Origin of the sequence: Pseudonocardia sp. CA-142604 (assembly GCF_050948475.1) — a bacterium.
In the GTDB taxonomy this organism is placed as follows: Bacteria; Actinomycetota; Actinomycetes; order Mycobacteriales; family Pseudonocardiaceae; genus Pseudonocardia; species Pseudonocardia alaniniphila.
The window spans coordinates 2,846,437-2,958,439 of the sequence record NZ_CP192045.1 but is presented as its reverse complement, the minus strand read 5'-3'; the positions used below and the strand labels follow the sequence as shown (position 1 = coordinate 2,958,439).

Genomic DNA, 112,003 nt, shown 5'->3' with positions numbered 1-112,003 from the left:
GCACCGCCGCCGACCGCCGCGCTCCACAGGCGCCCCGACGCCGGCTCGATCACGGCCCCGGCGACGGACTCGCCGTCGCGCACCGCCGCAACCGACACCGCGTACCAGGGCATGCCGTAGAGGAAGTTGACGGTGCCGTCGATGGGGTCGACGACCCAGAGCGTCCGTGAGCCGTCGGCAGTGCCGCCGTGCTCCTCCCCCATCACCGCGTCGCCGGGCCGCAGCTGCGCGACCCGGTCCCGGATCAGGGTCTCCAGGGCATGGTCGGACGCCGTGACCACGTCTGTGGGCGTGCTCTTCGTGGAAACACTCCGCTCCGACCCCTCGGGCCCGTGCTCGTCCCACGGACGGGGCAACCCACGTAGGTGTTCGGCCGCCTCCCGGACGAGGCGCTCGGCGATGCGGCGCAACTCTTCCGGGTCGTCGGCGGACGTCGTTCCGGGATCGATCGGTGCGGTCGGACGGGCCTCGTTCACGGACATCATCCGACCACACGGCACGTCAGAGTGACGTGGTTGTACCCGAGCAGACACGGATCGTTGACGATTCGCGTGGCGAGGCGCGGACGTCCGGAGCACACGCAGTTACAATGACGCGGTACCCCGATGCGGGATGGCCTCCAAGAAGCACCAGGACGGCGATCCGGCGCGGTATCCGACAACATCTCGACCTGCAGCCGGATCTCATACGCGTCCCGGCGCACCGCAGAGCGCACCGTAGCGAGAGGGCCTAGTGGCAGCCGCAGACTCCGCAACCCGCATCGACTCGTCAGTTGAGACGACGAGTCCCGCACCCGCACGTACCCGTTCACGGACGGGCGCGTCCGCCAAGACCGCGACGAAGTCGCCGCGGTCACGCACGGGTACCCCGGCGAAAAAGAACGGGGGCCCCGCCCGAAAGGCGGCCGGCGATCCCGCGGGCGAGGGCGAGCCCACCGATCTCGAGGGCGCCGACGTCGAACTCGACGGCGAGCCCACCGACCTCGAGGAGGTCGACGTCGAGCTCGACGCCGACCTGGTCGGCGACGTGGCCGAGGGTGGTGACGCCGCGGCGGACGACGACGAGGACGACGACGAGGACGACGACGAGGTCGCCAACACCGGCGCCAACCGTCGTAGCCCCGCCCAGCGGGAGCGCTCCTCCACCCCCCAGAAGTCGGGCGACTTCGTCTGGGACGAGGAGGAGTCGGAGGCCCTGCGGCAGGCCCGCAAGGACGCCGAGCTCACCGCCTCGGCCGACTCGGTGCGCGCGTACCTGAAGCAGATCGGCAAGGTCGCACTGCTCAACGCCGAGGAGGAGGTGGAGCTCGCCAAGCGCATCGAGGCCGGCCTCTACGCCGCCGAGCGCATGCGCCGCTCCATCGACGCAGGCGAGAAGGTCTCCCCTCAGCTGCGCCGCGATCTACGCTGGATCGTCCGCGACGGCGAGCGCGCCAAGAACCACCTGCTCGAGGCCAACCTGCGACTCGTGGTCTCGCTGGCCAAGCGCTACACCGGCCGCGGCATGGCGTTCCTGGACCTCATCCAGGAGGGCAACCTCGGCCTGATCCGCGCGGTGGAGAAGTTCGACTACACCAAGGGCTACAAGTTCTCCACGTACGCCACCTGGTGGATCCGGCAGGCCATCACGCGCGCCATGGCCGACCAGGCCCGCACCATCCGCATCCCGGTGCACATGGTCGAGGTCATCAACAAGCTCGGCCGCATCCAGCGTGAGCTGCTCCAGGACCTGGGCCGCGAGCCCACCCCGGAGGAGCTGGCCAAGGAGATGGACATCACCCCGGAGAAGGTGCTGGAGATCCAGCAGTACGCCCGGGAGCCCATCTCGCTGGACCAAACCATCGGCGACGAGGGCGACAGCCAGCTCGGCGACTTCATCGAGGACTCCGAGGCGGTCGTCGCGGTCGACGCGGTGAGCTTCACGCTGCTGCAGGACCAGCTCCAGTCGGTGCTCGCCACGCTCTCCGAGCGCGAGGCGGGGGTCGTCCGGCTGCGGTTCGGCCTCACCGACGGGCAGCCGCGCACTCTCGACGAGATCGGCCAGGTCTACGGGGTCACCCGCGAGCGGATCCGGCAGATCGAGTCGAAGACGATGTCGAAGCTGCGCCACCCCTCGCGGTCGCAGGTGCTGCGCGACTACCTGGACTGACACACTCGATCGAACCGCCGCCGACCTGCCGTTTCGGTAGGTCGGCGGCGTTGTCTCGCAAGCACGACGCTCTGACCGCAAGGTCGTTGATGAGCGCAGAAGGCCCCTGCCGGGATGACCGCCCCGGCAGGGGCTTTCTCGTCTGCGCGGCGGCTACGGGTCGCGCCCCGGCGCGAGCCTTTCGGGCTGATCACCGCCGCACTTGGAGGTGCATGGCCTCAGGGGCAGCCGGTCACGTTGCTGCAGTTGTTGGGCTGGTTGGCCGCCACGGTGCTGCTGGTGAGTGTGACCGTGCCGCCGGTCCGGGCGATGCCGCCGCCGTCGGCGCCGGTTCCCACTGCTCGGTTGGTGATCACCGCGACGCCCTGCAGGGTGGTGGTGCCCCCACTGAGGATGCCACCACCACGGGCGTTCGTTCCGGTTGCGGTATTACCCAGGACCTGGCTGTTGGTGACGTTCAGCGTGCCGCTGCTCCACAACCCGCCACCGCTCGAGTTCGAGCCGTTGACGATGTTGTTGAGGACCGGACTGCTGGTCAGGTTCAGGGTGCCGGCGTTCGTGAGCGCCCCGCCGAACGCGTTCGGGCCGGTCGCGTCGTTGCCGTCGACCCGCGTACCGTTCAGCGTGACCGACCCGTTGAGGACGACGATTCCGCCGCCCGCAGATGTGGCGATCCCGCCGGTCGCGTGATTGCCGGTCAGAACGCTGTTGGTGAAGGTGGTCGTGCCATTTCCTTGGTTGTTGAAGGCACCCCCTTGGCCACCGGTGTTGTTGCTGAGGGTGCTGCTGTCGATCGTGACGGTGCTGCCCTGGTTGAGGATCGCGCCGCCGCCCACGGAGGTGGCGGTGTTGCCGGTGACGGTGCTGGCAAAGAGTGACAGGCGGCCGCCGACGCTGACGAAGATCGCACCGCCGTTGGTGGCGCGGCCATTGCGCAGTGTCAGATTGTTCAGGGTGAGGTCGCCCGTTCCCGCGATGTTGAAGAACCGGAAGAGCGTGGCGGACGAACGGGTGATCGTCGCGCTGTTGCCGTTGATGCGTATCGGCGTGGTGATGGCCGCCAAACCGTCTTCGCCCCCGGCCGGTGTGCTGAGCGAGTAGGTGCAACCAGGGCTGAGATTCAGAGTGCCACCGCCGGCTGTGTTGGCGGCGACGACCGCGCTCTGCAACGCGGCCGCATCGCACGGCACGAGGGTCTGTGCGACCGCGGTCGCGGGCAGGCCCACCAACACCCCGCCCATCACCACCGTCCCGGCCAGGAATCGACGAGCGCGCATGAAGGACCGTCTTTCAGTTCCAGGGGTCGGGCAGACGCCGCACACCCGCGATCAGCTGGACGACGAGCACGCTAACCACGACTCTGCGCAGACGATCGAGCCTCGCCACGGCAATCATTCGATAGAAACCCCAGTTCAACCCACCGGAGGACGACCGGCCGCCGCGCACCGACGGACGGTTCAGACGATTGCGGACCCGGTCCGCCGCCATCGGTTCCCATGTCCGGGAGCTCCCAATCGCCTCTACCTCCATCACCAGTTCGTCCGCCCGGTCGCCGGTCACGTCGGCGCGGGCAGTCCGGCGGGGATGACGTCACGTGGCGGAAGTGGTGCCGCTCGACGGCCTCCCGGCAGGTCGGCTCGGATAGATCGTCCGTTGCAGAACGGAAAGCGGCCGAAGAATGCCGAGAAAGCCCGACGACAGTCACGAATGAACCCCCGGGACACAACCCCACACAAGGAGCGGTAGTGGAAACCCCGCCACTCCCGAAACGCCGCCGAAATCGGGTGTTCCAGTGCACTACAGCACACCGGAACGGTGATTCATTTCCCGCGGTTCGGCCGTGTCAGCGGCGTGCGGCCGCACACATGCGGTACCGCGCGCGAGGCTCGGTCCAGCAGAGATGCACTGTTCCGGCGGCTCTTCGAGCCCGACGTGCACCGGCTGCGCGAACGTCGAGATGCAGGCCATAACGAATGATCGGCAATGCCATGCGCCGAATTTCCGCACGCCCACCGGAGCGCGGACCTGACCTACACTTGCCGGCAGTCATTCTCGAGGAGGAATTTGTGAAGGTCCGTGAGAATCGGACGCGCCGGTCACAGCACACACTCACCCTGTTGGCCACGATCGGCGCGGGAAATGCGTTCGAATGGTACGACTGGAACGTCTACGCCACGTTCTCGGTGTTCTTCGCATCCCAGTTCTTCACCAACACCACCCCCGGCAGCGCACTACTGGCCACCCTCGCCGTCTTCGCCGTCGGATTCATCGCCCGGCCCTTCGGCGGCCTGCTCTTCGGCTGGCTCGCCGACCACACCGGACGCCAACCCGCCATGACCCTCACCGTGGCCGTCGCCGCAGCCGGCAGCCTCATCATCGGCCTCACCCCCACCGCAGCCACCATCGGCATCGCCGCCCCCATCGTGCTGCTACTCGCCCGGCTCATCCAAGGCCTCGCCCAAGGCGGCGAACTCCCCTCCGCCCAGACCTACCTCGCCGAAATCGCACCCCCCACCCGCCGCGGCCTCTGGTCCAGCCTCATCTACTTCTCCGGCTCCCTGGGCACCCTCGCCGGCACCATCCTCGCCGCCGTACTCGCCGGCCACCTCACCCACACCGACATGATCGCCTACGGCTGGCGCATCCCCTTCCTCCTCGGCGGCCTCATCGGACTCTTCGCCGTCGTCATGCGCAAACGCATGGCCGAAACTCCCGTCTTCGCCCACGCCACCACCGGACCACGCACCCCGATCCGGCGACAATTCTTCGCCCACCCCACACTCCTGCTCCGCGTCATCGGCCTCACCGCAGGCGGCACCGCCGCCTTCTACCTCTGGGCGGTCGCCGCCGCCCCGTTCGCCATCCAGCAACGCGGCACCGACCCCTCCGGCGCCCTCTGGGCCGCCACCGCCGCCACGGTGCTGTACATCCTGGTGCTGCCGCTGTGGGGAGCGCTCTCGGATCGGATCGGCCGCCGCGCGATCTTCGTGATCAGCGTGGTGCCGCTCGGGGTGCTGCTCTTCCCGTTGGAAGGACTGATCCAGGGCCAGGCCTGGCAGTTGCTGGTGGCAATGGGCGTGTCACTACTGCTGGGGGCGGGCGCGTCCGCCATCGCTCCGGCGTTGTTCGCGGAGATGTTTCCCACCGGCATCCGCGCCGTGGGCTTCGGTGTGCCCTACTCGCTGGCCATCGCACTGTTCGGCGGCACCGCGCCTTATCTCCAGGCGTACTTCGACCAGCGCCACGAGACCACAGCCTTCTACTGGTGGGTGATCGCGCTGATCGCCGTTTCCCTGGTGACGATCGTGCTGTCACCGGAGACCCGCGGCCGCGATCTGAACACCGTGCCGTGACGCGTGGGGGGTCCCACATGCGCGCCGCCGACCGGGCGTAACCGGTGCGCGGTCGGCGGCAGGCTTTATGTCCGCTCGGCGGCTTCGCAGAGAGCCGGCGGACCGTGATGGCGTTACGTGGCGGCGTTCCTCTCCCGCTTGATCGCCTTTCGCATGGCCGCAGGGCTCTGCCCCGCCAGCACGGTGGAGGCCAAGGACTCCCGCACCTGGCGGGCGGTCATGTGGCCCCGACCCTGCGGGCCGAGGTAGCGCTCGCCCTCCGGGCCCTCCCGGTACTCGAGGCTGGAGGTCACCGGGTAGTACCGCGTGGCCTTGCCCCGCCGGACCGCCTCCCACCACTCCTTACGCACGGCCAGATTGCACGACTTGCACTCCAGCCTGCGGATGAAGAGGCCGCTCGATTCGTCCACATCGGAGAACACGATGCCGGCCTCGCGGATCGTGGGCCACCAGTGACGGCCACGCTCGCGACAGATCAGGACACCATCCGGCGACCGGTCGACGTAGGCGTCGACGTCGTCCTGGTCCATCTGGAACCAGCCGCCCGCTGCGTCCGCCTGCTCACCCTGAATCGACAGGGGCAGCTTGCTCACATTCGTCTCTGCCATATCTCCTCGACGGTTATCACCCGTAGCGTTCAGTCAGTCGGCGTCAGCTTCACACTGCCCGCCAGCCAGACCATGGTATGAGCAAGCTGTACCCCCTCTACCAGCGAGTGCCCATCTCATGTCTCGTGATTCTGATTGCATTGCTCGAGAACCGGTGATCTTGGTGGACGGGGCCGGTCGGGGACAAGTCGATCAGCGCCATCCGTTTGTCGAATGCCGGCCGGTCACCGCCCCGGAGACCGTCGCGCTGCACGGAGGCGATCGCACCGGTAAAAGTCACGGGCAGGGCAACCGGAGCCGGTGTGTTCGGCAGGGGCGAGGAGGGGCTCCCGCACGAGATGATGGTCAGCTCCCGTCCCCTCGCCGGCGTGGTTTGCCGGCCTCCAGGTGCGCCGAGCGGATCGGCGTCACGGTCCGGCGATCAGAACTGCGTGAGCGGGTGCGCGGCGAGAAACCGCAGAACAGCGGCGCTCGCCTGCTCCCGGCGTTCCAGGAAGTAGGCATGCCGGGCGCCCTCGATCAGGTGCAACTGCGCGCCCGGAATCCGTGCGGCCAGCCGGGACCCGTTCTCCGCCGGGCTCAATTGATCGTCGGTGCCGTGCAGCACGAGCGTCGGGGCGACGATCCCCGGCAGCGCATCCCAGGCATCGTGCCGGGCGCTGGCCCGCCGGTGTTCGCGACGAGCACGCTCGGTCATTCCGTTGTCCCCGAGAACCGGGAGCCGACCGGGGTGTCCCCACCGCCACTGCGGCCCCACCATGAGCGCGATCAGTGCCTCGCCTGCGGTGTCCGCCACGCCCAACGGCCCGAGGACGTCCGGGCCGGCCGGGACGGATCCGGCGCCGCCGCCGGTGGTGCAGCCGAGTACGAGCGCACCGACCCGGTCCGGGTGGTCCACCGCGACCCACTGCGCGACCCGCCCGCCCATCGACGTTCCGTACACGTGCGCACGCCCGACGCCCAGCTCGTCGAGGACGGCGATCACGTCGCGGGCGAACCGGCGGGTGCCCCACTCGGCGTGCGGTGGGCTGTCGCTGTCGCCGGTGCCCAGACAGTCGATCGCGATCGTCGTGTACGACGCGGAGAAGTCCGCCCGCACCCAGTCCCACCAATGCCGGGAGTTGGCTTGTCCGGCGAGCAGGACCAGCGGCTCCCCCGTCCCCGCGGTGTCGAACCCGATCCGGGCGCCGTCCGGCGCAGTTGCATGCAGCATCACGGCCTCAGTGAACGACACGACCATGGCGGTCGGTGACACCGGACTTGCGGAAGAAGTAGGTGTTGATCTGGTCGCGCCACTCCCGGGCGGAGCTCACCTGCCGCTCCAGCCGTTCCATCACGTTCGTCCACGACACCTCGTCGAGGCGACCCTCCAGCGAGCGCCACAGGTCGCGCATCTCCACCACTCGCCGGACCCCCTCGACGTGGGTGTCGTAGATGTGCTGGATGACCGTCGTGCCGGTGTGCAGCAGATGCGAGTACGGCACGTGGTGGAAGAACAGGAGGAGTTCGTCGGGACAGGTCTCCACGTGCTCGTAGCGCTCCGCCCACGCCTTCGGATACTGCCCGGCGAAGCCGGTGCCGGTGGCCACGGTGCGATCCACGCCGAGGCCGTCGCGGTCGGCGAAGTGGTAGGTGCCCCACTTCGAGTACTCGTAGCCGTCGACTGCGGGCCCGTAGTGCGTATGAGGTGTCACCATCCACCCGACGCCCAGAGGGGCGGTGTACATCTCGTAGGTGCTCCAGGAGCCCAGCTGGAGCTCGATCAGCGTCTCGTGCAGGTCGGTGGCGCCGGGAAAGGTCAGGGTGGTCCACTCCGTCCAGTGCGGCGAAGTGGTCATAGGCGGCACGTGCACGGTCGGTGCTGCGATCACGCCAGTCCTGCCGGTGGTCGTAGACGAAACAGCGCCAGAACACCCTGCCGCCGAAGGGACGCAATGCACCGGCGATCAGGTTGGCCCCGTCGACGTGGTCGCGACCGTAGTCGAAGGGACCGGGCCGGCCCTCGGAGTTGGCCTTGACCACGAACCCGCCGAAGTCGGGGATCTCTCGGTAGAGGCGCTCGGCCAGGCCCGCCCACCAGGCCACCACCGACTCGTCGCCCGGGTCGGCGGTCGGCAGGTCACCGAGGACGATCGGAGAGGCGAAGTTGACGCTCAGATAGGTGGAGATCCCATAGCCCCGGAAGATGCGAGCGACGTCGGCCACGTCGGGAAGCCCGTCGGTCAGCAGCCGCACGGCTGCGGGATGCACGTTGACGTTGTTGATCGAGACGGCGTTGATGCCCACGGAGGTGAGCAGGCGTGCGTAGTCGCTGATGCGGCGACGGTCCTGCACGATCCGTCCGTCTCTGAAGAAGATCGAGTCGCCGGCGTAACCCCGCTCGACGCTGCCGAGGTGGTCACCTGCGTTCGTGTTGTCCCACTGGTTGATCATTCGCACGGGCAGAGCCGGTTCCTGCACCGTTTCCAGGGTCGGCAGCACCGCGGGCGAGCCCGCGGGGGCCGCGCTCCTCAGCAGGTGGAAGTAGCCGTACAGCAGGCCGCGCTCCCCCGTCGCCACGACGGCGGCGGTGTTGCCGTCACCGACGAGGACGAAGCCCTCCTCGCCGAGCCCGGCTGCCGCGTCGGCGGCACGGCGAAGAGGTCCGGTGACTCCGGCGGCCCCCGCCAGCAGATCGTGCTTGGCGAGCACGAGCGCCGGTTCGCCTGCCAGATCGCCGCCGACCGCGCCTGCGGGGCCGACGGCCGTTGCCAACTCGTGGCGCAGGGTGTCCGCGATCGGTCCCTCGGCCAGCAGGCTCGCCCGTCGCCCGCCCAGCAACGCGGTGGTGGCGGGCCCGAGCCAGCACGGGTCGGTCGTGCCGGTGTGTGTCCCCGTCGCGCGGCCAGAGCGCATGGCTTCTCCCGTGGTCGTTTCAGGGCTCAGCCGACGCCGGCGCCACCCGGCTCGGCAGGCGAGCCGCGGCCACGACGAGTGTGGCGCCCGGCGCGCTGATCCTCACTGCAGGATCGAGGATCCCGCGGCCCGCCCCGGTTCGCCGGGGGCTCAGGGATGCCGGCTGCCCGCCCGTCCGCCGTCCACAACCACTACGACCGGTTCAACGGACACCATCCCGTGATGCCCGGGGGATCGGCGCTCGCCGCAATCGCCGGGCAACCCGTATGGGAGGGGCCTCCACCACCCACCGCGACGAAACTGCGGCGGGTGGCCCGCTTTCGCCCTAGCGACGGGTCTCGCTCCATTCCAATGCGGCGGTTCGGCCACCCTGCGAAACCACCTTGAGGTGGTCGCCGTCGAGTTTCACCGTTCCCGTCGACGAGACGAGCATCGATTTCAGCTGCGCGATCCCGAAGCGGCGACCGAGGTGCCAGCGAAGCGTGTCCACCGTCACCAACAGGGAGCCGGTCGCCCATATCTCCACGAGATCGCCGTGGTCGACAACACGCAAGTCGGCGTCCGAGTTGTCGTCCCGGAACGCGGATATGACGTGATCAACGCGGCCGCCGCCGGCTCGGAGAACGAGCCCGACCAGGCCGGAGGTCGTGCTGAAGCCGGAATGCACGACGTGTGTCGACACAGAGCTCGACCCCGCTTCCATCCATCGTTCGATTCACCGGGGTCCGAGGTGCCGGGTTCCATTCGACCCAGAATGCAACGATAAGCACACATAACAGGCCCGCGCAATCACACTCACACTTGCCGGGCGCGGTGCGCCGCGCTTCAGATGGAACCGGACTCCACGGAGCGGCGGGGGGTGCTGCCGTCGAGGAGAAGCGTGAGCAACTTGTCGACGACATCGTCCGTGGGGCGACGGCACAGCACGCGGTAGAGGAGAGTGCCGGCGTAGACGTCCTGGAGGAGTCCGGCGTCCACATCGGGCGGGAGATCACCCCGGGCCGCGGCGTCCTCGATCATCTTCTCGAACGTGCTGCGCCCGGCAGCGAACGGATCCGCATGCCCCGCCTCTCCCGAGGCGTCCTGCAGGAGATCGCCCGCGAGCGCAAGGAGGGTGGTGACCAGCGGGGGACGCAGGTGCTCGCGGGTGGCCTCCATGGCCGCTCGGATGTCGGCCCGGACGTCACCCGTGGGCGCCGGGGGGTCTGCCCGCTCGGCGTCCACCGCCTCGAGCACGAGTGCGCTCTTCGACGGCCACCACCGATACACCGTGGTCTTGCCGACGCCTGCCCTGGCCGCCACGCCCTCCACGGTCAGCCGGTAGTAACCCACTTCTTCGAGGAGTTCGCGCGTGGCGGCCAGGATCGCCTGGTGCGACTCCTGGCTCCGTCGACGACCAGCGCGTCCCTCTCGCTCGCCGCTGGTCGTGATCGTGTCCTCCTCGGATGCACCCGTTCTGCTTCGCGGGACTATAACGGCAGCAGGCGCCCCGATCGAGGGCCCGAGGCCTCGCGGGACCCGCCCGTTCCCCCGGGCGGCTTCGGCCGTACGGCGGCGCCGAGGCTCAGCCGCTCGCAGCATCGCGTAGGTCCTGCGGGTGCAGTGCCGCATAGTCAGCCGTCTCGTCGCTGCGCAGAGCGGTCCACAGCTCCGCCGACCGGACGGGGTCGAGATGCGCCACCGACTGCGTGCCGTACCGCTGCCGATCCGCGACCGGCGCCACCAGCGACATCACATCGGGACGGCGGAACGCGGCCATCAGAGCCGCGGAGCGCAGGTTGCCGTCGCTGAGGGTGGTGTCCAGGCGCAGCGACCGGCTGAGCTGCTCCAACAGTTCGTAGTACGCCGGGAGGTCGGTGAGAGTGGTGGGAGACGCGAGCTTTCCGAACACCGCACGCAGGACGTCCTGCTGGCGCTCGGCCCGTCCCAGGTCGGCGTCGGACTGTGGCCGCACGTAGACCAGCGCCGCCGCCCCGTCGAGATGGCCGCCGGCCTGCGGAAGGTCGATCCCGTGGGTCGCGTCGACGACGGGGCCGAACCGGGCGAAGTCGACCGTCACGACGTGGTCGATGTGCACGGCCGTGAGCTGCTCGACGGCGCCGACGAGCGGGCTGGGGTCGTCCTCGGAGTAGGCGGAGGCGATCGTGTCGGCTCCCCTGCCGGGAATCTCGACCCAGCTGTCGTCGGGCAGCGCGACGATCGTGGCGCGGTCGCGGTCCGCGCTGAGCTGCACCAGCAGGATGGCGTCGCCCTGCGCCGCCGGCTCAACCCGCGTGTCGTCGCCGATCAGCAGGACGGTCAGTGCGGCGGTGTCGGGCGGCCGGACGCCCGCGGCGATTGAGTCGAAGGCCGGGATGCGGACGATGTTGTCGGCGATCCGCTCGGTCAGCAGGAACACCGACGCGACGACGAGACCTGACAACAACGCAACTCCCAGTGCGGCGAACTGCAGGATCCGCCCGCCGCGCCGCCGAGAGGTCGTCGATTTCGCCATACAAGCACTCCCGTTCATGACCGGTTCGAGGACTACCGCAGCAGGAGACTTGCCGATACGATTCGTATCGTACCTCTCCAATGAGATGCACCAACGCCACAAACAGCGATCGAGACAGATGCAGCTCCCCGTTTCGGGCCACTCGCAGCGATCCTCGGATGGCCCTATCGGGGGGTGACTTTGCGTCATCCCCCATTCGGGGAGCGGCCGCGCGATAACCACGCATAGTCATCACGAGCGGAGAGATGGATAGGCCGTTCGACCCCCGATACATACCGAACGGCGTACTCCGCGGCGAAATTCGTCGGTGAGCGGTGGCTAATAGGGGTTGAGGGGTCACCTCAGCTATTCAGGTGAGAGCCGGCCGACGAGCGGGGATCGACTAGCCGGGGCACGACAAACGCGGGTAGGAAGGCGATCTCGACCTTCGATCGTCCGCCCCCGCGAAAGGCCCTGAGCGTGGAACTGCGTGCCCGGCCGTCCGGACATCGTCATGCATCCTCGAACACGGTCTCGGTGGCCGAGCTCGTCATCCGCTGCTCCGAGCGGGAGCACCCAGCGCTCTCGCCGGTGGAGTACGAGCCGGAGACGACGATCTCGGTGGCCGCCCTGCTGCGCCGGGAGGGCCGCGGTCCCCATGCCGCCGACCGGCCGCTCAAGCCGCGCGGACACTCCCGGCCCGCACCCGAGCATCACAGCCCGTCCCGGCGCAATGCCCGTAAGGCCGCAGCCGCAGCCGGCGCCTTGTTCGCCGCCGGTGCGGTCTTCAGCGGCGCCGCGGTGGACACGGTGGCGAGCCCACGTGGAGATTTCGACCTCGCCACGGGCCCAGACGGCCTGACTGCGAGCGAGGCCACCGTGGACCACGCGGAGGCCGCCGCACCGGCACGCCCGGACCGGACGATCGCGCTCACCGCGGCGGTGCAGCACGTCGGGCCGGTCCCCCCGGGCGCGTCCGGCGACGGGTCGATCCCCGGTGCCGGACCCGGCCTCGATGTGGACCTTCTCGGCAAGCGGGAGGCCGGCGATGGCGCGGGCACCCGCTCGGCCATCTTCCCGAGCACTCCCCGCGCCGGCGCGCCGTCCGTTCTCACCCTCCTGCTGCCCGAGGTCCGCACGCCCGCCGTCGAGGTGGCGGCACCTGTCCTGATGGACCTGCCGATCATCGGTCCGGTCACAACACCACAGGTCGACCTCACGGAGGGACGGATCAGTGCTCCGGCAGTCACCATCTCCCGACCCCGGGACGGCGGCATCGAGGTCGAGATCGCCGACGTCGCCGTGGTGGCACCCGACGTCGCCGTCACCGAGGTGGCGGCAGGGCTCTCCCGAGTCGTCTCGGGCGCTACCCGGATCACGGGGCGGGACGCCGAACGCGACGGCACGCGGCTTCACACGAGGTCAGGCGCGGACACGACGACGGCCGACTCCCCCGGCGGACCGCTGAGCAGCACCGGCGACGCCTTGCGGGACGTCCTTGTCGGCGAGCGCGACACCTCGGCCCTGCGTGTGCCCGCACCGCGCGAACCCGATCGGCGGGAGCGCGCCGCCAAGGCCGAACGTTCGGAGGAGGGCGGCGACGAGCGCACCAGCCGCGACAGTGTGCGCAAGGCCGCCGAGTCGGCGGGGGCGGCGGTAGGGCGTCTACTGGGCCGGAAGTGACCGGCTCCGCTCACGCCGCCGCAAGCCGGCTCAGTGCTTCGAGGTTTCCGGCTGCCGGTCGGGGACGACGGTGCGCATCTGCCCACGGCGGTGCCCCGCGATGCGCGCCAGCCCCCGCAGTGTGCGCCGCGGCGTCTCGAGGGTGTGGACCACCGCGCTGTAGAGCAACCCGGGCGTGGACACCGTGCGGCCCCGCGCCAGATCGGCGAGGCACACGTCCACCACCGCGTCCGGCTCCAGCCACATGATCGACGTGCCGGCGGGCTCCAGGTCGCGGTGCTTGCCGGTGCGCAACCGGCCGGGGACGAGCGCGATCATGCGCACTCCGGTGCCGGCGAGCGATGCCTCGACCGTGTCGGTGAAGGCGAGCATCCAGGCCTTCGTGGCCGAGTGCGCCGACCCGGACGCCGAGAGGTATCCGGCGAAGCTCGCGACGTTCACCACCGAGCCCCGGCCACGTTCGACCATGCCCGGCAGCACGGCGTGGGTCAGGAGCATCACGGCGGAGACGTTGACATCGATCTCGGTCTGCAACGACCCGCGATCGGCGATCCGGAAGTCGACGCCGGTCTCGAAGCTCGCGTTGTTCACCAGGAGATCGACGGGCCTCCGCGAGTCGGCGAGACGGCGCTCCACCGCGGCCCGATCCGTGGGGTCGGCGAGGTCGGCTGTGAGGACCTCGATCTCCACCCCGAGGCGAGCCGCATCGCCGGCCACCCGCTGCAGACCGACGGAATCGCGCGCGACGAGAACCAGATCGAATCCGTCGCGGGCGAGTCGGTGGGCGAAGGCGGCGCCAAGTCCACGACTCGCGCCAGTGACGAGCGCTGTCGGCATGGCGGCACTCTACGGTCGGATCCGAGCCGATCACTCACAGGGGCCCCTGGAACACCGTGGCCCCGGCCGACCGCCGGCGGGCAGACGTCGGCCGGGGTGCTTGCTGAATGTCGCACTAATGGCCCTCACCGTCCGTCACGCAGGGCCATCTCGTGCAACCGAGGCAGTCGGCGTGTCGCGAGCAGCCGGTCGACACACCGCACGACGTCCGGCCTGTTCAGCGCGGACACCCGCCCGAGAAGCGGTCAGACCACCACGCCGAACGGTAGCCATTCCGCGACGAACGGTTATTTCCGCTGTTCAGGTGAGACGCGACGAGCGGACGAACGGCACCTAGCAGGGAGGTGACGAACGCGGGTAGGAAAGCGAACCCACCCCAAGAAACTCAGCTGCAATCGAGCTCGACCAACCGGAGAGGCCTCGAGTGGAACCGCGCCGCCGTCCCACACGACACCATCAGGGATCCCCGACAACGGTTTCCGTCGACGAATTGATCATCCGGTGCGGCGAGTGGCAGGCCGGACCTCCCCCGGGGGTGGACTACGGGGCGCCGGCGACGATCTCGGTGGCGAGCCTGCTGCGGCGGGAAGGGCTGCGCGGTCCGCACGCGGCGGACCCGCGGCTCCAGCCGCGCGGGCACTCCCGGCCTCCCGTCGAGCCGCCCCCGCCGCCGCGGCACAGCCTGCGCAAGGCGACCGCGGCCGCCGGTGCGCTCTTCGCGGCCGGTGCGATGTTCGCCACCGCGGTGGTCGAGACGGTGGTGCGGGCTCCGGGTGGTGGCATCGAGTTCGCGGACGGCGACCTGGGCCATGACATCCGGCGGGACGGTCCGGCGGCGGGCAGGCAGTCCGACGGGCCGAAGACCTTCGCGTTCACCGTCGAGCGGGCGTTCGCTCCGGCCGCGCTGGTGGACCCCAGCCCGTTCGTCCTGCCGCAGCCGGGCGTCGGGCCCGCCACCGGCGTGTTCGACGCCCTCGGCGCCGTGCCCGATCCGTTCGACCCGTTCGACAGCCGCGGCGGGCAGCTCGCGGCGGGGGCCGGCGCCGCGCCAGGTGGCGTCGGCGGGGACGCCGCGACCGCCGGCTTTCTCCCGGGTGCCGGATCGGGGACCGGCGGTTCCGTCACCACCGCGTCCGGAGGTGGGGGCGCGGAAGGCGGGCCGGATGTCGGCATTCCGCTCCCGGACCTCGGCACACCGGGGATCCAGATACCGGGCGGTGTCCTACCGGGCGCCGGCGGGCTTCTGCCGGGAGGTGGGGGCGGCGGCCACGAGGGCGGCTCCGGAGGCAGTGGTATTCGCACGCCGCAGGTCACGGTGTCCCCCGGCGAGGTCCGAACTCCGGACGTGGGGCTGTCGGGCGGGGACGGGAGCATCCGCGCCACGGTCTCCGACACCGCTCTGATCACCCCGGACGTCGGGGTGTCGGAGGTGGAGGCAGGCCCCGCGCGGCTGTCGCCGGCCGAGGTCGGGCTGCCCGACGTCCGGCTCACGGGCGGGGGCGCCACCCTGTCCCGCGACGCCGCGCCGCAGGTCGCCGTGCCGGGGGTCGCGCTGTCCGGCACGAAGCTGGTCACGCCCGACGTCGAGCTCGGCCCGGTACGGGTGCCGCTGCCCGACGTGAAGCTGTCCGAGGTGACGGTGCCGCAGCTGAAGGTCGACGTCAGCAAACCCGGAGCGGCGGTGAGCGATACCACCACGGCGGTGGTGGGCACCGTCGAGCAGGTCGGCACGGGCGTCGTGGGCACCGCGACCGATGTGGTCGGCCAGACCGTCGGCGGGGTGGGGGAGACCCTCGGCTCGTTGACCGGCGCCGGCCGCTCACAGGACACCTCCAAGTCCCGCACGACGACCCCGCGCGCCGAGAAGCGAACCCTCGGGGCCGTCGGCGACACCCTCGGCTCCCTCACCGGGAGCAACCGCTCGAAGGAGACACCCGAACCCCGCGCGACCGGCAAGCGCGCCGACAAGCCCACCCTCGGCGACACCGTCGGCAGCCTCACCGGAAGCAAGCGCACACAAAAACAGGACGCATCCAAGCCCCGCTCCACCGGCAAACGCGCCGACAAGCGCGTCCTCGGCGCCGTCGGCGACACCCTGGGCGCCCTCACCGGCTCAGAGCGGTCGCAGGAGGGATCAGGCAAACGCAGCTCGCGCGCCGAGAAGCGGTCCGGCGACTCCGACAAGGGCCCGACACGTTCGGACAAGGGCTCGACCCGTTCCGAGAATGCATCCGGCACCGCCTCCGGCGGCTCGGAGAAGAGCTCATCCGGGGGCGGGAAGCGCAACGCCGTCGGCTCGGCTCTGAGCAAGGTGCTGGGCCGCGGATGAGAGATCACCCCCCTACGGCCGTTGCCGAGGGTCGCGGTAGAGCAACTCCAGCGCCGCGGAGGTGACGCGGCGGCGCAGCGCGCCGAACGCCCGGTGCTCGCCGAGGGCCGCCCTCGCCGCCAGCCAGCCGCAGACCCCGTGCACCCCGCCGCCCGGATGCGCGGAGGCACTGCCCAGGTACAGCCCGTCGATCACCGTCTCGGCGCGCCCCAGCCCTGGCACCGGGCGGAACACCAACTGCTGGAACAGCTGCGCCGTGCCACCGTTCACCGCGCCGTCGACGAGGTTCGGGTCGGCGTCCTGCAGGTGGCGCGGCCGCTGCACCACGCGATGGAGCACGCGGTCGCCGAACCCCGGCGCGAACTTCTCCAGCACCGCATCCACCCGGCCCGCGAGCTCGTCGGCCGCCGCATCGTGGGCCACCCCGCGAGGGAGATGGGTGTAGGCCCATGCGCTCTCCGTGCCGGCGGGTGAGCGGGACGGGTCGGTGGTGGTCATCTGCCCCAGCAGTACGAACGGTGACGCCGGGACCGTGCCCGACTCGATGTCGGCCGACCACCGCAGCAGGCCACGCCCGTCTGCGCCCAGGTGCACGGTGCCGGCCCCGGCGACCTCCGGCGACCGCCACGGGATCGGGCCGGCGAGTGCCCAGTTGACCTTCACGACCGGGGTGTCCCACACGAAGCGTTGCAGGTCGGCGAGCAACCGCGAGGGCAGCACTCCGGGATCCAGCAGGTGTCCGTAGAGGGCGGGCGCGGCGACGTCGGCAACCACCGCGCGGCGGGCCCGCACCGTGAGTCCCCCGGCCGTGTGCACCGCCACGGCGCGACCGGCACGCACGTCGATCCGCTCGACGTGCTCCCCGGTTCGCACGTCGGCACCCGCGGTCGCGGCGCGGCGATGAAGAGCCGCTGCCAACTCGCCCGCACCACCGGCCGGGGCGGGGAACCCGTACTGCTGGCCGAGCATGGCGAGCAGCCAGCCGAACACCCCGCTCACCGTGGCGTCCGGAGGCGTGTCGCCGTGCACGGCGTTGCCCACGAGCAACAGCCGGGCCTGCTCGGACGCGAAGAGCTCCTCCCCCATCCTCCTCGCCGGCAACGCCAGGAAGCGGGCCAGCCGCAGGGCATCCGCGGTGCCGATCCGGCGCAGCAGCTGCAGCGGCCCGCGCACCGGCGGGAACGCCGTGAACAGCGACCGGAGGAACGCGTCGCCGACCTGGTCCCATTGGCGGCACAGCCGCAGCCACGCCTCCCCGTCACGCGGGTCGTGCACGGCCAGCCCGGCCGCGGTCCGCTCGCGGTCGCGGTGCAGGACCGCGGCCGGCCCGCCGTCCGGGCGCGGCGGGTGGGCCAGCACGTTCGGTGCGTGGGCCCAGCGCAGTCCGTGGCGCTCGAGCTCCAGCGCGCGCAGCACGGGCGATGCTGCCGTGAGCGGGTAGAACGCGCTGAACAGGTCGGTGGTGAAGTCCGGGTGCAGCCGCGCGGAGCGGACCGCGCCTCCGACCACGTCCGCGGACTCCAGCAGGCACACGTCCCAGCCCGCATCCGCGAGCACGGCGGCGGCCACCAGACCGTGGTGACCGCCGCCGATCACGACAGCGTCGGTGACGAGGGTGGGCATGGGCCAACTATCTGCCGCCGCGCACCAACCGGCATCGCAGAGGTGTCCGGAGCCTCATCCGCTCACCCCGAGGGGCCGAGGCGCCGAGGTGAGCTGCCCGCGAACGGCTTCTGCCCGCCAGTGACCCATTTCGCGATGCGCCGACGGGGTCGTTGTGTGCGTCACATCCCCCGGGTGAACCCCGCAGATGATCTCTGCCGTGTCTGGGCACGTCAGCCGGTACAGCAGACGGTGTGTCCACAACGGAAGGACGGAAATGTCTCGCATCTGGGGTCGGCGCTCTCTGGGACCCGCGGCTCTCGCAACCATCGCCGCGGTCACACTGGCGCTCGGCGGTCTCACCGCCGGGACAGCGCTCGCCGCACCGGCAGCCGGCGTCAACGGCGACGTGACCGCGACGTCCGCGGCGCTCGGCGTGGTCGTCCATCCCGCCTCCGCTGCTGCGATGGCTGCGGGCCGGCCCAACGAGTTCGACGTCTTCGACGACCCCTACTTCCGGAACGGCTCCATCGATCTGAAGAACGTCAGCATTCCTGACCTCACCGACTCCGGACTCAGCGACGGGTTCTCGTCGGCGGTCAACAACTCGAGCACCCAGATGTGCTTGTTCGCGGACGCGAACTTCCAGGGTGCGCGCCTCACGTTCCCCCCGGGCACGCAGCTTCAACAGTTCGGCCCGGCCACCGACAACAAGATCTCCTCGGTGGAGCCCTGCTCGTCCTGAGGCTCGCGGTGCTGAATCCCGCAGGCTTCGGTAGATCCGTGCACAGCGCCGAGGGCGCGCCGGATCGTCGCCCGCCGAGACCCTGTCCGGCCCGGTGTCCTGGTGATCCGGCGCGCCGCCCGGGCCCTGCTCAGGTGACGAGTGCCGACGCGTCCCGGCCGAGGTAGGCGAGGAACCGCGTCTGCTCGTCCGCACCGGGAGCAGGGGTGATCTCGGGACCGATCCCGCCCGGCGCACGCAACTCGAACTGCCGTGACCAGCTGAAGCAGCCGGAGACGAGATCGGGATCGAGCCGGACGTCGAGCCCGGCGGGGTGGCCGATGTCCCAGGTGTGCGCCAGGAAGTCGGTGGTCAGCACCGTCAGGAACCCCTCGAGTGAGATCTCGCCGAACGCCCGTGTCGAGATGACGTGGGTCAGCGCCTCCGGCGTCAGGACGGCGTCGGCCGCCGCCCGCGCCGCACGCCAGGTGCCGAGCGGATCCGCACCGATCAGCTGCCCCGGGTTCGGTGCTCCCGGCGCGCCGGCCTGCGACGCGAAGGGCCGTCCGGTGGCGACATGCAGTACCAGGTCCTGGCCCCACACGACGTGACCGAGCACGTCGCGGGCACTCCACTCCGTGCAGGCGGACGGATCGTCCCAGCGCTCGGGCGCGATGGCGGCCACGATCCGGTCGAAGCCGTCCTGGGCGCGCGCGTAGCGGTCCGTGGTGTTCACCCGTTACTCCTCGGGGTCGGGGAATCGAACACCGCGAGGACGAACGGGAGAGACCGGAATCGACATCCACCGGGTGTCGATTTTCCGGGACGCTGTTCGTCCTCGGGATGCGGCTACCGTCCGGTGGACCGCGACGCTCACGGGGAGGCTGCGATGCGCTACATGCTGTTGATCTACGGCTGCCAACGGCCGGAGTGGAACACCCCGGCGCATGCCGACAAGATCGCGGCCGTCCGCGCCTTCACACAGAAGTGCGCGGAGGACGGCGTGCTGCTGGCGGCGGATCCGCTGCACACCACGGACACGGCGACGACCGTCCGTGTGCGCGACGGGGAGACGCTGATGACGGACGGGCCTTTCGCCGAGACGGCAGAGCAGCTCGGCGGGTACTTCATCCTCGACTGCACCGACCTCGACGAGGCACTCCGCTACGCCGCGCTCTGCCCGATGGCCGCGGAGGGGTCGATCGAGGTGCGGCCGATCCTGGAACTGGAGCCCGCGTCCGCGCAGGTGTCCGGGTAGGTGTCCGAGGCCGGCGACGTACTCGATCGGGTCTTCCGCACCGAGCGGGCCCGCGTGCTCGCCGCGCTGATCCGCGGGCTCGGCGACTTCGAGCTCGCGGAGGACGCGCTGTCGGATGCGGCTGTCACCGCGCTCGGCCGGTGGCCGGTCGACGGCGTGCCACGTGATCCCGTGGCCTGGCTCGTGACCGTGGCTCGCCGCGCCGCCCTGGACCGCATCCGCCGGGCCGGCGTCGGAGCGGCCAAGTACGAGCAGGTCGCGCGGGCGGCCGGGGACGGGGTGAACGCCGTGGACGAGCTGCCGGACCTGCTGCCCGACGGCCTGACCCGCGTGGGCGACGACCGGCTCAGCCTGCTGTTCACCTGCTGCCACCCGGCGCTGGGGCCCGAGGTGCGCGTCGCCCTGACTCTGCAGGCCGTCGCCGGACTCAGCGCGGCCCAGATCGCGCGGGCGTTCCTCGTCGGCGAGGCGACGATGGCCCAGCGACTGGTGCGGGCCAAACGCAAGATCCGCGACGCGGGGATCCGCTTCGCCGTGCCGGACGACGCGGCGCTCCCCGACCGGTTGGCCGCGGCGCTCACCGTCATCTACCTGGTCTTCACCGAGGGCTACCTCGCCACCACGGGCGCCGACCTGCTCCGGCCGGATCTCACCGCCGAGGCGATCCGGCTGGGCAAGATGCTCGCCACGCTCATGCCCGACGAACCCGAGCCGCTCGGTCTCGTCGCGCTGATGCTGCTGCAGGACTCCCGGCGGGCCACGCGCACCGGCCCGGACGGTGAGCTCGTGCTCCTCGACGACCAGGACCGCAGCCGGTGGGACCGCGCCGAGATCGACGAGGGTCTCGCCCTCGTCGACACCGCGCTGCGACGTGGCCGGCCCGGGCCCTACCAGCTGCAGGCGGCCATCGCCGCGGTGCACGCGGCGGCGGGAGCGGCGGCCGAGACCGAGTGGCCCCAGATCGTCGCGCTCTACGACGAGCTGCAGAGGCGCCACCCGTCGCCGGTGGTGGCGCTCAACCGGGCGGTCGCCGTCGCGATGGTCGAGGGCCCGCAGCGAGGGCTGGAACTGCTGGACGGGATCCGGGGCCTGGAGCGCTACCGCCTCTTCCACGCCGCACGTGGCGACCTGCTGCGCCGGCAGGAGCGGGTGGCCGAGGCCGTGGTGGCCTATCGGCGGGCCAGGGAACTGGCAGGCAACCAGGCCGAACGCCGCTTCCTGGACGCCCGCCTGCGCGATCTCGGTGAACGATCACCCGGCGAGCTCGCGGACGACGCCGGCGAACCCGCGCACGAGTGAGCTGTCCTCGCCTTCTACCCAGGCGAGCGCCACCCGCAGCGGCTCGACGTCGATGAGCGGCACCCAGACCAGGTCGGGACGCGCGTAGTACCGGGCCATGCTCACCGGCGCGAAGCAGATCGCCGTTCCTTCGGCCACCTGCTCCAACATCTCCTCGACGTTGTCGTTGGTCGGTCCCCAGCGCGGGGCGGACCCGTCCGGCCGTGGGTTGACCGCCCACCAGTCCACCCACTCACGCGGCGCCCGCTCGGTCCACAGGAGCGGCTCGTCCCCGACCTCGAGCACCGATACACCCTCGCGTCCGGCGAGCCGATGCCCGGTGGGCAGGCCGACGACCCGCTGTTCGGTGTGCACCACCTCGGCGTGCATGCCGGTGACATCGGCCGGCAGCCAGAGGAAGGCCATGTCCACCCGACCGTCCCGCAGCGCGGCTGCCTCCTGCCCCCAGTCGAACCGCTTCGGCTCGACGCGCACACCCGGATGCCGCGGCGCGAACTCGGCGCGCGCCCTGGTGGTGAGCTCGCCCGCTCCGCTGGCCTCGAAGCCGACGCGCAGCACTCCGGTCTCCCCGCGCCGGTGCCGCTCGGCGGCTGCCGCCACCCGATCGGCGTGCTGCAGGGTGCGCCGTGCCTCGGCCAGGACGTCGCGTCCGGCCGCGGTGAGGGTGACGCCTGCGCGGTGCCGGTCGAACAGCCGCACCCCGAGCTCCGTCTCGAGGCCCTTCAGCGCGTACGACACCGCCGGCTGGCTGACGTACAGCGCCGCGGCCGCGCGTCCGACGTTGCCGGAGTCGGCGATCGCCACCAGGTACCGCAGCTGGCGCAGCTCCATCCAGCGATCATAAATCCTCTTTATGGCTGCTGTGACGTTGTGTCTTGGACGTCGGGTGCCGGTGGCTGCGACAAAGGGGGCACGCAACGCAGGACCGAGGAGAACCCGAATGAGCATCAGCAGCGCCGACCCGGCCCCCGTCCACGAGGCGAGCGGCCGCGTGTGGCTGATCACCGGCGCGTCCTCCGGCTTCGGCCGGGCGATCGCCGAGGCGGCGCTGGCGGCCGGCGACACCGTTGTGGCCGCGGCCCGCCGCCCGTCCGCGCTCGACGACCTCGTGGCCGCTCACGCCGGCCGCGCGGTCGCCGTCCGGCTGGACGTCACCGACATCGCGGCGATCACCGACGTCGTCGCCGAGGTCGTGCTCTGGTACGGACACATCGACGTGCTGGTCAACAACGCCGGGCGCGGCATCATCGGCGCCGTCGAGGAGACCACCGACCAGGAGTTGCGCGACGTCATGGAGCTGCACCTGTTCGGCCCGGCCGCGCTCACCCGCGCGGTGCTCCCGCACATGCGCCGGCAGGGCTCGGGCGCCGTCGTGCAGATGAGCAGCATGGGCGGCAGGCTCTCGTTCCCCGGCGTGTCCGCCTACTCGGCGGGGAAGTTCGCGCTGGAAGGGCTGTCCGAGGCGCTCGCAGCCGAGGTCGCCCGGTTCGGGATCCGGGTGCTGATCGTCGAGCCGGGTGCGTTCCGCACGGGTTTCGCCGGCGGGGACGCCCTCTACCGATCCGCCGCCCTCCCGGCCTACGACCACGTCGTCGGTCCGTTCCGCGACGCGCTCCCGGCGAGCGACGGCCAGCAGCCCGGCGACCCGGCGAAGGCGGCCGCCGCCATCCTGGCCGCCCTCGACGCCGACCAGCCGCCGCTGCGGCTCCCGCTGGGCAACGACGCCGCCGACGCCATCGCGAAGCACCTCGACGACGGCCGCGCCGAGTTCCAGAAGTGGGAGCCCGTCAGCCGCGGCACCGACATCGACGTGTGACGCCAAGGGCACCGCTCCGCCTACTGATGCAACGGGCGGTGCGCGCCGGACCCGACCGTGACGCCCCTACCTCGACGGCACCACGTCGGTCGGATCGCCGCACACACCCCGCACCGGTTCGTCGGCCGCGAGCGCCCGGACGTCCGCCTCCGGCACCGTCACCACGACGGCCCGGCCCGGGGCGAGCCCGTCCCCGCCCGGGCCGAGGCAGGCGAGGGTGCCCGCCGCCGTGTCGACGTCCACCCGGGTACCGCCGCCGAGCGGAACGATCCGGCGCACGGTGCCGCGCACCGCGAGTGCGTCGCCGCAGGGCTGCTCCGCCGACACCCGGCACGCCTCCGGGCGCGCGGCCAGCAGCACGGAGCGGCCCGTGACGGCGGGCGGAATCAGGTTGGTGAACCCGACGAGCCGCGCGCAGGCGGCGTCGGCAGGACGGTCCAGCACATGGTCGGTCGGTCCGAGCTGGCGGATCCGGCCCGCCACGAGCAGCGCGGTCTCGGGGGCGAGCGCCCGTGCCTCGTGCCGGTCGTGGGTGACGAGCACGGTCGCGGTGTCGAGGCCATCGAGCACCGCATGCAGGTCGGCGAGCAGGTCCGTGCGGGTGGTGGCGTCCAGCCCGGCGAACGGCTCGTCGAGCAGCAGCACCCGCGGCGCGATGGCCAGCGCGCGAGCCAGCGCCACCCGTTGCGCCTCGCCGCCTGACAAGGTGCGCGCGTCACGGTCGCCGAGGTTCCCGACCCCGAACGCGTCGAGCCACGGCGCCGACCGCCGAGCGGCCTCCGAACGGCCGACCCCGCGCAGCCGCAGCCCGGCCGCGGCGTTGACCGCCACCGTGCCCCGGCGCAGGATCGGGCGCTGTAGAACCGCCGCGACCGCACCGCGTAGCTCCCGCGCCCCGACCGGTCGGCCGTCGAGCAGCACCTCCCCGCTGATGTGGTGACGGCCCAGCCGCGCCAGTGCCCGCAGCAGCGTCGACTTGCCGGCGCCGTTCGGGCCGAGCACGGCGAGCGCCGTACCCGCGGCGACGTCGAGCCGGTCCACATGCAACAGCTCGCGGCCGCGCGTGTGCACCCGCAGATCCCGGCACCCGATCCGGGACGTCATCGGACCGCGGCCGACTGGCGCTGCCCGACGATCGTGAGGACCAGGTTCACCACGAACGCGATCGCCAGCAGGATCAGCCCGAAGGCGATGGCCAGGGAGAACTGCCCACGGCTCGTGGCGAGCACTGCCGCAGTGGTGAGCACGCGGGTCTCCCCGGCGATGTTGCCGCCCACCATCTGCGCAGCGCCGACCTCGCTGACGACGGCGCCGAACGCGGCCATCGCCGCAGCGAGCAGCGGCAGCCGGGCCTCACCGAGCAGGGCAGCGAGCGCCCTGACCCGGGTGGCACCGAGCCCCTGCATCTGCACGAGGAAATCGGGGTCCACCTGCTGCACCGCCGTCGCCACCAGCGCCACCACGATCGGGGTGGCGATCGCCGCCTGCGCGATGATCATGGCCGTAGGCGTGTACAGCAGCCCGAACGCGCCGAGCGGCCCGCTGCGCCACAACAGCACGGTGACGAACAGTCCGACGACGACGGGCGGGAGCCCCATTCCGGTGTTGGCCGCGGCAAGCACGACGCGGCGGCCACGGAACGACGTGAGCGCCACCGCGGCGCCCAGGGGCACGCCGACGATGGCGGCGATCAGGGTGGCGGTCAGCGAGATCCGCAGCGTCAGGCCGGTGATCTCCCAGGTGGCCGCGTCGCCGCTGAGCAGCAGCCGTACGGCCTCCACGAACCCGCCGACCAGCACGTCCATCAGGGCACCGGTTCGGGCTTGCCTGCGTCGGGCACGAACAGGGGCTGGCCGAACTGCGCACGGCCGAACTCGCCGATCCGCTGCTGCGCCGCCGGTCCCGTGATCCAGTCCGCGAAGGCGGCGCCTGCCTCGGGCTGCACCCGATCGCCTGCCTTCGTCGTCATCTCGATCACGTGGTAGACGTTGAGCAGTCCGGGGTCGCCCTCGTTGAGGAGCGTCAGCCCGTCGGGCTGGCTGAGGTAGGTCGCCCGGTCGGACAGCGTGTATCCGCTCTTCTCCGCGGCCACCCGCAGGGTCGCTCCCATGCCCTGGCCCGTCTCCTGGTACCAGTCGCCGGCGGGGGTCACCCCGGCCTGCTGCCAGAGCGCCTTCTCGCGGGCGGCCGTGCCGGAGTCGTCGCCGCGCGCGACGAACACGGACCCGGAATCAGCGATCCGCTTCATCGCATCCGCGACGCCCACGCCACGGATGCCCGCCGGGTCGGCATCCGGTCCGACCAGCACGAAGTCGTTGTGCATGACGAGCAGCCGCCGTCCGGCCGTCCCCTCCGCGACGAACTTCTTCTCCGCGTCGGGTGAGTGCACCAACAGCACGTCGGCCTCGCCGCGACGGCCCAGTTCGATGGCCTGTCCGCTACCGACCGCGACCGTCTTGACCTGCCAGCCCGTGTCGGCGGTGAACGCCGGGAGCAGGTCGTCGAGCAGACCGGAATCCTGAGTGCTCGTGGTGGTGGCGAGTATCAGCGACCGTTCGGCCGAGGGCCCCGCCGCACCACCTCCGCATGCAGTCAGAAGGACGACCGCCAGGACCGTGGCGGCCCACCTGGCTGCTCGCATCTGTGGTAGCACAGCTCGGGAGAATAGGCTGTCACGCCGTGACCCGATACCGGGAGATCTGCGCCGACCTGGCAGAACGGATCCGCTCGGGGGAACTTCCCGAGGGAACCGAGTTGCCCGGCGTTCGTGAGCTGGCATCGCGATACGGCTCCACCGCGTCCACCGTCGGCCGGGCGCAACGCGCTCTGGCCGACGCGGGCGTGATCGTCACCTCCGACCGGCGCCGCTCCCGCGTGGCCACCGCCGGTGCCGTGGCCGCGCGCCGGTTCCTGCACGCCGACCTGGTGTTCCGGCTGGCCGGCAGCGACGACCCCGCTCTGGACGCCGTCACCCGCACCGTCGGCCGGGTGATCCATTCCGTCGAGTCCGAGGGCAGCTTCAACGGCCTGCGCGCCGTCCGCCAGGGACGGGCCGACGGCGCCGCGGTGCACCTGCTGCACCACACCGGCGTCTACAACGCCCCGTTCGCGCGCGACCTGCTGCGCGGCTGGCGACCACACCTGATCCACCTGTGGCGCCGGGAGCAGGGGCTGATCGTGCCGCCGGGCAACCCGCTCTCTCTGCGGACCGCCGCCGACCTCGTGAAGGTCCGGGTGGCCAAGCGCCGATACGGCACCGGCACGCGCGTGCTGTTCGACCGGCTGCTGCTGACCGCCGGGCTGGACCCCGACACCGTGGCGGGCCCGGAGACCGGTTCACACCTGGAGACGGGACTGTCTGTCGCGTCCGGCGTGGTGGACGCGGGCCTCTGCGTCCGCTCGGTGGCCCACGACCTCGGCCTGCACTTCGTGCCGCTCGTGGTCGAGGACTACGACATCGTGCTCGGCGCGGCCGCGCTCGACGCCGCCGCGCCGCTCCTGGTGGCGCTGCACGACCCGGCCGTCCGCACCATGGTCACGGAGCTGGGCGGCTACGACGCCACCGACTCCGGAAAGGTCACCGAGCTCGGCCCGTGATCGGCACGCTGTTCGCCACCCAGTGGGCGAACCGGACGGCCAGCACGCCGTAGAGCACGGGGTCGGTGCCCATCCCGGTGTGGCTGCTGCCCACCTCCACCCATTCGGCGTCCGGGTCGCGGCACGACCGCCAGCCGACCACGCCGTCGTCACGTGAGTAGATGGACACGGCGGGCACCCGCAGCGGTGCGGCCAGTCCACCGGCAGTGGCGTCGCGGCACGGGCCGGTGAGGCAGTCCTGGTCGAGCAGGCCACGGACCCCGAACGCCGACAGTCGCACCAGCACCCGCAGCAGACGCGCCGCGAGCCCGCGCGCGTCGAGCGGATCGAGCACCGGGCTGCCGAACATGGCGAGGCCGCACACCAGCTCGGGACGGCGCACCGCCACGAGCCTGCCGAGCATCCCGCCTCGGCTGTGCCCGAGCAGGACGACCGGTCCCCCGGTGCGCCGGACGTGGTGCTCGACGCGTCGCTCGAGCCGGGCGACCAGGGCGTCCGAGCAACCGAGATTCATCCCGAGGCGCGCGCCGATCGGCACATAGCCGCGCCGGCGGAGCCAGTGCCGTAGCAGCGCCAAGTTCATGTCGAGGCCACCGAAGCCGGGAACGACCACCACTCCGGTGCCCCCGCCCTCCATCACGCGGGTGGTCCAAACGGGGTGGCGCAGTAACGCAGGCGTGCTGAGCCCGATGGCCGGGCCCAACGACCGCATGAGCTGCCGGACCGAACGGCGCAGCCGCCGTCCCGGTTGCTCCATTTCCAGTCCGAGGGTCACGGGCGTCATTCCTTCCGCTGATCCCGGGCCCCCCGATAGTGAACTGACGCGTTCCCGGGTACTCAGCCGCATGCTCCCAGAACGACACCACGGGCGCCCGCTCACCGGGACGGAACAGAAGCGGCTCGACGAGCTCGCCCGCCGGCTCAGTGACGACGACCCACAGCTGGCCGCGGCACTGCAGCGCGGCCGGGCCGAGTCCCCACCCTCGTCGCCGCGGCCTCTCGCGTCCCGCAAGGCCGTGGCCGTCGCCGCCCTCCTCGTGGTGCTCGCCACGGTGCTGGGTGGAGTGGTGGGCACGGGCGCGATGCTGCTCGTCCTGGGCATCACGATCGGGGTGAAGGCGTTGGTGCGGCGCTCTCGCCGCTAGACCCCGCGCTCTATGGGCAGCACTCCGCGCGCCACGGCGGCGACGAGCGCGGCGTGGTCCGCCTCGGTCTGGTCGGCGTATGCCCTGGCGAACCGGCACATCGCGTCGTCGAGCTTCTCGGAGCGCCCGACGTAGCCCGCGATCATCGACGCACCACTGGTACGGGCGTGGCCCTTGGCGAGCAGGTGACCGACGACGCCCGCGTAGTCGGCGAGCGCGGACGCATCGATCGAGTCGATCGCCACGGCACCCTTCATGTTCCGGAACTGCCGGACGTAGTACTGGTACACGTCATCGTGCTGGCCCGGCGCTGTGGTCCAGCCGAGCAGCGGGTCGCTGACGGTCTGCAGCGCCTGCTGGTACTCCACCACCCGCTGACCCTGGTGGGCGTGCCAGGCCGACTCACCGTGCACGTACCGGGCGAGCACCGAGCGGCGGGCCTGCTTGAGCTGCAGGAACACCACGTCCTCCGGGGAGGAGCCCTCCAGCAGCGCGACGTACGCCCGAAGGCCCACGCTTCCGACGCCCACCACCTTGTGCGCGATGTCGACCAACGTGTAGCCCCCGAGCACCCGGCGCCAGTGCGGGGCGAGCGTCTGCAGGTACTCGTCGAGGGCGACGGCGAGCAGCTCGGCCTCACCGACGGGCACCCGCGTGATCAGCGGCGGTTCCTCGACGATCCGGCGGCGGCCCTCGACCTCCTCCGTGAAGCGGGGCAGCGCGCGGTCGCTCGTGCGCTGCCGGGCACGTCTGGCAGCCCGTTCCACCTCGGCACGCAACGGGCCCGGGGCCTCCTGCGCGAGCCGGTCGACGTCGAGACGCTCGTAGGACCGCGTGAACAGCGGCAGGTCGGCGAGGTGGCGCAGCTCGGCCCGGTAGGCCGACACGCACGACGACACGGCGGCCGCGCAGTTGTCCTCGCTCGCGCCGTTCTGCCGCCCGGCCACCCAGACGCTCGCGACGAGGCGGCGCAGGTCCCACTCCCAGCCACCCGGGTGGGCCTCGTCGAAGTCGTTGAGATCGAACACGAGGTCGCGTTCGGGCGAGGCGTAGAAGCCGAAGTTGCCCACGTGGGCGTCGCCGCAGACGACGGGCGTGATGCCCGTGGCCGGCAGACCCGCGACGTCCTCGGCCATCACGACGGCCGATCCCCGCAGGAAACCGTAGGGCGACGCGGCCATCCGTCCGACCCGGATCGGCACCAGCCGGCCCACCCGGCCCTCGTGGCTGTCCATGATCTGCTGCACAGGGTCCGGCCGGTCCGCCGGTGGGTTCCACTCACCCAGCGCCGAGCGCGGCACCCGCTTGCGCAACGCCTTGCCGAGTGCGTACCGCTCGGCGCGGGCCATGGGCCGCTGCCGCAAGGAGGAGTACGCCGAACCGTCGGCGTCGGCGAGCACGGTATGCGCGCTGACCGGGGGATGGTCAGCCGTACCCGTCACGCGGGCGATGCTACGCCTCGGACCGTCCGGTCAGCCGTGCACAACTGTGACGCTCACGGCCATCAGCCCAGCTCGGCGTCGGGTTGGATCGGTCGACGTCGGTCGGGCCCCACGACGAAGGCAGGTGAACGTCCGCGGACGTTCACCTGCCCTGGTCGAAAACCCGTGATCTCCTGTCTGAGCATGGTCGCCGCCGGCGAGGCCGGCACAGCGACGTCCGCTCTCAGGAACACCAGGTCATCATGCCCCACTGGTCGGCGCACAGAGGGCTCGGCGCCTGCGGCGCAGACTGCGTCGCCGAGGTGGCGGCGCTGCCGGCGGGCAAGGGCGAGGCCATCGCGGTCGCAGCCGGGACGATCGCAGCGCCGGCGGCCAGGGTGGTCGCGGTAGCTGCCAGGACGAGGCGGCGCTTCCAATTGCTCATGACGTTCTCCAGGTTCTCTCGAGGCAGGACCGAGGTCGGCCCCGCGGATGATGGGAATGCTTCGAGGAACTCCGTGAATCCGTTCCTCGGCGGCCGTAGTTGCCGCAAACAGATTTGAGGTAATTGCGTCGCCGATCCATGGTGGCGTCCCCCGACGAGCGAGGGTTGTCCCTGGTGGGGAGAACCCGAGAGTCCCGGCCGACTCCCCGGCACCCCTCGCCCCGAGGATCAGCGCGGCGGGTGTCGACGGTGGTCAGCGGGCCGTCCCGTCGGCAGCCCGTCGCTCAGCGCAGCACCGCAACCCGTCCCGGAGCCGGCTCCGGGACAGCGCCGGGGTGCAACGACCACGCCAGCGCCTCGACGCCGTCGACCAGCCGCGGGCCGGGGCGGACGACGAAGGACGCCGAGTCGATCGCCACGATGGGCCGCCCGGGAAGCCGGTCACGCACGACCGCGGCCTGCTCCACCGCTGCGTCGAGACCGAACCCGCACGGCGCGACCACCACCACGTCGGCGGGCAGCGCGATGAGCTCGTCCCAGCTCGCCGCCACAGAACGTCCCCCGTCGGCGCCGCCCAGCGGCTGCCCGCCGGCGAGCCGGACGAGCTCGGGCACCCAGTGCCCGGGCAGGAAGGGCGGGTCGATCCACTCGAGCATCAACACGCGCCGACGGGGGCGTCCGGCCACCGCGGCCCCGACCGCGGCGAGGCGCTCACGCAGCGAGCCGACCACCGCCGCAGCACGGTCGGCGGCCCCCACCCGCGTGCCCAGCGCGATGATCGCGGCGAACACCTCGTCGAAGGTGTGCGGATCGATCGAGAGCACCTCGGCATCGCGGCCGATCAGCGCCCTGGCCTCGTCGAGGGCGCCAGCGGGGAGGGCGCACACCCGGCACAGGTCCTGGGTGAGAACGAGATCGGGAGACAGCGCGGCGAGAGCGTCGCGGTCGAGCTCGTAGAGAGGCAGCCCGCGCGCCGTCCGGTCGCGGACCACGGAGTCGATCGTGGCCGGGGGCAGACCCGGCGGCAGGACCGTGTCGACCACGACCGTGGCGCGGCCGCGGATGCCGACCGGTTCGTCGCACTCGAACGTGACGGCCACCAGATCGTCCGCGTGTCCGATCGCCGCCACCATCTCGGTGGCCGCCGGCATCAGCGACGCGATCCGCATCCGATCAGAGTAGGTAGGCCCCCACCCAGCTCAGAGTGCGACCAGCCATAGCAGGAAGAGCAGCACGGTGGCTGCGAACAGGATGCTGATGACGCGGCCACCCCATGGGGCGGTGGTGAGGCACGGACCCGACTCGTCGACGAGCTCGGGAGCGACGGTGGACATACCCGATCATCGCGGGAGGGCGCAGGAAAGTTACCTGCGCAACGGGCGTCTCGGCAGAGCCGGGCAAATTGGCGATGAACGGACGGCGCGGCGGCCGTTTCCGGGCGGCGATGTGACCCTCGCCCGGGACACGTGACCTCTCGGCCGGCCCATTCCTAATGTCGCTGGAATGGACAGCTCCCCGAAACCGAGCATGAGCCGCACGTGCCCGTGGTGTGCCGCAACGAGCGTCGTCGCGTTCAGCGAGGAGGGCCTGGTCCGGGCGCTCGTCCGGCACCTCGAGGCCTGCCGGGGCGACGGGTCGGGTATTCAGGCGCCTGGACCGGCCCGGTAGCTCGCCTGTCAGCCGGTGGCGACCGCAGGCACTCCCACGGCAACAGCGCGGTCGAGCACCAGCTCCGCGATCCGCTCCCGATGCTCGGCGGCGCTGCCCAGGAGGGCGGCGTCGGTGACCGCGCGCTTGAGGTACAGATGTGCCGAGTGCTCCCAGGTGAAGCCGATGCCACCGTGCAGCTGCACGGTGTCCTCCGCCACCCGCTGGTAGGCCTCCGAGCACGTGGCCTGCGCGATTCCGATCGCGAGATCGGGGTTGTCGGTGCCGTCCTGCAGGGCCCACGCCGCGTGGTAGGCCGTGGACCTCGCATGCTCGACGAGCACCAGCATGTCGGCGCACCGGTGCTTGACGGCCTGGAACGAGCCGATCGGCCGGCCGAACTGCAGCCGGGTGCCCGCGTAGGCGACGGTGCGGTCGAGCATCCGCTGCGCGCCGCCCACCTGCTCGGCGGCCAGCAGCGCGGCCCCGGTCCGTAGTGCGGCCGTGATCGCCCGCTCGGCGTCGGCGCCCGACGCGAGGGCCCGCGCAGGCGTGGCCGCGAACCGCACGGCGGCCTGCCGTCGCGTGCGGTCCAGTGTGGACAGTGGGACGCGCTCGGCCCCGTCCACGAGGAAGAGCCCCACCCCGCCGCCGGTACGCGCGGCGACGAGCAGCACATCCGCCGTGCCGTCGACGACCTGGCTCACCTCACCGGTCAGCGTGCCGTCCGACTCCGTGACCGTCACGAGCGCCGGGTCGAACCGGCCGCCGCGGTCGGGCACCGCGAACGCCGCGGTCCGCGTGCCCTCCACCAGCGACGCCAGCAGGCCCTCCTCGACCTCCGCCCCGGCCAGGGCCACGAGCGCGGGTACCGCGAGCCCGACGGTGCCGAGCACGGGCCCGGGCACCAGCGCCGCCCCGAACTCCTCGGCCACCACGGCCTGGTCCACGAGCCCGCCGCCGACCCCGCCCAGTTCCTCGGGCACCGCGAGCCCGAGCACGCCGAGTTCGCCGCCGAGCCGGGCCCACAGCGCCGGGTCGTAGCCGGTCTCGGACTCCATCAACCGGCGCACGATGTCCTCGTCGAGGCGCTCCGCGCAGAACTGGCGCACAGCCCGTCGCAGGTCCTGCTGTTCGGGCGTGAAGACGAACTCGGTGCCCGTGTCAGCCACGCGGCACCTCCTTCCAGGGCTTTCCGGAGTCGGCTCGCAGGTCGCCGGGCAGACCGAGGATCCGCTCACCGAGGATGTTGCGAAGCACCTCGGACGTGCCGCCTTCGATGGTGTTGGCACGGGAACGCAGGAAGCGTTGCTGGACGGGGCCGCGGTAGTCCTCGCTCCTCTGGACGTCCCGCTGCGTGTAGTCGCTGTACAACGTGGCCTCCGGGCCGAGCAGCTCCATGCAGAACTCGTAGACGTGCTGGTTCAGCTCGGCCGACACGAGCTTCGCGATCGAGCCCTCCGGCCCCGGCGAACCCGACGTCGCCGAGCGGCGGGCGCGTTCGTCGGTGAGCCGCTGGGCCTCGGCGCGGGTCCAGAGCGCAGCCAGCTTGTCGCGGAGCACGGGGGTGTGCCTGTGCGGGTAGCGCGCCCACAGCTCCACGGCGTCGGCGATGGCCCCGGCACCGCGGACGGAGGACGACCCGCCGATCGCCGAGCGCTCGTTCATCAGCGTGGTCATCGCGACTCGCCAGCCGTTGCCGACGGCACCGAGCCGGTGCGTGTCGGGGATGCGGGCGTCGGTCATGTAGACCTCGTTGAACTCCGCCTGCCCGGTCATCTGCCGCAGCGGCCGCGTCTCGACGCCGGGAGCGTGCATGTCGAGAACGAAGTAGGTGAGGCCCTTGTGCTTGGGCTGGTCGGGGTCGGTGCGGGCGAGCAGCAGCGCGTAGCGGGCGCGGTGGGCAAGGCTCGTCCACACCTTCTGCCCGTTGACCACCCACTCGTCGCCGTCCAGCACCGCGGAGGTGGCGAGGCCTGCGAGGTCGGATCCTGCGCCCGGCTCGCTGAACAGCTGGCACCAGATGTGCTCGCTCGTCGCGAGTGGTGGCAGCAGTTCCTGCGCCAGCTCGCGGGACCCGTGCTCGAGCACCGTGGCCGCGGCCATCCCGTGCCCGATGGGGTTGAGGAAGAACGGGTTGGGACCACCGGCGCCCTGCAGGATCGCGTCCGCCCTGGCCTGCAGGCCACGCGACACCCCGAGCCCGCCGAGCCCCTCCGGGAAGTGCACCCAGGTGAGCCCGGCGGCGAAGCAGGCGCCGAGGAACTCCCTGGTAGGCGTCGATCGGGGATCGTGGGTCTCCACCACCTGGTGGGCGGCCTTCTCGACGCGCGCCCTGTCGTCCATGACACCTCCGTGACGGTCAGTGGTGACCGTAACTGATGTTGGCACGCCCGTCATGGGTCGCGGAGCACAGCAGCCTCGTCCCGAAAGTTGGCAAGGAAATCTCAGACTATGGGAATTGAGTCGGGGCGACTCAGGTTGAACCGGGTGTCGGGCCGGGTGTGACCGGCCCCTGATCGAGGAGATGGACCATGAGCACGCTCTCCCTGTGGGCCCGGCGCGACCCGTTCGCCGAGTTCGATGGCCTGTTCCGCCGCTACGCGGAGCCGGTTGCACGGCAGGGCTTCGTACCGGCCGCCGAGGTCGAGCGCGATGGTGAGGACGCAGTCGTACGCCTGGAGCTCCCGGGCCTCGACGCGGAGAAGGACGTCACCGTCGAGATCGACGGCGGCAAGCTCGTGGTGCGCGGTGAGCGCCGCGACGAACGCACCGAGGACCGTGACGGCCGCACGCTCCGGGAGGTCCGCTACGGCTCCTTCCGGCGCAGCTTCGGCCTGCCTTCGCACGTGACCGCGGACGCGGTGACCGCGTCCTACGACGCCGGCGTGCTGACCGTCCGGGTGGCAGGGGCCCACTCCGGCAACGGCGCACGGCGCATCCCGGTGACCGCCGGTACGCCCGAGGTCGAGTCGGCCGAGCGTCCGGCTGCCTGACCGCCCCCGGCCGATGGCCCCCTCTCCTGTGGGAGAGGGGGCCGACCCCACGACTGAACCTCACCGCACACACCTCGTGGCCGCCGCACACATGGCCTGACGTGTGTGCCGTGGCCAGCAGGTATGTGCGGCCAGGCCTTATCCGTGTACCCGGCGTTCGGCCGACGCCCAGGCGGCCTCGTCGCCTCGTGGCTCGTAAGTCGTGAGCTCCTGGGTCCGGACCAGCAGTTCGCGCAGCGCGGCGAGGTCGCCGCTCACCGCGCCGAGGGAGCGGGCCTGGACCAGCACGTTGCCCAGCGCCGTGGCCTCGACCGGCCCCGCGACCACCGGCAGCCCGCAGGCGTCGGCGGTCAGCTGGCAGAGCAGGGCGTTGCGGGCGCCCCCGCCGACGACGTGGACGACGTCGACCGCACGGCCCGAGAGCTCCTGTGCCGCACGCACCGCGCGGCGGTGGGCGAGGGCGAGACTGTCGAGGATGCAGCGCACCGTGGCCGCGCGGCCCTGCGGGACGGGTTCCCCCAGCCGTGTGCAGGCGTCGGCGATGCGGGCGGGCATGTCGCCCGGCGGGAGGAAGGCGGGATCGTCGGCGTCGACGACCGCTGCGAACGCCGGCACCGCCGCCGCCTCGGCGAGCAGAGCGGTGAGGTGGGACCCGGGCCAGACGCGCAGGCACTCCTGCAGCAGCCACAGCCCCATGACGTTGCGCAGGTAGCGCACGGTGCCGTCGATGCCGAGCTCGTTCGAGAAGTTCGCCGCGCGTCCCTCGGCGGAGAGCACCGGGGCCGGCAGCTCCACACCGACCAGCGACCACGTGCCGCAGGAGATGTAGGCGAAACGCTCCCCCGTCGCCGGCACGCCCACCACCGCCGACGCGGTGTCGTGGGAGCCGACGGCGACCACGGGCACCGGCCCGGCGAGTCCCGTCTCGGCACGTACGTGCGGCGCCAGCTCCCCGATCCGCTCCCCCGGCTCCAGCAGCGGCGCGAAGAGGCCCACGGGGATCCCGGCCCGTGAGATCAGGTCCTTCGACCACGTGCGGGCGCGCACGTCGAGCAGTCCCGTGGTGGAGGCGTTGGTGATCTCGGCGCGACGGGCACCGGTGAGCCAGTAGGCGAGCAGGTCGGGCACCAGCAACAGGTCGTGGGCCGCCTCCAGCTGGGGCGAGCCCGCGGCCGCGACGAGCTGGTAGATCGTGTTGAACGGCAGCTCCTGAACCCCGGCGACCGCGTAGAGGTCTGCCGCGGGGAGCGTCGCGTGCAGCCGCTCGGGCACGCCCTCAGTGCGTGCGTCGCGGTAGTGCACGGGGTTGCCCAGCAGCGCGCCGGTCCCGTCGAGCAGGCCGAAGTCGATCGCCCAGGAGTCGATCCCGACCGAGTCCAGCGGCGCCTCCGCGCCCGCAGCGCCCAGTCCGTCCAGCACGCCGCGGTAGAGCGCCAGCACGTCCCAGTGCAGAGTGCTGCCCAGTCGGACCGGGCCGTTGGGGAACCGGGCGGCCTCGGCGAGATCCAGTCGGCCGGGACCGACGTCGGCGGCCATCACCCGGCCGCTCGACGCCCCCAGGTCGACCGCGGCCACCCGCACGGTCACGGGACCCGTACCTCGACGAACTCCAGCTCCACGAGGTCCGCGACGGCGGCGAGCTCGGGCACCTTGTGCCCCGTGCCGAGCGCCCAGTGGTGATCGACGCCCGACGCGCTCCAGACGTCGGTCCACTCGCCCGGGTCGCACCCGAAGTCGACGCGGGAGGTGGTGTTCCCGATCTGCAGATGCGGCCCGGGCACCACCTCGCCCTCGGCGGCGACCAGGACGAAGCGCCCGTCGCGCCGCTGCCCGATCCCGCAGAGCGTGACGGGGCCGTGCTGCACGTCGAACTCGACGGAGACGCCGCGCCCGCGCTTGCCGTGGTAGACGCCGAGCCCGCGCAGCAACGGCCGCCGCGAGCTGATCGCCAGGTGCGCAGGCCCGTCGTGGCCCATCTCCACCACACCGGCGGTGAAGTCCAGCGCCTGCAGCTCCGTGAAGGAACCGCCCGCGCCGAGCCGGTCCAGCACCAGCATGGCGATCGAGTTGCGTAGCTCGTACTCCCCCGCCGCCGGCACGCCACGGGCGGTGAGCAGCGAGGCGCCGAGGATCAGGCCCGCGGCGAGCGTCTCGTGCTGCTCGCCGCCCAGGCCGCGGTGGTAGTAGGCGAGCGAGTCGAGCGCGAAGTCCTCGACGAGCCGGTCGAGGCCGACGGAGACCCGCGCGCCCCACTCCAGGTCGGCGGCCTCCACCGAGGCGTCGACGTCGAAGACCGCACGGGCCAGCGCCACCCGCTCCTGCGTCTGCGTGTCGGTGACGGCCTCGACCCGCACCCGCAGGTCGTCGATCTCCAGCACCTCGACGTGCCCACCGAGCTGCGCCGACACGGACGACAGGTCCGTGGCAACGTCCAGCATGCCCGGGTAGAGGTGGCCCATCAGGCCGTGCCGGGCGTGGCGCAGCGTTCCCCGGACGCCCGCGGCCCGCACCCACCGGGCGATCCGTGCCCACGCGCGCTCGTCCTCGACGTGCCCCGACACCGATCGGAACGCGACCCCGGCGCGGTCGAACGCGTTGGCCATCTCCGGGAGCGGGCAGGCTCCGCAGTAGGCGAGCCAGGCTCCGGTGTCGAAGGTGGCGTGGTCCATCCGCTCCGTGGGCTGCAGGTTGATCAGCAGCACGGGCGCACCGCTGCGCTGCGCGACCGGCACCAGCATGGACGCCGTCATGTAGGTGGTCAGGAAGCCGACGATGAGATCGCAGCCCGCGACCCGCAGCTTCTCCGCGGCGGCCGCGCCCTCCTGCGCGTCGGAGATGAAGCCGACGTCGACGACCTCCACCTCGTCGCCGAGCGCCCGCAGCCGCTCCGACACGCGCGCGGCAGAGCGGCGCAGCTGCGGGAGCAGGTCGGGGAACTGCGGCCAGTACGCGCCGAGCCCGCCGGCCACGAGCCCGACGGTGGTGCGTCGCGAGGTGGTCCGCACGAGGCCCGCGGGGGTCTCGAGCACCGAGGTCATGACAGCTCCTCTCCTTCGAGGTGATTCGTCAGCGCAGGAACGCCGCCGCGACCCCGGCGTCCACGGGGATGTGCATTCCGGTGGTGTGGGACAGGTCGCCCGCGGTGAGCACGACGACCGCGGCCGCGACGTGCTCCGGCAGCACCTCGCGCTTCAGCAGGGTCCGCTGCGCGTAGAACTCGCCGAGCTTCTCCTCCGGCACGCCGTACACGGCGGCGCGCTGGGCACCCCAGCCGCCCGCGAAGATCCCCGACCCACGGACGACACCGTCCGGGTTCACACCGTTGACCTTGATGCCGTGCTCGCCGAGCTCGGCGGCGAGCAGCCGCACCTGGTGGGCCTGGTCGGCCTTCGCCGCGCCGTAGGCCACGTTGTTCGGCCCGGCGAACACACCGTTCTTGCTGGCGATGTAGACGATGTCCCCGCCCATGCCCTGCGCGATCATGGTGCGTGCGGCGGACCGGGCGACGAGGAACGAGCCCTTGGCCATGACGTCGTGCTGGATGTCCCAGTCGGCCTCGGTGGTGTCCAGCAGGGGCTTGGAGACCGACAGCCCGGCGTTGTTGACCACGAGGTCGACCCCGCCGAAGGCCAGCGCTGCCGCGTCGACGGCGGCGGCCACCGCATCGGCGGAGGTGACGTCCACCGTCACCGGCACGGCGACGTCGGCGTTCCCCAGCTCCGCGGCCACGCCTGCGGCGGCGTCGCCGTCGCGGTCGGCCACCACCACGCACGCGCCCTCGGCCGCGAGCCGCGTCGCCGTGGCCCGGCCGATCCCCGAACCCCCGCCGGTGACGAACGCGATCCGCCCGGCGAGCGGCTTCGGCTTCGGCCTCCGCGCGAGCTTGGCCTCCTCGAGGGCCCAGTACTCGATGCGGAACTTCTCCGACTCCGGGATCGGCTCGTACGTGGAGAGCGCCTCGGCTCCACGCATCACGTTGATCGCGTTGACGTAGAACTCCCCGGCGACGCGGGCGGTCTGCTTGTCGCCGCCGAAGCTGAACATCCCGACGCCCGGCACGAGCACGATCGCCGGGTCGGCCCCGCGCATCGCCGGGCTGTCCGGAGTGGCATGCCGCTCGTAGTAGGCGCGGTAGTCCTCGCGGTAGGCGGCGTGCAGCTCGCGCAGCCGCGCGATCGCCTCCTCCAGCGGGGCGGTGGCCGGGAGGTCCAGCACGAGCGGGCGCACCTTCGTGCGCAGGAAGTGGTCCGGGCAGGAGGTGCCGAGCGCGGCCAGCGGCTGGAGCTTCTCGCGGGCGAGGAAGTCGAGCACCCCGTCGGTGTCGGTGAAGTGGCCGACCTGACGGCGGTCGGTGGACGCGAGTCCGCGCAGCACCGGTGCCAGGGCCGCGGCCCGCGCCCGGCGCTCGTCCGCCGGCAACGGCTCGTACCCGGGCCGGACTGCGCCGAAGGGCTCCCCCGACCCGCGCTCTTCGATGTAACGGGTGGCGGTGGCGATGATGTCGAGCGAGTTGGCTTCGCACTCCTCGCTCGTGGCACCCCAGGCGGTGATCCCGTGCCCGCCCAGGATCACGCCGACCGCCTGCGGGTTGGCCCGCTTGACGGCGGCGATGTCGAGGCCGAGCTGGAAGCCGGGGCGTCGCCACGGCACCCACACGACCCGGTCGCCGAAGATCTCCTTGGTGAGCGCCTCGCCGTCGGTGGCGGTGGCGATCGCGATGCCGGCATCGGGGTGCAGGTGGTCGACGTGGTCGGCGTCGACGAGCCCGTGCATCGCCGTGTCGATCGACGGCGCCGCCCCGCCCTTGCCGTGAGCGCAGTAGTCGAACGCGGCGACCATCTCGTCCTCGCGCTCCACGCCCGGGTAGACGTCGACGAGCGCACGGAGCCGGTCCAGGCGTAGCACCGCGAGCCCCGGCTCGGTGAGCGTTCCGAGGTCGCCGCCCGAGCCCTTGACCCACATGAGGTCGACGGGCAGGCCGGTGACCGGGTCGTCGGCACTGGCCTTGGCGGAGGTGTTGCCGCCCGCGTAGTTGGTGGTGCGGGGGTCGGCGCCGAGGCGGTTGCTCCGGCCGAGGAGCGCCTGGACTGCCGGGTGGGTCATCGTCTGCTTCTCCAGCGTTCGTGGGGTGGGCGGATGCGGGTTCAGGCGCCCCAGCCGGCCTGCTGCCCGCCGACCCGCTCGGACTCGATCTGTTGCTGGTAGCCCGAGCGGTGGTACGCGGCGACGGGATCGGGGTCGAGGTCCATCTCGGCGCGCAGCTCGCGCAGCAGCGGGCGCACGTCCGAGGAGTAGGCGTCCATCAGCACCGCGTTGGCGGCGAGCACGTCACCGGAGCGCTGCGCGGCCGCCAGCGCGTCGATGTCGACGAGCAGCGCCTTGGCCGTGGCCTCCTGCACGTTCATCACCGACCGGATGATCGCCGGGATCTTGGCCTCGATGTTGTGGCACTGGTCGAGCATGAACGCGATGCCCGCCGCCGGCGACAGCGCGTCGACCGAGACGATCTCGTGCATGATCCGGAACAGCTGGAACGGGTCGGCCGCGCCCACCATCAGGTCGTCGTCGGCGTAGAAGCGCGAGTTGAAGTCGAACGCGCCGAGCTTCCCGGCCCGCAGCAGGAACGCCACGATGAACTCGATGTTGGTGCCGGGGGCGTGGTGGCCGGTGTCGATGCACACCGTCGCCTTGTCACCCAACTCGATGCAGTGTGCGTACGAGGTGCCCCAGTCCGGCACGTCCGTGGTGTAGAAGGCGGGCTCGAAGAGCTTGTACTCCAGCAGCATCCGCTGGTCGGGGCCGAGCCGGTCGTACACCTCGCGCAGCGCCTCGGCGAGGCGGTCCTGCCGGGCGCGAATGCTGTCCTGGCCGGGGTAGTTGGTGCCGTCGGAGAACCACAGCTTGAGGTCACGAGAACCCGTGGCGTCCATGATGTCGACGCACTCCAGCAGGTGGTCGGTCGCCTTGCGGCGCACCTGCGGGTCGGGGTTGGTGACACTGCCGAGCTTGTAGTCGTCGTCCTGGAAGACGTTCGCGTTGATCGCCCCGATGCCCACGCCCTGGTCCGCCGCGTACTTCGCCAGCTCGGCGTAGTCGCCGACGCGGTCCCACGGGATGTGCAGCGCCACCGCGGGCGCCACTCCCGTGAGGCGGTGCACCACTGCGGCATCCGCGATCTTCTCCTGCGGCGTCCGCGGCACCCCGGCCTGCGCGAACACCTTGAACCGCGTGCCCGAGTTCGCGTAGGCCCACGAGGGGGTCTCGATGCGCTGCTCCCGCAGCGCCTGACGAACGACTCCCGGGTCAGCCATGCTGTTCTCCCCTCCCGCGGCGTTTCCACGCCGTGGCCGTGCTCGATCCGGCGACGCCCCGCGACGCCGGTTCCCGTCCCGTGCGCCGCTCGAGCGCACTCTGCTCTCCGTGCCCGTTTTCGTCGATCTCCGTCACGTCCGTCGGGTTCATGACGGCACAGCCGGTGCTTCGGCGACGATCTGTTCCAGCCGCGCGCGCACCGCGTCGGGCGCCGGCCGCAGGAGCGGCGGGACGAGCGCAGGCAGCGCGGATGCGGGGGCGTCGAGGTACGGGGCGAGGCGCCCCGCGACCACGGCGCTGTCGGCGGCGAGCCCGGCCTCGACGGCCACGCTGACGAGCTCGTCCCACAGCCCAGGGCTGTCGATCACGTCCCGGACCGTGCGCACCGGCCGGGCCTGCGGGGCGACCTCCTCGACGTCCCAGTGGTGGCGGCCGTGGCCCACCTCCACCGCGGTCGCACTGCCCGGCAGGTGGACCGACGCACGCGCGCCGACCGGAACCTCGACGTCGAGCAGGAAGCGCCCCTCGGAACGCCGCCAGGCGACCGCGGCCTCGCCGTACGGCGTCTCGTGGCGCGCCGCGGCGCTCGTCAGCCCGCCGCCGGGGACGGGCCGCACGAGGATCCGCCGGTACCCCGGCTCGGCGGGCGCGAGCCCGGCGACGACGCGGTGCAGCCAGTCGGCCACCGCGCCGAGCGCGTAGTGGTTGAAGGAGGTCATCTGGCCGGGGTTGATCGACCCGTCGGGGAGCATGCTGTCCCAGCGCTCCCAGATCGTCGTGGCCCCCATCGTCACGGGGTAGAGCCACGACGGGCAGCCGCGTTCGAGCAGGAGCCGGTACGCGAGATCCGGCTCGCCCGCGACGGTGAGGGCGTCGGTGATCAGCGGCGTGCCGACGAACCCGGTGGCGACCCGGAAGCCTGCGGCGCGCACCAGGTCGGCGAGCCTGCGCCCGGCATAGGCACGCTGCTCCGGGGTCGGCAGCAGGTCCCAGACGAGGGCGAGGGCGTAGGCCGTCGGAGCGTCGTTGTGCAGGCGCCCGGACGGGCTCACGAACTCCCGCGCGAACGCGTCGCGGGCCGTGGCGGCGAGGTCGGTGTAGCGGCTGCGCTCCTCGTCCCGGCCCAGCACCTCGGCGGCTCGCGCGACGAGCTCCGCGGATCGCACGAGGTGGGCGGTGGCGACGAGATCCGGGTCCGTGCGCGCGGCAGCAGGGTCCTCCGGCGGGGCGGCGGGGTCGAGCCAGTCGCCGAACTGGAAGCCGCCTGCCCAGAGCCCGTCCTTGCCTGCGAGGCCGGCGATCCGGTCGGTCCAGGCCCGCATGCTCTCGAACTGCGCGGCGAGCACGCCGGTGTCGGCGAAGCGCTCGTAGAGCACCCACGGCACGACCGTGGCCGCGTCGCCCCACGCCGCAGCGGCCGGACCCTCCGGACCCCGGATCGCGTCCGGCACGACGAACGGCACGGACCCGTCGGGCTGCTGCTCGGCGGCGAGGTCGGCGAGCCACGAGGTCAGGAACCCCGAGCAGTCCGCGAGGAAGGCCGCCGTGGGGGCGAAGATCTGGATGTCGCCGGTCCACCCCATCCGCTCGTCGCGCTGCGGGCAGTCGGTGGGGACGTCGAGGAAGTTGCCGCGCATGCTCCGCACGACGTTGGCGTGCAGCGTCTCGACGTCCCGGTCGGAGCACGCGAAGGAGCCCGTGGGCGCGAGATCCGAGCTCAGCACCACGGCGGTGGCGGACTCGATCTGCCGCTCGTCCACACCGCTCAGCTCGGCGTACCGGAAGCCGTGGAACGTGAGCGACGGTTCGAGCACGGCGTCACCCGTGACAAGCAGGTAGTCGTCGGTGGCCTCCGCCGACCGCAGCGGCCGCACCCCGAGCTCCCCGCGTTCGAGCACCTCGGCGTGCCGGACCGTGACGCGCTGCCCCGCCGCGCCGCCCCGCACCCGCAGCCGCACCCAGCCGACGACGTTCTGTCCGAAGTCGACGAGCAGCCGTCCGGACGGGGAGCGGAAAAGCGCGACAGCAGGTACCTCGGCGACTGCGCGCACGGGCGGCCCGGACGGCCGGACGAGCCGGCCGAGGTCCTCATCCAGCACGTCGACGGGCCCCTCCGCGCCGGAAGGGTCCCACCGCAGGTCGGTGGTCTGACCGTCGTAGAGGTCATCGGCGAGCACGCCGCTCGCCCGCGCGCCCCAGGTGGCGTCGGTGCCGAACGTGCGGACCGTGCCGTCGGCGTGGGTGACCTCGAGCTGCGCCAGCGCGGCGAGCCGCTCGCCGTAGAGGGCGCGCTGTCCGTCCCAGCCGAGCCTGCCGCGGTACCAGCCGTTGCCCAGCAGCACCTCGATCGTGTTGGGGCCCTCGCGCAGCAGCGCCGTGACGTCGTGGGTGCGGAAGCGCAGCCGGTGGGCGTAGGACGTCCATCCCGGGGCGAGCTCCTCGTCGGTGACGCGCTCGCCGTTGATCGACGTGACGTGCAGCCCGAGCGCGGTGACGTGCAGGCGTGCCCGGACCACCTCACCGTGCAGCTCCACGGCGCCGCGCACGATCGGCGCAGGCTGCCCGATCCCACCCACGGTGCGGGGCGAGACGAAGCGGGCGCTCCAGTCGGCGGCGTCGAGCAGCGTGGTCTCCAGCGCGGCGGGCTCGCTCCAGTCACTCCAGCCGCTCCCGTCCTGTCCGGCGACGCGGGCGCGGACCGAGGCGCGGGCTCGCGACCCCAGCGGCGGGAACGGCCAGGCCACGAGCACCTGCTCGGAGGTGTCGACGCGCTCCGTGACGACGTCACCGGCCTCGTCGGTCAGTTCGAGCTCGACCGCCGACTGGACGAAGCCCTCGGGGGCGGCGGGGATGCGCCAGGAGAGCCGGGGGGAGGCGCTGCCGATGCCGAACCCGGAGGTGGCGTGCTCGAACCGGACGGGTTCGGGCCGGACGGTCGGGGACGGATAGGGCATGCGGCCTCCCTTGGTCGCAGGACATCCGGCGCCGGGCCGGCCAGGGCGCTCGCGGAGCTCGTCAGCTCCCCTGCACGCAGCACGCAACAACTATGAAACGTTTCATACCATCGCTCCAGCAAGGTAGCCCGCATCACGTCAAACGTCAACAGTTGAATCACATCGGTGCCCGATCAGTCAGCGATGTCCGCCTGAGCCGTCCTGGATCGTGCCCAACTGTGAGTCTTGACTGCGATCTATGCCATAGCTACCTTTCCCCCACCTCGTATTGAAACGAATCAATCGGAGGTCCAATGCCGGACCACGAGGCCTGCCGGTCGCGCCGTCTCACGGACGTGCCCATGACCGCCGCCCCCGCTCTCCACGCCATGGGCCTGCCGCAGACGAACGACTCGTACCGCCGGGGCGCCTGACCGGCGCCACCCCACCCGTTCCGCATCAAGGAGGATGCCGTGCCTGCACCCGAGGCCGTCGGCGTCGAACCCGCCGGGGACGACGCGACGATCAGCAAGCAACAGTGGAAGTGGTCGGTCCTGGCTGCGATGGCGTCCTATCTGGACGCCGGGTCGATCGTGGCCCTCGGCGCCGGGCTCACCCTGTTCCAGAGCGAGCTGGGGCTGTCCAGCTTCGGCGTGGGCGCGCTCGCCGCGATCGGGCCGAACGCGATCGGGTGCGCACTGGGCGCGTTCATCGGGGGCAGGCTCGGCGACAAGCTCGGCCGCAAGCGGATCTACAAGTGGGATCTCCTGGTCTACGCGCTCGGCATCCTGTTGATCGCGCTCGCGGTGAACCCCGCCATGCTCTTCGTGGGCACGTTCATCGTCGGTGTCGCGGTCGGTGCGGACGTGCCGACGTCCCTGGCGCTGGTCGGCGAGTTCGCCCCCGCGAAGGGCCGGGGCAGGCTCATCGGTCTCACGCAGGTGGCGTGGAACCTCGGTCCCGTCATCGTGCTCGTGCTGGCGCTGGTGCTGAGCCCGATCGGCCTGCTGGGCACGCGGATCGTCTTCCTGCACCTGTTCGTCGTCGCGATCGTCACCTGGGCTCTGCGGCGTGGCATGGTCGAGTCGGCGCGCTGGACGGCGGCCGCGACCCGCGCCCGTTCCACCGCCGATCAGGTGCGCCAGCTGTTCCGCGGCCACAACCTGCGCGCCCTCGTCTGGACCGGCACGATCTACACGTTCTGGGGTCTCGCCGCCGGCACGTCGGGCATCTTCACGCCGTACGTGGTCGAGACGCTCGGCGCGGGCACCCAGGCCGCCGGCGTGGCGCTGTCGTGCGCCGGGTTCGTGATCGGGATCTTCGCCACGGTGTTCCTGTTCATGCGCCTCAACGACCGCAGCTACGCCACCCGGCGCACGATGTGGGGCATCGGGGCGCTGCTGCAGATCGTGGCGTACGGGGTCTACCTGGTGCTGCCGTTCACCGTGCCGGTCGTGATCCTCAACATCGTGCTGTTCGGCGTCGGGGCGGCACTGGCCGGTGAGCCGACGTACAAGGTGTTCAGCCAGGAGCTGTTCCCGACGATGCTGCGCGGCACCGCCCAGGGGTTCACGTTCGGCGTCGCCCGCACGTTGCTCGGGATCTGGAGCTTCTTCGTCCCGATCCTGGCGGCGGTGGAGATCGGCCCGGTCGCGCTGCTGCTCACCGCGTTCCTCGCCGTCAGCGGGGTCGTCGGCTTCTTCTTCATGCCCGACACCGTCGGCAAGTCGCTGGAACAGATCGAGAGTGAACGGTCGGTCCGCGCGTGAGGGACGACGCCCTGAGCGCCGGGGTCGGTGAGCTGCTGCACCGCTTCACCGACCCCGACCCCCGCTTCGGCCCGTTGCCCATCTGGTGGTGGAGCGGCGCGAGGATCACCCGGGAACGGCTGCGCCGGCAGATGGAGCAGCTCGTGGCCGGAGGCGTCCGCCAGGCCGTGGTGCTGTGCCTGGCCCCGACCGGACCGATGTTCGGATCGGTGGCCGATGACCCGCCGTTCCTCTCGCCGGCGTGGCTGGAGCTGTTCGACCAGGCCTGCGCCGACGCCGAGGAGCTCGGCTTCACGCTCTGGATGTACGACCAGATCGGCTTCTCCGGGGCGAACCTGCAGGGCAGGCTGATCGCGGACGAGCCGGCCTTCGCCGGGCAGGCCCTGTTCCGCACGGAGGGCTCGGGAGCACGGGTCGTGCTCACCGCGCCCGCCGGGCACACACCGCTCTGCGCCTACGCCGTGCTCGGCTCCGGCGAGCGCGTGCCCGTCCCGATCGAGGACGGCACGGCCCGGTGGGCGGGCGAGGCCGCCGCCGTCACGCTCGTGCACGCCGGCACCAGCGGCTTCGACTACTTCAGCGAGGCCGCCTGCGCTGCCTTGCTGGAGCAGGTGCACGGCACGCTCGAACGCGCGGTCGGACGCTGGTTCGGCCGCAGCATCGGCGGCTTCTTCCAGGACGAGCTCCCGCCGATGCCGACGTGGGGCGGCGACTTCGCCACCACGTTCGCCGCCCGCTACGGCTACGACCTCCTCCCGCAGCTGTGGGCGTTGTGGGAGCAGGACTCCTCGGCGCAGGCCGCGCGCATCCGCCGCGACTACCACGAGCACCGCGCCACGCTCGCCCGCCGCGGCTTCTTCGACCAGCACGACGCCTGGTTCGCCGCGCGCGGGCTGGTCTGCGGGTTCGACCAGGCGTCGCCCGCCCGCGAAGGCGACCCGGTCGGCGGCGTGCACACCTACGGCGACTACCTCGGCCTGCACGCAGGCTACGGCGCGCCGGGCAGCGACCACTGGGGCGACGCGAAGGTCCACAGCTCGCTCGCTCACGCGAACGGCCACGAGCGGGTCTGGATCGAGGCGTTCCACTCCTCGGGCTGGGGCGGCACGCTCGAGGAGACCTACGACTGGCTCTCGGCGTTCCTGCGCCGCGGCGCCACCCTCTACGACCCGCACGCCGTCTACTACTCCACGGTCGGCGGCTGGTGGGAGTGGGCGCCGCCGTCCACGTGCTGGCGCCAGCCGTACTGGCCGTCCTATCCGGTGTTCGCCACGGCCGTCTCCCGGCTCTGCTCGGTGCTGACGGCGGGCGAGCACGTGGCCGACGTGCTGCTGCTCTCCCCCACCACCACGGCGCAGGCGCACGTGACGCTCGCCGGGGCGCTCCCGGACGCCGACCGCGTGAACCGGGTGTTCCGCGAGCTGGGCGGGATCAACTCGTGGCTGGCCGAGCGCCGCGGCGTGCTGGAGCGGGCCGGGATCGATCACGACGCGCTCGACGAGGCCACCGTTGCCAGTGGAAAGGTCGACGGCTCCGCCTTGCAGGTGGCGGCGGAGGCCTACCGCACCGTGATACTGCCCGCGACCACCGCCCTGCACGTCGACACCGCCCGTCGGCTGGTGGAACTCGCCATGGCGGGTGGCCGGGTGATCTGCGTGGAGCGGGCGCCGGAGCTGTTCCTCGGCGCCGACGAGCAAGCGGTGGCGGACGACTTCCGGGCCGCACTCGCGGCCGGGCGGATCACGGTGGTCGCGGGCGCAGAGGACGTCATCGCAGCGGTGCTGCACGGGCCGGTGCGGGTGCGCGCCGACGCACCGTTCCTGCTGCGCCGCCACGGCGACGCGCACGTACTCGCCCTCACCGCGCACGACGAGCACAGCGGAACCGCCGCGCCGATCCTGCAGCTGGGCGAGGGCTCGTGGGTCGACAGCGGCTTCACGTGGACGGACTACAACGACCAGCTCCGCACGAGCGGGTACCGGTTCGTCCCGCCCGGCGACCGCACGGCCCGCGTCCACGTCGACGGGCTCGCCGCGCCGCGGGCGCAGAGCTGGTCGCCGGGCACCGGGCAGCGCACCGAGCTGACCGTCACGGCGGACGGCGACGGCTGGGCGTTCGACGTGCCCTTCGACGACGGCGCGGTGGCCCTCGTCGTGCTCGCCGACACGCTCCCGGCCGCGACGGCGGTGCCGCTGGGCGCCGTGGAGGAGACCGTCGCCCTCACCGGTCCGTGGCAGGCGCTACCGGAGTCCACGTTGGACAACCGGTGGGGCGACCTGGCCGCGGCCGACCGCCCCGGCGTGCTGCCGATCGAGGTGTGGCGGCTGGAGCACCGCAGCGGCGAGACCGCCGACTGGACGCCCGTGACGGCGGGCTTCGGCCCGTTCGCCGAGGTCCGGGGCCCGTGGCAGGGCGACGAAGGGCCTGGCTGGGAGCCCGTCGAGTGGTCGCTCGCCCGCGGCATCCGCGACGACCCTGCACACGCCGAGACGCTCGGGCCGAAGGGCAGCGTGCCCGAGGAGTTCCTCGACTGGCGGCACGTGCAAGCCGGGGAACGGGTGGCGGTCCGCACCCACCTCGTCCTGCCCGACATCCCCGGGCTGCTGCTCGCGGTGGGCGCGGGAGCAGCCCGCCGGGTGCTGGTGGACGGCGCCGAACTGCCCGTCGACGGGACGGGCCACCAGTCGTTCAGCCCGCTCCCCGACGGCCCGGCCGGGCGCACGGTGGCGGTCGAGATCGAGCTGACCTCCGACCGGGACGGCCCGCTGCGTGCGTCGTTCACCGTGGTGACCGACGCCGAGGCCTACCGGCGTCCTGAGTGGATGCAGCCCGGCGACGACGTCGTGGTGGGAGAGTCGGCCGACCTCGTGCTGGAGGTGCCACTCACCGAAGTGCCCGCCGACCCCCGTGTCCAGGTCGGCTCCGACGGTGCGTGCAGCCTGCTCGTCAACGGGGTCGAGGTGGGTCGCCAGGGCGACTTCAACCCCTACCCGGACCACCGCGAGATCCGCGTGCACACCTACGACCTCGGCCCACACCTGCGCGCCGGGAAGAACACGATCACGCTCCGCGTCACGAACCAGGGCCTCGATCCGACGGCCGCCACGCTCGACTCACCCGCCACCGGCGGGCTCGGGATCCGCAGCGGCGACGGCTGGACGGCCCGGCGCGGTGGCGATCAGGTGCCGCTCGTACTGCGCCGCCGGCACGCGGGCGACCCCCGTTTCGTCTGCCTGGACGTGCGCCCGCACCCGCTGCCGGGCGCTGCGTGGCTCGATCCCGCCGCCGCCTCGCACGGAGTGGTCCTGCCGCTCGTGCCCGACCTCGATCCCGGCGCCGAGCGCACCGAGTGGCTGCGGCTGACCGTGCCGCCGGGCACGGTGGCGTTCCGCACGGCCACACCGCTGCAGGTCGTGGCGCTGGTGGACGGCCAGGAACAGAAGCCTGACCACGGGGTGATCCGGCTGCCGTCGCCCGCCGAAGCCGGCACCACGGTGCTGCTCCGTGTCACCGCAGCCGGCGGACGCCGCAGCGGCGCGCTGCTCGACGGGCCGGTGGAGCTGGAGGTGACCGAGGCGCGGGTCCCGCTCGTTCCGTGGGAGGAGCTGGGGCTGCGAGCGCTGGGCGGGCAGATGACGTACCGGACGACGGCCACGATCCCCGACGTCGCGGGGCGCCGGGCGGTGCTCGACCTCGGGGAGGTCCGCGGCACCGCCGACGTCCGCGTGAACGGCGAGCTCGCGGCCCGGCTCGTCTGGGGCCCGTGGCGCGCCGAGGTCACCGACCTGCTCCGGCCCGGCGGCAACACCATCGAGGTGATCGTCCGGGGCACCTTGGCCGGCTACCTCGATGACGCCTCCCCCACCCGCGGTGTCTACGCGGGCCAGATCCGCACCGGCCTGCTGGGCCCGGTGGTACTCCGCCTCCACTCCCGCTGAACGGGTTGGACCGCGAGGCAGTGATACCGGCCCTCCCGCCTTGGCCGTGCAGCAGTCCGGCGGATAAGAAGGCGGCATGGTTCGCGTCAAGATCTGCGGGATCACCACGCCGTCCGATGCCACGTTCGCTGCGGATTGCGGGGCCGATGCGATCGGGCTGAACTTCTATCCGAAGTCGCCGCGGTTCCTCACACCCGACGAGGCCGAGGACATCGTCCGGGCGCTACCGCCGTTCTCGACGCTCGTCGGACTGTTCGTCGGTACCCCGGACGACGAGGTGGCGAACACCGTGCGCGGTTTCGGCCTGCGGGCTGTGCAGTCCTACCCCGAACGACCGCCCGGCCGAAGCTACTTCCCCGCGGCGCACGTCCCCGCGTTCCGCGTGCGTGACGCCGCCTCGCTGGAACTCATCACGCGGTACGTCCGGGATGCCCGCGCGGAGGGCGTGGCACCGGCGGCCGTCCTCGTGGACGCGCACGTCGAGGGGAAGCTCGGCGGCACGGGGCATGTCGCGCCGTGGAACCTGCTCGCCGGGTTCGACCCCGGGGTGCCGGTCGTCCTCGCCGGCGGACTGACCCCGGATAACGTGGCCGACGCCATCCGCGCCGTCCGGCCGTGGGGCGTCGACGTGGCCAGCGGCGTCGAGTCGGCCCCCGGCCGCAAGGACCCCGCCCGGGTGAGAGCGTTCATGCAAGCGGTTCGGGCTGCGTAGACCTGCGTAGATCCGACCTGACGAACGAGCGGCGCGTTGATCCGATAGATCTGGACCAACGCGCCGCTCGTACCACCGGGCCCCCCTGGAACGAGCCCCCGGCTCGTTCCACCCGGCTTCCCCCCGACGAACCCAGCACTCGCGACGCCACAACCGGACCCGGGTCAGGGCTCCGTGGTGGCGACACGCGCGAGTTGGTCCTCCAGGTGGAAGATCTCCTCCAGAAGCAGAAAGCCCTCGTCCGGGCCGCGGCCGTCGAGACCCGTGAAGAACTGCTGCATCTCCGCCTGCCAGCGGGCGTTCACCTCGGTGGCCGCCATGGCCTGCTGGGCGGCGGTGAGATCGTCGGCTTCGACGTACCCGATGAGCAGGCCGTCCGTGCGCAGGAAGAGCGAGTAGTTGCGCCAGCCGGAGTCGCGAAGGGCGGCGAGCATGTCCGGCCAGACCGCCCGGTGCCGCCCCACGTACTCCTCCAGGCGGTCGGGCCGGACCTGGAGCTGGAAGCAGTAGCGCGGCACCGGGCGGTCCCCCCTCTCATAGCGGTCAGAAGTTGAACTGGTCGATGTTCTGTGCGGTGAACACCGTGGGCGGGCCGAGGACGATCTCGCCGTCGGTGCCGATCGTGTACTTGCCGAGCTTGCCGGCGGTGAACGTCTCGCCCTGCTTGCCGGTGATCTGCCCGGACGCGAGCGCGGCCCCGGCGTAGCCGGCGAGGTAGCCGATGTCGGCGGGGTTCCACAGCGCGAACTGCGACACCGTGCCGTCCTTGACGAACTCGCGCATCTGGTTCGGCGTGCCGAGCCCCGTGACGGCGACCTTGCCCTTGTAGCTGGAGCTGCTGACGTACCGCGCGGTGGCGGCGATGCCCACGGTGGTGGGCGAGACGATCGCCTTCAGGTTCGGGTAGGTCTGCAGCAGACCCTGGGCCTCTTGGAACGACTTCTGGTCGTCGTCGTTGCCGTAGACCGTGGCCACGAGCTTCATGCCGGCGTTCTCCGGCTTCTTCAGCTCCTGCTCCATCACCGCGATCCAGGCGTTCTGGTTCGTCGCGTTCGGCGTGGCCGACAGGATGGCGATGTCACCCTGGCCGCCGGTGAGTTCACTCGTCATCTTGACGAGGGTCTCGCCGATGCCCTCCGTGGTCGCCTGGTTGACGAAGACGTCGCGGCACTGCTTCGCAGCATCGGAGTCGAACGCGACGACCTTGATGCCGGCGTCGCGGGCCTGGTTGAGCGAGGGGCAGACCGCGTTGGGGTCGTTCGCGGCGATGCCGATCACGTCCTGCTGCTGCTGGATCAACGTGTTGATGTAGCTGACCTGCGACGATGCACTCGCGTCGTTGGGCCCGACGAGCTTGTACTCACCCTTGAGCTCGGTGACCGCCGCCTGGCCGCCGCCCGCCTCGATGTCCGAGTACGGGTTGTTCAGCTGCTTGGGCAGGAAGGCGATCTTGAGGCCCTCCTTCAGCGGCGCGTTCGGATCGGCGGTCGCAGCGCTGGCTCCACCACCGGAGCTGTCGCCCTGGTCTGCGGTCGACTCGCGGGTGGTGCCGCCGCAGGCCGATAGGCCGACGGCCAGCACGAGCCCGGCCGCGACGGGCACGAGCCCGCGGCGGAAGGTGCCCGCTCGGGCGGAGCGCAGGGACATGGGGGTTGCCTTTCAGGAGGACCGGACGGCCGGCGTCGGTGACGGTTCGGGGTCTGGGGAGGCGGGCGGCGGTGGGCCGGACGGGCGGCGGCGCCGCAACGCGGCCTGCGCGTTTCTCGCGAGGTTGGGCGCGAGGACGGAGATGATGAGCAGCAGCCCGGTGACGACGCTGAGCGCCTCGTTCGAGACGTCGTCCAGGCGCAATGCGTTCTGCAGCGCGGTCAGCAGGAGCACACCGCCGAGGACGCCCCAGAGGGTGCCCTTGCCGCCGAAGATCGAGACGCCACCGAGCAACACCGCGGCGACGACGGCCAGCTCGAGCCCGGTGCCGTTGTCGGCGCGGGCGCTGGAGTAGCGCAGCGTCCACAGCACTCCGGCCAGGGCCGCGACCGCGCCGCAGACGACGTAGAGCCAGAACTTCACGCGCGTGACGCGGACGCCGGCGAACCGGGCGGCCTCGGCGTTCGCCCCGATGGAGAAGAGCCCTCGCCCGGCCGGGGTCAGGTGCAGCACGACCGCGAAGACGAGCCCGAGCACGAGGAGCGGGATCACCAGCAGCGGGATGCCGGTGCCGCCGATGTCACCGGTGACGAGGTCGGTGTAGCTCTCCGGGAAGTCGGCGATCGCACGGTCGCCGAGCACGACGAACGCGAGGCCGCGGTAGAGCGCGAGGGTGCCGATCGTGACCGCGAGCGAGGGCAGCCCGAACACGGTGACGAAGGTGCCGTTCAGCGCGCCCAGCACAGCGCCGAGCAGCACGCAGACCGGGATGATCGTCTCCAGCGGGAGCCCGGCCTCCCACAACGCGCCCATCACGGCACTGGAGAGCCCGAGCGTGCTCGCGACCGAGAGGTCGATCTCCCCGGTGACGATGATCAGGGTCATCGGCAGCGCGATGAGGGCGATCGGGGCGAGGTCCAGCACCAGGAACGAGAGGTTGCGGGTCGAGGCGAAGTTGTCGACGGTGAACGACGCGATGATCAGGAACACGATCAGCACGCCGATGATCGCGGCGTCCCAGGAGGTCAGCCTGCCGAGCAGGCGCCGGGCGGGCTGGTCAGGAGACGGCATGTGATTCCCTCCGGCGCAGCGAGGCGGAGATGCGGGCGGCGACCAGCCGGTCGGTGCCGATGGCCAGCAGGATCAGCGCACCGACGATCGCCTGCTGCCAGAACTGGTCGATGCCGAGCACCGGCAGCGCGCTGCCGATGGTGGTGAGCAGGAGGGCGCCGATCGCTGCGCCCCAGACGGTGCCGCTGCCGCCGAAGACGGCGACGCCTCCGACCACGACGGCCGCGACGACGTTGAGCTCGTAGCCCGTGCCCGCCGCGGCGTCGATCGTGCCGAACCGGGCGGCGAAGAGCACCCCGGCGAGCCCGGCGAGCGCGCCGCTGACCACGAACGCGGCCAGCGTGCGGCGCCCCACCGGGATCCCGGCCAGGCGCGCGGCCTCGGGATTGGAGCCCATGGCGTAGAGCTCCCGCCCGGACCGGTAGGTGCGCAGGAAGATCCCCGCCACCACGACGACCACCAGCGCGATGAGGATGAGCCACGGCACGCCCAGGACCGTGGCCGTGCCGAAGGACAGGAACCCCGGCGGCAGCTCGTCGGCGTTGATCTGCTGGCCGCCCGCCCAGAAGAACCCGATCCCGCGGAAGACGTAGAGCGTTCCGAGCGTGACGACCAGCGCGGGCACGTTGCCGAACCGCACGAGCACGCCGTTGAGCAGACCGCAGACGGCTCCGAAGACCAGCCCCGCCAGCAGCGCGATCACCACCGGCACGCCGGGGGCCGCCTGCAGCAGCGAGCCGACCGCGAACGCCGAGAGACCGAGCACCGAGCCGACCGACAGGTCGATGTTGCGGGTGATCACCACGACCGACTGCCCGACGGCCAGCACGATGATGATCGCCGCGGCGAGCACGAGGTCGCGGATGCTCTGCCCGGAGAGGAACCGGGGGTTCACGATCGCGGTGACGACGATCAGGGCGGCGAGCGCGAGGACGATGCCGAGCTCGCGCGCCCGCAGGATGAATCCGACCCGCGAACCGGCCGCGCGGTCGCGCTCCACGGTCGGCGCGGGGCCGGTGGACGGAGGAGAGACCGTGGTCATGCCGCCGCACCCTGCCCGGTGGCCGCGAACATGACGGCCTGCTCGGAAGCCTCGGCCCGCGGCAGTTCGGCCACCAGCCGTCCCTCCCTCATCACGAGCACCCGGTCGGCCATGCCCAGCACCTCCGGCAGCTCCGAGGACACCATCACGATCGCGACGCCCTCGGCCGCGAGATCCGACAGCAACCGGTGCACCTCGGCCTTCGTACCGACGTCGATCCCGCGGGTGGGCTCGTCGACGATCAACACCCGCGGGCGCGTCGAGAGCCACTTGGCCAGCACGACCTTCTGCTGGTTACCGCCCGAGAGCCGGCCGACGGGGTCGGTCAGATGGGCGTACTTCGTCTGCAGGCGCGCCGCCCAGTCGCGGGCGAAGCGCCGCTCCCCGCCGCCGACCAGCAGGCCCAGCTTCGTCAGGCTGCCCAGCCGGGTGGCGGTGATGTTGCGCTCGATCGAGGCCTCCAGCACGAGACCCTGTTGCCTGCGGTCCTCGGGAACGAGCGCGACACCGGCGCGCATGGCCGCCGCGGGGGAACCACCACGCAACTGCTTCCCGTCGACCCGCACCTGGCCTGCGTCGCGGGGGTCGACCCCGAAGACCGCCTGCACCACCTCCGAGCGCCCGGCGCCGACGAGGCCGGCGAGCGCGACGATCTCGCCCGCACGCACCGCGAACGACACGTCCGAGAAGACGCCTGCGCGGCTGAGGCCCTCGACCTCGAGCACGACGTCACCCGGCACGACGTCGCGCTTGGGGAACAGCGTCTCGAGCGGGCGGCCCACCATCCGCCGCACCATCTCGTCGACGGTGAGCTCGTCCAGCGGGTCGGTAGAGACGTGGGCGCCGTCGCGCATGATCGTGACCCGCTGGCACAGGGCCGTGATCTCCTCGAAGCGGTGGGAGATGAAGAGCAGCGCGGCGCCACCTGCCCGCAGCGACTCGGCCACGGCGAACAGGCGCTGCACCTCCACACCGGTGAGTGCGGCGGTGGGCTCGTCCATCACGATCACCCGCGCGTCGAGCGACAGCGCCTTGGCGATCTCGACGATCTGCTGGTCGGCGATCGACAGGCCGCGAGCGGGCCGGTCGGGGTCGATGGCTACCCCGAGCTGATCGAAGTAGGCCTCGGCGCGGGCGTTCATGGCGCGGCGGTCGATCCGCCGCCCGGAGCGCAGGGGCTGGCGGCCCATGAAGATGTTCTCCGCGACCGAGAGATCCGGGAAGAGCGTGGGCTCCTGGTAGATCACGGCGATGCCGGCGGCCAGGGCATCGGCCGGCGAGTGCAGCTCCAGCGGCTGCCCGTCGAGCTCGATCGTGCCCGTGTCAGGACGATGGAGCCCGGCGAGCATCTTGACGATCGTCGACTTGCCGGCTCCGTTCTCCCCCACGAGGGCGTGCACCTCGCCTCCGTACAGCGGAAAGGAGACGTCCCGGACGGCGGAGACGGCGCCGAAGGACTTCGCCACCGAGCGGACCGCGAGCAGCGGCTTGCTCGGCTCTGGGCTCGCCATCCGGCCCTCCTCCAGCATCTTTGATGAAACGTTTCAAATGGTGAGCCACGCGACCGTACGGGCCACGGATAGAGCGTGTCAAGGTCGAACCAGCAGCACAAGACCCCGACGGCGAGGCGACCAGGCTTCACGTTCGGCGGGTTCTGCGTGCGGACGACTACTACCTGCATGGCACTCTTGTACGTTTCAGTGCCACACGGCATGCTGCCGGAATCGAGTTCGAGGATCGGAGATCACGAGGTGGTGACGGGATCGGGCACGCCCAGCATGAAGGACGTCGCTGCGCACGCGCGCGTCTCGCTGGGCACGGTCTCCAACGTCCTGAACCGGCCGGAGCTGGTGAGCGAGCGCACGCGCAAGCGCGTCCTCGCGGCCATCGCCGAGCTGGGTTTCGTGCGGAACGAGTCGGCGCGCCAGCTCCGGGGCGGAGGCAGCCGCACGCTTGCCTACGTCGTGCTCGATGCCGCCAACCCGTTCTTCACCGACGTGGCGCGCGGGGTCCAGGACGCCGCCGACGCCGCGGGGCTCGCTTTGTTCCTCTGCAACAGCGGCGAGGACCAGGAGCGCCAGGCCGCCTACCTCGACCTCCTCGAGCAGCAGCGCGTCGAGGGCGTGCTCATCACCCCGGTCGACGCCGCCGACCCCCGCATCACCGCGCTCGCCCGCCGCGGCACGCCCGTGGTGATCGTCGACCGTGGCGCAGGCCCGCAGCACTGCTCCGTCACCGTGGACGACCAGCTCGGCGGCGAGCTGGCGGTCACCCACCTGCTCGACAGCGGCCACCGCAGGATCGCGTTCGTCGGAGGGCCGCGCTCGATCGGGCAGGTCGGCGACCGCATCGCAGGCGCCGAACGGGCCATCGCACGCGCAGGCACCGGCGAGCTGACGGTGCTGGAGACCCCCCGCCTCGACGTCGCCCAGGGCCGTCGCGCCGGGGAGCGCCTGGCCGGCCTACCTGCAGCGCACCGGCCCACCGCCGCGTTCTGCGCCAACGACCTGCTCGCGCTCGGGCTGCTTCAGCAGATGGTCCGGCTGGGGCTGCGGGTGCCCGAGGACGTCGCGATCGTCGGCTACGACGACATCGAGTTCGCCGAGGCCGCCGCCGTGCCGCTGACGTCGGTGGCGCAGCCCCGCCACCGGCTCGGGCGCACCGCTGCCGAGCTGCTCCTCGCCGAAGCCCGCAACCCGGAGACGCACGAGCATCAGCAGGTCATGTTCGCCCCCGAGCTCGTGGTGCGGGCGTCCACGCGGTTGGGCGGCGCCGTAAGGTCCACCACGGTCGCCTGAGGCGGCGGGAGAGGGAACAATGAAGATCGCCCTGTTCGTGACGTGCCTGGCCGACGCTCTGTACCCCCAGGTCGGACGGGCCACGGTCACACTGCTCGAGCGGCTGGGCCACGAGGTCGTCTTCCCCGCGGCACAGACGTGCTGCGGGCAGATGCACGTCAACACCGGATACCAGCGCGAGGCGCTCCCGCTGGTGCGCCACCACGTCGAGACCTTCGAGGACTTCGACGTCGTGGTGGCTCCGTCGGGCTCCTGCGTCGGGTCGGTGCGCCACCAGCACGCGATGGTCGCCCGCCGGGCCGGGGACCAGGCGCTCGCCGAGCGGGCCGAGGCGGTGGCGACGCGCACCTACGAGCTGTCCGAGCTGCTGATCGACGTGCTCGGGGTGGAGGACGTCGGTGCGTACTACGCACACCGGGTCACCTACCACCCCACCTGCCACTCGCTGCGCATGCTGCGCGTCGACGACAAGCCGCTGCGGCTGCTGCGCCACGTCCGCGGAATGACGCTGCTCGAGCTACCCGAGGCCGACCAGTGCTGCGGGTTCGGCGGCACCTTCGCGATGAAGAACCCCGACACGTCCACGGCGATGCTGGCCGACAAGATGAAGAACGTGATCACCACCGGGGCGGAGGTCGCCACGGCGGGCGACGCGTCCTGCCTGATGCACATCGGCGGCGGACTCTCCCGGCTGCGCACCGGCACCCGCACGGTCCACCTGGCGGAGATCCTGGCCGGCACGGAGTCGGTGGCATGAGCTCAACCGATCTCGGCATGCCAGCCGTCGCCCCGCGCGGTGTGGGCCACCTGCGCGGCGAGCAGTCCTTCCCCGCCGCCGCCCGCACCGCGCTGGCCGACTCCCAGCTGCGGCGCAACCTCGGCCATGCCACGCGCACCATCCGCACGAAGCGGGCGTCGGTCGTGGCCGAGCTGGACGACTGGGAGCAGCTGCGGCTCGCGGGCGAGGCCCTCAAGACCGCCACGATGGCACGCCTCGACGAGCACCTGGAGCGCCTGGAAAAGGCGGTGCAGGCCCGCGGCGGTGTCGTGCACTGGGCGCGCGACGCCAACGAGGCCAACGCGATCGTCACCGGCCTCGTGGCCGCCACCGGCGAGTCCGAGGTGGTCAAGGTCAAGTCCATGGCCACCCAGGAGATCGGGCTCAACGAGGCGCTCGAGGCCGCCGGGATCACGGCGCACGAGACCGACCTCGCCGAGCTGATCGTCCAGCTCGGCGGCGACATGCCGAGCCACATCCTCGTGCCGGCCATCCACCGCAACCGCGCCGAGATCCGCGACATCTTCCTGCGCGAGATGCCCGGCGTCGACCCACAGCTCACCACCGAGCCGCGTCGGCTCGCCATGGCGGCGCGTGCGCATCTGCGCGAGCGCTTCCTGCGCGCCAAGGTCGCGATCTCGGGCGCCAACTTCGGGGTGGCCGACACCGGCACGCTGCTCGTGGCGGAGTCCGAGGGCAACGGGCGGATGTGCCTGACGCTGCCGGACACGCTGATCACGGTGATGGGCATCGAGAAGGTCGTGCCCACCTGGCAGGACCTCGAGGTGTTCCTGCAGCTGCTTCCGCGCAGCTCCACCGGCGAGCGGATGAACCCCTACAACTCGGCGTGGACGGGCGTCACCCCCGGCGACGGCCCGCAGACCTTCCATCTCGTGCTGCTCGACAACGGGCGCACCGCCGCCCTCGCCGACGAGATGGGCCGCACCGCGCTGCACTGCATCCGGTGCTCGGCGTGTCTCAACGTGTGTCCCGTCTACGAGCGGGCGGGCGGCCACGCGTACGGCTCGGTGTATCCGGGCCCGATCGGCGCGGTGCTGTCGCCGCAGCTCACCGGCGTGGAGGACAACGCGTCGCTGCCCTATGCGTCGAGCCTCTGCGGAGCCTGCTTCGACGCCTGCCCGGTCCGGATCGACATCCCGTCGCTCCTGGTACGGCTGCGGGCCCGGCACGTCGACGAGCAGCGATCCGCGCATCGCGTCCCGAGCGCGGAGGCTCTCTCGATGGCCGCCGCGGCGTGGGTCATGGCGTCGCCCACGCGGTTCGCGGCCGCCGAGAAGGCATCGCGCGCCGCGCGCCTGCTCGGCCGCGCGTCCGGACGGATCTCGGCGCTCCCGCCGCCCCTGTCGGCCTGGACGGCGAGCCGGGACGCGCCACGCCCGCCTGCGGAGACCTTCCGCGAGTGGTGGGCCCGCAACCGGGGCGCATCGTGAGCGAGCTTGCGAGCTCACCATCGGACACAGCAGTGCCGCGAACGCGGCCGACGAGCGCCGGCGAGGAGGACTCGTGAGCGAGCTTGCGAGCTCACCATCGGACACAGCAGTGCCGCGAACGCGGCCGACGAGCGCCAGCGAGGAGGACTCGTGAGTGCCCGCGAGGACGTGCTGGCCCGCATCCGCGAGGCCAACCGCGAGGCGGGCCACCCGGCGCCGCCCGAGATCCCCCGCGACTACCACCGCAGCGGCGGGCACACACCCGGCGCGCCCGAGCTGCTCGCGCTGTTCCGCGACCGGCTCGTCGACTACCGCGCCACGGTGATCGACGCACCCGCCGACGGCGTCCCGGCCGCGATCGGCGTCGCTCTGGCCGAGGTGACCGGCCCCGTCGTGGTCCCGCCCGGACTGCCCGACGACTGGGTGCCCGCCGGCGTCATCGACGGCTCCGCCGGCGTGGGCGTCCTCTCCCCCGCCGACCTCGACGAACATGCCGCCGTGGTCACCGCCTGCGCGGCCGCGTGCGCCACCACCGGCACGATCGCCCTGGACGGCTCACCAGACCAGGGACGCCGGGCGCTGACCCTCGTGCCGGACGTGCACGTCTGCGTGGTGCGCGCCGGCCAGGTGGTGCAGACCGTCCCGGAGATGCTGGCGGCACTGCAGCCGACCCGTCCGATCACGTTCATCAGCGGACCGTCGGCCACCAGCGACATCGAGCTGCAACGCGTGGAGGGCGTCCACGGCCCCCGCACGTTGATCGTGGTGCTGGTGGGCTGACGCGGCGTCAGGCCACCGGTGCCTGAGCGCGGGCCACCAGGCGGTCGATCCGCTCCCGCTCCTCGGCGCCGACCAGCGGTGCCGGCATCCGCATCACGCCGGTGCCGAGCCCCAGCCCGGCGAGCGCGTGCTTGGTCCCCTGCACGGTGCCGAGTGCGGCAGTCACCTCGTCGACCTCGGCCTGGGCCGTGCGCTCGGCCTCGGCGTCGCCGCGCGCCACGGCGTCGGCGAGGGCGGTGAACGGCTCCGGGAAAGCGGCCGCAGCGGCCGAGACGACACCCCGGCCGCCGACCCGGACGACGGAGGCGAGAGCGGCGTCGTCGCCGGACCAGAGCAGTGCACCCGCTGGAAGGGCAGCCACGAACTCGGCCAGTAGGCCGGCCGCCGCGCCGCTGAGCTTGGCCCCGGCGAGCCCGCTCTCGGCTGCCGTGCGCGCGAACTGATCCGCGTCGGCCGGGACGCCGGTGCGGTCCGGAAAGAGGTAGCCGTACACCACGGCGTCCCCGCAGGCCTCGGTGATCGCGGCGAAGTGCCGCGTGACCGTGCCGGCGTCGACGGGCAGGTAGTAGGGCGTGATCGCGGCGAGGCGCCGAGCCCCGGCTGCGACGGCGTCGCGGGCGAGCGTGACGGCGTCACGGGTGGCAGCCGTCCCGATGTGGGCCACCACGCGGTCCGGGCCGAAGACGTCGAGCGCGATCTCGAGCAGGTCGCGCCGCTCGGCGCGGTGCAGTGCCGGGAACTCGCCGGTGGTGCCGGCGACGAACACCCCGTCGAGGCGGTCCACGAGCCCCGTCAGCAGCGCCCGGTTGGCCTCCCTGTCGAGCTCACCCGCCTCGTCGACGAGTGTGGGAACGGCGGCCAGCACGTCGGCGCGGGAACTGCGAGCGGACATGTTCACGACTGTAGTTCGAGCTGCTACGCCGTCTCGCCGGGCCACCGGAGGAAGCGGTAGTTCGCCGGACGAAGCCGCATGGCGTGCAGCACGATGACCGGATCGCCCGGGGCCACGACCACCTCGATCAGGTCGCGGCCCGCCGTCAGCCCGATGCGCAGCTCGACGTCTCCCTGCACGACCGTGCGCAGTGGCGCGGCGAGCACCTGGCGGATGTCATCGGCGGCTATCCCGTGCTTGCGGGCGCTGCGGGTCAGTCGCACAGATGCATGCTACGAGCACTCACGTGGCCGCGAGCGCGGTCACCGGGAACCGTTCCGCAGCACCGTGAGCAACTCCTCCTCGATCGCCGCGAACTGCGGGGAGGTGATCAGCCCGATCTCGCGCGGCCGGGGCAGGCCGACGTTCACCTCGCGCCGCACGTGCGTGGGCCGCGGCCCGAGCACCAGCACCCGGTCGGAGAGGAACACCGCCTCCCGGATGTCGTGGGTGATCAGCAGCACCGTCCAGCCGAACCGGGTGCGCACGTCGTCGAGCCAGGTCTGCATGTCGGTGCGGGTGAGTGAGTCCAGCGCGCCGAACGGCTCGTCGAGCAGCAGCACCGCACGGTCCTGCACCACCGTGCGCAGCAACGCGGCCCGCTGCCGCATCCCGCCGGACAGCTCGTACGGGTGGGCCGACTCGAACCCGGACAGCCCGAACTCGGCGAAGAGCGGCCGGGCCCGCTCCCTAGCGGCCCGTCGGGACATCCCGGCCACCTCCAGGCCCAGCGTCGTGTTGTCCAGGACGGTCCGCCACGGGAAGAGCAGATCCTGCTGGGGCATGTACGCGAAGGGGTCGACGCGACCGGTGGCGTCCTCGCCGTCGACGAGGACCCGGCCGGAGTCGGGGCGTTCCAGGCCGGCGATCACATTGAACAGCGTGGACTTGCCGCAGCCGCTCGGCCCGATCACGGAGACGAACTCACCGGGCGCCACGTCGAAGGTCACCCCGCCGAGCACGGGGAGCCCCGGGTAGGCCTTCCGGAGATCGTCGAGCACCAGCTTGGTCTCGTGGCCGCCCTCAGGCACGACGACGCTCCTTCCCGTGCCACGGGATCACGAGCCGTTGCACGAGGTAGGTGAGAACGAACAGCCCTACGGACAACAGCGCCGTCACCACCACCGCCGCGAGCACGAGATCCGTGCGGAACGAGTTCTTCTGCAGGCTCATGAAGATCCCGAGCCCCGCGGTCGCACCCACGTACTCGGCGAAGATCGCTCCGGTCACGGCGTACGTGATGCCGATCCGCAGCGCCGTGAAGAACGACGGCATCGCCCCGGGCAGGCGCACGTAGCGGAACTGCTTCCAGCGCGACGCCCCCATGCTGCGCAGCAGGTTGGTGGCCTGCCGGTCGGTGGCGGAGAACCCCTCGATCAGCCCGACGGCGATCGGGAAGAACGTCACGAGCGCGATCACCAGTACCTTCGGCAACAGGCCGAACCCGAACCAGATGATCAGCAGCGGCGCGATCGCGATGATCGGCAGCGTCTGGGACGCCACGAGGAGCGGCGTGAACGCCCGTCGCAACCACGGGGAGAAGTCCACGGCGATCGCCAGTGCCCAGCCCACCGCCAGCGACACCCCGAACCCGACCGCCGTGACCTGCAGCGTCGGCAGCGTGTTCTCCCACAGCTGCTCGCGGAACGCCCAGCCCTGCGTGGCCACGCGCAGCGGCGACGGCAGCACCTGCGGCCGGACGCCGGCGGCCGTGACGTACCACTGCCAGGCGATGAGCCCGAGCGCGACGAGGACGAGCGACGGCACGACGGCCGAGACCGTGCGCCGTCCACCCGTGCGTGGTGCGCTCATGGCTTCGCCAGGTACTGGTTGGTGAACCAGGTCGAGAAGTCCGGCCGCTGGGTGAGCGGCTTCCCGTCCGGCCCGGTGAGCACCCCGGAGTCGAAGACCCACCCCGAGAAGCCCGACCACTCGTCCAGCGTCTGCTCGCCCACCTTGCCGGAGCCGTCACGAAGGTACTGGTCGGCGAGCATCTGCTGGCTGCGCATGACGAGCTCCGGCTCCGTGAAGACGCCGGGGTTGGCGTCCATCAGCAGCTGGGCGGCCCTGGCCGGGTCGTCCGCGCCGAGCTGGTAACCCCGCTGCGCCGCCTGCACGAACTTCGCGGCCAGGTCGGGATGTGCCTGCAGCCAGGGGCTGTTGCCGATCAGCAGCACGTTGTAGGCGTCGGGGAAGCCGTAGTCGGTGTAGGCGAAGGTCTTCAGCGGCTGGCCGTGCAGCTCGGCCTCGATGCCCTCCCAGGCCATGAACGGCTCGGTGAAGTCGACCTGCCCGGCGTAGAGCGCCTCGTACGCGGAGGTGCCGAGGACCACCGTCGTGAAGTCGCCCTTGCCCCCGGCGTCGCGGATGACGGCCTGCATCTTGGGCTCCTCCCCCGGCCCGCCGAACCCGCCGTAGGTCTTGCCGTCGAGGTCCTTCGGCGAGGTGATGTCGGCGCGGTCGGCCTTCACCGCGATCCGCGTGGCCCAGTGCTGCAGCACCGCCATCACGGAGGTGATGTCCGCGCCCGCCGCCTTCGAGAAGGTGAACGAGTCCTGGAAGCTGATGCCGAAGTCGGCCGCTCCCGACGAGACGAGCGTGTCGGGCGAGGTGTTGTTGTACGGGAGGAACTGCACGTCCAGCCCGGCGTCGCGGAACCAGCCCTCCTGCTGCGCCACGTAGAGGCCGGTGTGGTTGGTGTTGGGCGTCCAGTCCAGGGCGACCCTGATCGTCTGCTCGCCACCGGCCCCACCAGCGCTCCCGGCACCGCCGCCTGCGCACCCGGCCAGCACGAGCAGGAGCACTGCGGCCAGGACGACGGAGATCCGGTGCGAACGTACGCCGATCACGAGGTTCCTCCCTACGCCGGCATTAACCGGGTCAGGTTCGAACGGTCGGCGGCCGGTCCTGCCGCCCTCTCAGCCTCGGATCGTGGGCTCCCGCGGGTCCCCGGGATGATACGCGGCCGGCAAGGGCCGACGCACACGACGTCCGTCCCGCGTGGTTCGTCCCGATAGCTCTCCAGCTGTGGCGACGACCCATCCGAGGCCCGGTGCCTGCCGGTTCGTCCCCTCGACGCGGCCTGCACCTCGCGATGGAATGGCAGTTGTGCAGGTATCAGGAGAAACCTCCGTCGTCGAGGTCCCCGCGGGAACCGGCCGAGCCGTACGTGTCACCGCGGGCGACCGCGTGCGCCTGATCGACCCGCAGGGCGGGCAGGTGGGTGATGTCTTCGCATTCACCGACGTCGAGCACCACAGCGCGTCACACACCCGCGCAGCGACGAGCCGACTCTTCCCGGCCATCGGCGAACATTTCATGACGCAACGGCGCCGGCCGATCCTCACCCTCGTCGAGGACACCTCACCCGGTTTCCACGACATGCTGATCGCCGCCTGCGATCCCGAGCGGTACGCAGCGCTCGGCGCCACCGGGCACCGCTCGTGCGCGGAGAATCTGCGGGAGGCGCTCGCCGCCGTCGAGCACGGCTACTCCGGGCCCACGCCGCAACCGATCAACGTCTTCATGCGGATCCCCGTGCAGCAGGACGGGCGGCTGCAGTGGCTCGCAGCAGCGACGGCCCCGGGTGACTCGATCACTCTCGAGGCCGTGATGGACTGCCTCGTCGTGGTCTCCGCGTGCCCGCAGGACATCGTCGGGATCAATGCGGGCTCACTGTCTCCGCTCGTGATCGAGGTATCTCCGCCATGATCAGAAAACGCTCGCCGACCAGCTCGACGTCGATGTGCCGCGCAATATCGGAAACACCGAGCCGGGCGTCAAGGCACACGGCGCCAAGCCAGGTAACCATCCATTTTCTTGATCGAGCATCAGTCGACCACAGCGAACCAGCTCTATTCGGATAGGAGACCCGCATGCGATCCGGCGACCGGCGAATGATGTGGCACGGCATGTTCCTCTTTCTCATCGGACTGGTGACCGGCCTGCTCGAGCGGCGCTTCAAGAACATGCGCATGGGAGTGTCCGCGCATCTGGAGGGGGTGGTGAACGGAACCTTCCTGATCGCGCTCGGAGCCATCTGGGGCTACGTCAGACTGCCGCGACGAGCCGAGCAGGCTGCCCGCGGGTCGGCTCTCTACGGCACGTACGGCAACTGGTTCTTCACCACTCTCGGCGCAGCACTGGGCACCGCCGCGGCGAATCCGATCACGTCGGAAGGCCACTCCGGAAAACCGTGGCAGGAGAAAATGATGGGGGCGGGCTTCCTCAGCATCGCCATCTCGATCATCGTTTCCGCGGTGCTGACCCTGGTCGGCCTCGGCCGTAAGGAACCTATTGCGGAGAAGCCCGCCGCGGACCAGGATTCGCCGCCGGCACATCGAACGGCCTGAACGACCTCGGCAACCCGGCCGTGTCCATCGGCTGCCGAACCGCCGCACGAGCACGGCGGTCGGCCGTGGCCGGTTGCGCGTCCACTCAGACCGCCACGAGCACCGGTTCGAAGGCCAGTTCGGCGGCGCCGACCAGCTTCGCGTCACGGCCGAGGGGGCTCGTCTCGATCCGCGTGCCTCCCACCGCCCGGCTCACGAGGCTGCGCTCGTGCACCATCGTCCGGACCGTCGCGACCACCGCCGGGGGCAGGGCGGTGAACAGGTCGCCGAGCACCACCAGCTCGGGAGCCATCATGTTCACCACGGTGATGAGTCCCGTGGCGAGCCATGTCGCGAAGTCGTCGAGCCTGCCGGGCTGCGCGGCGCCCTCCAGCGACCGGAGCTCGGCCACCACCACGCCGCGCGGGGCGTCCTCGGGGAGCCCGAGCGCCCGGCACAGCGCCGCCTCCCCCACCTCCGTCTCCCAGCATCCGCGGGACCCGCAGTAGCAGGGCCGCCCGCCGGGCCGGACCACGAGGTGCCCGATCTCGCCGACATAGCCGCGCGTGCCGCGCAGGGGACGGCCCGCGGAGATCACGCCGCCGCCCACACCCTTGTCGGCGGAGATGTAGACCAGGTCGTCGACGTCACGTGCGTCCCCTCGGACGTGCTCGGCGAGTGCACCGAGCTCGGCGTCGTTCGCCACCTGCACGGGGACCTTCAGCACCGCGCCGAGCCTGCGGCCCAGTGCGACGTCACGCCAGCCGAGGTTGGGCGCCTCGTGCACGAAGCCGTCGTCACTGCGCACCACACCCGGCACCGACACCCCCACCCCCTGTGCCGTGACGGCCAGCTCCTCGGAGAGCAGTTGGGCCGACTCGGCGACGTGGGTGATCACCTCGCCCGGCGTGCGGGTGCGGTGGTGCAGGTTCCAGCTGTGGCGCCCGAGCATCTGTCCGCCGATGCCGACCATCGACATCGACACCTGCTCGACCCGCACGTCCACGGCCAGCACCACGGCGGCCTCCGGCTCGGGCAGCACCATCAGCGACGGACGGCCGGCGCCGTTGCGCTGCACCGGTAAGGCCTCGGTGACCACACCGGCCTCGGCGAGGCCGTCGACCACCGCCTTGATCGTGCTGCGGTTGAGCCCGAGCTCGCTGGCGAGGGTGGCTCGCGTGCACGGACCGTCGACGTGCAGGCGCCGCAGCAACGCTGCGCGGTTGTGCCGCCTGGCCTCGTCCGGCCGGGCGCCCGCGGTGGCGGCGGACGGACCGCCGCCACCGTCGCCGCCCCAGGTGCGGTTCACCTGGTGGCGACCGCCGAACGCCGCCGCGACAGCACGTCCACGCCCGCCGCGAGGAGCAGCACGATCCCGTTGACGAGGAAGACGACGGACGCGGGCTGGCCGAGCAGACCCAGTCCGTTGTTCACCGTGGCAAGCACCGCGCCACCGATGACCGCGTTGCTCAGGCGGCCACGACCCCCGAACAGCGACGTCCCGCCGATCACGGCTCCACCGACCGCGAACAGCAGCGTGTTGCCGCCACCCGCACTCGGCGACACCGAGCCGACCTTCGACGAGTAGATGATCGCGCCGATGGCCGCGAAGGCCGTGGAGATCACGAACACGGCGGCACGGATGCGGACCACGTCGATACCGGCGCGGCGCGCGGCCTCCCGGTTGCCGCCGACCGCGTAGACGTGCCGGCCGAAGCGCGTGCGGTCGAGGACGTAGGTACCGGCGACGAGCAGCACGAGCACGATCGGCACCACGTAGGGCACGCCCGAGATCACCAGCTGGCCCGGCGAACGGTTCACCGTCAGCAGGTAGGTCGCCACCGCGGCGAGAACGACCACGGCGCCGGTCTTGATCAGGACGAGGCCCGTCGGCTGAGCGACGAGACCGAGCCTGCGCCGGGAGACCTGACGGTTGAGCATGACCGCGGCGTAACCGCCGGCGGCCACGACGAACAGAATCCAGCTCCCCAGTGTCGAGAGGTTGCCGTTGGCCACCGCGTTGATCACCGGGTCGCGCAGCCCGAGCGTGCCGCCGTCACCGATGAGCTGCAGGATCACGCCCTGCCAGGCGATGAACAGCGCCAGTGTCACGACGAACGACGGCATGCCGACCTTCGCGACGAGGAAGCCGGTGAGGCAGCCGATCACGACGCCGACCAGCACGGCGAGCAGCATCTCGAGCCACGGGTTCGGGGCGAACCCGATGAGAAGGAGCAGCAGCGCTCCCGCGGAGGCCACCGCGCCCGCCCAGATCCGCAGCAGCACCGCCAGCACGATCGCGAGGACGATCACCGCGGCGAACAGCAGGAAGACGGGCGTGCCCATCGCGCCGAGCAGGTTGCCGTTGCTCACGAGGTGCAGCGCCATCACCGCAGCGGTGAGCCCGGACGCCGTGCCGGCCGCCAGGTCGATCTCCCCGGTGAGCAGGACGAACACCAGGCCCATCGCGATGATCGTCTGCCCGGCGCCCTGCTGGAGGAGGTTGGCGAGGTTCAGCAGGCTCGGGAACGTGTCCGGTGCGAGCACCGTGAACAGGATGAAGAGCGCCAGCAGGCCGAGCAGGGCCGGCAGGGCGCCCAGGTCACCGCCGCGCAGGTTGGTCAGGTAGCCACGGATCGCCTCGCCCGTGCTCCGCGCCGTGGTGTCGATGCCGAAGTCGGCCGCGCGCGAGGAGGCAGGCGCGGCCCGCTCGGCCGCGCTCGTCCCGCTGCTCGGGGCAGCCTTGTCCGTCTGGGCCTCGGGGCCCTCGGTGGGTGCCGTCATCAGACCGTCACGCTCTCGGGTCGCTGCAGGCCGAGATCCCCGGAACGGCCCGCGGTGATCAGCTCGACGGCCTGCGTGTTGGTGATGTCCTTGGTGGGCACCTGGGCGACCATCCGGCCCAGGTACAGGGTGGCGATGCGGTCGGAGACCTCGAAGACGTCGGCCATGTTGTGGCTGATCAGCACGACGCCGAGGCCTTGCTCGGCGAGTCGCCGGATGAGGTCGAGCACCTGACGGGTCTGGGCGACGCCCAGCGCGGCCGTGGGCTCGTCGAGCAGCACGACCTTGGAGTCCCAGAGCACCGCCTTGGCGATGGCGACGGTCTGCCGTTGTCCGCCGGACAACGCCGCCACCGGCATCCGCACGGAGGTCACCGTGCGGACCGAGAGCGACGCGAGGGTGCGCCGGGCGGCCTGCTCCATGTCGGCCTCGTCGAGGAGCCAGGACTTGCCGCGCTCCCGGCCGAGGAACATGTTCTGGACGATGTCGAGGTTGTCCGCCAGCGCGAGGTCCTGGTAGACGACCTCGATGCCGAGCTTCGAGGCGTCGGTGGGCGCGTTGAGCGTCACCGGCCTGCCCTCGAAGAGCACCTCGCCACTGTCGATCGGGTGGATGCCGGCGACGCACTTCACGAGCGTCGACTTGCCGGCACCGTTGTCCCCGACCAGCGCGGTGACCTCACCGGCGCGGACGGTGAGGTCGACGTCGTGCAGCACCTGGACGGCGCCGAAGCTCTTGTTCACCCCGCGCAGCTGCAGGATCGGATCAGTCATACGGGCACCTCCGGTGCCCGTGGGCGGATACGAGTGTCAGGGGGCCCCACTCGTATCCGCCCACGAGGGGTCGAGGGTTACTTGATGCCGAGCTGGTCGCAGGCGGCCTGGGTGGCCGCGACGCAGATCTCGGAGGCCTTGACGGCTCCGGCGTCGACCACGGACTTCACGTTGTCCTTGGTGATGAGCTGCGGGGTCAGCAGCACCGACTTCACGTCGCGGTTGCCCTTCGGGTCCTTCTCCGTCTGGGTGGCGATCGCGTCGGCGGCGGCCGTGTCGCCCTTCGCGAGTGCGGCGGCGAGCTTGGCCGTGGCCTCGGCCTCCTGGTCGATCGGCTTGTAGACCGTCATGTACTGGTCGCCGCGGAGGATGGCCTGCAGGCCGTCGGGGGTGGCGTCCTGCCCGGTCACCGGCACCTTGCCGTTGAGGCCGTACTTGGTGAGCACGGTGATGATCGCGCCGGCGAGACCGTCGTTGGCCGCGACCACGCCGTCGACCTTGCCGCCGTTGCTCGTCAGGATCTGCTCGAAGGTGGTGCCGCCCTGCTGGTTGTCCCAGTTGTCGATGGGCTGCGACTGCACCAGCTTGAGGGCGCCGTCGCCGTACATCGGCTTGAGCACGTTCTGCTGGCCGTTGTAGAAGAGCGTGGCGTTGTTGTCGGTCGGTGCACCCTCGATCTCGATGACCTGGGCGCCCTGCTTGCCGCTCAGCGCCTGGGCGAGACCCTGGCCCTGCAGCTCGCCGACCTTGGTGTTGTCGAACGAGACGTAGTAGTCGCTCGTGCCGCCGAGGTTGAGGCGGTCGTAGTCGATCACGGGGATGCCCTGCGCCTTGGCCTTCGCGGCCACGGCGGCACCGGACTCGCTGCTGATCGAGGCGATGACCAGCACCTTCACGCCGCTGGAGATCATGCCGTCGGCGAGGGTCGAGAACTTCTGCTCGTCGCCCTGCGCGTTCTGGATGTCGGCGTCGAGCCCCTGCGCCTGCATCGCCGCGGTGAGCAGCGGCTTGTCGAAGCCTTCCCACCGGGCGGAGCTGGCGGTCTCCGGGAGGATCACGCCGACCTTCGTCCCGCCGGTCGGAGCGGAGCTCGAGGGGGGCGCCGACGGGGCGGCGGCGTTCTGGCCGCATGCTGCGAGCGTGAGGGCGAGCCCCAGCCCCGCGGCCGCGAGCGCGGCTCTCCTGATGCGCATGGTCGTCCTTCCACATCGTCGGGGATCCCCGCCGGATGCGGGGAAATGTTGCGACGAACAACGTATGTCGCTCAATGGAGTGGCGCCAAGCACACTGGATCGTTTAAGTGATCACTGAGAGGTCACAGTTTCGTGACGGCGACCCCGATTTGTTGCGACCGTCACCGTAAGGATCTTGTTCGCGGTGACCGTCGGCTCCTTGTTGACCGCTGGCCCGCCACCGCTCTCCTGCGGTACACACGACGCCGGCCCAGCGACGGGATCACCGGTTCACCACGGGGAGAGCGATGACGACGACAGCGCAGCCGAGCCCGGTCACGAGCCCACCCGGGCGCGCCGCGCGGTTCGTCGACCGGGTCGTCTCCGCACTGCTGCGACGGCCGGAGGAAACGGGCTACACGGTGACCCGCGGCGTGCGCGTCCCGATGCGCGACGGCGTGGAGCTCGTCGCCGATCACTACGCCCCTACCGAGGCGCCGGGGAACGGCACGGTGCTGGTGCGCGGCCCGTACGGCCGGAGCTCCTTCTTCGCCCTGCTCTCCGCCCGCATGTACGCGCTGCGCGGTTACCACGTGCTCCTGCAGAGCTGCCGGGGCACGTTCGGTTCGGGCGACACGTTCGCCCCGATGCAGCACGAGATCGCCGACGGCCACGACACGGTGGGCTGGCTGCGCGAGCAACCCTGGTTCGACGGCAGGCTCGCCACGCTCGGACCGTCCTACCTCGGGTTCACGCAGTGGGCGCTGCTCATGGATCCGCCGCCCGAGCTCCGCACGGCCGTGATCAGCATGGGCCCGCACGACTTCCACCGCGCGGTGTACGGCGCAGGGGCGTTCTCCCTCGGCGACTTCTTCCGGTGGAGCGAGATGGTCGCCCACCAGGAGGACACCGGCTTCCCGGCCGCAGTCGTGCGGGGCGTGACCGCGGGGCGCAGACTGCGGCCCGCGTTCCACGACCTGCCCCTCGTCGCGGCCGGGGATGCGCTGTTGAACGGCCGTGGGCCCTGGTACCGGGAGTGGGCGTCGCGGCCGGAGGCGAGCGACCCGCTCTGGGCGAACATGCGGCTCGACGCGGCGCTGGACCGGGTGCAGGTGCCGGTGCTGCTCGTCGGCGGCTGGCAGGACCTGTTCCTCGACCAGACCCTCGACGGGTACGAGCACCTGCACCGCCGCGGTCTCGACGTCGCCCTCACCGTCGGCTCGTGGACACACACCGACCTCATGGGCAAGGCAGGCGGCACCATCGGCCGGGAAACCCTGGACTGGCTGGGCGAGCACCTCGCCGGCCGCCCGGGCAGGCGCCGGCCCGCCCCCGTCCGCATCCACGTCGGCGGCGCCGACAGCGGGTGGCGCGGCCTGCCGGAATGGCCGCCGCCCGCGGGCGAGCAGGCGCTGTACCTGCAGCCCGGCGGGGGGCTGGGAGCGTATGAGCCTGCCCCGGGCGCGCCGGCGGCCACGTTCACCTACGACCCCGGCCACCCCACGCCTGCCCTCGGCGGCCGGGTCCTCACCGGAGCGAACGGGGTGCAGGACAACCGCACCCTCGAGGCCCGGCCCGACGTCGCCACCTTCACCGGGCCGGTGCTCGAGACGGACCTGGAGGTCGTCGGCCGCCCGGTCGTCGAGCTCGCACACACCAGCGACAACCCCCACGCCGACGTGTTCGTGCGGATCTGCGACGTCGACGCCAAGGGCCGGTCCCGCAACGTCTCCGACGGGTTCGTGCGGCTCGGCTCCCCAGATCCGGCCGGCCAGGATCCGGCGGGGCAGGTGGTGCGGGTGAACCTCGACGCGATGGCTCATCGGTTCGCGGCGGGGCACCGCATCCGGCTGCTGGTCGCAGGCGGCGCCCACCCCCGCTTCGCGCGCAACCTCGGCACGGGTGAGCCCGCGAAGAGCGGCACCGCGCTGCGACCGTCGCACCGGACGATCGGTGTGGACGGGCGGTCGCGGGTGGTGCTCCCGGTGGCGCCGCGCTGACCCGTCGAGCTTCACCCGAGAATTCCTGAATCCGACTGTGCCCCGCCTCGACCAGGCGGGGAGCCCGTTGCGAAACGAATTCGTGCACGTCTCGTGTGGGCGCTGGTAGCGGCTTCGGTGGGCGCGGCGTCGGTGTCCGTCCACAGCGGACGACGAATTGAAAACGGAGTGCCCGCCTCTTCCCACTTCAACGTATAGCTCACCGGGGGGCTTGTGGCAAGACCCTGGTCGTGCCGCAGAATCGCGCGCCGAAGCCAGAATCCAGGGAAATGCGAGTTGCGAAATGCGTGTGTTGTTGGTGGCGTACGGGTCGCGCGGGGACGTCGAACCGATGGTGGGGCTCGCGGTGCAGTTGCGGGCACTCGGCGCGGAGGCGCAGGTGTGCGCGCCGCCGGACTTCGCGGAGCTGCTCGACGGTGTCGGCGTCCCGCTGGTGCCGATCGGCCGGCCGGTACGCCCGACGGTGACAGGGGCGGTGACCGGGACGGCGCCGCTGCCGGCGGAGGGCCTGTCCCAGCGCGCCGCCGCGTTGGTCGCCGCGACGTACGACGCGGTCGCCGCGGCGGCCGAGGGATGCGATGCGGTGGTGGCGACCGGCTTGGTCCCGGCCGGGGCCGGCGCGCGGGCGGTAGCCGAGAAGCTGGGCATCCCCTACGTGTGGGTGGCGTTCTTTCCGTCCTACCTGCCTTCTCCGCACCACCCGCCGCAGGCGTGGCCGGGCCGGCCGCTCCCACCGGAGGTGACCGACAACCGGGCGCTGTGGAATCTGAACAGCGAGAACGTGAACGGGCTCTTCGGCGAGGCGATCAACACGCACCGGGCATCGATCGGCCTGCCGCCGGTGGACAACGTCCTGGACCACGTCCTCACCGACCAGCCGTGGCTGGCGGCGGATCCGAGCCTGGGTCCGTGGCTGGAGCCTGCGGACCTCGACGTGGTGCAGACCGGCGCGTGGATCCGACCGGACGAACGCCCACTCCCGGCCGGTGTGGAGGCGTTCCTGGACGCCGGTGCACCACCGGTGTACGTGGGCTTCGGCAGCATGCCCATGCGCGACTCGGACGGCGTCGCCCAGGCCGTCATCGAGGCGGTCCGCGCGCAGGGCCGCCGCGTACTCGTCTCCCGCGGCTGGGCCGACCTGGCCCTGATCGACGACCAGGACGACTGCTTCGCCGTCGGCGAGGTCAACCAGCAGGCACTGTTCCGCCGGGTGGCCGCCGTCGTGCACCACGGCGGCGCGGGCACGACGACGACCGCTGCCCGGGCCGGCGCGCCTCAGGTGGTGGTGCCGCAGATGGCGGACCAGCCGTACTGGGCCGGGCGGGTGGCCGCCCTCGGCATCGGCTCGGCACACGACGGTCCGACTCCGACCGCCGAGTCCCTCTCAGCCGCGCTCGAGACGGCCCTGGTCCCTGAGACCCGCGCACGAGCGACCGCCGTGGCCGTCACGATCCGCACCGACGGAACGAGGGTGGCCGCGACGCTGCTGCTCGACGCGGTCAACCGGGAAAGGCCGCCCGTGTCCGTGTGAACCACGTGGGATCGCCGAGCCAGGTAAGTGCCCGGCGCCGGGCCTGCTACGGGTGGGAGTCGCGGTCCTCGGGGTTGACGTAGCCGTCCTCGAGGATGCCGTGCTCACGCACCACGGCGCCGAGTGCGGTCACCCAGTGCTCGTAGTACTCCCACCGGCCGCGGGCGTCGGTGGGTGCGTCCTCCCACGCTCCGATCTTCGTGATCAGCTCCTGCTGGAAGTCGGCCCACGGGTAATGGCCGAACTCCGACAGCGCGACCGCGAGGCCGAAGGCGCGCCGCTGCCATTCCTCGTCGAAGACGGGCTGGTTGACATCGGTGACACAGGACGGGTGCAGCTTCACCGGACTCACGTCGGTCATCCCGCTCACCTCCCGGCCGGGGAGTCGGCGAGCGCCACGCCGATCATCGACTCGGTGGTCACCAGTTCGGCGAGCTCGGCCTCGGACATCCCCTCCGTGCCGGCCGGCCGCTCCGGTACGACGAACCAGCGGGAGTGGCCACTGGAATCCCACACGCGCACCTCGGTGTCGTCGTCCAGTGCCACGCCCAGCTCCGTCAGCACCTTGCGTGGTTCCCGGGCTGCGCGCGCCCGGAAGACCGGGTCCTTGTACCAGTACGGCGGCAAGCCGAGCACCGGCCAGGGGAAGCAGGAGCACAGCGTGCAGATCACGAGGTTGTGGATCCCCGGCTCGTTGACGACGGCGGCGATGTGCTCACCCTCGGCACCCGCCATGCCGTCAGGCAGGTCGAGCTCGGCGACGGCGGTGGGGGTGTCAGCGGCGAGCCTGCGGGCGAACTCCGGGTCGGTCCAGGCCCGCGCGACGATCTTCCGGCCGTTGAGCGGGGTCATCTCCGACTCGAAGTAGCCGAGCACCTTGTCGACAGTGCCGCTGGTGATGACGCCCTTCTCGATGAGGAGCGCCTCCAGTGCACGCACCTGCGCCGCGCTGGTCTCCTCGCGGTCACTCGGGTAGCCGAACTGCGCGGTCACTGCTGTCCTTCCTGGTCGGCGGGGGCGAGATAGGTCTCGTAGAGCTCGGCGTACAACCGGCCCCCGGTGGGCTCGGCGACGGTGCCCCACACGTGCGCGGGATCGAAACGGACGATGTAGACCGCCATCGGCTCGCCGAGGCCGTCGGGGCCGGTGGATCGGAAGTAGCGGTAGCTGCCCTCGAAGACCCGCTCCACGGTGCCGCTGCACCCGCGCAGATATCCCGGCAACCGGGTGTGGGCGACAGCGGGCGGGTTGCGGACGGTCACGTGGGCTCCCACGGCGAAGGCCGGGTCGGCCGGACCGCGCCGCGGCGAGTCGCCCTCGCGCAGATACCGGACGACCTGGTCGTCGACGGCGGGATTCTCACCGGACGGCAGCGGCGCGGCGGGATCCTCCCGGAAGCGCTTCGTCGCGGCGTCGAGCTCCTCGGGTGTGAGGTATCCCTTGTCGAGCAGGTAGGCGGTGATTCCGCCCAGCCACTTCTCGTAGTAGCGGTACTGGAAGTAGGCGAACGGATTCATCGCCTCAGCGCCGCTGCGCAGATCTGCCCAGGTCCAGGTGCCGGCGAGCGCCGTCGGAACGGCGTCGATGTCGTACTCGGGCAGGGCGTCGCGCAACGAACGGGACAGCCCCATCATCGCGGCATGGATGCCGAATATCCGCTTCTCCCATTCCTGGACGAACACCCGCTTCTCGAAGTCGAGCGGACCGTCGAGACCTTCGAGCCCGCCCAGTTGGTGCTGAAGCTTCACATGCACCCCATTTCCGTTTCTGCATTCCCATCGGAGGGAATCGTTTCACGCCACAAGGAAGCGCGAGGTCGCTTTCGCCGGACGTGATCGGCGCAGATCCGGCCACGACGAACGTCGGTTCTTCTCGTCGTATCCCGGGCCCTGGCGCTGCGTCATCCGGAGATCTCCGGTGACGGCTCCGCCCGGTTCGCCGGCTCCGCCGAGAGCACCTGCGCCACCCGCTCGGACACGATCCCGAACAGGCCACCGAGCACGAGGGCCACCGCGGCCATGAGCGCCGGGTTTCCGATCGAGACGGTCAGGACCCCGCGTCCGGTCACGGCGACGGTGCCGACCGTGGAGGCGAAGCCCCAGACGATCGCCGGGATCGCCCCGAGCAGCGATGCGCGCGACACCAGAACCATGGCTGCGCTGCCCGTCCCCACCGCCACGGCGGTGAGCACGAGGCCCATGCCGAGGCCCTGGCTGACCATCAGGGTGATCGCCGCGATCACCAGCCCGGTCAGGTTGCTCACGACGGAGCGCACGAGCCCGTTCATGCCTCCACCGAGGATGAAGAACGACGCCCACGCGATGAAGACCACCCATACCGGAACAAGCACGACCGCACCGGTGAGCAGCACCGCGACGGCGCCGAGCACCCCGATGCTCAATGCGAGTGCATTCTTCCCCGACATCCGCACTCCCCTTTCCTCGTCGACGCGATCGTCGGAAACGGCCGTTTCATGCACGTGACAAGGCCGCAACGGTCGTCGCCGCGACGGCCAGGAATGCCTCAGATCTGGCCGCGGCCTGCCGGGAGGTCACCGATCCCCGCATAGGCTTTCGCCGTGCCCATCACCCCGGCCGACCGGCGGCGAACTGTCGCCGTCCTGGTCTTCGACGGTGTGCGGCTGCTCGACGTCACCGGCCCGCTCGAGGTGTTCGACGTGGCCCGGTCGATGGGAGCGCCCTACGACGTCACCGTGTGCTCGCCGGACGGCGCGGACGTCACCACGTCCGGCGGGCTGCGGCTCGGAGTCACCTGCCCGGCGCGCGCGGCCCGTCCCGTCGACACGCTCGTGGTGCCCGGCGGGGAGGTCCTGGTGGAGGCCGGGCCGCCTGCCGGGTTGCTGGATGCGATCCGGCAACTCGCCACGGGCGCCCGGCGCGTGACCTCGATCTGCGCGGGCTCGTTCGCCCTCGGCAGCGTCGGGATGCTGAACGGGCTGCGGGCCACCACACACTGGCGCCACACGGCGACCCTCGCGCGCCGCTTCCCCACCGTCACCGTGGACGAGGAGTCGATCTACGTCCGCGACGGCCGGGTCCTCACCTCCGCGGGCGTGTCCGCCGGGATCGACCTCGCGCTCGCGCTCGTGGAGGAGGACGAGGGTGACGCCCTCGCCCACCGGATCGCGCAGGACCTCGTCCTGTTCATGCGCAGGCACGGAGCACAACCGCAGCTGTCGGTGCCTGCCCGTACCGCCCGGCCGCGGCGCAGCCTGCTCCGTGACCTGTGCGATCGCATCGCCGCCGATCCCGCCGCCGACCACAGCCTCTCCGCCCTCGCCCGGCACGCCGGACTGAGCGTTCGGCACCTGAGCCGCCGGTTCAAGGAGGAGGTCGGCTGCACACCCGCGGAGTACGTCGCCTCCGTACGGGTGGAGGCGGCCTCGGCGCTCATCCTCTCCGGCGAGAGCGTCGCCGGCGCAGCACGGCGCAGCGGCCTGGGCAGCGAGGAGACACTGCGGCGGGCCCTGCGCCGCAAGCAGAGCGCACCGCGGCTCGGCTCGACGGTCTGAGCTCCGCGCACGACCCGATCCGCGGCCCGGACCGTCGTGACACTCGGCACAGCAGACCGCGCTCCGGGCCGCCGACCTGGGGCATCGCCGTCACCGCGCCCGCCTCGGGCGGGCCTGGTGAACAGAGGTCCCCGCCCCGCCCGTAGTGCCGATGAGGGGCCGCGTGGCGCGCACCACTGATGGGGGGCGGGTGCGTCGCGCGAGAACGGGGAGGGACACGACAGTGGACCCAGCACTGAGATTCGCCCTGCTCGGCCAGGTGCGGGCGTGGCGGGGCGACCTGGAGGTCGATCTCGGGTCCCGCCAGCAGCGGGCCATGCTCGCGGTACTGCTACTGCGCGAGGGCCGGCCGCTGCCGGTCGACGAGGCCGCGCGCGAGCTGTGGGGCGACGACGTCCCCCGGGGAGCGGCGAGCACGATCCGCACGTACGTCTACCGGCTGCGGCGGATCCTCGGCGGCGGTCCCGGCCTCATCACCTCCTCCGGAGGCGGCTACGTGCTGGCGGTGGACCCGCTCGCGGTGGACGTCGGCCTCTTCCGCCATCACCTCCACAAGGCGCGCGAAGCCCTCCGCAGCGGCGACACGTCGAGCGCCGCGGCCGGGCTCCGGGCCGGCCTGGCGCTGTGGCAGGGCACACCGCTCAGCGGCGCGGTCGGACCCGGCTCCACCGCCCATCGCGTGCAGCTGGAACAGATGCGCGCAGCGGCGGTGGTGGACGAGCTGGCGGTGTCGATCGAGCTCGGCTGCCACGTCGAGGCGGTGTCCGAGCTGACCGCGCTCGTCTCGCGGCACCCACTGCGCGAGCGGCTGTGGGAGCTGCTGATCCTTGCGTTGCACCGGTCCGGGCAGCGGGCCGAGGCGCTGGCGGCCTACCGGGACATCCGGCGGCTTCTGCGCGACGAACTCGGTCTCGAGCCGGGCGCGGGCCTGCGCGAGCTGCACGCCCGCATCCTCGCGTGCGACGGGCCGCCCACGGCCCCGATCACGGAGCCGGTCGTCACGCCGACGCCCGCGCAGCTGCCCGCGGACACGGCGGACTTCGTCGGGCGCTCCCCCGAGATCGCGTGGATCACCGACCGCCTGCTGTGCCCGGACGGGCCGGCGCTGGTCGGGATCACCGGATTCACCGGCATGGGCAAGACCGCACTGGCCACGCACGTCGCGCGGTCCGTGCGCCACCACTTCCGCGACGGGCAGCTCTTCGCGACGCTGAGCACGCCGGGCGGCCCACCCGCCGACCCGGGTGAGATTCTCGCCGGGTTCCTCGCGGCGTTCGGGATCGGCCGGGATCGGCTGCCGGCCGCGGTGGGCGAGCGCAGCGCGCTGTGGCGCACCCTGCTCACCGAACGCAGGATCCTGGTGGTCCTCGACGACGCCGACAGCAGCGAACAGGTGCTGCCGCTGCTGCCCGGCGCGCCGTCCTCCGCGGTGATCGTGACGAGCTGGCGGCGCCTGATGGATCTTCCCGGTCTGCGTTCGGTGGCAGTGGGCCCACTCGCCGACGAGGACGCGCTGACGCTCATGGGACGGCTCGCGGGTCATGAGCGCCTGCGGGCGGAGCCCGGCGCCGCGGAGGGGATCGTCGCCGAGTGCTCGGCGCAGCCGCTCGCCGTGCGGATCTCGGCCGCCCGGCTGCTCGCGAGGCCGCGCGTGACGGTGCACGAGGTGCACCGGCAGATCCGCGAGGACTTCGCGTCGCCGGTGGTGTTCGACGAGGACCGCAGGGCCGCGAACACCCGGTTCGAGTGGGCGATGAGCAGGCTCGCCCCCGAGCTGGCCGGGGCCTGCCGGCGGATCGCGCTGTGCGACCACGACCTGCTGGACGTCCCCGCGGTGGCGCCGCTGCTCGGCGTCGAGGGCACGGAGGCCCGCCGGATCCTTGAAGCGCTGGTCGGCGTGCACCTCCTGGAAGCGGTCGGCGGAGGCCGGTACCGGTTCCTCACGCTCGTGCGGGCCGAGGTGCGGCGGCACGCCGCGCCGGTGGCGACGGTGTGAGCGCCCACCGGGCTACCGGGCCGGTGTGCGGCCGAACCGTTCGGTCAGCTGCGCGGTCAGGGCGGGCCAGGCAACCGGGTCATGGCCGGGGATCAGCGGGTAGCCGCGTTCGGCCGCGATGGCCTTCAGCCGCCGCACCTGCTCGATGCACTCCTCCGGCGTCGCGTCGACGCGGCCACCGATGGAGACCTCCATCTCGATGTTCTCCGTGAGGTCGGCGGCGTCGAACGCGAAGACGAAGCCGCCACCGCCGACGCTCTCGTCCAGATCGACCACGAAGCTCTGATGGCCCGGGGTGTGCCCGGCGGTCAGGACCGCCGTGACTCCGGGGGCGATCTCCACGTCCCCGTCGGCGAGCCGCCAGTCGTGGGCCGGGTCGTCGAAGTCGATCCGGTAGACAGCGTGCCGCTCGGCCTCCGCGGTGAGGCCGAGCTCCAGCTCGCGCCGCTGGCAGTGCACCGGCACGCCGGTGAAGTGCCGCAGGCCGCCCGCGTGGTCCAGGTGCAGGTGGCTGAGCCCCACCGCACGCACCTCGGAGATCTCGATGCCGGCGTGGGCGAGCGCCTCCTCCAGCGGCTCCCCCGGCCCCGGGAGGATCGCCCGGTACGCCGGGCGGCCGTGGAAGCGGCGGCGCAGCGCGGCATCGTGCAGGAGCGCGGTGTTGAAGCCGGTGTCGAGCAGCAGCCAGCCGCCGTCGGTGCGCAGCAGGATGCCCGGCACGGGCTCGCGCATCCGTTCCTCCGGCGGTGCTCCCTCGATCGACACCGCACGGGGCAGGTCCTCCCAGCCCAGGGTGAGCAGGACGATCTCGCGAACCCCTGGTCCACGTCGTGACATGGCTGTCCCCTTCCCGGCGGTCAGGCTGACAGGTCCGCGATCCGCAGGCTCATCGGAGCCGCGATGTCGTGCGCCTGCTCCACGCCCTTGAGCCACTTCTGCGTGACCATGAAGTCCTTCCGGTACGCCACGTTGGTCCAGCAGCCGGTGGCGCTCGCCATCTCACCGATCTTGGCGAAGGCGGCGTCGTCGCCGGACTGCAGCGCCTGGGGCAGCTCTGCTGTGATCGCCGGGTCCGAGCAGCCGAGGTAGTTCAGCCCTCCGTCCGGCGCGTACAGGATGTGGGCGGCTGTGTAGGGGTGCGCGGCATCCGGCCAGAAGCTGGTGAAGAACACGTTGGGCGCGCCCTGCTGGTTGCCGACCCACCCGAAGACCTGCGACGTCGGGTAGCCCTGCACCACCGGGGTGAGACCCAGGCCCTGCAGCTTGGCCCCGACGAGGTTGGCGAGCTGCTGGTCGTCGGGCTGGCCCGTGTCGTAGCCGAGCACGATCCTCTTGTCGTCCGGCGACGCCGACGACGCGATCTGCGCCAAGGCGGCAGTGCTGGGCTGGATGTTCTGGTGGTCGGTACCCGCCGGCATCAGCCCTTCGGGGTAGTTGCCGGTGGCCGGGTCGCTGCGCCCGGCGAACACCTGGTTGCGCAGCTGCTCGACGTCCAGCGCCTGCTGGAACGCCGTGCGCGCTGCCGGGTTCTTGAACAGCCCGACGTTCGGGTTGAGGTACACCTGCTCGGTGGTGAATGAGGGCAGCGAGTAGCTCGAGACCGCGGGGTTGCCGAGGTAGTCCTTCACGGCGGGCGCGTTGAGATCGTGCAGGATCGCGTGCAGCTGGCCGTTGTTGAGCAGCAGCTGCTGCGTCGACAGGTCGGTGATCACGGGCAGCTCGACCGTCGAGAAGAAGGGCTTGGGCCCCCACCAGCCGGGATAGGCCTTCATCTCGTAGCCCTGGCCGACATCGGCCCGCGTGAGCGTGTACGGCCCCGTGCCGGCGTCGTGAGTGCGCAGGTAGGCCTCGGCGTTGTCCGACCCCGCGTGCTCCCGCAGGATCGTCGGGCTCATCATCTTGGGGCCGTAGGGCGAGGCGAGGTAGTCGAGGAACGCCGAGTTCGGCGTCTTCAGCGTGATGACGACCTCGGTCGGGCTGGGCGTCTCCACCGACGCCACGTCCTCGACCATGTAGGCGGGCCCCTGGTTGACCGCGAGCCGGCGGTCGAACGACGGCTTGACCGCGGCCGAGGTGAACGCGGTGCCGTCGTGGAACGTCACGCCGGAGCGCAGGGTCAGGGTGAACGTCCTGTGGTCCGGCGACTCCTGCCACGCCGTCGCGAGCGCGGGAGCGATCTGTGGCGTGTCGACCCCCGTCTTGTACTGCAGCAGTCCCTCGTAGACGTTCTGCGTGATGACGAGCCCCTGGCCGCTGTAGTAGATGTCGGGGTCCGGCGGCTGGCCCGGGTCCTGCAGGAACGACAGGCGCAGCACTCCGTCCGTCGGCGGTTGGCTGGTCACTGCGGGCTGCCCACCGCCGCCGCACGCGGCCAGGACCACCATCAGCACGGCCGGCACGGCGAGCGCGCGCAGCAGCCGGCGCACCACCGGCCTCACGCGCCCACCCCTGCCGGGATCACGGCACGCTCGAAGGCAGCGACGATCTCGTCCGTGCTGCGCCGGGCACCGGACTGCAGGTACTCCATCGCGTCCAGCGCCGCCTCGTGACGCGCGACCGACGAGCCGCCCACGCAGTCCTCGACCACCCGCACGTAGAAGTCGCGCTGGTGGGCGTCCGCGAAGGTGTAGTGCACGCAGACGTCGGTGAGGCCGCCGATCAGCACGAGCGTCTGCACCCCGAGGCCGCGCAGCACGATCTCGAACTCCGTGCCGATGAAACCGGAGTAGCGGCGCTTGACGATGTGGAACTCGCGGTCGTCCGCGGCGGGGTCGGGCACCAGCGTGGGCCAGAGGTCGGTGCCGGGAGCGCCCGCCACGCAGTGGCGGCCCTCGGCCCCGTCGAGCTCGCGGCCGAAGTCGACACCGCTCGGGCGGTGCACCTCCTGGAAGAAGACGATCGGCACGCCCGCATCGCGGGCCGCGGCGACGAGCCGCTCGGCACGCCGCACCCGGTCGTCGATCCCGTCCATGTGGGCGATGCCGACCTCCTCCGCCGGCATCGCGCCCGCCTGCTGGATGTCCACGACGATCAGCGCGGGCTTTCCGACGATCATGGGTTGCTGCATGGGGCGTCCTCGGAGCTCGGGGGGCTGGTGCGGTAGGTGCGAGCGATGCCGGTGCCCGCCGACCGGGGGTCGACGTAGTCGGGCGAGGTGAGGCCGATCCGGCGCATGGCCATCCCGGTCATGGCCTCGCGGACGGCGCGGTGGGCGAGCAGCGCGGTGATGCCCGCGGTGCCGTCGTAGGGCGGGCTGACCTCGACGACGTCCATGCCGACGATGCCGACCTCGGCGGCCAGCCTGCGCACCGCACGGAGCACGTCGATGCTGGTCAGACCGCCCGGCTCCGGGGTGCCGGTGCCGGGGGCGTACGCGGGGTCGCAGACGTCGACGTCGAGGGAGATGTAGAGGTGGTCGGCGGAGTCGAGGGCCTCGTCGAGTGCGCGCTCGAGCACGGCGTCGAAGCCGTCGCGGCGGATCTCGGCCATGAAGTGGACGCGGAGCTCGTGCTCCTCCATCCAGTCGAGGATCGGCTGGTCTGGCCAGTAGCCGCGCAGGCCCACCTGCACGAAGTTGCGCCCCGGCACGGCACCGCTCTCGATCAGCTTGCGCATCGGCGTGCCGTGGCTCGCGAGGGAGCCCGGCGAGTCGGGCGCGGTGTCGGCGTGCGCGTCGAAGTGGATGATGCCGACCTTGCCGTGGCCGTACCCGTCGGCCACGGCGGTGGCCGTCGGCCAGGTGATCGCGTGGTCGCCGCCGAGGATCAGCGGCGTGACCCCGGCCCCGACGATCCCCGCGATGAACTCGCGGACGAGGTCGAAGGTGCCCAGGGTGTTGCCGACGAGCACCTCGGCGTCGCCGTAGTCGCAGGCGCGCAGGTGCTCCAGCGGGTCGACGCGGACGTCCAGGTGCGGGAGCGAGAACCCGTACCCGCCGATGTAGTCGGCGGAGCGGATGGCCATCGGCCCGAGGTGGGTGCCCGACCGCCCGGTGACGGTGCCGTCCCAGGGCACGCCGCAGACCGCGACGTCCATCTCGCCGGCCCGCAGGTCCTGCGGGGTGAGGCACACCGGCAGCTTCATGAACGTCTGGATCCCGGAGAGGCCGCGCTCGCCCTCGGGCCGGTTGACGTGCATCGGGCCAGGCGGCCGGGCGGCCAGCGTGAAGTGCGGGAACGGGTCGCGGGGAGCGGGTGGGGGCGTGCTCACGTACTAGGCCTCGATCCTGGGGTCGGCGGCGGCCTGCAGCAGGTCCACCACGGTGTTGATCACGACGTACGCGGCGCCCAGCAGCAACATCACGCCGGCGATCGCCGGGTAGTCGCCCACCGGGATGCTCTGTGCCGTGTACTGGCCGAGTCCGGGCCAGGCGAAGATCTGCTCCACCACGAGCACACCCGCGAACATCAGCCCGACCTGCAGGCCTGTCATCGACAGCGCGGGACCCACCGAGTTGCGCAGCACGTGGCGCTGCATCACCCGCACGTCGGTGAGCCCCTTGGCCCTCGCGGTGCGTGTGTAGTCGGTCCGTTGCGTGGTGACCAGGCTGGAGCGCAGCACCCGGCCGATCGAGACGGCCGGCCCGATCGCGATCGCGAGGCCCGGCAGGAGCAGGTGCCGCAGTGCGTCGGCGAACACGTCCGGCCGGGCGTGCAGGATCGCGTCGACGGTGAGGAGGCCGGTGGGCCCGGTCGGCGCGTCGAGGACGTCGGTGCGACCGGTTGCGGGCAACCACCCGAGCTGCTTGTAGAACAGGATGATCCCGCCGATGGCCAGCAGGAACGCGGGCATCGCCGCCCCGGCCAGCAGCACCAGCCGCAACACCCCTGCCCCTGGCCAGTTCAGGGTGGTGGCCACGGCCAGCCCGACGGCGAGCAGGAGGGCCAGCGCCAGCCCGAACAGGGTGAGCTCGAGTGTCGCCGGGAAGAACGTCGCGAGGTCGGTGCCTACCGGCCTGCGGGTGCGGTAGGACGTGCCGAGGTCGCCCTGCAGCAGGTGCCCGACGTAGTGCACGTACTGCACGGAGATCGGGTCGTCGAGGCCGAGCTGCCTGCGGGTCTCGGCGACGAGCTCCTGCGAGGCCCCCGGCCCGAGCATGGTCTTGACGGGGTCGGCCGGGGAGATGTGTTGCAGCAGGAACAGCACGGCGGTCAGGGCCAGCAGGATCACGACGACGGCGGCGAGGCGCTTGGCGAGCAGGAGGAGCACGTCGGTCCCTCTCAGCGCCGGGTCATGAGGTTGCGGACGCCGTCGCCCGCCACGTTGGCCACGAGCGACAGCAGCGCGACGGCGAGCCCCGGCACGACCGGGATCCACCAGTCCTGCAGCAGGTAGCTGAGGTTGCGGGCGGCGTCGGCCCCGAGCTCGGGGGTGGGTGCCGGCTGGCCGAGGCCGAGGAACGAGAGCCCGGCGAGGGTGAGCACGAGCGCGCCGATGTCGAGGCTCGCGGTGACCACCACGGCAGGGACGGCGCCGGGCAGCAGGTGCCTCGTCGCCACCCGCACCGGTCCGGTGCCGGCGAGCCGCGCGGCCTCGACGTGCGGTCTGGCCGCGAGGGTGCGCACCTCGCCGCGCACGATCCGCGCGTAGAAGGGCCACCAGACGATCGAGACGGCCACCAGCGTGTGGAGCAGGCTCGGGCCGAGCGCCGCGACCACGGCGATCGCCAGCACGGGGGCGGGCAGGGCGAGGAACCCGTCGGTGATGCGCATCAGGACGTTGTCGACCCAGCCGCCGCGCGCCCCCGCGACCAGCCCGACAAGCCCACCGAACGCCGCGCCGACCGCGACCACCGCCAGGGCGGCGAGCCAGCTCGAGCGCAGCCCGTAGAGGACGCGGCTGAGGATGTCGCGGCCCACGCTGTCGGTGCCGAGCAGGAAGCCGCTCGTGCCCGGCGGCGCGCTAGGCATCCCGGCGGGGTCGAGCGGTCCGTGCGGGGCGAGCACCGGGGCGGCCAGCGCCACCACCGTCACGAGCCCCAGCAGACCTGCGGACAGCACGTCGAGCCGCGCGTGCGGGGACCGGGCGGCGCGGCCCCAGCGGCTGCGGTCGCGAGCGGCGGGGGTGGAGGTGAAGGCCTCGGCGACGGCCACGCTCTACAGCTCCTTCGGTCGGATGCAGGCCACCCGGCGCTCGTCGCCGTCGGCGAGCTGCTCGGCCCCGTGCCTCAGCCGCTCGAGCGGGACGTCGAGCCCGGGGTCGGCGCAGTCGGCGGTGGCGAGCGGGCAGCGGGGGTGGAAGGCGCAGCCGGTGGGGGGCGACAGCGGGCTGGCTGGCTCTCCCTCGAGCCGGACCGGGGCGACGCCGAAGCCGGGGACCGCAGCGAGCAGCGCCTTGGTGTAGGGATGCCGCGGTGCACGGGTGAGCTCGTCGGCGTCACCGAGCTCGACGAGCCTTCCCAGGTACATCACGGCGATGCGGTCGGCGACGACCCGCGCCACCGACAGGTCGTGCGTGACGAACACGACGGCCATGGCGAGCTCGCGGCGCAGCGACCGCACGAGGTTCAGCACGGTGGCCGCGAGGCTCACATCGAGCGCGCTGGTGGGCTCGTCGCACAGGAGGACATCGGGCGGGACGACGACGGCGCGGGCGAGCGCCACGCGCTGGCGCTGACCTCCGGAGAGCTCACCGGCCCTGGCGTCGTACGTGGCGGCGGGCAGGCCCACGCGGTCCAGCGCGGCTGCGGAACGCCTGCGGCGCTCGGCCTTCTGCAGGCGGGCGCCTCCCGGGAGCCGCTCGGTGCGCAGCCGCTCGTCGAGCAGCGCCCCGACGGTGAGCCACGGCGTGAGCGAGGCCCCGGCGTCCTGGAAGACCATCTGCGGCCGGGAGTTCCCGCCGAGCACCAGGTCGCCGCGCTCGTGGCTCTCCAGACCGGCGAGCACTCGCAGCAAGGTCGACTTGCCCGAACCGCTCTCCCCGACGATCGCCACGCACTCCCCCGGCTGTACGTCGAGGGTGACGCGGCGGAGCGCGGCGAGGCGCGCCCGGCGACCCCGCCCGGCGCGCACCCGGAAGGTCTTCTCCACGGCGCTGACCCGGGCAGCCGGGTTACCCGGAACGGGGCCCTCCGGCACGACCGCTCCGGGGAACGGATTCGCCGAGGGCCGCGGAGCGGCGAGGGCGAGAACCCGCGAGCGCTCTGCGTGGCAGGCCCGCAGGTGCTCGTGCCGGCTCGCGGATGGAGCCGGTTCGGGCACGGTGTCGCGGCACCTGTCCATCACGAGGGGGCAACGCGGGACGTAGGCGCAGCCCGGAAGCGGAGCCGAGGGGTCCGGTGGCCCGCCCTGCAGGGTGTCGACCGGGCGGCCACGCTCAGTGGTGAGGGAGAGCCGCGAGCGCAGAAGACCCGCCGTGTAGGGGTGGGTCGGCGCGCGCAGCACGGTCTCGGTCAGGCCGATCTCGGCGAGACGTCCCGCGTACATCACCGCGACTCGGTCGGCGATCTGCGCGGCGACGCCGAAGTCGTGGGTGATGAACAGGACGCTGCAGCCGACGTCGTCACGCAGCCGGCGCAGTAGCGCGAGCACCTGCGCCTGCACGGTGACGTCGAGGGCGGTGGTGGGTTCGTCGGCGATCAGGAGTGCGGGGTCGCCCGCCACCGCCATGGCGATCATGACGCGCTGTCGCAGGCCGCCGGACAGCTCGTGGGGGAAGCTGTCGAGGCGACGCTCCGGCTCGGGGATGCCGACCGCGCGCAGCAGGCGCAGCGCCTCGGCACCCGAGCCCGCCGCCTCGGCGACCTGCCGGCCGACCCGCATGGTCGGGTTGAGCGAGGTCATCGGGTCCTGGAAGACGGCACCCAGCTCGTTCTTGCGGACCTGGCGGCACACCTGCGGGCTCGCGGTGAGCATGTCGATGCCCGCCACCCGCGCGGTGCCGCGCGTGCGCGGCTGCGACGACTCGGGGAGCAGGCCGAGCAGTGCGAGCCCGAGCACGCTCTTGCCCGAACCGGACTCACCGACCAGGCCGAGCACCTCTCCGGCGCGGATCTCGAGGTCGACGCCGCGGACCGCCTCGATCTCGCGGCCGCCGCGGGTGAAACCGATGTGCAGGTCCGCGACCTCGGCGACCAGGCCCTGTGCCACCCGTGGCCCCGGGGCCTGCACCGGCGCGGCAGTCATCGACGATCCGGGACAGTTCTGGGTGACATGGCTCTCCTCGTGGCGTGGCGCCGGCCTCGGGGTAGCCGGCAGCGACTGTGTCTCGGGTGTCTGTCCCGCTGTGGAGCGATCCCGCCGGAGGAGCCGACGGTGTCGCCTGCGCCTCTCGGACCAGGCCTCCCGGTGCGGACCGGGAGCGGAACCCTTGGCGCGCCCCCACCTCTCCGGGTCATGAGCAGTCCATCTCCGGTGGGTGAATCGGGGCATACCCGCGTGTTCCGTTCCTGTGAACTCACCGGACGCGTACCCAAGCATCGGGGCGAAAGCGGTAGCGGCAGGCGAGGTCGCCGAGGAGCGCCGGCAGACCCGCTGCATCCGGACCCCGGCCGTGCCGCGTTGGCAGGTCCAGTAGGTGACGGCCGCGCTCGCGCGCTGCGACCTCCCCGTGGTACGAGTCCTGCTCGGTGTCCATGTCTGTCTCCTCGGTCCATCCGGCGCGGGAGCGGGTGGGGCGGTCAGGAGGGGGCGGCGCCGTGGCGCGCCTCCTGGCCGAACGAGGAGGGCGCAAGCGATCCCTCCGGCAGGACCAGTTCGCCCGAGGCAATGCGGTTCTTGAGGTAGGTGAAGCTCTGAGCGGTCTGGGCGAACAGGTGCTCACCCGCGACCAGGGGAGCTCTGACCGGCTCGCCGGGCCGGACGAACTGCGGCAGCGGCGCGACGACGGTGTGGTGGTCGACGTTGAAGAACAGGGGGAAGGACCAGCGTTCCTCGGTGACCTTGCGGACGCGGTGGGTGGTGGCGACGAAGGCACCGTTCGTCCACGTCTCCAGCATGTCGCCGATGTTGACCACGAGCGCGTCCGGGCGCGGGGGCACGTCCACCCACGTGCCGGCGCCGTTGAGGACCTCGAGCCCCGGTGCCGTCGGCTTGAGGATCGTGAAGCACTCGTAGTCGGTGTGGGCACCGATGCCCACGCTGTCGACCGCGTGCGGGTCGTGCGGGTAGTGGATCAACCGCAGTTGCGACGGCGGCTTCGTCACGTACCCGTCGAACACGTCCGCGGACTCGCCCAGCGCGACGGCGAAGCCGCGCAGCAGCGCCCGGCCGAGCGCCATGACCGCCTCGTACCAGGCGGTGCAGGCCGCGGCGAAACCCGGGACGTCGGGCCACTGGTTCGGCCCGAGCATGCGGCCGGCCAGGTGGTCGGGGTCGTCGGCGGGCAGGTCGAGGCCGAGGTCGAAGGCCTCCTTGAGATCGACGCTGCCGCCGCTGAAGACCTCCTCGCCTACCGGGACGTAGCCGCGGTGGTTGCGCGACCGGCCGATGTAGGTGCGCATCTTCACCTCGTACGGGAGGTCGAAGAACGCCCTGGTCACCCGCAGCAGGTCGGCGAACAGCGCGGGGTCGATGCCCGTGCCGGTGACCTGGAGGAAGCCGACCTCCCGGGCCGCCCGGCCGAGCTCCTGCGCCACCCGCTGCCGCTCGCGCGGGTCGTCGCGGAGCAGGGCGGAGACGTCGACGACGGGTACCTCGCTGAAGTCGGTGGGAGTCGTCATCTCCTGCTCTCCCCCGAAGGTCGCGACAGCGGGAGGCCGGCCGGGGCTCCCTCTCGGGCGAGGACGTGCCAGACGTGGCGGACCGGCTCGCCTGCCGCGTCGACGTCCTCGGTGGCGAGGCCGCCGTCGTGCACGGACACGCGGAACGGGGCGCCTGCGCGCCACGGCAGGCTGGAGCGGGTCAGGACGGCGCCGTCGCGGCCGAGGCGACCGATCGCCACCTCGGTGTCGAGCAGGTCGCGGGCCCCCTCCGTGGTCGCGGCCGCGGCCACGAGATCCGCCAGGCGGCGGCCGGGCGGCAGCGGGCGTGCCCGGCCCCGGGCCCACCCGATGTCCTCCCCGACCCGCACCAGCACGGCGCACGCTCCGGTCGTGGCCTCGCTCAGCAGCACCGCGACCGGCGCGCCACCCGGACCACCGACCCGCTGCCAGTGCTCGACGTAGCTGCCGTCACGACCGGTCTCGACCATCGTGTCGACGGCGCCGCCGTGCTCGGCGGCGAGCCTCCCCTCGTCCGGAGAGGCGGTGGGCGGCTGAATGTCGACCAGCCGCTCCCAGCGCGCCCAGCCCCCGTCGGCGACGAGCCGGCCGGCAAATCCCTCGATCCGCGCCACGGCGATCGCCCGGCCCCGGTCGAGGTCGCCCAGGCGACGGGCTCCCCGCAGCTCCGGGCCCGCCGCCGGGATCCGCAGGTCCACGTACAGCTCTCCGGCCTGCAGCCAGGACACCCGGGTGGTCGTGTCGCGTCTGCCGTCCGGGGTGGCCAGGAGCGACCGGCGCCAGTGCCCGGTGAGGCGGGGGTCGGGCGGGACGAGATGCACGGCTCGCTCCGATGTCGGCCGGGGCACGGCAAACCCCGGGATCAGGCCTCCCGGGCTTTTGTCCCGCCGTGGACGGGCTCCGCCGCACGGAGCCCGCTGCGCCTCTCGGACCAGACCCGCGCGACGCGGCGGAACCCTAGGCACGCCCCGCCGTCAGGCGGGTCGACACGATCCCACCCCTCGCGCGTGTCACCGAAAGCCCCGGCCGATGACTTTCGTGTTACACGCTTCACCCCCACCACCGGTTCACCCGCTGCCGGGTTGCCGCTCACCGCTCCACGGGCGTGTCGCCGATGATTCATCCATTCGGCGGCTGATCACGCGGATCAGGACAAAACGGTCACACTGGGTTACCGTTCGGCGATTCACTCTTCGTAACCGAAATCAGCCGCCGCCGACCGCTGCCGGTTCGTCACCTTCCCGTGACCGGAGCGCGACCGCCAGGATCACCGCAGCGATACCGAGCGCTTCCTGGAAGCCCGGAATCTGGCCCAATCCGACCAAGCCCACGACCGTGGCGGTGGCAGGCAGTAACGCCAGCAGCACCGCGAAGCGGGCTCGCCCCAACCTGCGCAGCACCACCTGATCGAGCACGTAGGGCACCACGCTGGCCAGCACTCCCACCCCGAGACCGAGCCCCAGGACCACGGGGTCGAGCAGTGCTCCGGGGCCCTCCGGACCGCCGAGCAGCAGGAGTGGAGAGAACGCCACAGCGGCCACGGTGAACCCCACCGCGAGGTCGTCGAGGCCGTTGCCGGACCTCGCCACCCGCTTGCTCAGCAGGATGTAGGTGGCCCACAGCGCCGCGGCCCCGAGCGCCCACAGCACCCCCGCAGGGCCTCCTGACCAGCGCACATCCGCGATGAGCAACACACCGGCCGCCGCCAGCACCACCGCGCCGAGATCACGGGCGCCGCGCGACGCCACCGCGGCGACGGCCACGGGTCCGCAGAACTCGATCGCCACCGCGGTGCCGAGCGGAAGCCGGGCGATCGCCTCGTAGAATGTGACGTTCATCAACGCCGTGGCCAGGCCGAGCGCCACGGCCTGGCGAAACCGCGGCCCACGCCACGCGCCGAGGCCCGGGCGGCGCCAGGCGAGAAGCACGGCCGCGGCTCCGATCATCCGTAACATCGCGACAGCGGACGGCGACAAACGGGTGAACAGCCCCACCGCGAGGGCTGCCCCGACGTACATCGAGAGGCCCCCGACAACGAACAGTGCTGGCGCCGGCACCCGGTTGCGCACACTGGACGTCATGTGCAGAGAGTAACCGCCACGCCAAGAGTGTTAACACGGGCCATCTTGCGGTGTCACGCCGGGCACCGCATCATTCACTCCAAGTCAACTGAATCTGCGGTAGTCACCGAGGCGCCACCGCTAGGGCCACTCGACCGACCACGCTCGGTCACGTGACTTTCATTGCGGGGCAATCGGGGAACACGTGCAGGGTGGAGTACGTCTGAGAGTGTGGACGCACCGCGCGAGCGGTCGTCACAGCAAGCCGGCGCCGGAGATGATCCGGCGTCGAGACGGAGGGAGACCGCTATGCAGCCAGGAACCCTGACCCGGCCCGAGTTGACCGCCGCTGACCGCTGTGACCGATGCGGAGCGGCCGCAAAGGTTCGGGCCGTGTTGCCGTCGGGCGGCGAGTTGCTGTTCTGCGGTCACCACGCAAGGGCGCACGCCGACAAGCTCCGCGAGATGGAGATCGACGTGCAGTCAGGCAGTTGACAGGGGCCGGCTGAGCCGGCCCTCTCAACAGCGACCTACAGCGGGGCGGGAACCTCAGGTTCCCGCCCCGTTGTCGTGTCCCGGGCCGCCCGCCGGCTGCCCGCGCCCCGGCTCACCGCCAGGATCGCAGCGTGGCGATGCGCTCCTCGAGCTGCTCGATGCTGGCCATCGCCGTGGGCGGTCCGCCGCACAGCTTGCGGAGCTCGTTGTGGATCATGCCGTGCGGCTTGTTCGTGCGGTGGTGCTGCAGCGCGACGAGCGTGTTGAGCTCCTTGCGCAGGGCGCCCAGCTGCTCCCGTACCGACAGCTGAGGCCGCTCGGCAGGCGGGGCGGGCGGGGGTGGCGGCGCGGCCGCCTGAGCGCGCTGGGAGCGGCTCATCCATTCCTTCTGGCGCTGGCTGAGCAGCGTGCGCACCTGCTCGGGCTCGAGCAGGCCGGGCAGGCCGAGGTAGTCCTCCTCGTCGGCCGAGAACGATCGGCCTTCGTAGATCAGCTGGTCGAGCTCGGCCTCCGCCCCCAGCGCGGTGAACGCCTTCTCGTCCTCGCCGGGCTCGTCCTCCTGACGCTGCGCCTGGGCGAGCAGCTCGTCGTCCCACTGCTCGTCGGCGCGATGCGGCTTGCCGAGCACGTGGTCGCGCTGGGCCTCGAGCTCGCTCGCCAGGCCGAGCAGCACCGGGACGCTCGGCACGAACACCGAGGCGGTCTCCCCCTGCCGCCGGGACCGGACGAAGCGACCGACGGCCTGGGCGAAGAACAGCGGGGTGGACGCGCTGGTCGCGTAGACGCCCACCGCGAGCCGCGGGACGTCGACGCCCTCGCTGACCATGCGCACGGCCACCATCCAGCGGTCGTCCGACTCCGAGAACCGGGCGATCCGGGCCGAGGCTCCCGGCTCGTCGGAGAGCACCACCACGGGCGGCGTGCCCGTCACGTCGGTGAGGATGGCGGCGTAGGCACGGGCGGTGGTCTGGTCGGTGGCGATCACGAGCCCGCCGGCATCGGGCATCCCACCGGCCCGGTGGCCGGTCAGCCGCTTGTCGGCTGCGGACAGCACGGCCGGGATCCACTCGCCGCCGGGATCGAGCGCGGTGCGCCATGCCCGCGCGGTCTGCTCAGCGGTCATCGGTTCGCCGAGCCGCGCGGTGATCTCCTCCCCCGCGCTGGTGCGCCAGCTCGAGACGCCCGAGTAGGCCATGAAGACCACGGGCCGGACCACACCGTCGGCGAGCGCCTCCGCGTACCCGTAGGCGTGGTCGGCCCGGCTGCGGAGGGCACCCTCGGCGTCGGGCAGGTAGTCGACGAACGGGATCGGGTTGTCGTCGCTGCGGAACGGGGTGCCCGTGAGCGTGAGCCGGCGGGTGGCCGGGTCGAACGCCTCCTTCACGGCGTCACCCCAGGACCGGGCGTCCCCGGCGTGGTGCACCTCGTCGAGGATGACGAGCATGCGGCGGTTCTCCGTGCGGGCCCGGTGCAGCAGCGGGTGGGCCGCCACACCCGCGTAGGTGACAGCGATTCCGGTGTAGTCCGAGGACGTGGCACCGGTCGAGTTGCGGAAGTCGGGGTCGATCGCGATGCCGACCTGTGCCGCTGCGCCCGACCACTGGTGCTTGAGGTGCTCGGTCGGCGTGACGACCGTCACCGCGTTGATCACCCGATCGGCGAGCAGCTCCGCGGCCACCCGCAGCGCGAAGGCCGTCTTGCCCGCGCCGGGCGTGGCGACCGCGAGGAAATCACGAGGTGCCGAGGCGAGGTATCGGGCGAGTGCGCTGCGCTGCCAGGCCCGGAGCGGGCGCGAAGAAGGAGCGATCTGCTGGGCCTGGGACACACAACTCCCTCAACGTCGCGCACGCTGTGCTCGGGATCGGCCCCGCACGGGCCCCCGCGTCGGCGCGGGCCCCAGGGCGGGGATCACGGCGGGTCCGGCCGCCGACGGTCTTGGTCAGCGTAACGGGGCGGAGCCGCGCGACGCGCCGTGCCCCGCGCCGTGTCGGCGCCCGCGCGCTCGACGGTCGCCCGGGTGGTCCATCCTGTGTTCGCGAGCCACTGCCGGGATCAGGGCACTGCAGAATCACGAGGGGTGCAGATGACCAACGAGCATCGCGGCGTCGGCCGGGCGCACCTCGACGCCGCCGAGGCCGCGCTCGGACTCGAGATGCTGTTCGCCGACGTCGCGTCCGGCCCGCTACGCCCGGATCTGCCTCTCGCTCCCGCGGTGCGGATGGCGGCGGCGCTCGCCGGACGTCCGCTGACGGTGGCCCGCCGGGGCGCCGGACTCGCCGCGGAGCTCGCCCGCATCGGGCTGGGCCGCTCCACTCTGGCCCCGTCCCCGCATGACGAGCGCTACGCCGACCCCGCGTGGTCGGACAACCCGCTGCTGCGCCGCGTCGTGCAGACCCACATCGCGGCCGGTGCCATCGCCTCCGACCTCATCACGGACGCCCGGCTCGACGGACCTGACGACGAACGGATCCGTTCCACGGTCACCGCACTCGTCGACGCCCTCGCACCCAGCAACACCCCGCTCAACCCGGCCGTGTGGCGGCGCGCTCTCGGCGGTGAGAACGCGGTGCGCGGGGTGGCCCGCCTCGCGGGCGATCTCGCTGCACGGCCCCGCGTGCCGGCCTCGCAGGGGGCCTGCTGCGGGTTCGATGTGGGCACGGACGTCGCCGCCACTCCCGGTGCCGTCGTTCTCCGCACGCCCGTGGCCGAGCTGATCCAGTACCTGCCGCAGACCGAGGAGGTCCGCGACCTGCCCCTGCTGGTCGTGCCGCCGCTGGCCACCCGGTACTACCTGGCCGACCTGGCGCCCAGGCGCAGCATCGTCGAGCACCTCGTCCGCGGTGGCCAGCAGGTGTTCCTGCTGTCGTGGCGCAACCCCGGCCCCGAGCACGCCGTCTGGGACCTCGACACCTACGGCCGGACCGTCCTCGACGCGATCGACGCGTGTGAGCACATCACCCGCACCTCCGGGACGTCGCTGATGGCCTTCTCCTGGTCGGGCGGCGCCGTCACCGCGATGCTGCTGGCGCACCTCGCGGCCATGGGCGCCCAGCAACGAGTGGCCTCGGTGACATTCGCGGCATCCGTGCTCGACCACGAGGGCCACGGCACCCACGACACCGACGCTGCGCGGGGCGCCGTGGCGGCGTCGGCCCGGCGGGGCTGTCTCGACGGCAGCGGCCTCGTGGCGGCACTGGCCCGGCGGCAGCCGGACGACCTCCGGCCCAACCGGGCGCCCCACCACGGAACCGGCCGGTCCGCTGCACCGGCGCCGGAGGTGCTGTCGTGGCTCGCCGACACGGTCCGCCTTCCGGCCGCCGTGCACCGCGCCCTGGTGGACGTGGCACAGGACAACGCGCTGGTGACGCCCGGGGCGGCTGCCATGCTCGGCACAGCGGTCGATCTGTCGAAGATCGACCGGGACACCTACGTCGTAGCCGGATCCGGCTCGGACACGTGGCAGTCCTGCTACCGCACCACGGGGCTGCTCGGGGGCACCAGCCGGTTCGTGCTGTCCACCAGCGGCTCCAGGGCCTCGGTGGTGTGCCCGCCCGACGACCCCGACGCCGAGTTCCAGGTCGCCGAGACCACTCCGCCCGACGCGAGCCGCTGGCTGGCCACGGCACGGCCCGTGGCCGGCTCGTGGTGGGCGGATCACCTCGCGTGGCTCGGCGAGCGCAGCGGCCCCCTGCGCGACGCGCCTCCGGAGCTCGGAGGGCGCGGGATGCACGCGGTGGCACCCGCACCCGGGGAGTACGTGCTGCAGCGGTGAGGCGGCACGAGCGGCTCAGGCCGCCGTGCACCCCCGGCCGTCGCTGTCGTCGTCACCGATCCTCGCCACCGCGAGCCGGTAGGACGAGTGCCTGGTGCCGCTCAGCGTGGTGAGCTCCATCAGCTCCACACCGGCGTCGGCGAATGCCTTGCGGAAGTCGTCCTCATACGTCACTCGTCCGAAGTGGATCGTCGTGATGTGGCGGACGAGGGGCTTCGCCCGCTCCAGCAGACGGGAGCGGCGGTGGTGGAAGGTCTGTGTGGCGAACAGCCTGCCGTCCGGGGTGAGCTGCGACGCCACGTGCGCGATGGCCGCGACCGGGTCGGGCAGCAGCATGAGACTGGCGCTGAAGTACGCGGCGTCGTACGGGCCACCGCGGTGGTCGTACACCGACGACAGCAGCGGGGAGACCTGCTCGGACAGCTGCGCGTTCGCCATCTCGGTGCGGCACCGCGAGAGGTAGTCGGGGTCGATGTCGAGCCCGACGATGTCGAGCCGCTTCGCCCGCACGAGATCCGCGCACCGGGCCAGCGCCGCGCCGGTACCGATGCCCACGTCGAGCAGGCGCGCACCGTCGGGCAGCCTCGACAGAACCGCGCGGTACCAGTCAGTGGTCATTCCCGCCACGAGGCGGTCGTACAGCCATCCGCGCAGAACGCTGCGCACCGGCACCGTGCTCACCGCCGACCGATCAGGCGTCGCCGCCGGGCCGCAAGGTGTCGTAGATCTTCTTGCAGTCCGGGCACACGGGAGACCCCGGCTTGGGCGATCTCGTGACCGGGAACGTCTCGCCGCAGAGCGCCACCACCATGTTCCCCAGGACCGCGCTCTCCGCGATCTTGTTCTTCTTCACGTAGTGGAACATCTTGGGCTCGTCGTTGCCCGTCGTGTCGGTGCCCTCTGGGCGGGTCTCGACGTCGGGCAGCACCTGGGTGGCCATGTCGTCCATGATGCCGCACGTGCCGGTTCCCGTCTCCCCACCCGCCCCACCGCCCGCACCCGTCGCGTTGGCGGCGGAGGTCGCCGACGCCGTCGCCGATGGGCGTCCCGTCGTCGCGCTGGAGAGCACGCTGCTCGCGCACGGGCTGCCGAGCCCGCAGAACCGGGCCGCCGCCGACGATCTCGAGGCAGCGGTCCGCCGCCACGGCGCCGTGCCTGCCACGGTCGCCGTGCTCGACGGGGTGCCTCGCGTGGGGCTCTCCCCTGCCGAGCTGGACCGGGTGTGCGGCGGTGGGCTCGTCAAGCTGTCGGTCCGCGACCTCGGCGTGGCCGTCGGCCTACGCCGGGACGGTGCCACCACGGTGGCGGCCACGGCGGCGCTCGCGTACGCGGTCGGCGTGCCGCTCTTCGCCACCGGAGGCCTGGGCGGGGTGCACCGCGGCGCCCGGGACAGCTGGGACGTCTCCGCGGACCTCGCCGCCCTGGCCTCCACGGGCGTGCTCGTCGTCTGCTCAGGGGTGAAGTCGATCCTGGACGTGCCCGCCACCCTCGAGGTGCTGGAGACGGCGTCGGTGCCCGTGCTGGGCTACCGCACCGACGCGTTCCCCGGGTTCTACCGGCGCGACTCCGGCCATCCCGTGCCCTGGCGCGTGGACACCCCCGCCGATGCCGCCGCCGTGTGGCGCGCCCACCGCGCGCTGGGGTCACCCGCCGGGATGGTGCTGGCCCAGCCCGTACCTACCGGCGACGAGCTCGACGCCGGGCTGCACGACCGCCTGCTGGACGAGGGCATGGCGCTCGTCGCGCGGCGCGGGATCAGCGGCAAGGACGTCACGCCTGCGCTTCTGGAGCACTTCCACGCCGGCAGCGGCGGAGCGAGCCTGCATACGAACCTCGCGCTCGTGCGGGCCAACGCGGAGCTGGCCGCGCAGGTCGCCGTCGCGCTCGCCTCCGCTGGGCGGCACCCGTGAGCCCCGGGCGCCGCCCGCGGATCGTCGTGGTCGGCGACATCGGCGTCGATGTGCTCGTGGCACCGCAGATGCCCGCCGTCACCGGGGCGGACGTGCCTGCGCGGATCCGGACCGAGAGCGGTGGCGCCGGAGCGAACACCGCGGCCTGGCTCGCCCACCTCGGTGCCGAGGTCACGCTGGTCGCACGGGTGGGTGCCGACGCCGCAGGCCGCGCGGCCGTGGCGGAGCTGGCCGCGGCCGGCGTGCTGCCCGCGGTGACCGTGGACCCGGACGAGCCGACGTGCACCGTCGTGGTGCTGGTGGAGAACGGCGATCGCACCATGCTGTCGGACCGGGGCGCGGCCGCCCGCCTGCAGCCGGCCGACCTCCCCGCGCTGGACGAGAACGACCACCTGCACCTGTCCGGCTACGTACTGCTCGACCCGACGTCCCGCCCGGCCGGGCTCGCGGCACTGGCCGCCGCCCGCGCGGCGGGGATGACCACGTCCGTCGACCCGCAGGCGGCACCCGCGCTCACCGTGGCGTTCCGGGAGTGGGTGCGCGGAGTCGACCTGCTGCTGCCCAACGCCGACGAGCTCGGCGCACTCGGCGGCTCCGCGGCGGACCTGATCACGACGGGCACGGCGCGGGCTGTCGCCGTGACGGACGGGGCCCGCGGGGCCCGCTGGATCGACGACGACGGCCGCTGGCACGCGCCCGCCCAGCAGGTCGACGCGGTCGATCCGACGGGCGCAGGCGACGCGTTCGACGCCGGGCTGCTCGTCGCGTGGCTGGGAAGCGCGGACCCCGCCGAGTCCCTACGGGCGGGCTGCGTGGCCGGGGCGGCCGCAGTGCGCCACAACGGGGCCCGTCCCCCGACGGCGGTCAGCCCTCGATGACCGGGTGGTCACGCGCCTCGACCTGGCGCCGCTCGGCCTTATATCTATTGACGGACTCCGTCTTCCTGGGCAGGCGGTCGTTGGCGATCAGGACGGCGATCCACGGCAGCGGGATGGACAGCACGAGCAGCGTGACCGCGAGCCACGGAATCTGGTAGAAGACGGCCGCCAGCACCATGCACGGGATGCGCATCCCCATCATGATCTTGTAGCGGCGCTTGCGGGTGGCCAGCTCCTCCTCGTAGGAGAGAGCTGCGTCGGTGATCAGGACCGGCTCCACCGCGCGGTGCGGATCTGCCACGGGAACTCCCTCATTGGCCGAGACGGCGCCGGCACCCGGCGGTGCTGACACTGAGCGGTGGCCCGGCCGCTGGCCCTTCGTCCGCCTCCACGGTCCATCGTGCCACTCACGCGATCGGCGCGCCTGTCGACCCGCGCCGCCTCCTGACGGCTGCGCCCGGTCAGTCGCTGACGGCGGGCACGGCGTCCAGATGCGCGCCCGATCCGCGGTGCGCGTGCAGTTCGACGTCGCCGACCACACCTTCCGACACGACGTCGAGCAGCCGTGTGGTCAGCTCGCCGACCACGCGGTACCGGACCAACCTGCCCTGACGCTGCGCGGTGACCATCCCGTGCGCCCGCAGCAGCCGCAGCGCGTGGGACACGGAGCTGTCGCTCATGCCGACCGCGAAGGCCAGGTCGGACACGCAGAGGTCGCCGGCGTGGTGCAAGGCGAGCAGGATGCTCAGCCGGTGCACGTCGCCGAGCGCGTCGAGGACGGCCGCGGAGTGCTGCAGCTGCTCACCGTCGGCGAGCACGGCCGCGGCGTCGCACACCTGGTCGGGGTCGACCACGCGGACGTCGCGGAGTGCAGGAGGCACCTGGTGCACGATTCGATGCTAGTGCCCCGGCGTCAGCCCTTCGCCGGAGCCACTCCGCTCTTCGCGGCGGCCTTGGCCGCCTGCTTGAACTCGCGGACCCGGACGAGGGAGTCGGGGTCGACGACGTCGGCGACCGAGCGGTACGAGCCGTCGTCGCCGTAGCTACCGGCCGCCTCGCGCCATCCCGGCGGCGTCACCCCGCGCTGCTTGCCGAGCAGCGCGGTGAAGATCTGTGCCTTCTGCTTGCCGAACCCCGGCAGGGCGGCGATCCTGCCGAACAGCTCGTGGCCGTCCTGGACGTCGCGCCACATGAGGGTGACGTCGCCGTCGTACTGGTCGACCACCGCGGCGGCCAGCGCCTGCACGCGCCCGGCCATCGATCCCGGGTAGCGGTGCACCGCGGGCGGCCCCCGGAAGATCTCGACCAACGCGGCAGGATCGTAGGAGGCGAGCTCGCGCGGGTCGAGCTCGGTGCGGCCGAGGCGCTGCGCGAGCAGGGCCGGGCCGGCGAAGGCACGCTCCATCGGGAACTGCTGGTCGAGCAGCATGCCGACCAGCAGCGCGAACGGGTCCCGGTCGAGCAGTGCGTCGGCGTCGGCGTCCTGGCTCAGGCGAATGGGCACGGCGGAAGAGTAGCGCCGCAACCGCGGCTGAGAGGATTTCTGCTGTGCTGCCCCACCTCTCACCCGCCTCCGCCGACGCACTGCGCACCGCACTGCTCCGGACCGGCTACACCACCGACGGCGTCCGGGCACTGCTCGGGGCCGCGGCGCATGCCGCGCTCGGACGGGGAGAGGTGGAGCCGGCCTTCCGCGCGACCCGCGACGGCGGGGAGCTCGGCGTACTCGTGCGCCTGCTGCTGCTCGGCGCGGTCGAGCCGGACGCGGCCGTCGCCGCCGCGCTCGCCCCGCTCACTCCGGCCGACGCGGCCGCGGCCGGGTTGCTCCGGGAGGTATCGGGCGGCTGGGTGGCCGAGCTCGACCTGCGCCCCTACGGCGACACCGACGGCGACTGGTGGGTGTTCTCCGACCTCGACCAGCGCCGCCAGGAGCGCGACCACGTCACCGGGGTGGGTGCCGCGTCACTGACGCTCGCGGCGGCCACCGCCCGCCGCCCGGTGGGGTCGCTGCTCGACCTGGGCACCGGATGCGGGGTGCAAGCCCTGCACGCCACCCGGCACGCCCGCAGCGTCACGGGCACCGACGTCGCCCCGCGCGCCCTCGCGATGGCCCGCGCCACCTTCAACCTCAACGCCCTCGACGTCGAGCTGGTGGACGGGCCGTGGCTGGAGCCGGTGGCCGGGCGCCGGTTCGACCAGATCGTCTCCAACCCGCCGTTCGTGCCCGGCCCGGCCCGCGTGGACTACGTCTACCGCGACTCCGGGCAGAGCGGCGACGCAGCGCTCGCCGCGCTGATCCGGTCCCTGCCCGAGCACCTCGAACCTGGTGGCGTGGCGCAGCTGCTCGGCTCGTGGCTGCACGTCCGCGGCGAGGACTGGCCCGAGCGGGTGCGGTCGTGGCTGCCCGGCGGGATCGACGCCTGGGTCGTGCAGCGCGAGGTGGCCGATCCGGCACTGCACGTCGGCACGTGGCAGCGCGACTCCGGGATCGACCTCACCTCACCGGCAGCCCGTGAGGAGGCCGGTGCGTGGCTGGACTGGCTGGAGCGCGAGCGGGTGGAGGCCGTCGGCTTCGGCTTCATCACGTTGCGCCGCCCGGGCGGCAGCCGACCCGGCGGCGATCCCGTGGTGGTGTTCGAGGACCTCCCCGGCGACGTGGACGACCCGCTCGGGCCGGAGGTCGAGGGCTGGCTGGACCGGGTGGACTGGCTGCGTGAGCACAGCGGTGACGCGGCGCTACTGGCGGAGCGGCTGACCGTGGCGCCGTCGGTGCTGCTGGAGACCTACGCCGAACCCGGCGCGGAGGGCTGGACGGAGGTGGGCTCCGCCGTCGCCCGGCGGGACGGCCCGCGGTGGCGCCACGAGGTCGACGGCCCCGCCGCCGCGCTGCTGGCCGGGTGCCAAGGAGTACTGCCCCTGAGCGAGCTTCTGGAGCTGCTGTCGTTCGCCCACGACCGGCCCACCGGCGAGCTGGTCACCGCGACGCTCCCCGCGGTGCGTGAGTTCGTGCGGCACGGCGTGCTGGTGCCCGCCGGGGAGCGGGCTCGGTGAGGGCGGTGGCCGCGCGCGTGAGCCGGGCCGAGGTACGTGTGGACGGGGAGGTCGTCGGCCGGATCGACGGGCCGGGGCTGCTGGTGCTGCTCGGCGTGGCCCGTGCTGACGGCCCCGACGCCGTGCCCGTCATGGCCCGCAAGCTGCACGAGCTGCGCATCCTGGCCGACGAGCGGTCGTGCGCCGAGCTGGACGCGCCACTGCTGGTGGTCAGCCAGTTCACGCTGTACGGCGACACGCGCAAGGGACGTCGGCCGTCCTGGTCTGCTGCCGCCCCGCCGGAGCAGGCCGAGCCGCTGGTCGAGGCGGTGGTGGCGGCGCTGCGGGAGCGCGGCGCCACCGTTGCCACGGGGGTGTTCGGCGCCATGATGGAGGTCGAGTCGGTGAACGACGGGCCGTTCACCGTGCTCGTGGACGTCTGAGTCGACGGCCAGGCTACGGCTGCGACGGAAGCCCCGTCCGGCTGGACCGGGCGGGGCTTCTTCTGCCGTCGTGCCGTGTGCTGCTGCGGCGCCGGGCGCGCCGCTGTCAGCTCACTTGTCGGCGGCGTTCCGGGCGGCGCGAGCCGTGGCGGTAGTCTGCTCGGCGGCGGCCTTGCCGACGTCGGCGGCCTTGTTGACCGCGGTCTCGGTGGCGCTGGCGGTGCGCTGGGCCACCGTCTCCGCAGTGCGTGCGGCCTGCTCGGTCATGGTCTCCGCAGCCTGGGCACCGGCGGTCAGCACCGTCTTGGCGATGCGGCGCTGGCTCTCCAGGATCTGCTCGGCGAAGTCGAAGTACCGGTCGACGGCGCCCTGAGCGTTGGGCAGCGACGGGCGGGAGCCGGTGACGCTCCCGGTGAAGGTCTGAACGGTGTCCGCCCACGTACGCACGGCCGTGGTGACGGCCTCCTGCGTGCGGTTGGCGATCTCGATGAACTGGTCGGTCGGAGCGCTCATGGCTCGGTGCCTTTCGTGCTCGGTGACGTCTGGCGCTACCTAGACTGCGCACCGGCGATAAGTATGTCAAGCAAGGTGGGTGTGATCCCGCCCTCTCAACCCGAGGCACCGTTGACGAAGCTCCGGTAGACGCCCAGCAGCGCCGTGCGCTGTTCCGGAGTGAGCCGCGGGTCCTTGCGGATCGCCTCCTCGGTGCCACCCGAGTCGGCCGAGCCACTCGACGCGGACCCCGTTCCCGTGACCCAGCCGGCCTGCGAGAGCAGTTGCTCCGTGGAGAGTTGCAATGCGTCGGCGATCGAGCGCAGGACTTTCAGCGACGGCTGGTGCAGGCCGCGTTCCACCTGGCTGAGATATGCATTGGAGACGCTCGTCATCGACGCCATCTCCCGCAATGACAGATTGGCCAGCCGCCGCTGAGCCCGGATGAACTCTCCCAGCGCGTTCATCTGGGCGACCCATGGCGTGGTGACCGGCGGGCCGTCGTCCGTCGAATCGTCGGGTCCCGCCTGCGCTGCGCTCATACACCCATCATCGCCTTTCGCGCCCCCCGCCGCGAAACGCCATCATCACTCGATGTTGCCGGGCCGGACAGACGGAGCTACTGTCTGGTAACTCGATTGTCGGAAGCCAAACGACTCGGGTCTTCCTCCTCACCCCCTCACTGTTGATGGGAGTTCGCCATGTCCGCGATCTCGAGTACTGGCACGCAACAGAACGGGCCGGCCGACCTCGTGGCCGCCCTGGCGCACCTCACCGGCTACAACACGGCGGCGGCCGCAGGCGGCCTCGCCGAGCTGACCCGGGCAAGCGGTGCGCTCTGGGGCGATGCCCTGGCCCGTTCAACGAGCCCGTTCGAGCTGGCCGACCGGAGCCTGCGTTGGTGGCGCGCCATGCGCGACCGCAGTGTCCCCGGCTGGCACCTTCCCAACAAGATCGTTCTCAGCACGCCGTTCGCGCACCTGCGCGACTTCAGCGACCCACCCGCCGATTCCGGCACAGCCGGAGTCGTACCGACGCTGGTGCTGCCGCCGCAGGCCGGGCACTCCTCCAGCGTGGTCGACTTCTCCCCCACGCAGAGCCAGCTCGCAGTGATCAAGGCCTCGGGCCTGACCCGGCTCTACGTGCTCGACTGGCGTCCCGCGACCTCGGAGACGACCGGCGTCACCATCACCGACTACCTCGACGTCATCGAGCGATCGATCGAGCTGATGGGCGGGCGCGCCAACCTCATCGGCGACTGCCAGGGCGGGTGGCTCGCCACGATCTACGCCGCGCTGCACCCCGAGCGCGTGAACACCCTCACGCTGGCGGGCGCTCCGATCGACTTCCACGCGGGCGAGTCGGTGATCGCCTCCTCCACGCGGACGCTCACCAGCGCGTTCGGCCTCGCCCCGTACAAGGCGCTCGTCGCGATGGGCGGCGGCAACATGCCCGGCAAGGCCGTGCTGTCGAACTTCATCGCGATCCAGCCACAGTCCGAGATCTCCCGTCAGCTGCAACTGCTCGAGCACATCGACGATGCCAAGCACGTGGAGCGCTACCGCGTGTTCGAGGACTGGTTCAAATACACCCAGGACATCCCGGGTGCGTTCTACCTGTGGCTGGTGGAGCACCTGTTCTGGGGCAACGAGCTCATCTCCGGTGATCTCGTGATCGACGGCAGGCGGGCCGATATGACTGCCATCACATGTCCGCTGTTCCTGCTGGCCGGCTCGACCGACCACATCACGCCGCCCCCGCAGCTGTTCGCGGCCGCCGACGCGGTGGGCACGCCGCCGGAGGACATCCAGATCCGCACCGCCACCGGCGGCCACCTCGGGCTGTTCATGGGCCGCGACGCGTTGCGGAAGGACTGGCCACCTCTCATGGAGACCGTGCACGAGCTGTCGGTGCCGCGGCGGGCGAGGTCGGTCAGGGGTCGCGGCCGGAACCGGGCCGAGGACGCCGTGGCGGACCCGGGAGCTACCCCGCGGGTGCCTGCTCCCTGATGTCCGATTCGGGGACGCCCGGTCCGCGGATGCCCAGTCTGAGGGGCCGCTGAGAAAGCGCTGTGCGCCACAGTGCTGCGGGAACGTTCTGTCGCATGGACGCGTTGAAGCTGCTGAGAACCCCGGCGAAGGCGACCGACAGCGCCCCGCCGGGTGGCGGCAGGGGAGGATAGATGACAGCGCCCACGAAGAACGGGCCCACGAACGCAGCCGGTCCAACCATCCCAACGCAGCGTACCGACTCCGACCACTCCGAGGCCACCTCGGAACGTCCGGAGCTGTCCGCGGAGGACCTGGACGCTCAGAGCCCGGCTGCCGATCTGGTGCGCGTGTACCTGAACGGGATCGGCAAGACGGCGCTGCTTTCCGCGGCGCAGGAGGTCGAGCTGGCCAAGCGGATCGAGGCCGGGGTGTTCGCCCAGCACGTGCTCGACTCGACTGCCGAGGAGGGCACGGAGCTGGAGGCCCGGTACGCGGCCGACCTGCGTTCCGTGGTCCGCGACGGTATGCGAGCGCGTAACCACCTGCTGGAGGCCAACCTCCGGCTCGTGGTCTCGCTCGCGAAGCGCTACACCGGCCGCGGGATGCCGCTCCTGGACCTGATCCAGGAGGGCAACCTGGGCCTGATCAGGGCGGTCGAGAAGTTCGACTACGCCAAGGGCTTCAAGTTCTCCACCTACGCCACCTGGTGGATCCGGCAGGCGATCACGCGCGGCATGGCCGACCAGGCCCGCACGATCCGGCTGCCCGTCCACCTCGTGGAGCAGGTGAACAAGCTGGCCCGGATCAAGCGCGATCTGCACCAGAAGCTCGGACGCGACGCCACTCACGAGGAGCTGGCGGCCGAGTCCGGCATCGCCGAGGAGAAGATCTCCGACCTGCTGGACCACGCTCGCGACCCGGTGAGCCTGGACATGCCGGTGGGGTCCGAGGAGGAGGCGCCGCTCGGCGACTTCATCGAGGACGGCGAGGCCACCGACGCCGAGACCACCGTGATCTCGCACCTGCTGCACGACGACCTGCGGCGCGTCCTGGCCACCCTGGACGACCGCGAGCAGCAGGTCATCCGGATGCGCTACGGCCTCGACGACGGTCAGCCGTGCACGCTCGACCAGATCGGACGTCGCTTCGGGCTCTCCCGGGAGCGTGTCCGGCAGATCGAGCGCGAGGTGATGGCAAAGCTCCGCATCGGCGAGCGGGCCGACAGGTTGCGCGCCTACGCGAGCTGAGCTCCACCCACCCGCCGACGGGCTCCGTGAGTGGTGACGCCACCCACACCCGCGGCGGGACGGTTCCCTCGACAGCGGCCCGACGCGCAACCTGCACGATGTGCACGAGTTGATCGTCCCTCTCCCCGACGGCGCACTGGCCGTTCCCTACGTCGAGGTGGCCGGGAAGTCAGCCGGCCCACATCTCACCGTGATCGCCGGGGTCCACGGCGCCGAGTACACCTCCATCGCCGCGGTCCGCGAGTTCGCCCGTGCCCTCGACCCCGCGTGGGTCCACGGGCGGATCACCGCGGTACCGGTCGTGAACCTGCTGTCCTTCTGGGAGCGGTCCGCGTTCGTCGTCCCGCTCGACGAGAAGAACCTCAACAGGAGCTTCCCCGGCGATCCCGGCGGCACGTTCACCGAGGTGCTGGCGCACCACATCACCGAGGCCTTCATCCGGCCGACGGACTACCTGCTCGACCTGCACGCGGGCGACCTTCCCGAAGCACTCGAGCCGTTCGTGCTCTACGACGAGTCCCCCGTGGAGGAGCAGTCGCGCCGGCTGGCCCACGCCTACGGGCTCGGCCACGTCGTCCGGCAGGCCCGTGCCGGGCGCACGGTCGGGGGCAGCACGTCCGCCGTGGCGGCCGACCTCGGCATCCCGTCGATCACCGCGGAAGCCGGCCAGAACGGCATCCTCGACCGGGCGAGCGTCGACCGTCATCTCACGGGCCTCGCGAACATCACCCGCGTCCTCGGGATCGACACCCGCCCGTCCACCGGCACGGCCGCGGCCGCTCCGCCCGTCGAGCACGACGGCTGGGTGTGGTTGCGCACGACCACAGCCGGATGGTGGGAACCCGCGGTGGCACCCGGCACCGACGTGGACGCCGGCGACCTGCTCGGCACGGTCAGCGGCCTGCTCGGCAACGACCGGACCGAGATCCGCGCCCCCGAGGCGGGCGTCCCCCTGTTCGTCACGAGCAGCCCCGCCGTCACCGCCGACGGCCTGCTGATGGGCCTGGCCCGCGCGTCCGCTTGAGCCCCGGACCCGGCCCATGTACGAACCACGACCCCACGGCGAAAGGACATGCCCGGTGACCGAACCGGTGATCATCGGTAGCGAGCGGAGCGAGGCGGGCCTGCCCGCCGGGATGGCTGTGCTCCTGTCGGGCGGATCCGCGCTCGACGCGGTGGAGGCCGCCCTGCGGCTGTGCGAGGACAACCTCGCCGACCACTACGTCGGCACAGGGGGCCTGCCCAACGCGCGCGGAGAGGTCGAGCTTGACGCCTCCGTGATGGTCGGTTCCACCCGGGCGTTCGGGGCCGTCGCCGCGCTCCACGGCTACCCCCACCCGATCTCCGTCGCCCGCGCCGTCATGGAACGCCTTCCCCAGCACGCGCTGCTCGTCGGCGAGGGCGCCGAGCTCTTCGCCGACGAGTGCGGGTTCGGCAAGGCCGAGCTCCTCACGGACGAGGCGCGCCAGCAGTGGAAGGAGGCGCTGTCGGTCACCGGCGAGTCCGTGGAGGGCGAGAACACGCGAGGTGGCTCCGGGGACATCGCCTACCGGCTCGCGGCGCTGGAGCTGGTGAAGCGGCTGTCCCCGCACGACGGGCCGTGGGGCACGATCAACATCCTCGCCCTGGACGGCAGCGGTGAATTGGTGGTCGGCGTCTCCACGAGTGGCTACCCGTGGAAGTACCCCGGCCGGGTCGGCGACTCGGCGATCGCCGGCGCAGGCAACTACTGCGACCTGCGCTACGGGGGCGCGGCGTGTACCGGCCGGGGCGAGCTGGCCATCCGGGCCACCGGCGCCCGTGTCGTCGTCGACCGGCTCGCCGCCGGGGACGACCCGGAGTCCGCGTGCGCAGCCATGCTCGCCGACGCCGCCACGCTGCCCGACGAGTTCCGCGCAGAGCTGCGGGTGCTCGCCCTGACCCCCGACGGCCGCCACGGCGGTGCGTCCGGGCAGAGAGGCTCGACGTACTGCGTCATGACCGGCCGCGACCCGCAGCTCCGGTTCGCCCGGCGACGCGTCCTGGCCTGACGACCGTGATCAGCCCAGCGTGAACGGATCGCGGGTGCCGCCGGTGAGCTCGACCCACACCGACTTGTTCTCGAGGTACTCGTCGAGCCCGGCGGCACCGTTCTCCCGGCCGAGGCCGCTGGCGCCGAACCCGCCGAAGGGCACGCCCGGCGAGACCACGCGGTAGGCGTTGATCCAGACGGTGCCGGCGCGCAACCGTGCGGCCACCCGGTGGGCGCGGTGCACGTCCTTCGTCCAGACGGCACCGGCGAGCCCGTAGGGGGTGTCGTTGGCGAGCTTCAACGCCTCGTCCTCGTCGGTGAACGTGAGCGCGGCGAGCACCGGGCCGAACACCTCCTCGCGCACCACCGTGGAGCCCGGCGTGACGTCGGTGAGCACGGTCGGCCGGACGAACAGCCCGCCCAACCCCTCGTCGGCGGCACCGCCGTAGGCGATCGTGGCGCCCTCGGCCCGAGCGGACTCGAGGAAGCCGAGCACCTTCTCGTACTGCGGCCGGTTGGCGACCGGACCCATCTCGGTGCTGGGGTCGTTCGGGTCGCCGAGCCGGATCCGCGCCGCGCGCTCCGCCACGAGGCCCACCAGCTCGTCGTGGACGTCCGCGTGCACGATCAGCCGCGACCCGGCCATGCACGTCTGACCGGTGGCGGCGAACACGCCTGCGACCAGGCCGTTGGCCGCTGCCTGCAGGTCGGCGTCCGGGAAGACGATCTGCGGGGACTTGCCGCCCAGCTCGAGCGTGACCTTGTTGATGTTCTCCGCGGCCGCCGCGGCGACCGCCCTGCCGGTGGCGGTGGACCCCGTGAACGCCACCTTGTCCACGCCGGAGTGCGCGGCGAGCGTGGCGCCCACCTCCCGGGAGAGGCCCGTGACGACGTTGACCACTCCCGCCGGGAAGCCGGCCCGCTCGACCAGCTCGACGAACGCGAGCGTTGACGCCGGCGCGTGCTCCGACGGCTTGACGACGACCGTGCAGCCCGCCGCCAGCGCCGGGGCCAGCTTCCAGGTCATCAGCAGCAGCGGAGAGTTCCACGGCGTGATCGCCGCGACCACTCCGACCGGCTCGCGGCGGGTGTACACGAGGTAGTTGGGATTGCCCGGAGGGATCTGGCGGCCCTCGATCTTGTCGGCGAGCCCGGCGTAGTAGTGGAACCAGGTGCCGATCCCGTTCAGCTGGCCGATCATCTCGCGGTAGAGCTTGCCCGAGTCGTTCACCTCGAGCCGGGCCAGCCGCTCCGCGTTCTCCGTGACGAGATCGCCCAGGCGGCGTAGCAGTGCCGCCCGCCCGAACCCGGTGAGCCCGGACCACTCCTCGCTCTCGAAGGCCGCCCGCGCAGCGGCCACCGCAGCGTCGACGTCCTCGGGTCCCCCGTCGGGCACCACGGCCCATGACTCCCCCGTGTAGGGGTTCTGCGACTCGAAGGTGCGGCCGGACAGCGCGTCGACGGCTTTACCGCCGATCGTCATCCGGAAGTGCTCGAGGTCGGTAGCCATGGCCCGACCGTACGAGCGCCGACCGTCGCGGTCCACGTCCGATGTGGGTTCCCCCACGCCGACATCACCGCGCACGGCATCGGCGACTTACGCTCGGTTCATGAGCGCACCGCCCGGCCCCGTCTCTCCGGCCGTCATGCGGGAGGTGCTCGGCCACTTCGTGTCCGGCATCGTGGTCGTCACCGCCACCGGCCCCGATGGGCCGATCGGGTTCACGTGCCAGTCCTTCGCATCGCTGTCGCTCGATCCGCCGCTGATCAGCTTCGCACCGGCCCGCTCGTCGTCGACCTGGCCGCGGATCCGCGAGCTCGGCGCGTTCTGCGTCAACGTCCTCGCCGCCGACCACCAGGAGATCAGCAACGGGTTCGCCCGCTCCGGTGTGGACAAGTTCGCCGGGGTCGGGTGGCAGCCCGCCCCGTCCGGCACGCCGATCCTCGACGGGGTCACCGCGTGGATCGACTGCGCCTTGTGGAACGAGTACGACGGCGGTGACCACACGATCGCCGTCGGCCTGGTGAACGACCTCGGTGCCGATCCGGCGCGGCTGCCTCTGCTGTACTACCGCGGCCGCTACAGCGTCACAGCCGACCCGAAGGAAACTCCATGACCGAGCGCTCACCCGGATCCCTGTCAGTGCTCGGCATCGCCGGCGGCCCGGAAGCCGGCGGGCGCACCAGCACCGCGATCGCCGGCATCCTCAGCGGCGCAGCCGCGGCAGGCGCCGCCACCACGCTGGTCGAGCTCGCCTTCACGCCGCACTCGGAGGTGGTCGCCGCGATCGAGACCGCCGACGCCGTGGTGCTGGGCAGCCCGGTCTACCGGGCCACGTACAGCGCGCTGCTGAAGGGGCTGCTCGAGGGCACCGAGCGCGGCAAGTGGGGCGAGACCACCGCTCCGCTGCAGGGCAAGGCGGCGGCCATCGTGCTCACCGGCGCCAGCGCCCACCACTTCCTCGCCCTCGGCGACCTGCGCAACGTGCTCGCGAACTTCTTCGCTGTGCAGGTGCTGTCCCCGGGGCTGTACTTCGACCACGGCGGCTTCCTCGATCGCAGCACCCTCACCGAGGGCAGCGCCACCATCGCCGCGACGCACGGCTCGGCACTGGTCGACCTGGCCGCCGCCGTGCGCTCGTCGAAGACCCTGAGCGAGATCACGCCGCAGGTGTAGGGATCACGAGGGCGAAGCCGTCGAGAAGGCGTTGCAGGCCGAACTCGAAGAGGACGTCCAGGTCGAAGTCGTACGGGGTGGAGAGCACGCGCTCGAATGTCGGGAAGCGGCCGTCGCCGAGGACCGAGCGGATGGCTGCTTCCTGGGTGTCCATCCATTGGTCGGGGTTGAGCCCGGTGGCCGCCTCCGCCTCCGCCTCCGGTTCGAGGTTCACCCCCGTTCCACGCACATAGTTGACGAGCGTGAGGTACGCCGTCATCACCGTGGTGTGGTCGGCACCGCTGCCGTCGAGCGCGGCCAGCGTCCACTCGGACAGGGCCAGCCCTCCGGCGACGGCCTGCGGCCGCGTCATCGACATCGCCGGGGCGAGCCACGGGTGGCGGCGGAACAAGGCCCACAGCGTGCGCCCCGCGATCTCGAGCCGGGGCCGCCATCCGTCCGGGGCGTCCACAGGCGCCCGCCACTCGCCCAGCGCGGCGTCCAACATCCGCAGCACGAGGTCGTCCTTGTCGACGACGTGCCGGTAGAGGGCCATCGTGGCCGCCCCCAGCTCCGCGGCCACCCGTCGCATCGACAGGCCGTCGAGCCCTTCGGTGTCGGCGATGGCGACGGCGACGGCGACGATCCGCTCGGGGGTCAGGGCGGCATCGGGTGCGGGGCGGACGCGGGACCGGGCCGGTTCGGGTGAGGCTTCCGAGGCTGCCGGGGGCACGACCGTGCGGGGCGGCGTCGTCCCCGGGCGGGTCTCCACCACGGTGCCCGAACCGGGCACAGCGCGTACCAGCCCCTCCTGGCGCAGCACGCCCAGCGCCTTGGTCGCGGTCGCCATGGCGACGCCGAAGCTCCGGGTGATCTCCCGGGTGGACGGCACCCGGTCGCCGGGCGCGAGCTCACCCGTCTCGATTCGGCGGCGCAGCTCGGCGACGATCCGCGCATAGGGCGGACTGTTCTCCACGATCCCCTCCGTACTAGTGCACTTCGGCTCCGGCCGAGGGTAGCCACTCCCCGGCGACCCGTCGAGGCAGGTCGGCCCCAGAAGGCCCGTACTAGTGCACCTGATCTGATTATTCTCGCAGCTAGATGGCTTGATCTGAAGTGTATGTACGTCGTACGCTCCTGCACATGCAGAACACGAACATCCTCATCTCCGGAGCGAGCATCGCCGGACCCGCGCTTGCGTACTGGCTACGCGAGAACGGCTTCACTCCCACCGTCGTCGAACGGGCGCCCACGCCACGGCCCGGCGGCCAGGCCGTCGACCTGCGGGGCGCGGGACGCACCGTCGTGGAGCGCATGGGGCTCATGGACGACGTCCGGGCCGTCGCCCTCGACCAGCGCGGCATCGCGTACGTCGACGACAAGGGCCGGATCAAGGCCCGGCTGGGAGCCGACGCCTTCGGCGGCGAGGGCATCGTCTCGGAGATCGAGGTCCTGCGCGGCGACCTCGCCGAGGTCCTCCACCGCGCGAGCCTCCCGGGCACCGAGCACCTGTTCGACGACACGATCACCGGAATCGACCAGGACGACGACGGCGTCACGGTCACCTTCGAGAAGGCGGCGCCGCGCCGCTTCGGACTGGTCATCGGCGCCGACGGGCTGCACTCGACGGTCCGGGCGCTCGCCTTCGGACCGGAGTCGGCCGCGGTCCGTCCGATCGGCGGCTACACCGCATGGTTCACCGCGCCCGCCGATATCGATCTCGACGGCTGGTACCTCATGCACAACGCCCCCGGCGGGCTCGTGGCGTCGGCCCGGCCCGGCCGGCTCCCGCACGAGATCAAGGCAGGCCTCAGCTTCCGCTCGGACCCGATCTCCTACGACCGCCGGAACATCGCCCAGCAGCGGGACATCGTGGCCCGGCGCTTGGCGGGCGTCGGATGGGAGGCTCCGCGGCTCGTCGCGGCGATGCACGAGGCAGCGGACTTCTCGTTCGACTCGATGGGCCAGGTGCACCTCGACCGCTGGTCGGCGGGCCGGGTCGCACTCCTCGGCGACGCGGGCTACTGCCCGAGCCCGCTCACCGGCCTGGGCACGAGCCTCGCCCTCGTCGGCGCCTACGTGCTCGCCGGGGAACTCGCGACCGCCCGCGGCGATCACCGCATGGCGTTCGCCCGCTACGAGCAGATCATGCGCCCCTACGTGACGGACGGACAGAAGCTCCCGCCCGGCGGCATCGGCGGGTTCGCTCCGAGCAGCCGGCTCGACATCGCCGTCAGGACGGCATCGATGCGGTGGATGACCCGCTGGCCGCTGCGTCCCCTGATCGCCGCCCAGTTCGCGAAGGCCGGGAACATCACCCTCCCCGACTACGCGCAGCGGGTCAGGATCTAGTGGGCCGCCCGCTTGGTCCGCGCTGTCGACGCCGACGTCCGGGCCTGGAACGACACCCGTGCACCGGCTCGCCGCTGGCGGTGATCGTCAGTGCTGCCCAACCGCCGTATGCCTCCCGGATGGGCGCGGGCAGCCGCCCGGCTGAGGCGGGGTCGGTCGGCTCGTCTGTCCGGTGATGATCGTCGTTCGGGCCCTCGCAGCCGTGTATCGCCCGGTTTCCGACCCCGGTCTGCCGATCATGGTCGAGCGGCAGTCCAGCCCGGCGTTCCCGCGGCCGTCACCGGACAGGAGAGCAGCCCCGTGGGGTAGCGATCAGCGGCGGACCTCGGCCGGGCCGCTCGCGGTCAGGGCGGCCGCTGCCCGCTCCGCCGCACGGGCCGACTCGACCTCGCGGACCACCTGCTTCACCCCGGCCACCGCGGGCGCCGCCACGCTCAGCTCCCGCACCCCG

Annotated in this window: 106 protein-coding genes, 1 pseudogene and 2 riboswitches (2 of these 109 running past the window's edge); of the genes and pseudogenes, 38 read left to right on the top strand and 69 right to left on the bottom strand. The window is 72.0% G+C overall.

Annotated elements, in window-relative coordinates; translation table 11 throughout:
- Positions 1-482: the 5' portion of an inositol monophosphatase family protein gene (locus tag ACQPZQ_RS13610; RefSeq protein WP_433299178.1), read on the bottom strand. The gene continues 412 nt to the left of window position 1, outside the view; only the first 482 of its 894 coding nucleotides appear in the window; it begins with the start codon at positions 480-482; its stop codon lies off the left edge, out of view.
- A gap of 250 nt (positions 483-732) precedes the next feature.
- Between ACQPZQ_RS13610 and ACQPZQ_RS13605 the strand changes: the two genes are divergently transcribed.
- Positions 733-2,148, top strand: coding sequence for an RNA polymerase sigma factor (locus tag ACQPZQ_RS13605; protein ID WP_433295583.1), 1,416 nt, complete (start codon positions 733-735; stop codon positions 2,146-2,148).
- A 218-nt stretch (positions 2,149-2,366) separates the two neighbouring features.
- Here ACQPZQ_RS13605 and ACQPZQ_RS13600 read toward each other — a convergent pair whose 3' ends face one another.
- Together ACQPZQ_RS13600 and ACQPZQ_RS13595 are read right to left on the bottom strand one after the other, a co-directional pair.
- On the bottom strand, positions 2,367-3,374 hold the full coding sequence (locus ACQPZQ_RS13600) for a hypothetical protein (protein WP_433295581.1): 1,008 nt from the start codon (positions 3,372-3,374) through the stop codon (positions 2,367-2,369).
- A 64-nt stretch (positions 3,375-3,438) separates the two neighbouring features.
- On the bottom strand, positions 3,439-3,708 hold the full coding sequence (locus ACQPZQ_RS13595) for a hypothetical protein (RefSeq protein WP_433295579.1): 270 nt from the start codon (positions 3,706-3,708) through the stop codon (positions 3,439-3,441).
- Positions 3,709-4,265: 557 nt separating this feature from the next.
- Here ACQPZQ_RS13595 and ACQPZQ_RS13590 point away from each other — a divergent pair.
- Complete coding sequence (locus tag ACQPZQ_RS13590) at positions 4,266-5,501, top strand: MFS transporter (RefSeq protein ID WP_433295577.1); 1,236 nt, start codon at positions 4,266-4,268, stop codon at positions 5,499-5,501.
- 113 nt (positions 5,502-5,614) lie between these two features.
- Here the strand turns inward: ACQPZQ_RS13590 and ACQPZQ_RS13585 are convergent, their stop codons facing one another.
- From ACQPZQ_RS13585 to ACQPZQ_RS13570, 4 genes and pseudogenes are all read right to left on the bottom strand, one after another.
- A complete protein-coding gene (locus tag ACQPZQ_RS13585) occupies positions 5,615-6,109 on the bottom strand; it encodes a hypothetical protein (protein ID WP_433295576.1) in 495 nt (164 codons plus the stop codon).
- 421 nt (positions 6,110-6,530) lie between these two features.
- Positions 6,531-7,322 (bottom strand): alpha/beta fold hydrolase, encoded by a 792-nt coding sequence (locus ACQPZQ_RS13580; RefSeq protein ID WP_433299176.1) that lies wholly within the window; start codon positions 7,320-7,322, stop codon positions 6,531-6,533.
- A 7-nt stretch (positions 7,323-7,329) separates the two neighbouring features.
- Positions 7,330-7,947, bottom strand: coding sequence for a hypothetical protein (locus ACQPZQ_RS13575; RefSeq protein WP_433295574.1), 618 nt, complete (start codon positions 7,945-7,947; stop codon positions 7,330-7,332).
- A 34-nt stretch (positions 7,948-7,981) separates the two neighbouring features.
- Positions 7,982-8,542 (bottom strand): annotated as a pseudogene (locus tag ACQPZQ_RS13570) (alpha-glucuronidase); the annotation flags it as partial.
- 84 nt (positions 8,543-8,626) lie between these two features.
- Between ACQPZQ_RS13570 and ACQPZQ_RS13565 the strand changes: the two are divergent.
- Entirely contained in the window at positions 8,627-9,103 is a 477-nt protein-coding gene (locus tag ACQPZQ_RS13565; RefSeq protein ID WP_433295572.1) for a hypothetical protein, read from the top strand.
- A gap of 226 nt (positions 9,104-9,329) precedes the next feature.
- Here the strand turns inward: ACQPZQ_RS13565 and ACQPZQ_RS13560 are convergent, their stop codons facing one another.
- The 3 genes from ACQPZQ_RS13560 to ACQPZQ_RS13550 all read right to left on the bottom strand — a co-directional run bounded on the left by ACQPZQ_RS13560 (position 9,330) and on the right by ACQPZQ_RS13550 (position 11,498).
- Positions 9,330-9,686 carry an MmoB/DmpM family protein gene (locus ACQPZQ_RS13560; RefSeq protein ID WP_433295570.1) on the bottom strand — a complete coding sequence of 119 codons (357 nt, stop codon included), beginning with the start codon at positions 9,684-9,686 and terminating at the stop codon, positions 9,330-9,332.
- Between the two features lie 143 nt (positions 9,687-9,829).
- Entirely contained in the window at positions 9,830-10,585 is a 756-nt protein-coding gene (locus ACQPZQ_RS13555; protein ID WP_433295569.1) for a TetR/AcrR family transcriptional regulator, read from the bottom strand.
- On the bottom strand, positions 10,569-11,498 hold the full coding sequence (locus ACQPZQ_RS13550) for an LCP family protein (protein WP_433295567.1): 930 nt from the start codon (positions 11,496-11,498) through the stop codon (positions 10,569-10,571). Before ACQPZQ_RS13550 ends, ACQPZQ_RS13555 begins: the two co-directional genes overlap by 17 nt.
- A 516-nt stretch (positions 11,499-12,014) precedes the next feature.
- Here ACQPZQ_RS13550 and ACQPZQ_RS13545 point away from each other — a divergent pair.
- On the top strand, positions 12,015-13,160 hold the full coding sequence (locus ACQPZQ_RS13545) for a hypothetical protein (protein ID WP_433295565.1): 1,146 nt from the start codon (positions 12,015-12,017) through the stop codon (positions 13,158-13,160).
- Between the two features lie 30 nt (positions 13,161-13,190).
- Here the strand turns inward: ACQPZQ_RS13545 and ACQPZQ_RS13540 are convergent, their stop codons facing one another.
- Positions 13,191-13,997, bottom strand: coding sequence for an SDR family NAD(P)-dependent oxidoreductase (locus tag ACQPZQ_RS13540; RefSeq protein ID WP_433295563.1), 807 nt, complete (start codon positions 13,995-13,997; stop codon positions 13,191-13,193).
- A 490-nt stretch (positions 13,998-14,487) separates the two neighbouring features.
- On the opposite strand from ACQPZQ_RS13540, the gene ACQPZQ_RS13535 reads away from it, so the two are divergent.
- Positions 14,488-16,326, top strand: a complete 1,839-nt coding sequence (locus ACQPZQ_RS13535; RefSeq protein ID WP_433295561.1) for a hypothetical protein — start codon at positions 14,488-14,490, stop codon at positions 16,324-16,326.
- Between the two features lie 12 nt (positions 16,327-16,338).
- Here ACQPZQ_RS13535 and ACQPZQ_RS13530 read toward each other — a convergent pair whose 3' ends face one another.
- Positions 16,339-17,949, bottom strand: a complete 1,611-nt coding sequence (locus tag ACQPZQ_RS13530) for a phytoene desaturase family protein (protein ID WP_433295559.1) — start codon at positions 17,947-17,949, stop codon at positions 16,339-16,341.
- A gap of 256 nt (positions 17,950-18,205) precedes the next feature.
- On the opposite strand from ACQPZQ_RS13530, the gene ACQPZQ_RS13525 reads away from it, so the two are divergent.
- A complete protein-coding gene (locus ACQPZQ_RS13525) occupies positions 18,206-18,673 on the top strand; it encodes a hypothetical protein (RefSeq protein ID WP_433295557.1) in 468 nt (155 codons plus the stop codon).
- Between the two features lie 130 nt (positions 18,674-18,803).
- Here the strand turns inward: ACQPZQ_RS13525 and ACQPZQ_RS13520 are convergent, their stop codons facing one another.
- The gene (locus tag ACQPZQ_RS13520) at positions 18,804-19,388 is read right to left on the bottom strand and encodes a TIGR03086 family metal-binding protein (protein WP_433295555.1); all 585 of its coding nucleotides are present in this window, start codon (positions 19,386-19,388) and stop codon (positions 18,804-18,806) included.
- A 153-nt stretch (positions 19,389-19,541) separates the two neighbouring features.
- On the opposite strand from ACQPZQ_RS13520, the gene ACQPZQ_RS13515 reads away from it, so the two are divergent.
- Together ACQPZQ_RS13515 and ACQPZQ_RS13510 are read left to right on the top strand one after the other, a co-directional pair.
- The gene (locus tag ACQPZQ_RS13515) at positions 19,542-19,910 is read left to right on the top strand and encodes a YciI family protein (protein ID WP_433295553.1); all 369 of its coding nucleotides are present in this window, start codon (positions 19,542-19,544) and stop codon (positions 19,908-19,910) included.
- Positions 19,911-21,209 (top strand): RNA polymerase sigma factor, encoded by a 1,299-nt coding sequence (locus tag ACQPZQ_RS13510; RefSeq protein WP_433295551.1) that lies wholly within the window; start codon positions 19,911-19,913, stop codon positions 21,207-21,209.
- On the opposite strand, the gene ACQPZQ_RS13505 is transcribed toward ACQPZQ_RS13510, so the two are convergent.
- On the bottom strand, positions 21,162-22,040 hold the full coding sequence (locus tag ACQPZQ_RS13505) for a LysR family transcriptional regulator (RefSeq protein ID WP_433295549.1): 879 nt from the start codon (positions 22,038-22,040) through the stop codon (positions 21,162-21,164). The two genes, ACQPZQ_RS13510 and ACQPZQ_RS13505, sit on opposite strands and share 48 nt — an antisense overlap.
- Before the next feature lie 109 nt (positions 22,041-22,149).
- Between ACQPZQ_RS13505 and ACQPZQ_RS13500 the strand changes: the two genes are divergently transcribed.
- Positions 22,150-23,025 carry an oxidoreductase gene (locus ACQPZQ_RS13500; RefSeq protein ID WP_433295547.1) on the top strand — a complete coding sequence of 292 codons (876 nt, stop codon included), beginning with the start codon at positions 22,150-22,152 and terminating at the stop codon, positions 23,023-23,025.
- A 66-nt stretch (positions 23,026-23,091) separates the two neighbouring features.
- Here ACQPZQ_RS13500 and ACQPZQ_RS13495 read toward each other — a convergent pair whose 3' ends face one another.
- The 3 genes from ACQPZQ_RS13495 to ACQPZQ_RS13485 are packed head-to-tail and all read right to left on the bottom strand — an operon-like array spanning position 23,092 to position 25,666.
- Complete coding sequence (locus tag ACQPZQ_RS13495) at positions 23,092-24,096, bottom strand: ABC transporter ATP-binding protein (protein WP_433295545.1); 1,005 nt, start codon at positions 24,094-24,096, stop codon at positions 23,092-23,094.
- A gap of 29 nt (positions 24,097-24,125) precedes the next feature.
- On the bottom strand, positions 24,126-24,830 hold the full coding sequence (locus ACQPZQ_RS13490; RefSeq protein ID WP_433295543.1) for an ABC transporter permease: 705 nt from the start codon (positions 24,828-24,830) through the stop codon (positions 24,126-24,128).
- Entirely contained in the window at positions 24,830-25,666 is an 837-nt protein-coding gene (locus ACQPZQ_RS13485) for a substrate-binding domain-containing protein (protein ID WP_433295541.1), read from the bottom strand. The genes ACQPZQ_RS13490 and ACQPZQ_RS13485 overlap by 1 nt, the downstream gene beginning before the upstream one ends.
- A 38-nt stretch (positions 25,667-25,704) precedes the next feature.
- Here ACQPZQ_RS13485 and ACQPZQ_RS13480 point away from each other — a divergent pair, with 38 nt between their 5' ends.
- Positions 25,705-26,622 carry a substrate-binding domain-containing protein gene (locus ACQPZQ_RS13480; RefSeq protein WP_433295539.1) on the top strand — a complete coding sequence of 306 codons (918 nt, stop codon included), beginning with the start codon at positions 25,705-25,707 and terminating at the stop codon, positions 26,620-26,622.
- Here ACQPZQ_RS13480 and ACQPZQ_RS13475 read toward each other — a convergent pair.
- Complete coding sequence (locus ACQPZQ_RS13475) at positions 26,603-27,397, bottom strand: alpha/beta hydrolase (protein WP_433295537.1); 795 nt, start codon at positions 27,395-27,397, stop codon at positions 26,603-26,605. The two genes, ACQPZQ_RS13480 and ACQPZQ_RS13475, sit on opposite strands and share 20 nt — an antisense overlap.
- 70 nt (positions 27,398-27,467) lie before the next feature.
- Between ACQPZQ_RS13475 and ACQPZQ_RS13470 the strand changes: the two genes are divergently transcribed.
- Positions 27,468-27,767 carry a DUF3040 domain-containing protein gene (locus ACQPZQ_RS13470; RefSeq protein ID WP_433295535.1) on the top strand — a complete coding sequence of 100 codons (300 nt, stop codon included), beginning with the start codon at positions 27,468-27,470 and terminating at the stop codon, positions 27,765-27,767.
- Here ACQPZQ_RS13470 and ACQPZQ_RS13465 read toward each other — a convergent pair.
- From ACQPZQ_RS13465 to ACQPZQ_RS13440, 6 genes are all read right to left on the bottom strand, one after another.
- Positions 27,764-29,209, bottom strand: a complete 1,446-nt coding sequence (locus tag ACQPZQ_RS13465) for a DUF2252 domain-containing protein (protein ID WP_433295533.1) — start codon at positions 29,207-29,209, stop codon at positions 27,764-27,766. The two genes, ACQPZQ_RS13470 and ACQPZQ_RS13465, sit on opposite strands and share 4 nt — an antisense overlap.
- A 223-nt stretch (positions 29,210-29,432) precedes the next feature.
- The gene (locus ACQPZQ_RS13460) at positions 29,433-29,633 is read right to left on the bottom strand and encodes a hypothetical protein (protein ID WP_433295531.1); all 201 of its coding nucleotides are present in this window, start codon (positions 29,631-29,633) and stop codon (positions 29,433-29,435) included.
- Between the two features lie 284 nt (positions 29,634-29,917).
- Entirely contained in the window at positions 29,918-30,802 is an 885-nt protein-coding gene (locus ACQPZQ_RS13455) for an ABC transporter substrate-binding protein (protein WP_433295529.1), read from the bottom strand.
- Between the two features lie 30 nt (positions 30,803-30,832).
- Positions 30,833-30,967 carry a hypothetical protein gene (locus ACQPZQ_RS13450; protein ID WP_433295527.1) on the bottom strand — a complete coding sequence of 45 codons (135 nt, stop codon included), beginning with the start codon at positions 30,965-30,967 and terminating at the stop codon, positions 30,833-30,835.
- Between the two features lie 342 nt (positions 30,968-31,309).
- Positions 31,310-32,452, bottom strand: coding sequence for an acyl-CoA dehydrogenase family protein (locus ACQPZQ_RS13445; protein ID WP_433295525.1), 1,143 nt, complete (start codon positions 32,450-32,452; stop codon positions 31,310-31,312).
- Positions 32,445-33,626, bottom strand: a complete 1,182-nt coding sequence (locus ACQPZQ_RS13440) for an acyl-CoA dehydrogenase family protein (RefSeq protein ID WP_433295523.1) — start codon at positions 33,624-33,626, stop codon at positions 32,445-32,447. Before ACQPZQ_RS13440 ends, ACQPZQ_RS13445 begins: the two co-directional genes overlap by 8 nt.
- 188 nt (positions 33,627-33,814) lie before the next feature.
- On the opposite strand from ACQPZQ_RS13440, the gene ACQPZQ_RS13435 reads away from it, so the two are divergent.
- Positions 33,815-34,276 carry an Hsp20/alpha crystallin family protein gene (locus ACQPZQ_RS13435; RefSeq protein WP_433295521.1) on the top strand — a complete coding sequence of 154 codons (462 nt, stop codon included), beginning with the start codon at positions 33,815-33,817 and terminating at the stop codon, positions 34,274-34,276.
- A gap of 138 nt (positions 34,277-34,414) precedes the next feature.
- Here ACQPZQ_RS13435 and ACQPZQ_RS13430 read toward each other — a convergent pair whose 3' ends face one another.
- The 5 genes from ACQPZQ_RS13430 to ACQPZQ_RS13410 form a co-directional block, all read right to left on the bottom strand.
- Complete coding sequence (locus ACQPZQ_RS13430; protein ID WP_433299174.1) at positions 34,415-35,857, bottom strand: rhamnulokinase; 1,443 nt, start codon at positions 35,855-35,857, stop codon at positions 34,415-34,417.
- A 2-nt stretch (positions 35,858-35,859) separates the two neighbouring features.
- The gene (locus ACQPZQ_RS13425; RefSeq protein ID WP_433295519.1) at positions 35,860-37,314 is read right to left on the bottom strand and encodes an arabinose isomerase; all 1,455 of its coding nucleotides are present in this window, start codon (positions 37,312-37,314) and stop codon (positions 35,860-35,862) included.
- A gap of 28 nt (positions 37,315-37,342) precedes the next feature.
- Entirely contained in the window at positions 37,343-39,379 is a 2,037-nt protein-coding gene (locus ACQPZQ_RS13420; RefSeq protein WP_433295517.1) for a bifunctional aldolase/short-chain dehydrogenase, read from the bottom strand.
- A 41-nt stretch (positions 39,380-39,420) separates the two neighbouring features.
- Positions 39,421-40,587: an L-rhamnose isomerase gene (gene rhaI, locus ACQPZQ_RS13415; RefSeq protein ID WP_433295515.1), complete on the bottom strand. Its 1,167-nt coding sequence runs from the start codon at positions 40,585-40,587 to the stop codon at positions 39,421-39,423.
- A 147-nt stretch (positions 40,588-40,734) separates the two neighbouring features.
- Complete coding sequence (locus tag ACQPZQ_RS13410; RefSeq protein WP_433295513.1) at positions 40,735-43,542, bottom strand: family 78 glycoside hydrolase catalytic domain; 2,808 nt, start codon at positions 43,540-43,542, stop codon at positions 40,735-40,737.
- 452 nt (positions 43,543-43,994) lie between these two features.
- Between ACQPZQ_RS13410 and ACQPZQ_RS13405 the strand changes: the two genes are divergently transcribed.
- The 3 genes from ACQPZQ_RS13405 to ACQPZQ_RS13395 all read left to right on the top strand — a co-directional run bounded on the left by ACQPZQ_RS13405 (position 43,995) and on the right by ACQPZQ_RS13395 (position 49,940).
- Positions 43,995-45,290 (top strand): MFS transporter, encoded by a 1,296-nt coding sequence (locus ACQPZQ_RS13405; protein ID WP_433295511.1) that lies wholly within the window; start codon positions 43,995-43,997, stop codon positions 45,288-45,290.
- Positions 45,287-49,228: a hypothetical protein gene (locus ACQPZQ_RS13400; protein WP_433295509.1), complete on the top strand. Its 3,942-nt coding sequence runs from the start codon at positions 45,287-45,289 to the stop codon at positions 49,226-49,228. Before ACQPZQ_RS13405 ends, ACQPZQ_RS13400 begins: the two co-directional genes overlap by 4 nt.
- 76 nt (positions 49,229-49,304) lie before the next feature.
- Positions 49,305-49,940: a phosphoribosylanthranilate isomerase gene (locus ACQPZQ_RS13395; RefSeq protein ID WP_433295507.1), complete on the top strand. Its 636-nt coding sequence runs from the start codon at positions 49,305-49,307 to the stop codon at positions 49,938-49,940.
- A gap of 164 nt (positions 49,941-50,104) precedes the next feature.
- Here ACQPZQ_RS13395 and ACQPZQ_RS13390 read toward each other — a convergent pair whose 3' ends face one another.
- The 5 genes from ACQPZQ_RS13390 to ACQPZQ_RS13370 are packed head-to-tail and all read right to left on the bottom strand — an operon-like array spanning position 50,105 to position 55,211.
- On the bottom strand, positions 50,105-50,458 hold the full coding sequence (locus tag ACQPZQ_RS13390) for an L-rhamnose mutarotase (protein ID WP_433295505.1): 354 nt from the start codon (positions 50,456-50,458) through the stop codon (positions 50,105-50,107).
- A gap of 25 nt (positions 50,459-50,483) precedes the next feature.
- A complete protein-coding gene (gene rhaS, locus ACQPZQ_RS13385; protein ID WP_433295503.1) occupies positions 50,484-51,587 on the bottom strand; it encodes a rhamnose ABC transporter substrate-binding protein in 1,104 nt (367 codons plus the stop codon).
- A 12-nt stretch (positions 51,588-51,599) separates the two neighbouring features.
- Positions 51,600-52,658, bottom strand: coding sequence for an ABC transporter permease (locus ACQPZQ_RS13380; RefSeq protein WP_433295501.1), 1,059 nt, complete (start codon positions 52,656-52,658; stop codon positions 51,600-51,602).
- The gene (locus tag ACQPZQ_RS13375) at positions 52,645-53,700 is read right to left on the bottom strand and encodes an ABC transporter permease (protein ID WP_433295499.1); all 1,056 of its coding nucleotides are present in this window, start codon (positions 53,698-53,700) and stop codon (positions 52,645-52,647) included. Before ACQPZQ_RS13375 ends, ACQPZQ_RS13380 begins: the two co-directional genes overlap by 14 nt.
- Complete coding sequence (locus ACQPZQ_RS13370) at positions 53,697-55,211, bottom strand: sugar ABC transporter ATP-binding protein (RefSeq protein WP_433295497.1); 1,515 nt, start codon at positions 55,209-55,211, stop codon at positions 53,697-53,699. Before ACQPZQ_RS13370 ends, ACQPZQ_RS13375 begins: the two co-directional genes overlap by 4 nt.
- 267 nt (positions 55,212-55,478) lie before the next feature.
- On the opposite strand from ACQPZQ_RS13370, the gene ACQPZQ_RS13365 reads away from it, so the two are divergent.
- The 4 genes from ACQPZQ_RS13365 (at position 55,479) to ACQPZQ_RS13350 (ending at position 59,507) form a co-directional block, all read left to right on the top strand.
- Positions 55,479-56,498 (top strand): LacI family DNA-binding transcriptional regulator, encoded by a 1,020-nt coding sequence (locus tag ACQPZQ_RS13365; protein ID WP_433299172.1) that lies wholly within the window; start codon positions 55,479-55,481, stop codon positions 56,496-56,498.
- A gap of 19 nt (positions 56,499-56,517) precedes the next feature.
- Positions 56,518-57,255 carry a (Fe-S)-binding protein gene (locus ACQPZQ_RS13360; RefSeq protein WP_433295495.1) on the top strand — a complete coding sequence of 246 codons (738 nt, stop codon included), beginning with the start codon at positions 56,518-56,520 and terminating at the stop codon, positions 57,253-57,255.
- Positions 57,252-58,727 carry a LutB/LldF family L-lactate oxidation iron-sulfur protein gene (locus tag ACQPZQ_RS13355; RefSeq protein ID WP_433295493.1) on the top strand — a complete coding sequence of 492 codons (1,476 nt, stop codon included), beginning with the start codon at positions 57,252-57,254 and terminating at the stop codon, positions 58,725-58,727. The genes ACQPZQ_RS13360 and ACQPZQ_RS13355 overlap by 4 nt, the downstream gene beginning before the upstream one ends.
- A 150-nt stretch (positions 58,728-58,877) precedes the next feature.
- The gene (locus tag ACQPZQ_RS13350; protein WP_433295491.1) at positions 58,878-59,507 is read left to right on the top strand and encodes a LutC/YkgG family protein; all 630 of its coding nucleotides are present in this window, start codon (positions 58,878-58,880) and stop codon (positions 59,505-59,507) included.
- 7 nt (positions 59,508-59,514) lie between these two features.
- Here ACQPZQ_RS13350 and ACQPZQ_RS13345 read toward each other — a convergent pair whose 3' ends face one another.
- The 5 genes from ACQPZQ_RS13345 to ACQPZQ_RS13325 all read right to left on the bottom strand — a co-directional run bounded on the left by ACQPZQ_RS13345 (position 59,515) and on the right by ACQPZQ_RS13325 (position 63,287).
- On the bottom strand, positions 59,515-60,399 hold the full coding sequence (locus ACQPZQ_RS13345; protein WP_433295489.1) for a dihydrodipicolinate synthase family protein: 885 nt from the start codon (positions 60,397-60,399) through the stop codon (positions 59,515-59,517).
- 23 nt (positions 60,400-60,422) lie between these two features.
- On the bottom strand, positions 60,423-60,662 hold the full coding sequence (locus tag ACQPZQ_RS13340; RefSeq protein ID WP_433295487.1) for a hypothetical protein: 240 nt from the start codon (positions 60,660-60,662) through the stop codon (positions 60,423-60,425).
- Between the two features lie 39 nt (positions 60,663-60,701).
- Complete coding sequence (locus ACQPZQ_RS13335; protein WP_433295485.1) at positions 60,702-61,469, bottom strand: ABC transporter ATP-binding protein; 768 nt, start codon at positions 61,467-61,469, stop codon at positions 60,702-60,704.
- Positions 61,462-62,250, bottom strand: a complete 789-nt coding sequence (locus ACQPZQ_RS13330) for an ABC transporter permease (RefSeq protein ID WP_433295483.1) — start codon at positions 62,248-62,250, stop codon at positions 61,462-61,464. The genes ACQPZQ_RS13335 and ACQPZQ_RS13330 overlap by 8 nt, the downstream gene beginning before the upstream one ends.
- A complete protein-coding gene (locus tag ACQPZQ_RS13325; protein ID WP_433295481.1) occupies positions 62,247-63,287 on the bottom strand; it encodes an ABC transporter substrate-binding protein in 1,041 nt (346 codons plus the stop codon). The genes ACQPZQ_RS13330 and ACQPZQ_RS13325 overlap by 4 nt, the downstream gene beginning before the upstream one ends.
- A riboswitch (TPP riboswitch) is annotated at positions 63,279-63,391 on the bottom strand. Its footprint overlaps the gene before it by 9 nt.
- 155 nt (positions 63,392-63,546) lie before the next feature.
- Between ACQPZQ_RS13325 and ACQPZQ_RS13320 the strand changes: the two genes are divergently transcribed.
- A complete protein-coding gene (locus tag ACQPZQ_RS13320) occupies positions 63,547-64,149 on the top strand; it encodes a DUF1989 domain-containing protein (RefSeq protein WP_433295479.1) in 603 nt (200 codons plus the stop codon).
- A 164-nt stretch (positions 64,150-64,313) separates the two neighbouring features.
- Positions 64,314-64,790 carry a hypothetical protein gene (locus tag ACQPZQ_RS13315; protein WP_433295477.1) on the top strand — a complete coding sequence of 159 codons (477 nt, stop codon included), beginning with the start codon at positions 64,314-64,316 and terminating at the stop codon, positions 64,788-64,790.
- An 85-nt stretch (positions 64,791-64,875) separates the two neighbouring features.
- Here the strand turns inward: ACQPZQ_RS13315 and ACQPZQ_RS13310 are convergent, their stop codons facing one another.
- The 4 genes from ACQPZQ_RS13310 to ACQPZQ_RS13295 all read right to left on the bottom strand — a co-directional run bounded on the left by ACQPZQ_RS13310 (position 64,876) and on the right by ACQPZQ_RS13295 (position 69,519).
- Complete coding sequence (locus ACQPZQ_RS13310) at positions 64,876-66,078, bottom strand: ROK family protein (RefSeq protein WP_433295475.1); 1,203 nt, start codon at positions 66,076-66,078, stop codon at positions 64,876-64,878.
- Positions 66,075-67,553 (bottom strand): sugar ABC transporter permease, encoded by a 1,479-nt coding sequence (locus ACQPZQ_RS13305; RefSeq protein ID WP_433295473.1) that lies wholly within the window; start codon positions 67,551-67,553, stop codon positions 66,075-66,077. The genes ACQPZQ_RS13310 and ACQPZQ_RS13305 overlap by 4 nt, the downstream gene beginning before the upstream one ends.
- On the bottom strand, positions 67,553-68,326 hold the full coding sequence (locus ACQPZQ_RS13300; RefSeq protein WP_241039348.1) for an ATP-binding cassette domain-containing protein: 774 nt from the start codon (positions 68,324-68,326) through the stop codon (positions 67,553-67,555). The genes ACQPZQ_RS13305 and ACQPZQ_RS13300 overlap by 1 nt, the downstream gene beginning before the upstream one ends.
- Before the next feature lie 77 nt (positions 68,327-68,403).
- Positions 68,404-69,519: a sugar ABC transporter substrate-binding protein gene (locus ACQPZQ_RS13295; protein ID WP_433295470.1), complete on the bottom strand. Its 1,116-nt coding sequence runs from the start codon at positions 69,517-69,519 to the stop codon at positions 68,404-68,406.
- Positions 69,520-69,806: 287 nt separating this feature from the next.
- Here ACQPZQ_RS13295 and ACQPZQ_RS13290 point away from each other — a divergent pair, with 287 nt between their 5' ends.
- Positions 69,807-71,498 carry a CocE/NonD family hydrolase gene (locus ACQPZQ_RS13290; protein WP_433295468.1) on the top strand — a complete coding sequence of 564 codons (1,692 nt, stop codon included), beginning with the start codon at positions 69,807-69,809 and terminating at the stop codon, positions 71,496-71,498.
- A 283-nt stretch (positions 71,499-71,781) separates the two neighbouring features.
- Positions 71,782-73,029 carry a glycosyltransferase gene (locus tag ACQPZQ_RS13285; protein ID WP_433295466.1) on the top strand — a complete coding sequence of 416 codons (1,248 nt, stop codon included), beginning with the start codon at positions 71,782-71,784 and terminating at the stop codon, positions 73,027-73,029.
- 46 nt (positions 73,030-73,075) lie between these two features.
- Here ACQPZQ_RS13285 and ACQPZQ_RS13280 read toward each other — a convergent pair whose 3' ends face one another.
- The 4 genes from ACQPZQ_RS13280 to ACQPZQ_RS13265 all read right to left on the bottom strand — a co-directional run bounded on the left by ACQPZQ_RS13280 (position 73,076) and on the right by ACQPZQ_RS13265 (position 75,454).
- The gene (locus tag ACQPZQ_RS13280) at positions 73,076-73,390 is read right to left on the bottom strand and encodes a nitrile hydratase accessory protein (RefSeq protein ID WP_433295464.1); all 315 of its coding nucleotides are present in this window, start codon (positions 73,388-73,390) and stop codon (positions 73,076-73,078) included.
- Between the two features lie 5 nt (positions 73,391-73,395).
- Positions 73,396-74,022, bottom strand: a complete 627-nt coding sequence (gene nthA, locus ACQPZQ_RS13275; RefSeq protein WP_433295462.1) for a nitrile hydratase subunit alpha — start codon at positions 74,020-74,022, stop codon at positions 73,396-73,398.
- A complete protein-coding gene (nthB, locus tag ACQPZQ_RS13270; RefSeq protein WP_433295460.1) occupies positions 74,019-74,783 on the bottom strand; it encodes a nitrile hydratase subunit beta in 765 nt (254 codons plus the stop codon). Before nthB ends, nthA begins: the two co-directional genes overlap by 4 nt.
- Positions 74,784-74,929: 146 nt before the next feature.
- Entirely contained in the window at positions 74,930-75,454 is a 525-nt protein-coding gene (locus ACQPZQ_RS13265) for a DUF1097 domain-containing protein (RefSeq protein ID WP_433295458.1), read from the bottom strand.
- A 153-nt stretch (positions 75,455-75,607) separates the two neighbouring features.
- On the opposite strand from ACQPZQ_RS13265, the gene ACQPZQ_RS13260 reads away from it, so the two are divergent.
- Together ACQPZQ_RS13260 and ACQPZQ_RS13255 are read left to right on the top strand one after the other, a co-directional pair.
- On the top strand, positions 75,608-76,561 hold the full coding sequence (locus ACQPZQ_RS13260; RefSeq protein ID WP_433295456.1) for a GlxA family transcriptional regulator: 954 nt from the start codon (positions 75,608-75,610) through the stop codon (positions 76,559-76,561).
- Between the two features lie 223 nt (positions 76,562-76,784).
- Positions 76,785-78,557, top strand: a complete 1,773-nt coding sequence (locus tag ACQPZQ_RS13255) for a BTAD domain-containing putative transcriptional regulator (protein WP_433295454.1) — start codon at positions 76,785-76,787, stop codon at positions 78,555-78,557.
- Positions 78,558-78,569: 12 nt separating this feature from the next.
- On the opposite strand, the gene ACQPZQ_RS13250 is transcribed toward ACQPZQ_RS13255, so the two are convergent.
- From ACQPZQ_RS13250 to ACQPZQ_RS13200, 11 genes are all read right to left on the bottom strand, one after another.
- The gene (locus ACQPZQ_RS13250) at positions 78,570-79,394 is read right to left on the bottom strand and encodes an N-acyl homoserine lactonase family protein (RefSeq protein WP_433295452.1); all 825 of its coding nucleotides are present in this window, start codon (positions 79,392-79,394) and stop codon (positions 78,570-78,572) included.
- Positions 79,395-79,414: 20 nt separating this feature from the next.
- On the bottom strand, positions 79,415-80,995 hold the full coding sequence (locus ACQPZQ_RS13245; protein ID WP_433295450.1) for an ABC transporter substrate-binding protein: 1,581 nt from the start codon (positions 80,993-80,995) through the stop codon (positions 79,415-79,417).
- Positions 80,992-81,624: a cysteine hydrolase family protein gene (locus ACQPZQ_RS13240; protein ID WP_433295448.1), complete on the bottom strand. Its 633-nt coding sequence runs from the start codon at positions 81,622-81,624 to the stop codon at positions 80,992-80,994. The genes ACQPZQ_RS13245 and ACQPZQ_RS13240 overlap by 4 nt, the downstream gene beginning before the upstream one ends.
- Positions 81,609-82,766, bottom strand: coding sequence for an agmatinase (gene speB, locus ACQPZQ_RS13235; protein WP_433295446.1), 1,158 nt, complete (start codon positions 82,764-82,766; stop codon positions 81,609-81,611). Before speB ends, ACQPZQ_RS13240 begins: the two co-directional genes overlap by 16 nt.
- A 3-nt stretch (positions 82,767-82,769) precedes the next feature.
- Positions 82,770-83,765: an ABC transporter permease gene (locus ACQPZQ_RS13230; RefSeq protein ID WP_433295444.1), complete on the bottom strand. Its 996-nt coding sequence runs from the start codon at positions 83,763-83,765 to the stop codon at positions 82,770-82,772.
- An 11-nt stretch (positions 83,766-83,776) separates the two neighbouring features.
- A complete protein-coding gene (locus ACQPZQ_RS13225) occupies positions 83,777-84,649 on the bottom strand; it encodes an ABC transporter permease (protein WP_433295442.1) in 873 nt (290 codons plus the stop codon).
- A 3-nt stretch (positions 84,650-84,652) separates the two neighbouring features.
- On the bottom strand, positions 84,653-86,680 hold the full coding sequence (locus tag ACQPZQ_RS13220; protein ID WP_433295440.1) for a dipeptide ABC transporter ATP-binding protein: 2,028 nt from the start codon (positions 86,678-86,680) through the stop codon (positions 84,653-84,655).
- 271 nt (positions 86,681-86,951) lie between these two features.
- Entirely contained in the window at positions 86,952-87,131 is a 180-nt protein-coding gene (locus ACQPZQ_RS13215) for a hypothetical protein (protein WP_433295438.1), read from the bottom strand.
- Between the two features lie 43 nt (positions 87,132-87,174).
- A complete protein-coding gene (locus tag ACQPZQ_RS13210; RefSeq protein WP_433295436.1) occupies positions 87,175-88,215 on the bottom strand; it encodes an isopenicillin N synthase family dioxygenase in 1,041 nt (346 codons plus the stop codon).
- Complete coding sequence (locus ACQPZQ_RS13205) at positions 88,212-89,036, bottom strand: hypothetical protein (protein ID WP_433295434.1); 825 nt, start codon at positions 89,034-89,036, stop codon at positions 88,212-88,214. Before ACQPZQ_RS13205 ends, ACQPZQ_RS13210 begins: the two co-directional genes overlap by 4 nt.
- Positions 89,037-89,081: 45 nt before the next feature.
- Positions 89,082-89,187: riboswitch (guanidine-I (ykkC/yxkD leader) on the bottom strand.
- Positions 89,188-89,420: 233 nt separating this feature from the next.
- Positions 89,421-90,296: an EamA family transporter gene (locus ACQPZQ_RS13200; protein WP_433295432.1), complete on the bottom strand. Its 876-nt coding sequence runs from the start codon at positions 90,294-90,296 to the stop codon at positions 89,421-89,423.
- A 288-nt stretch (positions 90,297-90,584) separates the two neighbouring features.
- Between ACQPZQ_RS13200 and ACQPZQ_RS13195 the strand changes: the two genes are divergently transcribed.
- Complete coding sequence (locus ACQPZQ_RS13195; protein WP_169396434.1) at positions 90,585-90,770, top strand: DUF7455 domain-containing protein; 186 nt, start codon at positions 90,585-90,587, stop codon at positions 90,768-90,770.
- A 112-nt stretch (positions 90,771-90,882) separates the two neighbouring features.
- On the opposite strand, the gene ACQPZQ_RS13190 is transcribed toward ACQPZQ_RS13195, so the two are convergent.
- Positions 90,883-92,595: a DEAD/DEAH box helicase gene (locus ACQPZQ_RS13190; RefSeq protein ID WP_433295430.1), complete on the bottom strand. Its 1,713-nt coding sequence runs from the start codon at positions 92,593-92,595 to the stop codon at positions 90,883-90,885.
- Between the two features lie 258 nt (positions 92,596-92,853).
- Here ACQPZQ_RS13190 and ACQPZQ_RS13185 point away from each other — a divergent pair, with 258 nt between their 5' ends.
- The gene (locus ACQPZQ_RS13185) at positions 92,854-94,542 is read left to right on the top strand and encodes a PHA/PHB synthase family protein (protein WP_433295428.1); all 1,689 of its coding nucleotides are present in this window, start codon (positions 92,854-92,856) and stop codon (positions 94,540-94,542) included.
- A gap of 15 nt (positions 94,543-94,557) precedes the next feature.
- Here the strand turns inward: ACQPZQ_RS13185 and ACQPZQ_RS13180 are convergent, their stop codons facing one another.
- A complete protein-coding gene (locus ACQPZQ_RS13180) occupies positions 94,558-95,223 on the bottom strand; it encodes a class I SAM-dependent methyltransferase (protein ID WP_433295426.1) in 666 nt (221 codons plus the stop codon).
- A gap of 10 nt (positions 95,224-95,233) precedes the next feature.
- On the bottom strand, positions 95,234-95,482 hold the full coding sequence (locus ACQPZQ_RS13175; RefSeq protein WP_241039334.1) for a DUF3039 domain-containing protein: 249 nt from the start codon (positions 95,480-95,482) through the stop codon (positions 95,234-95,236).
- Positions 95,483-95,492: 10 nt separating this feature from the next.
- On the opposite strand from ACQPZQ_RS13175, the gene ACQPZQ_RS13170 reads away from it, so the two are divergent.
- Both ACQPZQ_RS13170 and ACQPZQ_RS13165 read left to right on the top strand, forming a co-directional pair.
- Positions 95,493-96,452, top strand: a complete 960-nt coding sequence (locus tag ACQPZQ_RS13170) for a pseudouridine-5'-phosphate glycosidase (protein WP_433299170.1) — start codon at positions 95,493-95,495, stop codon at positions 96,450-96,452.
- Positions 96,453-96,520: 68 nt separating this feature from the next.
- On the top strand, positions 96,521-97,330 hold the full coding sequence (locus tag ACQPZQ_RS13165; RefSeq protein ID WP_433299168.1) for a carbohydrate kinase family protein: 810 nt from the start codon (positions 96,521-96,523) through the stop codon (positions 97,328-97,330).
- On the opposite strand, the gene ACQPZQ_RS13160 is transcribed toward ACQPZQ_RS13165, so the two are convergent.
- From ACQPZQ_RS13160 to ACQPZQ_RS13150, 3 genes are all read right to left on the bottom strand, one after another.
- Complete coding sequence (locus ACQPZQ_RS13160; RefSeq protein ID WP_241039332.1) at positions 97,317-97,631, bottom strand: DUF3099 domain-containing protein; 315 nt, start codon at positions 97,629-97,631, stop codon at positions 97,317-97,319. The two genes, ACQPZQ_RS13165 and ACQPZQ_RS13160, sit on opposite strands and share 14 nt — an antisense overlap.
- Positions 97,632-97,791: 160 nt before the next feature.
- Positions 97,792-98,220: an ArsR/SmtB family transcription factor gene (locus tag ACQPZQ_RS13155; protein WP_433295424.1), complete on the bottom strand. Its 429-nt coding sequence runs from the start codon at positions 98,218-98,220 to the stop codon at positions 97,792-97,794.
- Between the two features lie 23 nt (positions 98,221-98,243).
- The gene (locus ACQPZQ_RS13150; RefSeq protein WP_433295422.1) at positions 98,244-98,834 is read right to left on the bottom strand and encodes an HhH-GPD-type base excision DNA repair protein; all 591 of its coding nucleotides are present in this window, start codon (positions 98,832-98,834) and stop codon (positions 98,244-98,246) included.
- A gap of 44 nt (positions 98,835-98,878) precedes the next feature.
- Between ACQPZQ_RS13150 and ACQPZQ_RS13145 the strand changes: the two genes are divergently transcribed.
- Complete coding sequence (locus ACQPZQ_RS13145; RefSeq protein ID WP_433295420.1) at positions 98,879-100,381, top strand: DUF7059 domain-containing protein; 1,503 nt, start codon at positions 98,879-98,881, stop codon at positions 100,379-100,381.
- The gene (gene dtd, locus ACQPZQ_RS13140) at positions 100,378-100,803 is read left to right on the top strand and encodes a D-aminoacyl-tRNA deacylase (protein WP_433295418.1); all 426 of its coding nucleotides are present in this window, start codon (positions 100,378-100,380) and stop codon (positions 100,801-100,803) included. The genes ACQPZQ_RS13145 and dtd overlap by 4 nt, the downstream gene beginning before the upstream one ends.
- A gap of 111 nt (positions 100,804-100,914) precedes the next feature.
- Here the strand turns inward: dtd and ACQPZQ_RS13135 are convergent, their stop codons facing one another.
- A complete protein-coding gene (locus tag ACQPZQ_RS13135; protein WP_241039327.1) occupies positions 100,915-101,316 on the bottom strand; it encodes a hypothetical protein in 402 nt (133 codons plus the stop codon).
- Between the two features lie 95 nt (positions 101,317-101,411).
- Complete coding sequence (locus ACQPZQ_RS13130) at positions 101,412-101,837, bottom strand: helix-turn-helix domain-containing protein (RefSeq protein ID WP_433295416.1); 426 nt, start codon at positions 101,835-101,837, stop codon at positions 101,412-101,414.
- A 159-nt stretch (positions 101,838-101,996) separates the two neighbouring features.
- On the opposite strand from ACQPZQ_RS13130, the gene ACQPZQ_RS13125 reads away from it, so the two are divergent.
- From ACQPZQ_RS13125 to ACQPZQ_RS13110, 4 genes are all read left to right on the top strand, one after another.
- Entirely contained in the window at positions 101,997-103,304 is a 1,308-nt protein-coding gene (locus ACQPZQ_RS13125) for an alpha/beta fold hydrolase (protein ID WP_433295414.1), read from the top strand.
- Positions 103,305-103,477: 173 nt separating this feature from the next.
- Positions 103,478-104,533: a sigma-70 family RNA polymerase sigma factor gene (locus tag ACQPZQ_RS13120; protein ID WP_433295412.1), complete on the top strand. Its 1,056-nt coding sequence runs from the start codon at positions 103,478-103,480 to the stop codon at positions 104,531-104,533.
- A 100-nt stretch (positions 104,534-104,633) separates the two neighbouring features.
- Positions 104,634-105,557: a succinylglutamate desuccinylase/aspartoacylase family protein gene (locus ACQPZQ_RS13115; protein ID WP_433295410.1), complete on the top strand. Its 924-nt coding sequence runs from the start codon at positions 104,634-104,636 to the stop codon at positions 105,555-105,557.
- Positions 105,558-105,612: 55 nt separating this feature from the next.
- Entirely contained in the window at positions 105,613-106,563 is a 951-nt protein-coding gene (locus ACQPZQ_RS13110; protein WP_433295408.1) for a N(4)-(beta-N-acetylglucosaminyl)-L-asparaginase, read from the top strand.
- 9 nt (positions 106,564-106,572) lie between these two features.
- Here the strand turns inward: ACQPZQ_RS13110 and ACQPZQ_RS13105 are convergent, their stop codons facing one another.
- Positions 106,573-108,054, bottom strand: a complete 1,482-nt coding sequence (locus ACQPZQ_RS13105) for an aldehyde dehydrogenase (protein ID WP_433295406.1) — start codon at positions 108,052-108,054, stop codon at positions 106,573-106,575.
- Between the two features lie 100 nt (positions 108,055-108,154).
- On the opposite strand from ACQPZQ_RS13105, the gene ACQPZQ_RS13100 reads away from it, so the two are divergent.
- Both ACQPZQ_RS13100 and ACQPZQ_RS13095 read left to right on the top strand, forming a co-directional pair.
- On the top strand, positions 108,155-108,661 hold the full coding sequence (locus ACQPZQ_RS13100) for a flavin reductase family protein (protein ID WP_241039320.1): 507 nt from the start codon (positions 108,155-108,157) through the stop codon (positions 108,659-108,661).
- Positions 108,658-109,221 carry an NAD(P)H-dependent oxidoreductase gene (locus ACQPZQ_RS13095; protein WP_344724046.1) on the top strand — a complete coding sequence of 188 codons (564 nt, stop codon included), beginning with the start codon at positions 108,658-108,660 and terminating at the stop codon, positions 109,219-109,221. Before ACQPZQ_RS13100 ends, ACQPZQ_RS13095 begins: the two co-directional genes overlap by 4 nt.
- On the opposite strand, the gene ACQPZQ_RS13090 is transcribed toward ACQPZQ_RS13095, so the two are convergent.
- Positions 109,205-110,176 carry a GntR family transcriptional regulator gene (locus ACQPZQ_RS13090; RefSeq protein ID WP_433295404.1) on the bottom strand — a complete coding sequence of 324 codons (972 nt, stop codon included), beginning with the start codon at positions 110,174-110,176 and terminating at the stop codon, positions 109,205-109,207. The genes ACQPZQ_RS13095 and ACQPZQ_RS13090 overlap by 17 nt on opposite strands.
- Positions 110,177-110,343: 167 nt before the next feature.
- On the opposite strand from ACQPZQ_RS13090, the gene ACQPZQ_RS13085 reads away from it, so the two are divergent.
- Complete coding sequence (locus ACQPZQ_RS13085) at positions 110,344-111,552, top strand: FAD-dependent monooxygenase (protein ID WP_433295402.1); 1,209 nt, start codon at positions 110,344-110,346, stop codon at positions 111,550-111,552.
- Between the two features lie 312 nt (positions 111,553-111,864).
- On the opposite strand, the gene ptsP is transcribed toward ACQPZQ_RS13085, so the two are convergent.
- Positions 111,865-112,003, bottom strand: the end of a protein-coding gene (gene ptsP / locus ACQPZQ_RS13080) for a phosphoenolpyruvate--protein phosphotransferase (RefSeq protein WP_433295400.1). The gene runs 2,375 nt beyond the window's last position; 139 of the gene's 2,514 nt are visible here — the last part of the coding sequence; its start codon lies beyond the right edge, outside the window; it ends in the stop codon at positions 111,865-111,867.

Bases quoted from the DNA above. Each gene is read 5' to 3' on its own strand.
- ACQPZQ_RS13105 (WP_433295406.1), bottom strand. From the start codon at position 108,054: ATGGCTACCGACCTCGAGCACTTCCGGATGACGATCGGCGGTAAAGCC.
- ACQPZQ_RS13175 (WP_241039334.1), bottom strand. From the start codon at position 95,482: ATGGCCACCCAGGTGCTGCCCGACGTCGAGACCCGCCCAGAGGGCACC.
- ACQPZQ_RS13485 (WP_433295541.1), bottom strand. From the start codon at position 25,666: ATGCGAGCAGCCAGGTGGGCCGCCACGGTCCTGGCGGTCGTCCTTCTG.
- ACQPZQ_RS13530 (WP_433295559.1), bottom strand. From the start codon at position 17,949: ATGCCCACCCTCGTCACCGACGCTGTCGTGATCGGCGGCGGTCACCAC.
- ACQPZQ_RS13100 (WP_241039320.1), top strand. From the start codon at position 108,155: ATGAGCGCACCGCCCGGCCCCGTCTCTCCGGCCGTCATGCGGGAGGTG.
- ACQPZQ_RS13380 (WP_433295501.1), bottom strand. From the start codon at position 52,658: ATGCCGTCTCCTGACCAGCCCGCCCGGCGCCTGCTCGGCAGGCTGACC.
- ACQPZQ_RS13125 (WP_433295414.1), top strand. From the start codon at position 101,997: ATGTCCGCGATCTCGAGTACTGGCACGCAACAGAACGGGCCGGCCGAC.
- ACQPZQ_RS13460 (WP_433295531.1), bottom strand. From the start codon at position 29,633: ATGAGCAATTGGAAGCGCCGCCTCGTCCTGGCAGCTACCGCGACCACC.
- ACQPZQ_RS13450 (WP_433295527.1), bottom strand. From the start codon at position 30,967: ATGTCCACCGTCGCTCCCGAGCTCGTCGACGAGTCGGGTCCGTGCCTC.
- ACQPZQ_RS13395 (WP_433295507.1), top strand. From the start codon at position 49,305: ATGGTTCGCGTCAAGATCTGCGGGATCACCACGCCGTCCGATGCCACG.
- ACQPZQ_RS13185 (WP_433295428.1), top strand. From the start codon at position 92,854: ATGACCAACGAGCATCGCGGCGTCGGCCGGGCGCACCTCGACGCCGCC.
- ACQPZQ_RS13210 (WP_433295436.1), bottom strand. From the start codon at position 88,215: ATGACGACTCCCACCGACTTCAGCGAGGTACCCGTCGTCGACGTCTCC.
- ACQPZQ_RS13300 (WP_241039348.1), bottom strand. From the start codon at position 68,326: ATGACTGATCCGATCCTGCAGCTGCGCGGGGTGAACAAGAGCTTCGGC.
- ACQPZQ_RS13525 (WP_433295557.1), top strand. From the start codon at position 18,206: ATGTCTCGCATCTGGGGTCGGCGCTCTCTGGGACCCGCGGCTCTCGCA.
- ACQPZQ_RS13315 (WP_433295477.1), top strand. From the start codon at position 64,314: ATGCGATCCGGCGACCGGCGAATGATGTGGCACGGCATGTTCCTCTTT.
- ACQPZQ_RS13440 (WP_433295523.1), bottom strand. From the start codon at position 33,626: ATGGACGACAGGGCGCGCGTCGAGAAGGCCGCCCACCAGGTGGTGGAG.
- ACQPZQ_RS13290 (WP_433295468.1), top strand. From the start codon at position 69,807: ATGACGACGACAGCGCAGCCGAGCCCGGTCACGAGCCCACCCGGGCGC.
- ACQPZQ_RS13580 (WP_433299176.1), bottom strand. From the start codon at position 7,322: ATGCTGCATGCAACTGCGCCGGACGGCGCCCGGATCGGGTTCGACACC.
- ACQPZQ_RS13215 (WP_433295438.1), bottom strand. From the start codon at position 87,131: ATGGACACCGAGCAGGACTCGTACCACGGGGAGGTCGCAGCGCGCGAG.
- ACQPZQ_RS13500 (WP_433295547.1), top strand. From the start codon at position 22,150: ATGAGCATCAGCAGCGCCGACCCGGCCCCCGTCCACGAGGCGAGCGGC.
- ACQPZQ_RS13515 (WP_433295553.1), top strand. From the start codon at position 19,542: ATGCGCTACATGCTGTTGATCTACGGCTGCCAACGGCCGGAGTGGAAC.
- ACQPZQ_RS13555 (WP_433295569.1), bottom strand. From the start codon at position 10,585: ATGCTGCGAGCGGCTGAGCCTCGGCGCCGCCGTACGGCCGAAGCCGCC.
- ACQPZQ_RS13365 (WP_433299172.1), top strand. From the start codon at position 55,479: ATGAAGGACGTCGCTGCGCACGCGCGCGTCTCGCTGGGCACGGTCTCC.
- ACQPZQ_RS13455 (WP_433295529.1), bottom strand. From the start codon at position 30,802: ATGCGGATCGCGTCGCTGATGCCGGCGGCCACCGAGATGGTGGCGGCG.
- ACQPZQ_RS13305 (WP_433295473.1), bottom strand. From the start codon at position 67,553: ATGACGGCACCCACCGAGGGCCCCGAGGCCCAGACGGACAAGGCTGCC.
- ACQPZQ_RS13345 (WP_433295489.1), bottom strand. From the start codon at position 60,399: ATGTCCGCTCGCAGTTCCCGCGCCGACGTGCTGGCCGCCGTTCCCACA.
- ACQPZQ_RS13265 (WP_433295458.1), bottom strand. From the start codon at position 75,454: ATGTCGGGGAAGAATGCACTCGCATTGAGCATCGGGGTGCTCGGCGCC.
- ACQPZQ_RS13095 (WP_344724046.1), top strand. From the start codon at position 108,658: ATGACCGAGCGCTCACCCGGATCCCTGTCAGTGCTCGGCATCGCCGGC.
- ACQPZQ_RS13585 (WP_433295576.1), bottom strand. From the start codon at position 6,109: ATGGCAGAGACGAATGTGAGCAAGCTGCCCCTGTCGATTCAGGGTGAG.
- ACQPZQ_RS13370 (WP_433295497.1), bottom strand. From the start codon at position 55,211: ATGGCGAGCCCAGAGCCGAGCAAGCCGCTGCTCGCGGTCCGCTCGGTG.
- ACQPZQ_RS13420 (WP_433295517.1), bottom strand. From the start codon at position 39,379: ATGACCCACCCGGCAGTCCAGGCGCTCCTCGGCCGGAGCAACCGCCTC.
- ACQPZQ_RS13280 (WP_433295464.1), bottom strand. From the start codon at position 73,390: ATGACCGACGTGAGTCCGGTGAAGCTGCACCCGTCCTGTGTCACCGAT.
- ACQPZQ_RS13200 (WP_433295432.1), bottom strand. From the start codon at position 90,296: ATGACGTCCAGTGTGCGCAACCGGGTGCCGGCGCCAGCACTGTTCGTT.
- ACQPZQ_RS13375 (WP_433295499.1), bottom strand. From the start codon at position 53,700: ATGACCACGGTCTCTCCTCCGTCCACCGGCCCCGCGCCGACCGTGGAG.
- ACQPZQ_RS13285 (WP_433295466.1), top strand. From the start codon at position 71,782: ATGCGTGTGTTGTTGGTGGCGTACGGGTCGCGCGGGGACGTCGAACCG.
- ACQPZQ_RS13135 (WP_241039327.1), bottom strand. From the start codon at position 101,316: ATGAGCGCTCCGACCGACCAGTTCATCGAGATCGCCAACCGCACGCAG.
- ACQPZQ_RS13170 (WP_433299170.1), top strand. From the start codon at position 95,493: ATGCCGCACGTGCCGGTTCCCGTCTCCCCACCCGCCCCACCGCCCGCA.
- ACQPZQ_RS13505 (WP_433295549.1), bottom strand. From the start codon at position 22,040: ATGGAGCTGCGCCAGCTGCGGTACCTGGTGGCGATCGCCGACTCCGGC.
- ACQPZQ_RS13120 (WP_433295412.1), top strand. From the start codon at position 103,478: ATGACAGCGCCCACGAAGAACGGGCCCACGAACGCAGCCGGTCCAACC.
- ACQPZQ_RS13085 (WP_433295402.1), top strand. From the start codon at position 110,344: ATGCAGAACACGAACATCCTCATCTCCGGAGCGAGCATCGCCGGACCC.
- ACQPZQ_RS13360 (WP_433295495.1), top strand. From the start codon at position 56,518: ATGAAGATCGCCCTGTTCGTGACGTGCCTGGCCGACGCTCTGTACCCC.
- ACQPZQ_RS13410 (WP_433295513.1), bottom strand. From the start codon at position 43,542: ATGCCCTATCCGTCCCCGACCGTCCGGCCCGAACCCGTCCGGTTCGAG.
- ACQPZQ_RS13355 (WP_433295493.1), top strand. From the start codon at position 57,252: ATGAGCTCAACCGATCTCGGCATGCCAGCCGTCGCCCCGCGCGGTGTG.
- ACQPZQ_RS13250 (WP_433295452.1), bottom strand. From the start codon at position 79,394: ATGTCACGACGTGGACCAGGGGTTCGCGAGATCGTCCTGCTCACCCTG.
- ACQPZQ_RS13490 (WP_433295543.1), bottom strand. From the start codon at position 24,830: ATGGACGTGCTGGTCGGCGGGTTCGTGGAGGCCGTACGGCTGCTGCTC.
- ACQPZQ_RS13220 (WP_433295440.1), bottom strand. From the start codon at position 86,680: ATGACTGCCGCGCCGGTGCAGGCCCCGGGGCCACGGGTGGCACAGGGC.
- ACQPZQ_RS13470 (WP_433295535.1), top strand. From the start codon at position 27,468: ATGCTCCCAGAACGACACCACGGGCGCCCGCTCACCGGGACGGAACAG.
- ACQPZQ_RS13130 (WP_433295416.1), bottom strand. From the start codon at position 101,837: ATGAGCGCAGCGCAGGCGGGACCCGACGATTCGACGGACGACGGCCCG.
- ACQPZQ_RS13425 (WP_433295519.1), bottom strand. From the start codon at position 37,314: ATGACCTCGGTGCTCGAGACCCCCGCGGGCCTCGTGCGGACCACCTCG.
- ACQPZQ_RS13240 (WP_433295448.1), bottom strand. From the start codon at position 81,624: ATGCAGCAACCCATGATCGTCGGAAAGCCCGCGCTGATCGTCGTGGAC.
- ACQPZQ_RS13165 (WP_433299168.1), top strand. From the start codon at position 96,521: ATGCCCGCCGTCACCGGGGCGGACGTGCCTGCGCGGATCCGGACCGAG.
- ACQPZQ_RS13540 (WP_433295563.1), bottom strand. From the start codon at position 13,997: ATGCCGACAGCGCTCGTCACTGGCGCGAGTCGTGGACTTGGCGCCGCC.
- ACQPZQ_RS13330 (WP_433295483.1), bottom strand. From the start codon at position 62,250: ATGAGCGCACCACGCACGGGTGGACGGCGCACGGTCTCGGCCGTCGTG.
- ACQPZQ_RS13550 (WP_433295567.1), bottom strand. From the start codon at position 11,498: ATGGCGAAATCGACGACCTCTCGGCGGCGCGGCGGGCGGATCCTGCAG.
- rhaI (WP_433295515.1), bottom strand. From the start codon at position 40,587: ATGGCTGACCCGGGAGTCGTTCGTCAGGCGCTGCGGGAGCAGCGCATC.
- ACQPZQ_RS13295 (WP_433295470.1), bottom strand. From the start codon at position 69,519: ATGCGCATCAGGAGAGCCGCGCTCGCGGCCGCGGGGCTGGGGCTCGCC.
- rhaS (WP_433295503.1), bottom strand. From the start codon at position 51,587: ATGTCCCTGCGCTCCGCCCGAGCGGGCACCTTCCGCCGCGGGCTCGTG.
- ACQPZQ_RS13575 (WP_433295574.1), bottom strand. From the start codon at position 7,947: ATGACCACTTCGCCGCACTGGACGGAGTGGACCACCCTGACCTTTCCC.
- ACQPZQ_RS13195 (WP_169396434.1), top strand. From the start codon at position 90,585: ATGCAGCCAGGAACCCTGACCCGGCCCGAGTTGACCGCCGCTGACCGC.
- ACQPZQ_RS13435 (WP_433295521.1), top strand. From the start codon at position 33,815: ATGAGCACGCTCTCCCTGTGGGCCCGGCGCGACCCGTTCGCCGAGTTC.